This window comes from Companilactobacillus mishanensis, assembly GCF_003946505.1.
GTDB classification, from domain to species: domain Bacteria; phylum Bacillota; class Bacilli; order Lactobacillales; family Lactobacillaceae; genus Companilactobacillus; species Companilactobacillus mishanensis.
This window is the reverse complement of sequence record NZ_RHON01000002.1, coordinates 57672-173014: the sequence shown is the minus strand read 5'-3', so window position 1 is coordinate 173014 and position 115343 is coordinate 57672. Positions and strand designations below refer to the sequence as shown.

Genomic DNA, 115343 nt, shown 5'->3' with positions numbered 1-115343 from the left:
CTCAAGGTGCTGAAGCTGAAGCAAATGTCGGATTTAGTGCTGAAAGTTCTGGCAATACACATTCAATCATGAATCAACTTTCTGATTACTTTAAACCAGAATTCTTGAACAGATTTGATGGAATTGTTGAATTCAATTCATTGTCTAAAGCAAATCTAGTTAAGATTGTTGATTTGATGCTTGATGATACTAACAGCATGATTGCTGATCAGGGTCTATCAATTCACGTTACAAAAGACGCTAAAGAGAAATTAGTAGATTTAGGTTATAACCCTAAGATGGGTGCTCGTCCACTACGTCGAGTTATCGAGGAACAAATCGAAGACAAAGTTGCCGATTACTACTTGAATAATCCTAATGATACAAATCTTGAAGCTAAAATCGTTGGTGGAGAAATCAAGATTGCTAAACTTGAAGATGCTCCAGCAACTGTAAAAAAAGATAAATAATCACGATAAAGTCGAAAGAACTTAAAAAATTCTTTCGGCTTTTTTATGTTTCCTTAAAGTTCCACCATCTCAAGCACTAGAGTCATTTTTTTGAAATATATTATGGTAGAATTACTGTAATCTAACCGCTATAGAAGGGATTATTATGGGGAAACATAGTAAACAATGGTTTGGTTCTCATAATAGGAAAGAGTCTATGGAAAATAATCTATTGAATAATGATCAAGTAAAAAAAATATCTCGCGATGATGTTGAGATTGAAGTTCATTATATTGATTCTCTAGGTAATCAACTAGCAGACTCAACTTATTTGACTGGCCATTATTTAGACAATTTAGAAATGCCCTGGAAAACTATTCCAGGATATGTTCTGTCCTCAATTAAGAACTTCCAACAATCATTCATTCCCAATGACGACGGAATATATTTGATTTATTTCACACAAATAGCTGCACCAGTTATCGTTTATCATCGAAATACTAAGGGCGAACTCATCGCTGATCCGCAGTATTTGACCGGTGATTTAAACAAGAGTTATCAAGCAGAACCACTTGAGGAAGCTAGAAACTTTCTAGTCGATTATCCTAAGAGTGTCAAAGGTCATTTTTCAGATAAAGTTCAAGAATACGAATTTATCTACGATACTATGCAAATGGCTGATCATGAAGTTCCAAGTAACCTATTTATTCAAACTAAAAATAATGTGCCAGTATATGAGCAACCTGCTGGAAAGCAACCACTAAGCCAGACTTTGCCATACGACACAACTTGGAGAGTTTTCAAAGCAGTACAGGAAAACTACAACGAAACTGTTTGGTACAACTTAGGTGGTAACATCTGGATCTCTGAGAAAGAAGAAATCAAAACTTTTACCATCGATCAATTCAACGAAGAACAAAAGTTATTGAGCAGCCCTCTTGGTGCAACCGTTAATAACATCAGCTTCACTTATACAGTCGTTGATAGCATGGACATTGAACGTTCAGTCAAAGTATTATTCTATGCCAATCAATACGTCACAGCATGGGAAACTCCTTATGGCACTATCGTCAGCAACAGATATCAAGGTGGCCAATCAGTTTTCGTCAAACGACTTATTCAGCTCGACAATCAAAGTGTTTGGGCAGAATTAGATGATGGGCATTATATGGAAAGTAAATATTTGAATCTATAAAGAAAGCTGAGAAAATTTTCTCGGCTTTTTTATGTGTTTAATTGGACAGACAAAATGTTGACAGCCCATATATATGGACCCACACTATGAAATGAACACATAACTCCCAAGCTTCTGCCCTTATTTAATTCAACAACAAAGTACCCTTCCTTACCGTTAGAACCTTGGAAGTCAGAAATACTTATTATTTTCAAATCTTTATTGTGCTGCAAAAATTGTCTGGTAGTATTATTTTTTGATCTATCGTATATTTTGTCAGTATTTATCTCTGAACTGACGACATTTTTTACTTGAAGCTCATAGTTCAGCTCAGGCAATATGATCAATAAAAAAACTGGTATAAAAATTCCAAAAGCTGCCCATAATAAAGCCTTTATGAAATGATTTTTGTTCATGCTGAACCCCGATGGTATTTTGGATAATGATATCTCTTAAAGTTAACTATCCAACAAATCTCAAAAATTCCAACCACGTTTTTGTCATAATACATTACAAGAAAATTTATACAAAAAAAAGACTTAATATCCGAATAGATCCGGAATTAAGTCTTTTTAAATTTTAACTTTTTCATATTCATCAATTAAATTTTGTATAGCAATATTATCTTCAGCTTTACCTACGGAGATTCTTAACCAGCCTGGACGTAATCCAGTTCTGATCAAATACCCATTGTGTAATAAATAAACTGCCAACTTATCGGCATCAGGATATTCAAAGAAAATAAAATTAGCTTGGCTTTGATAATGTTTAATATTCTTACTATCAAAATAAGCTTCAAATTCAGTTCGTTCTTCAGCATTTCTTTCGACTACATCTTGAACAAAATCAGTATCTTTAAACGCTGCAGTTGCCGCAACTTGGGCAACTGAATTAACGTTATATGGCAAACGTACCTTCTGGACTTGTTCAGCCACTTCTTTAGAGAACACGGCATACCCTACTCTGAAATTTGCTAGTCCATATGCTTTGGAAAATGTACGCATCACAACGATATTTGGGTATTTCTTAGTCAGATCCATTGCGGTCGCATTAGATGCTGTCACAAAGTCAATATACGCTTCGTCGACCAATACCAAAGTATCTTTAGGTACTTTTGAAACAAATTTTTCGATATCGGCAACCGTTTCAAATGTTCCTGTTGGATTGTTTGGATTACAGATCCAGACTAGTTTTGTCTTTGGTGTGATAGCTTTAAGCATCCCATCAAAATCGATTCCACCATTCGCCAATACTGGAACTTTATTGACGGTTGCTTCTTCGATTTCGGCGTGCAGTGCGTATTCAGAGAATGTTGGTGATGAAACTAATTCTTCATCCCCTGGCTCCAAAAACACTCTTGATAGCATGACAATGACTTCGTCTAGTCCAACTCCAAAAACGATTTGTTTGGGATCCAAATTGAACTTATTTGAAATCAAGTCACGTAATTCAGTTGCATCGCCATCAGGATACAAATTGCTTTCGTTATATGCCCAATTTACCACAGCTTTTTTAACATCTGGAGAAGTCCCATAAGCGTTCTCATTAGCAGATAAACGGACTAATTTTTTCAGTCCTAATTCACTTTTTAACTCTTCCAAAGGTTTTTCTGGAATATAAGGTTGGAGTTCTTTGATAACTTTTTTCATAAGTGCCTCCTATAGATCTTTGATTTCAGGACGATCTTTATATTCACTCATCAATCCTTCACGTTTGGCCAATTCAGTCTTGATTTGGTCGAAAGTTACACCTTGTTCAACCCACAACACGCATAGGTGATATAACAAATCAGCAGATTCGTAGACTAATTCTCCGTCTCCACGAGGTTTGTCAGGATTTTTGGCAGCAACTACTACTTCTGTCGATTCTTCACCGACCTTTTTCAAAATTTTATCCAGGCCTTTGGTAAATAGATAGTCTGTATATGAACCTTCTTTAGGATTCTTTTTACGATCCAATATCATTGCATATAATTCGTCCAAATTTTGCATATCAAAAATCTCCTTATTTTTTATCACTTATAACTGGTTGAAAGAAACAGCTGTAATGTCCGGTGTGGCAAGCTGGTCCATGAGGATGAACTGTTACCAGTAAAGTATCCTCATCGCAATCCAAGGTCATGCTGACAACATCCTGCAAATTTCCACTAGTGGCACCTTTATGCCACAATTCTTTTCTTGAACGAGACCAAAACCAAGTCTGGCCACTCTCAAGAGTACGTCTGTAACTTTCTTGGTTCATCCAAGCGACCATCAAAACGTCCTTGGTATCAGCATCAACGACGACCGTTGTTAACAAACCTTTTGAAAAATCTGGTTCAATCATCTGACAACAACTCCCTTTTCCTTGATGGCATTTTTAACATCACTGATAGTTAATTCTCCAAAGTGGAATACTGAGGCGGCCAAGGCTCCATCAACGTTTGATTCAATAAATACATCGCTGAAGTCTTGAACATTCCCAGCACCGCCGGACGCAATGATTGGTACGTTAACTGCATCATTTAGCTGTTGATAAAGGCTGATATCAAATCCATCTTTGGTTCCGTCCTTATCCATGCTTGTAACAAGCAATTCTCCAGCTCCAAGTTCTACTACTTTTTTTGCCCAAGCAATTGCCTCTAGTTCAGTTCTTTGTTTTCCACCGTGAGTGTAGACAAAATATTTTCCAGCATCGGGGTCGAATTTAACATCGATGGCAACTACGATACATTGATTACCAAATTTTTCGGCACCCGCTGTGATCAATTCAGGATTACTAACAGCTGCCGAGTTGATTGCAACTTTATCAGCACCAACACGAAGAAGTTTTTGAATATCTTCAACAGATGTCACTCCTCCACCAATAGTCAGTGGCATAAATACTTGCGAAGAGACTTCTTCAACAACATCGATCATAGTTTTTCTTTTCTCATTTGTAGCAGTGATGTCGAGAAATACTAGTTCGTCAGCACCTTGTTTCTGGTACTCTGCTGCAATTTCAACGGGATCACCGACATCAGTCAGATTGACAAAATTGACTCCTTTTTTTACTCGTCCATCATCAACATCAAGACAAGGAATTATTCTTTTTGCTAGCATTACTTTCCACCTCCGCAATATCGTTCAGAGTTATGGTTCCTTCAAACAAAGCTTTTCCAATAATCACGTCAGTAATTCCCAGAGCTTTCAAGTTGTGGAGATCTTTCAAATTTCTGATGCCACCACTTGCGACCAAATTAGCTTCTGGCAAAGCTTGTGTCAGACTCATCAATAGGTCCAAATTAGGGCCTTCCATGGTACCGTCACGGGCAACATCAGTCACGATGAATGATTTAGCACCAGCATCCATCATGGTTGAGATCAAATTTTCCATAGTTACAGAGGATTGTTCAAGCCATCCATTTACGGCAACTTTCCCATCTGTTCCATCGACACCGATGACGATTCTGTCGCCGCCATATTGTTTCAACAAGTTTTTGACCAATTCGGGATTTTCCAAAGCAGCTGATCCCATAATTATTCTGTCGATTCCTAAATCTAAATAAGCCTTGGCAATCTCAATATCACGAATACCACCACCTAATTCAAGAAAACCATTAAAATTCTCCCTGATTTTTGAAATGACATCATAGTTCTCGGGTTTACCAGTTTTAGCTCCGTCGAGGTCGACCAAATGAAGTTGTTTAACTCCCGATTTGATGATCTCTTTAGCTTGTACAACTGGACTAGGGTTGATCAAAGTTACTTGGTTGTAGTCGCCTTGGTATAATCTGACACTTTGTCCATTATGAAGATCAATTGCGGGAAAAATCATTTGTCGTCACCATCTCTTGAAATTTTTGTAATAAATCTAGTCCAACTTGTCCACTTTTTTCCGGGTGAAATTGCATGCCGATCACGTTTTTATTCTGAACAATACTAGGAATTTCGACACCATATTCAACACTTGCTACGATATATTTCGCATCGCAATTCGCATAATATGAATGCACAAAATAAGTGAACTGTCCGTCAGCAACTCTGAACGGACTATTTTTTTGTGCAGCTGCATTTTCATTCCAACCCATTTGGGGAATCTTTAGGTTGCCATTTTCCGGAATAGCTTGTACGTGTCCAGGTATCAGACCTAATCCAGCAGTTAATCCATATTCCTCACTGTCGTCAAACAACAGTTGCATCCCTAAGCAGATTCCCAACATCGGCGTACGTTGTTTAGCAACTTCTTTTAAAGTATCCACTAAATCACGTTTCTCTAATTCTTCCACAGCGGCCTTGAAGGCACCAACACCAGGTAGAATCACGGCCTCAGCTGAAAGTATTTCTTCTTTATCTGAAGTTAATTTATTTTCGATTCCTAAATAATCTAAAGCTTTCTTCAAATTACGGGTGTTTCCAGTATCGTAATCGACTATTGCAAACATTAGATCACACCTTTCGTTGAGTTGACTCCTATAATGTCAGGATTAATGGTTACGGCATCGCGCATTGCACGGCCGAATGCCTTGAATAAACTTTCGACTTTGTGGTGAGTATTTCTACCATAAAGAATTCTTGCGTGAAGATTCATTTCAGCAGCGAATGCTACAGCTTGAAAGAAATCTTCAACTGTTTCGGTATCAAGTCCACCTAGTCTTGGATTGACTAGATCTGCATCAAATACCAAATATGAGCGGCCACTCAAATCGACACTGACTTGTCCAAGAGTTTCATCCATTGGTACAAATTCTGTACCATAACGTTCAATTCCGGCTTTATCACCTAAAGCTTTTTTGAAGCATTCACCTAAAACAATTCCGGTATCTTCGGTCGTGTGGTGTGGATCAACATCCAAATCTCCGTGAGCTTCAACAATCAATCCGAAACGTCCATGTTTTGCAAATAAGTTCAACATATGATTCAAAAATCCGATACCTGTATCGATTTTGATACCACTCTGTTCATCGAGATTTAAACTGATTTTGATTTGTGTTTCCTGTGTTTTTCTTTCAATAGTAGCTTGTCTCATTGTGATATCTCCCTAGTCGTAATATTTATCGAAACGTGATTCGATGGCTCTAGCGTGGCCCTCAAGGCCTTCAACTCTTGCCAAAGTTGTGATTGCCTTGGCTTCTTTTTCTAGAGCTGGCTTCGTGTATTGTATGAAGGATGTTCTCTTAACGAAATCATATACGCCTAATGGTGATGAGAATCGAGCAGTACCACCGGTTGGCAAAATGTGGTTTGGTCCGGCAACATAATCACCTAGTGGTTCTGATGCATATTTCCCTAAGAATACAGATCCAGCATTGCGTATCTGATTCAAATATTGCGTTGGATCTTCAAGTTGAATCTCCAAGTGCTCTGGAGCGACAGTATTCATCAATGTGAACATGTCATCAATTTCTTTAACTACAGCGATAAATCCTTTGTTGTTAACTGATGCAGATGCAATTTCTTCACGTGGCAAGACTTTTAGTTGTGAGTCAACATTTTCACTGACAGCTTCAGCGAGTTTCTTACTATCGGTAACTAAAATTGGACGGGCCAACTTATCGTGTTCAGCTTGTGATAACAGGTCTGCGGCAATTTGCTTTGGATTGGCTGAATCATCAGCGATAATTCCAATTTCTGAAGGTCCGGCGACCATATCGATGGCAACTTGACCAAAGACTTGTTTTTTAGCAGTGGCGACGAAAATATTTCCGGGTCCAACAATTTTATCAACACGTGGAATTGATTCAGTCCCATATGCAAGTGCCGCAATAGCTTGAGCACCACCGACTTGATAAATTGCATCAACTCCAGCAATTTTAGCAGCAGCCAAAACCGCTGGATTGATACCATCTTGTTGTGGAGGTGTCACGATAACAACTTGCTCAACTCCAGCGATTTTTGCAGGTAAAGCACTCATCATAATTGTTGAAGGATAAGCAGCTGTACCGCCTGGCACATATAAGCCAACACGTTGTAATGGCAATAACTTTTGACCTCTTAAAACCCCAGGTTGCTCACTATCGACGAAACCTTTTTCGATTTCTTTTTTGTGGAAACTCGTGATGTTCTTCTTTGCTAAAAATAAAGCATCTTTTACATCTGGATCTAAGTTTTCATATGCATCATCGATAACTTTTTGACTTAATTTAAAATCTTTGATGTCGACCTTATCAAATTTTTTCTCGTAATCCTTTAGAGCATCATCACCGTTATCAATCACGTTATTGATAATTTCACTGACAGTGGCAACTACCTTGGGATCATTAAGTTGACGTGTCTTCATTTGGACCATTTTTTCTAATTCTGGTAGACTCTCTTCAACAATTTTCATTTATACTCGCTCCTCTTTATTTTCTTCAACAACTGCTTTTATACGATCAACAAAATCAAATATTTCCTTTGGATGTTGTTTCAAAGCCATCCTATTAACGACTAATCTTGTTGAAACTTTGTCTAAATAATCAAATATCTTGAGATTGTTTTCTTTAATGGTAGTCCCGGTTTCAGTGATATCAACGATTGCATCGGCTAATCCTGTCAATGGTGCCAACTCAACCGAACCTTCAATTTTAATGATTTCAACATCTTGTCCTAACCTGTCGAAATATCTCTTGGTAATCAGTGGATACTTAGTACCGATGATTTTTCGCTTGGCGGCATTGGGATCAAAATCCTTTGTGGAAGCTAAGACAAATTGACACTTACCGATATCCAAATCCAATAATTCATATTGAGAACTCTGGTGTTCAGTTAAAATATCACTCCCGACAATTCCAATATCAGCTGCCCCACGTTCTAGAAAAGTTGTTACATCAGGACCTTTTGCCAAAATAAATTCAAACGGCTGTGTTTCAGAATCAAATATCAACCGACGTTGCTTATTCCTGATTTGATCACAATTGATTCCTGCTTCTTCAAGAACTGGTATCACTTGTTTTTCAACTCGACCTTTGGTCAATGCAATTTTTATTCTATTCTCAGTCAATAGTTTCACCTTCCGTCATATCCACCAATTCAGCGTTCATTTTCTCTGCTTCTTCTTTTGCATCTTTGAGATTATCTGATAACGACAGTGTAGCGTTCGGAGTCTTGCTCAACTCTGACTCAGCTTTCTCCCATTGCGAATCTTCGAAATATATTAATTTCTTATTAACTTTAGGCATGCTGCCAACGACTAAATCGGTTATCAAATCGATATCGATTCCCATTCCGACGGCTGATTCACTAACATCCTGGAAGTTTGCTAGCAATTTATCGTAACGTCCGCCACTGAATAAATAGCCAGCGCCCGCTTTGGAGAACCCTTTGAAAGTTAAGCCGGTGTAATACTTTTGTGGTGCCCGGCTGCTCAAATCTATCGAAACTGTTTGTTCTGGTATTGTCTGTTTGATCCAAGCAACGGCATTCTTTAATTCTGAGATTCTAGTTTCCACTTCATCTGGTAGTTTGTATTCTTCCAGTTGATTGAAAATAACTTCCGGTTTTCCAAATAGTCTTGGCCAATTGAGTAAGAATTTATATTCAGATTTCTCTTTAAATTGCTCAATCAATTCCTCATATTTAGGAACTTGTTTGTTATACAATGCGTCGGCAATTTCATCCTGCAATTCATCATCAGAAGTTAATGTTGATAGAACACTTTTGGCAAAATCGGCAATTCCCAACTCTATCTCAACTGGTTCATCTAATAGTTGTGAACTCAATTGATTGATTAAAACCAGGCATTCGTATTCTGCCTTGATTGATGAATAACCAACTAACTCGATTCCTGCTTGAGTTAATTCATTGTATGAACCTGACAATCTACGACTGATTCTGAATATGTCACCAACATACGAAAATTTTTGTGGTAGCGATATATTAGTAGCACTGAGAAATCTGGCAATCGGTAACGTCATATCAGGTCGAAGAACGATTGTGTCACCTTCTTGATCCAATAGACGATACATTTGGTAATTGCCTAACTTGTAAGGTTCAAATACAGCCTGTTTTTCCAACAGTGGCGTGGATATTTTTGAAAAACCACGATTATTGAAAACCTCTTGGATCACTGAAATGATATGTTGTTTTTCTGAAGCTCTACTTCCAAACTCATCGCGAGTTCCCAATGGTAATAAATTATTTTTCAACATTTTCCAACGCCTCCGTATTTATTTTTACTGATCTTGTTTTTATAGTCATGTGATGCATGGAACGTAAGTGCCACCTTGTTCCTGCTGATACTCAATATGCGAGGCACTTGCGCTACGGTTATTGTGTTGGCTGCGCCAACGAACAACCATGGCAGAAAAAAATCCTCTTAGCAAATAAATGCTAAGAGGACGTAATAAACGTGGTTCCACCTCACCTTTGCTTGATCCTTGCGAATCAAACCTTATGTTGGCTGTGTCAACTGGGATAACGAACCATTTCGTCAAAGTTTACTTGATTCAACTTTGAAGTTATTCGTAGGTGTGTGTTCAATGATAATTTCAATTCCGTTTCCAGCTCCCGGAACTCTCTTCTTGAGTGACTATCATTTACTTTTCCTATTCATGACCTTTATTAAATTAAGATTAGTAAAATTTAATGTTCTTTAATTTAATGTTAATAATAGTCGGTATTATATTTAATGTCAATAGAATTTCAAGGATTTAAGTAAATGGAGTCCATGGCCTACTGATTCAATATCGTGTGCATCTGAACCATAAACTGCTGGAATACCAAGTTGTTGAGCCATGGATAGGACTTGCTTGCCAGGATAAAAGTCATTACATAATGGCTTATATAATCCTGCAAGGTTCAAATCTAATTCTCGCTGTTGTTGCTTAACTGTAGTCAATATTTTCATTACTAAATCAAGATTTTGTTGATCCAAGTCTTCGGTTATCTTGAAATGATCTTGATATTTTCTAATCAAACTCATATGGCCGATTCTCTGAGGACGATACTTACTTAGATCAGAATCGACTGACTTAGCGACTGTCTGGTAATACTGTTCAAATAAAGCTTGTGGATCATTCAACCATTGTTTGAATCCGTTGGCAAAATCATCCACTCCATTATCAACACACCAGAATTTATTATCAGTTCCTTTCATAAAGTGGACTGATAAAATACTTTCTTGTGTTTGAGGGCCATATTCCTCAAGAAATCGACGAGTGAAGTCTTCGAATCCTTCTAGATAATCTACTTCAAAGCCAATTGAGATTTGAATCTGTTCACTATATTTGGACTGAAGTGATTTCATTTGTTTTAAATATGGTTCCACTTCATCAAGCTGGATCGACGCTTCAGAAACTCCATCTTCAGAACCTTCATAACTTTCAGTGAAGTCTGGTGGTAATGGTGCATGTTCGGTAATACAATACTTCTCCATACCAAGTCCAATCGCACGTTGAATCATTTTTTCAACTGGTTCACGGCTTCCGTGTGGGCAAAACTCTGTATGCGTGTGTCCGTCCATCAACATCAAATCACTCCTTTTTGTATAGCTTACACTTAAAATTTGAAATTACTCAAGGCAAATATGATTGGAATCGTAACTAAACTAAATAATGTTGATAAACTCATTAAGGCAATAGCAGGAGCTGGATTCTGCTTTTTCTGTAAGGTAAACAGCACAATCAAACCTGCAACTGGGCACGCAGACATCACTACGGTCGTATAGAACGCCACACCTGTGACACCCACTAATTTCAACACGACAATTGCTATGACAGGATAAATTAAATTACGCAAAATTAAACTAAACCAGATATTTTTCTCAAGCATCTGCTTATCAATTTTGATGTTAGCAAAGCCTGCACCAATTACTATCATCGACAAAGGTGTATTGATCGAGCCAACGTATTTGACCACTTCATTGACTGTATACGGCAGCCTTAATGAAAAACTAAATAGAATGAGACCAATCAATATTGCGATGATATTGGGATTAAAAGCTATACTTTTCCAACTGATTCCTTCTTTTTCTTCTTTAGTCTCATGGAAAAGTCGGATACCGTGAGTCCAATTAAACACATTCCAAACAGCCAGTGAAACGACTCCATAGAAAACACCAGTTGGACCAAACAGTGCACTTATCAATGGAATTCCCATAAAACCGGCATTCGAATAAATACTGCCATAAATAGACATGTGTCGAATATTCTCATTTTTTACTCGTGAAAATAGAAAATGAGAAAGAATAATTTCAATAAAATAAAAGATGGCGACCCCAACAGTAGCTAACATGAAGATTTTGATACGGCTGGATGAAAAGTCCTGCTCAAAAGCATTTATGATCAGACATGGTCCAATCACATAAATTAATATATTCGTTAAATCTCGTGAAGTTTGAGCATGCATTAACTTTGCTTTGCCAATAATGACACCAACTAGCATTAATCCAAACATCAATAAAATTTGATTAGTAAGTTGTCCCAAATCCATAAAATCGACCCCTATTCGTACTACGTTAAAACGTTTATTAGGATAGCCAGATGTTAAGTATCATCCCTTGATCTTAAGCATCTGGTGGTAAAACAAAATCACAATAAATAAAAAATGTAGCAAATCCTATCGTTAAAACTAATCCATAAATCATTAATGACTTAATTTTCCAAACTATACCCATCACCAATGAATAAAGGGCAATTAGCATCAGACAATACATCTGCATTTCAATACTTTGAGTTAAATTGAAGGCAATAATCAATAAACTCAATCCCAGAATAAATTGTTTTTTGCGAGGATGATTTAGTTTCCATGCAATCAATAGAACTGGAATTATTTGAGGTATCAATACAAAGATTTCCCACGTAATGTTTCTAATTAGCATGGCACGAACTCCTTTTAAAAAGACATTACAGAGTCCAAGTTAGTAAAGCCAGTAGTATTCGTTCTCATACAAAAGTTCATTTCAATTATTAATTTTCAAAATACTCAAATACAATAAAAATATGCAGACTTAAAAATAAAAAAAGCCACTCAAAAGTTGAGTGACTATTTATAATACTTATTAAATAAACTAATTACATATCCGATAACTAATCCAATCAAAGCTGGAACGACCCAACCTAATCCTAGATTAGCTAAAGGAAGAATTGAATTGAAATGTAACATTGAATTGAACCAATTCTGGCCTTTGAAAGCAAAGCTCATCGCTTCTAATCCTGCCATAATTGCTGGAATCAATGTGAATAAGGTTGTCATTCCAAATATCCATTTAGACGAACCGATAAATGGTGACAAAATTGCCAATATAATCAATGTTATCGCCAGTGGATAGATGAACATCAACGCTGGTGTGGAATATTGAATCAAATTCGTCAATCCCACATTTGCAAAGACACATGGCAAGATGCTGGCAATTGCGATCAATACTTGATAAGAAATTTTTGGAAACATTTCATGCATCGCCTCACCAAAGGCAGTTATCAAACCAATTGAAGTTTTCAAACAAGCGACGATAACAATCAAGGCCAAAAGAATATTTCCAAAGTCTCCAAAGTAATAATTGAAGACTTGAGCTAACGTGATCCCACCATTTGCAGCCAGTTTAAATTGACCTAAACTCATTGTACCAAGTAGAGCAAGCAAAGTATAAATGATTCCCATTAAAACAACACTTATTGTACCAGCTTTAATGGTATCTTTAGCAATTGCCTTTGGATCAGTTATGCCCAACAAACGAATACCATCGATGACAACCACTCCAAATGCCAATGAAGCCAAGGCATCCATCGTATTGTACCCTTCGGTGAAACCAGACAACACAGGACTCTGAGCATATCCACCTTGAGGGGTACCATGAAAACCACCCATAGGTTTGACAAAGGCAACGATGATCAATAATCCCAACAGAATAAGAAAAATTGGCGTCAACCATTTACCAACGTAAGTCATGATTTTGCTAGGCTTACGAGCAAACCACCAGGATGCTGCAAAAAATAAAATTGAAAAGATAGCGAGAACAATTTTACTCATACCATCAGAAACAAACGGATCTAATCCCATTTGAAACGAAGTAGTAGCCAAACGAGGAGTAGCAAATAGAGGCCCGATAATCAAATAAAGTAAGACCGTAAAAATATAAGCGTAAGTCTTATTAACTTTTCCAGCCAAATCAAAAACACTAGCACTCTCAGTCAAACCCAGCCCAGCAACACCAAGCAAAGGCAAACCAATACCAGTAATAAGCAAACCAATGATAGCCAGCCAAACATTAGAACCAGCCTGTTGACCCAAAAATACAGGAAAAATTAAATTACCAGCACCAAAAAAGAGCCCAAAAAGCATAGAACCAATAAACAATAAATTACGAAAAGATAAACGATTTTCCATAAACAACCTCTCAAAACACTATCCTAAAATAATACCAATACACCACCATGTAGGCAATAAAACATTGTAACAATTAAACATAGACAACAAAAAAAGCCGACAACAAAAAGTCATCGACAGTATATTTCAATATTTTATAGATTATTCAGCAATCCGTCTACACCCCATAAAACGCTAACTCACCCAAAAAGGGTTAATGACATCTAGATGTAGAAGAAAAATCGATTTGGTCCAAGTAGTCAAATTTATCATAACCTCGGAACGAGGTTTAGATAAAGACCCAGTTTGAAGACCTTCCGAACCTTGGAAGGGCTCCAAATGGTGTCGACTACGTTCCGGACCAAGAATCGATTTTTCTTCGGAATCGGCATCCAACAACCAAACCTTACAACTTAGCAGTTAGCTTCACGTCAGGATACTTGTTCGCAAACCAATTCTCAGCAAACCTATTCTCAAACAAGAACAAAGGTTGGTCATCCAAATCCTTAACCAACATGTTACGAGTAGAAGACATGCTAGGATCAAGCTGTTCAGGGTCGATCCAACGAGCAGTTCTAGAACCGATTGGAGTCATAACGACGTCACAATTGTATTCGTTCTTCATTCTGAATTGGAAAACTTCAAATTGAAGTTGACCAACAGCACCAAGAATATAGTCATTAGTTGTATAAGTTCTATACAACTGAACGGCACCTTCTTGAACTAGTTGTTGCATCCCTTTGTGGAATGACTTCTGTTTCATAACATTCTTTGCTTGAACTTCCATAAACATTTCTGGAGTAAATTGAGGAAGATCTTCAAATTGAACTGACTTCTTACCAGTATAAATAGTATCGCCAATTTGGAAATTACCGGTATCGTACAAACCAACGATATCACCAGCAACGGCAGTTTTAACTTGTTCTCTCTGATCAGACATGAACTCGGTAGCGTTATTTAAACGCATAACTTTACCAGTACGTTGTAAAGTAACATCCATACCTTTTTCAAATTCACCTGAACAGATTCTAACGAAGGCAATTCTATCACGGTGATTTGGGTTCATGTTAGCTTGTATCTTAAATACGAAAGCAGAAAATTCTGGGTCATCTGGCTTCACGATTTCATCATTATCTTGTTCCTTATGTGGTGATGGAGCCGGAGCCATGTCCAAAAATGTATCCAAAAATGTTTGAACACCAAAGTTTGTCAAAGCTGATCCGAAAAATACTGGTGTTTGATCACCTTTTTTGATTTTATCTAAATCAAATTTATTTCCGGCCTCTTTGATCAAATCTACTTCGCCAACGGCTTGATCATAAACACCTTCGCCTTCTAATTCTTCATTTCCAGCAGGTAATTTACCATCTGTTAGTGGAAGATAACGGTCGTCGCCTACTTTACGATATAGTTCAACACGATTGTTGGAAATATCATAAAGTCCCTTGAGTTCCTTACCCATACCAATTGGCCAGTTCATGGCACAGCCTTCAATATTAAGTAATTCTTCAAGTTCAGCAATCAAATCAAGTGGATCACGACCATCACGGTCGAGCTTATTCATAAATGTAAAAATAGGAATTCCACGTTTTTTAACAACTTTAAATAACTTCTTTGTTTGTGGCTCGATACCTTTGGCTGAGTCAATAACCATGACTGCAGCATCAACGGCCATCAAAGTTCTATATGTATCTTCTGAGAAATCCTCATGTCCAGGTGTATCCAAAATATTGACATCTTTGTCATGATAATGGAATTGCATTACCGAACTAGTAACAGAGATTCCACGTTTCTTTTCGATTTCCATCCAGTCAGATGTAGCAAACTGACCTGATTTTTTAGCTTTAACGGTACCAGCAGAACGAATTACACCACCAAAGTAAAGCATTTGTTCAGTGATAGTTGTTTTACCGGCATCCGGGTGAGAAATAATCGCGAAGGTTCTACGTTTGCTGACTTCATTCTCTAATTGTTTTTGATCCATATTTGCTCCTTACTCAAAAAAAGAAATACTTTTAGTATTTCTTTTCGAACATATTTGTCATTACGGTTTTAACTTTATCTTTTGGAATAGTTACAATAACATTTTCTAGTCTCGAAGCGTTCATCGTTCCGGAAGTTAGTTTAACACCATCTTCCAATTCGATTGATTTAGGATGATTACCATCTGGAATTTCACCAACATTCATGATCAAATAACCAGCGATAGTATCCACATCGTCTTCTTCGATATTTTCTTCGAATAAATCATTAAAGTCATCAATTGAGAAACGTCCAACAACTGAATATTCAGTTGAACTGAGACGTTGATAATTCATCGTTGCTTGATCATATTCATCATCGATCTCACCAACGATTTCTTCAAGAATATCTTCGATAGTGGCTAAACCAACGACCCCACCATATTCATCCATGACCATGGCAATTTGAGTTTGCGTTGATTGCATTCTCAATAATAATGAATCGATATTTGTCGTTTCTTGAATAAACAATGGTTCAGTCATAATAGATTTCAAACTTATCTTATCAAAGCCAGAAATCCTAGCTTCTTTCAATAAATTCTTGATATGAACGATACCTACTATCGTATCTTTATCTCCACCATAAACTGGCACACGAGAATAAGGTTGCGATAAAATCGCATCGATATTTTCATCTAGTGGATCATTGACATCGACCATGAAGGCATCTGTTCTTGGAACCATGATCTCACGCACAGTCTTATCACTAAATTTGATAATTCCCTGCAACATTTGATACTCATCAGAATTAATTGTTCCACTCTGTCGAGATTTTTGAATCGTAGCTAACATTTCACTTCTCGAAATCTTGTCGTCTTTTTTACTGAAATCGATTGGTGTTATCTTCATCAAGAAGTTGATCGATATCGTCAAGAACCAGACGAAAGGTTTGAGTATTTTACTTGTAAAATGTACAACTGGTTCTGTAAATCTAGCCACCTGATATGGGCGGTGTAGAGCTATCTGTTTGGGATATAGTTCTCCCAACACTAATGTGAAGTAAGATAAAATCACAGTAATTAATATAATTGAAAGTTCTCTACTTCCTGGAAACTTTCCAATTACACCTTCTAATTTTGTACTTAAACTTGTGGCCGCACTAGCTGATGATAAGAATCCTGCCAGTGTTATTGCTACTTGAATTGTTGATAAAAAATTAGTTGGATGATTTATTGCTTGTAAAATTCGTTCAGCACGACGATTACCATTCTTAGCCTTATCCTCGACTGAAGTCTTATTTACTGAAACAATCGCCATCTCACCAGCGGCGAAGAAGGCATTGAGGAGCGTTAAGACAACAATTAAAATTAACTGTCCTATTATCGTCGCACCTGTTGGGTCATCACTCATTAATTTTTTCACTCTCTTTCATAGGAAATAAATAGATTCTCTAATTATAGCAGGTGTTAAACAATTCAACAATAACACCTTTATTAATGATAAAATAGAAACATTAGTATATAGGGAGAGATTCAAATTGTCTAATAAAAAAATCGTGGTCATTTATACATTCTTCTTTTTCATTCCTTACGTGGTCAGTCTAGGAATTGTTGGAATCGCATATAACGCTTTAGTCCTCCACGCCTTGACTTGGAGAGTCTTAGTTGGTGGCATCGTCGGTTCCTTGGGAATCTTTGCCGTAAAAGTTATTGCCCAACGTCCAATCCTGATCATGTATCGCAGTTCAACACGAAAAAGTCTGAAACGATTTATCAATTTCTTCATTCTTGAACGTAATAAATTAGTAATTTCTTTGAATTTATTAGTCGATTTTGCATTATCGATTGGAAGTATTTATCTTGTCGCAAAAATATTACCCATTGAACATATTTTAGGAAACTCAATCGGCTGGTTAGTACTGATTATGATGATTTCTCTTACTCTAGCTTCATATCTGGAATTTGATTCATTATCAATTTATACTGAGAAGAAAAAATAAAATATTAAATGCTTGACTTAATGAAATTCTAATAATATTCTGTAATCAACGAAACGTATGAGGAGAATTAGACATGAAAAAGTTTAACAACTCAAAAATGAATGCATGTTGCTGTGTAGTAATGCAAAATTACTATACTTATTCGACATGTCTAATTCCACTCAATTGATAAAAAGTAGTATTCATAAATCAAGGGAGCTGACAATTAGTCAGCTCCCTTTTTATTTTACTACGGAAAGGAGTCACCTGTGACTACTATAAAAATCGGTATTTTGAATCTGATGTACAACAAGATCGAAACCAACGAAAACTTCTACAAATCGCTGACACATGAGCATTCAGAAATTGAATTTACTTATTATTACTCAGCAACTCGTTATGTTGATCGTAAATTAGATCCAGAAATACTAGATAAAATGAGACCATTAAATCTCAATGAAATCGATCAGTTCGATGGATTCATCATATCTGGAAGTCCTATTGAAAAAATTGCCTTCAGTGATGTTACTTATAACAATGAAATAAATGATCTCTTAGATAAACTAAATAAACTGAGCATCCCTCAATTGTATGTATGCTGGGGTGCGATGGCAGCACTGAATCACCTATACGGAATCAACAAGAAAATTTTGCCTCATAAAGCATTCGGTGTTTTTCAAAATCACATCTTGGCAGATTCCGATTTACTGGATGGGATCAGTGATAACTTCCCTGCTCCCCACGCTAGATATGCGGAGATGGATCAACAGCAGATCAATAATAATCCACATCTAAAAATCAACGCAATCAATGATAAAGGATTGCTGTTCTTGGCAGAAGCTGAAAACAAACCACAGTCGTTCTTGTTCTCACATCTGGAATATCAGAAAAATGATCTCAAAAAGGAGTTCGACCGCGAATACGCAGCTCATCCTGAACAGAACCCGATCCAACCATCTAATTACTACTCACCATTGACTCAAAAACCAGTATTTGCTTGGGAAGATATTCAAGCTAAGTTCTTTGGAAATTGGGTCGAGCAAGTAATTACAGCTAAGCTCAAAGTCTGTTGCTAATGTCTAAAAATATCGAACCTAAGTATTCAAATAATGTATTACAATGACATTGTCGTAGATTAATTTTTTTAATAATGAGAATTAATATGGAGGAAAATAGCATGTCAAAAATCGCAGAAAATATAACTGAATTAATTGGATCAACACCTATCGTCAAATTAAATAAGGTAGTACCTGAGGACGCTGCCGATGTATTTGTAAAATTGGAGTTTTTCAACCCTGGTAGCTCAATCAAAGATAGAATAGCTTTAGCTATGGTCGAAGCTGCTGAAAAAGCTGGCAAGTTAAAGCCAGGTGATACTATCGTGGAACCTACTTCTGGAAATACCGGAATCGGTCTTTCTCTTGTTGCATCCGCTAAAGGCTATCACTTGATTATCATGATGCCCGACACAATGAGTGTTGAACGTAGAAAGCTTATGCAAGGTTACGGTACTGAACTTGTTCTTACACCAGGTAGTGAAGGAATGGGCGGAGCAATCAAACGTGCTCAAGATCTAGCCGATGAAAAAGGTTACTTCTTACCTATGCAATTCTCAAACCCTGCTAACCCTGAGATTCACGAGCTTACAACTGGTAAAGAAATCATCAGTGCTTTTGGAGACGATGGTGTTGATGCTTTTGTTGCCGGTGTCGGTACTGGTGGTACATTGACTGGTGTTAGCCATGCTTTGACAAAACGTTATCCTGACGTTACTTTTTATGCCCTTGAAGCTGCAGAATCACCACTTCTAAAAGAAGGTAAAACTGGTAAACATAAGATTCAAGGTATCAGTGCTGGTATGATCCCAGATACATTGGATCAAAAATCATATTCAGATATAGTAGAAGTAACTAGTGATCAAGCTATCGATATGGCACAAAAAGTTAGCCGTAACGAAGGCTTCTTGCCAGGTATTTCTGCAGGTGCTAATATCTACGGTGCCATTGAGATCGCCAAGAAATTGGGTAAAGGTAAAAAAGTTGTCACAGTTGCTCCAGATAACGGTGAAAGATATCTATCAACTGATTTGTTTAAATTTTAAAAAGAAAAGTCAAATATTTTCTAATCTTTAGCAACTTGTGAGAAAATAAAAAGCGTCTATTTTATGGGGGAAAACTATTATGAAAAAACGTGTCTTATTAATTCTTGCTACAGTGGCAGCATTGGTATTAGTTCTTACTGGTTGCAGCAACAGTAGCTCAAGCGAAACTAAAACTAAAGGGACTTTAACAATTGGTCTCGAAGGAACATACGCACCATATTCATACCGTGAAAATGGTAAGCTCACAGGATTTGAAGTTGAGCTTGGTAAAGACATTGCCAAAGAAATGAACTTAAAGGCAAAATTTGTTCCTACTAAATGGGATTCACTGATTGCCGGATTGAATTCAAACACATTTGATATGGTCTTGAACAATCTAGCTGAATCTAAAGATCGTAAAGCCCACTACATTTTTGCTCAACCTTACGTCAATTCACAACCTGTAATCGTTACAAAAGATAGTGATAATTCAATTACATCTGTTAAAGATTTGAAAGGTGTCAAAATGGCTGAAGGTACTGGTACCGACAACTATAACAATGCCAAGAAATTCGGTGGAGACATCGTTCCATCATCAGATTTCCAAACTACTATGTCAATGATCGACCAAGGTCGTGTTAAGGCAACTATCAACTCAAAAGAAGCCTTTCTAACATGGCAAAAAGATAGCAAGAGCAAGAGTGATAATTTGAAATATCAAGTTATTCCTGCTAAAGATTTGAAAGCTTCAAAAATTGCTCCAATGTTCAACAAGAAATCAACTAAGTTACGTGGTGACGTTAACAAGGCCATGGACAAGTTATACAAAGATGGCACAATGAAACGTCTATCAAACAAATACTTTGGTGAAGATATTACCAAGTAGTAGTTCTATCGAGGGGGATCAGATATATGTGGAACACAATCATAACTTCATTGCCTGAATTACTTTCCGCAATGATTCAATACACAATTCCATTAGCTTTGTTATCTTTCCTATTCGGATTGATACTAGCTGTATTAACTGCATTGATTAAATTTATTAAACCTAGCGAAAATAAGGCATTGAAGTATCCATGGTTGGTTCTACGCGCAATTGCTAGTTTTTATGTATGGCTATTCCGTTCCACTCCACTACTAGTTCAATTGTTTATTATTTTTTTTGGACTACCTAATGCTGGTATCCAGCTTGATCCATTCATCGCTGCTACCATCGGATTCTCATTGAATACTGGTGCCTACGCATCAGAAACAATTCGTTCAGCTCTAATGTCAGTTCCTCAAGATCAATGGGATGCTGCTTATACATTGAACTTCAGTACAACACAAACCTTGAATAAAATTATCTTGCCACAGGCAATCAGAATTGCACTTCCACCACTTTCCAACTCATTTATTGGATTAGTTAAGGATACTTCTTTGGCAAGTTCGATAACCATTTTGGAAATGTTCCAAGTCAGTCAACAAATGACTGCCAAAAACTTTGAGCCATTATTGATGTATTCACTAGTTGCCGCATTATATGCAATTATTTGTTCAATCCTGACACTATTACAACATTACCTAGAAAAACGTACGAATAAGTATGTCAAAGGAAGTGCTGCCTAATGATTTCTCTAAAACATATTAATAAATCATATGAAGGAAAAACTGTTCTTAACGATATCTCTGTTGACTTCCCAGCTGGGAAAACGACGGTTATCCTAGGACCTTCTGGTTCAGGTAAATCAACTCTCTTACGTTCGATCGACTTACTAGTCAGACCGGAGAGCGGGTCAGTGGAATTTCCAAATTTGACTTACGATTATTCCAAACCTATTTCTAAAAAAGATAGTTTTTCACTTCGTCAGAAAACAAGTATGGTATTTCAAAATTGGAATTTGTTTCCAAATTTAACTGTGCTAAAAAACATCACGACTGCTCCAATGACAGTATTAGGACAATCAAAAGCTGAGGCCGAAAAGCACGCAAAAGAATTGATCAAACGTGTTGGTTTAGCTGGACTAGAGGAACGTTATCCAAGTCAGCTATCTGGTGGTCAGCAGCAAAGAATCTCCATCTGTCGTGCCTTAGCGATGAATCCAGAATATATTTTGCTAGACGAACCAACTAGCGCCTTGGATCCAGAACTTGAAACTCAGGTTTTGAGAATCCTTGAGGAATTATGTAAACAAGGCCAATCAATGGTCATCGTGACCCACAACATGGATTTCGCCAGGCTAGTTTCTGACAAAATCGTCTTTATTGAAGATGGTACAAAAGTCTATGACGGCGATACTAAGGATTTCTTCGAGAATCCTACACCTCGTATCAAGGACTTTCTATCCGGGATCTCCATTGATCCAACAGTTGAAGAAAAATAAAAATAAGATGCCGAATGGCATCTTATTTTTTTATCTCTAGATATCTTTTGCTACAGCATATGCATCCCAAATTGCCTGCATAATATTGTCCACATGGCGTGAATCACCAAGTAGATATGTCTCTTTACCTGAGGTACTCAACAAGTCAGAAAAAATATTATTAGGCTTGTATCCCAATGCACAGACAACAGTATCACTGTTGATGGTCTGTTTATTTCCATCAGAAGTTTCAACAATAACATTAGTTCCATCGACTGAATCAACTTTTGTATTAAGTTTCAAATCGATATTGTTGTACGGAATCAGTTGTTTCAACATTTGATAGTTAGCAAATGACATTTTACCAACGCCACCGCAAATGTCGTCGCGCATTTCAACGATAGAAACATCTTTACCTTGTTTCTTGAGCATCAAAGCTGTCTCACAACCTACAAGACCGCCACCAATAATTGTTACGTGATTACCAATCTCCGTCTTCTTCAACAAAACATCGGCGGCTGTGATCATTTGATTACTGCCAAAATCGGGAATAATTGGTTTAGAACCGGTTGCAACAACGATTGTATCAAATGCGTTATCGTTGAAATCCTTCTTGGTAGCTGCAGAATTTAGTTTAATTTCAACGTTACCCATATTACTTAATTGACGTTTGAACCATTCGATCAACTCACGGTCATTTGACTTGAAATCAGGTGCTGAACCAGGTACGAGTTCGCCACCTAATTCAGAAGTTTCCTCCATCAAAGTTACATTGTGTCCTCTTTTACCGGATATCCAGGCAGTTTCAAGACCAGCGGGACCACCACCGATTATCAAAATATTTTTCTTCTCTAAAGGAACGGTCAGTCTATATTCAGCCTCCCGACCAGTAGCCGGATTAACTGTACATGAGAATGGCAAACCGTGCTCCAAACGAGCTAAGCAACCGTCTTGGCATGAGATACATGGGCGAATATCTTCCCAAGCATCTGCTTTGATTTTGTTTGGCAAATCAGGGTCAGCTAGTAGTGGACGACCAAACTCAATCAAGTCGATACCTTGATCCAGCGCATCATTGATAACTTCAGGGTCGTCCATTCTACCGGCAACACCAACAGGAATATTAACAGCCTCTTTTACTTGGGCACCAAAAGTGTTATAAATTCCTTTCTTATTGAAGTACATTGGTGGGTGATTCCAGAACCAAGCATCGTATGTTCCGGCATCAACATTTAGCATGTCGTATCCGGCAGCCTCAAGAATCTTTGCGGCTTCAAGACCTTCACTAATATCACGGCCCTTTTCCTCAAATTTTTCTCCAGGCATTCCACCAACCCTTAGTTCTTTAATGAAACTCTTTAGAGAAAATCTGATTGATACAGGAAAATCCTCACCACATTGAGCTTTGATACCCTTAACAATATCAGTTACAATACGAAGTCTGTTTTCCAAACTACCACCGTATTCATCAGTTCTTCGGTTAAACAAACTCATGGCAAACTGATCAAATAAGTAACCCTCATGAACCGCGTGAATCTCAATACCATCAAAACCACTCTGCTGGCAAATAACCGCACTCTTGACGAAGTCCTCAATCATGTGTGTGATCTCATCATGAGTCATTGCACGATGGATCTGTTTAGGATCAAATCTGTTTTCATTTTCGGATGGAGCCCATTTTTGTTTCGAAGCTCCTGGGAAAGAAGAACGGCCTGAACCTGCAGAAATCATACATATAGCTTTTGTTCCATATGAATGTATTTTATCTAACATTTCCTTTGATGTATTCATGAATACTAATGGATTCTTGATAGCACATGGTACACTACCATCCGCAAAATCGACATAGTCACAGCCAATCAATCCAACTGTGATCATACCAACGCCACCTTTGGCACGGCGGATGTACATATCTTGCGCATTCTTATTGAATCCACCTTGATCATCGGAATAGCTAACAAGTCCCAACGGTGCCATGACGGTTCTGTTATTGATAGTTAATCCACCAATTTTAGCAGGTGTAAATAGTCTTGATACATTACGCTTTTTGACGTCCTCGGTAACAATAACCATTACTTTTTCCTCCTCATATTTTTATCTACAAATTAATTAATATTGTTTACAATTACATTGTGCATTCTTTTACAAAGTATGTACAATTAGAATATAGGGATGAAAGTATAACCGTTTTATTATAGTAAAACTGTTTATTAATAGTAATTGTAATAAATATCAAAATCATTTGATTGTGAATAGTATTCACATTACGGGAGGCGCTTAAAATTGAAAAATGATAAGTTAATGAAGTTTCTCGAGGCAATTTCAAAATATGGAAGCATTTCAAAAGCTGCAAATAGTCTTTATGTGACCCAACCTTATATCAGTCAAACGGTCCATGAATATGAAAAGAAGTTCGGTGTTTCCTTGATCGACAGAGATGTAAAACCATTACAGCTATCGTATGCCGGTACCATCATGCTTAATTATTTGCGTCAACAAGAAAATGAGTATTCCTCATTGAAAACACAGATGTCTAGTCTGGCAAAGTATGCACACGGTGAGATTGTTATCGCAACAAATCAGCCATTAGGAAGAATATTTTTCCCAAAAATCATGCCAGCATTTATTGAAAAATACCCTGACATCCGAACCAGATTACTTGAGATGCCAACTTACCAGGCCGAAAAATCCTTAATAAATGGCGAAATTAATTTCTTCATTGGAATGCCAATTTATAACAAAAAGCTTATTTACAAGAAACTGTCAGAAACACCTATTTACATTTTGGTACCAAAATCATCTAAATTATTCGATCCCTCAAGAAACTATCCACCTGAATTTCCATACGCCCTCGAATCGATTCAAAACGAAAAGTTTATCAAAATACGTGGCGATTCACGTTACCAAGAAATGTTAGACCACTTCTTGATAGATAACGGAATCTCGATCAACATAACGACCGAAGTTGCCAATATGGATATTGCTGCTCAGTTGGCAGATCAACAAATTGGTTGTACTTTTATCGTCTCGCAAGTATTGCAACAAAACCTGATTCGTCCTAATGCACACCTTAACGTTTACCGAATGCCCACTAATTTGCTGAGCACGGATGTAGGCATTTCTTATAAGAAATCCGCAAACGTCATTGCACCAGTAAAGTTACTCGACGAATTAACTCAAAAATATTTAAATCCTATTTTGTAAACTAAAATGATAAGATAGTTTTAATTAAATCAAAGGGGAAATCTATGAAACTGACCAAACAAGAATTCATCCGCTATGGTGCGTTTATTGCCATATTTTTGATATTGATAATCTACCCTGCTCAAGTATTCAACTTATTTAAAGCTCTCTGGTCTGTGGCTTTACCGTTAGTAATTGGAGCAGCTCTGGCTTACTGTATCAACATTCTTAGTAGTATGTTCGAAAAATACTTTTGGCCTAAAGCTAAGAAAAAAATATGGACTAGTTTACGCCGACCAACTGCTTTGATTTTGGCCTTAGTCATCATTATTGCTATCATCGCTTGGGTCATGAGATTGGTTATCCCACAATTCATCGACGCTATCAGTGGATTCTTTACCAGTTTGCCTGATGTCGTTGATAAAATTAACAAGTGGCTCGACAACTCAAATAATGCCAACACGCTGATTGACCAACTTGAAACTACTAAAATTGATTGGTCTTCCATTCAAGCAAAATTGATGAAACTCATTTCTACTGGACTTTCTGGTGTATTCTCATCATCTCTATCAATTTTTGGAAGTATTTCTAAAGGTTTGTTCAATTTCATTTTGGCCTTCACCTTTGCTATCTACTTAGTAAGTGGTAAAGAAAGAATCGGCAATCGTCTGAATCGTGTTTTTGATGCATTTCTTCCTGCAAGATTTATGGAAAAAACTCGTTATGTATTACACATTGCCAATCAATCATTCTCAAGTTTCATTAAGGGACAAGTCACTGAAGCATTCATTCTTGGAACGTTGTGTGCACTGGGCATGTGGATCTTCAGATTCCCAAACGCATTGTCGATAGGTGCTTTAGTCGGAATGACAGCTTTGATTCCTATGATTGGTGCTTGGATCGGTGGCGGTGTTGGCTTTGTCTTGATTGCAGTCACATCCCCACTACAGGGTGTATTGTTCGTAGTATTTATCATTATTTTGCAACAACTTGAAGGAAACCTGATTTATCCTCACGTTGTTGGTGGTTCAATTGGATTACCTGGAATTCTTGTCTTAGTTGCCATCACGATTGGTGGTGGACTGGCTGGCATTGTCGGAATGTTAGTTGGTGTACCAATCGTAGCAACAATTTATCAATTGATTCGAAATGCTACTTTAAAAAAAGAAGAAAAATCAAATCCAACTATTACGGAAATATAAAAAGACTGCTGAAATTTCAGCAGTCTTTTTTTAGGATCGAGCAACCCATATTAATGGTGAGATAATTCCTTATATCTCTTCATCCAGAGATCTATGTAGGCTTGGGAAAAAGGACCTTTTCCCTTGTCTATCCAATCAATTAAAACATCAACATTATAATGTAGAATTTTATCTATCTCTGGCGGATAATTCCACATCTTGCTGTGTGCTGCATATTCATCAACATCAAGCAGACGCTTTTCACCGTCAGGAAATACCTTTACGTCTAAATCATAATCTATATATTTGATGGCTTCTTTATCTAAAGCAAAGGGAGTAGCCAAATTACAGTAATAAGAAACTCCAGTATCACGAATCATTGCAATAATATTGAACCAGTAGTGCTTATGGAAATATACAATTGCGGGTTCTCGAGTCACCCAACGGCGACCGTCTGATTCAGTGACTAACGTGTTTTCGTTACAACCAATTATTTCGTTCTCGCTTGTCTTTAACACCATTGTTTCACGCCAAGTACGATGTAAATGACCATCATGCTTGTAACTCTGGATTGCTACGTAATCCCCTTCTCTGGGTATTTGCATAACATGACCAGCTTTCAAAAACTTGTTCAAAAAAATTATAACAGAGCTGTGAAACGATTGAAAGAAAAGTTGAAACTAATCGTCACTTTGTAAAGCTTTCTTGATTGAGTCATATGAATAACCCTTACCCATCAAGTATTTGATCAACTTAGACGGATTGTCATAACGATGTTGGACCTTGTCGATCATCTTACGAAGATTTTCACTCTCCTCATCCTCGTCTTTTTCCAAATCAATATTGTCCATAGTTTGATTAATGATCTCAGGACTAAATCCTTTAGAATACAGGCTTTGACGCAGCTTGGTCAATTGTTGTCGGAAAGAGGCACGGCGATTCTTGTGGATTTGTTTTTTAGCAAACTCAGTTGCATTCTCAAGTAAAATATCCTGGTCAATCTCATCCATTTTCATTTGGATTATCGATTCAGGAACACCTTTTTGAAACATTTTTTGTTTGATTATTTTGGGACCATTGGCAGACGTGTTCAGTTGAGTGTTGATAAAACTTTGTGCATAAGCCTCGTCATCTAAATAATGTAGTTTTTCCAAACGTTCCAGAACATCATAGATTATTGGACTTTCATATTCCTTCTTATAGAGGTAGTCTTTCATCTCTTTGATGGTCCTTAATTGATAACTCAAGTAATTGACCGCATCGCCATATGCCTTATTGACGTTTTCACGATCTTTTATTTTATTGATTTCCTCATCAGTCAATTCAACATCTTTCATCAATCGAAATTCGATCAAAGTTGATTCTCCAACTGGAAATGCATATGTGCCGTCAAGATAAATATTGTAACGACCTTTTCTTTTCTGTGCTTGTATTTTGGTGACTTTTGTCAATTGCTCTACCTCGCATGTTATACTCAAGTGTAAGTTTAACGCAGATTTTCTCAAAGGAGAAATTAATGGATAATAATATTACTGAAGAACTAAATGTGGGCGACCGTTTCCCACTTACTATCAGAAGAATCGGAATAAACGGTGAAGGAATTGGATTTTTCAAACACGTTATTGTTTTTGTACCAGGAGCTGTCCCGGAAGATGTTATCGTTTGCGAAATCACTGAAGTACATACTCGCTTCTTAAATGGAAAAATTCATAAAATTAGAACTCGTAGCCCATACAGAAATGAAGATGTCACTCCACTTGCTGAAAAAGTTGGTGGGCTTGAATTTGCTCATATCAAATATGAAGATCAATTAAGATTCAAGGCTGACATTTTGCGTGAATCTCTGAATAAATATAAACCACACGCATACGAACATTATCGTATCAAGCCAACTTTGGCATCCCCACAACAAGAAAGATATCGTAATAAAGCTCAATTCCCGATTCAGGAAATTGATGGTGAGATCCGTTGTGGCTTGTATCAAAGTGGTACCCAAGACTTAGTTGATCTACCCGACATGCCAACTCAAATGGATCTAACAATGAAGGCAATCCGTAATATCGTCAAAATAATTAAAGAACTTGGATTGCCGGTTTATAATCCTGAGGCAAAATCAGGAATCATCAGCATGATCGTTATTCGTCAATCAGTTGAATTCAACAAATTACAAGTAACCTTCATCACACGTTCAAAGAAGTTCTTAAAAGAACACAAATTTGTTGAAGCTATCCGTGAGGCTATCCCCGAGATAAGCTCTATCTCACAAAATATCAACACTGAAGATCAAGGCGCCGTTTGGGGTGATGAGACTCGTCTTATCTGGGGTGATGAGTATCTTCAAGAAGACATCAATGGATATACCTTCAACCTCTCACCTAGAGCCTTCTTGCAACTTAATTCATTACAAACCGATAAACTTTATGATTTAGCAGCTGAAGCACTTCATCCTGCTCCATCTGACATTCTGTTAGATGCATACTGTGGTGTTGGTACTATTGGTATCACATTAGCAAAACAAGTTGAGCATGTTTATGGAATCGAAATTATTCCAGAAGCTATCGCTGATGCCAAAAAGAATTCAGAATTGAACGGCATTACTAACACTGACTATTACGTCGGTTCTGTTGATGAAGTTTATCCAAAGTTATTGGAAGATGACATTCATCCAAACGCTGTTATTGTTGACCCTCCACGTGTTGGGTTGGACGATAAATTGATCAAAACTATCTTGGCAAACCGTCCTGAAAAATTTGTTTACATTTCATGTAACCCTTCTACCTTAGCTAAAGATTTAACTCAACTTGTGACTAAATATCGTGTTGATTACTTGCAACCAGTTGATATGTTCCCACAAACTCCACATGTTGAAACAATAGTTAAGCTATCAAGAAGATAAAAATTGACGGGTTATAAAATACTTGTTAAACTAATATTACTAAAAAACAAATAAGGAGCCTTCTCAACTGAAGACGAATTCTACAATTCAAATATTGAAAGTTAATCCTGTCTAGGAGAACTTTGGTAGGCATTCATGGGAATGCTGATCCGATTTCTTGGCGCAGATTTTTATCACAATGATAATTAATTCCGCATCCCCATCAAACCGCTTATACCGAGGTTCTCTTTTTTTCTATACCCTTTTACACAAATTAAATTAAAGAGGATTATTAAATGGACACTGAAACTTATCAGACTGAATTATCTGAAATACAGCAGAAACATAATACTGAAAACTTCGAACAAGGCCTTTCTGAACAAGAGGCTGCCAAAAGATTGGCAGAGAATGGCCCCAACAAAATTGAATCACATCAGACACCTAAGTGGAAAATTCTACTTAGACAATTCAATAATATGGTCATCTATGTGCTGATAGCTGCAGTAGTGATCACTCTATTAATGGGTGAATACTCGGATGCTGCGATTATTGCTATCGTTGTTATCATCAACACTTTGATTGGTTATTTCCAAGAAACAAGTGCATCTAATGCTGTTGAAAAAATCAAAGAGATGCTTTCGACTGACGCTACTATTTACCGAGATGGTGAACGTACCGAAGTCCCTGCTGAAGAAATCGTTGTTGGCGACTCTGTCTTTTTAGAGGCTGGTGACAATGTCCCTGCCGATTTAAGAATTGTCGTATCTGACAACTTGAGTATTCAGGAATCTTCATTGACCGGTGAGGCCAATTCGGTTGAAAAAACTGAAGAAGCTATACCAGGCGATAAAGTCTCTCTGGCTGATCAAACAAACATGGCCTTCGCATCTACTGCTGTAACTAAAGGTAGCGGAATTGGTTTAGTCGTTGCCACTGCTGAAAAAACAGAAATTGGTAAGATTTCGACAGAAGTAAGTTCCGTTGAACAAAGAAAAACTCCACTGATGAAGGTGATCGACCGACTTGGTGCCAATGTATCTTACTTTATCCTGGCAGCAGCGGTAGTTATCTTCGTAATTGGTCTAATGTTTCAAGTTTACTCACTACCAGTACTCGCAATGGCCGTTGTAGCTGTCGTGGTCGGTACGATTCCTGAAGGATTACCAGCTTCGACATCAGTGATTCTAGCTAAAGGTGTTAGTGATATGGCTAAGAATCAGAACACAATCATCAAAACTTTGCCATCCGTTGAAACGCTTGGTTCCGTCGATGTTATTGCCACTGATAAAACAGGTACGTTAACCAAAAACGAAATGACAGTTACTGATATAGTAATTGATTCTAATGAGTATCAAGTTAGTGGAACTGGTTATGCTCCGGTTGGAGAGATCACTCAAAATGATCAACCGATAGAAATCGATGAAAAGATGCAACTCTTTTTAGAAGCTGGATATTTTGCTAATGATACACGTCTTTTACAAGAAGATGGCAAGTGGAAAATAAATGGTGAACCAACAGATGGTGCCTTCTTATCGCTTTATCATAAGGTCTTCCCAATTGAAGATAAATCACGTTTTGAACGTGTAGATATCTTACCTTTTGATTCCGATTTCCGTTATATCGGACAATTAGTTGAAGACAAAGCTAAAGATAGAATTCTATTCGTTAAAGGTTCTCCTGATAAAATTTTCAAAATGGCGCAAAAAGTTGACTCCAACTTTGATATTGAAGGTTGGACTCGTAAAGTCGAAGAATATTCAAAAGATGGTAAACGTGTAATTGCCGTTGCCTATCGTGACGTACCTGACAATGAAACTGACGTAACTCATGAACTGATCAACGAAGGACTGACTTTCTTAGGTTTAGCAGCCATAATTGATCCGCCACGTGACGAAGTTATTCAAGCACTTAAGGAGATCCGTTCCGCTGGTGTCGATGTAAAAATGATTACCGGTGACAGTGCTCTGACCGCAAAAGCTATCGGTGAAAAGCTTGGTTTAGCAGATGAGATCCATGCGATCACAGGACTCGAATGGGATGCTCTTAATGATGAAGAACGTATCATTGCTGCAGATAAAAATCAGGTTTTCGCTAGAACTACTCCTGGTAATAAAATTGAGATCATCAAAGCCTTACAAAAGAACAATAAAGTTACAGCTATGACTGGTGACGGAGTTAATGATGCTCCAGCTCTAAAACGTGCTGACATAGGTGTTGCGATGGGTATCAAAGGTACCGACGTAGCTAAAGATTCTGCCGACATGATTTTGACTGATGATAACTTTGCGACGATTTCAAATGCTATCCGTGAAGGACGTCGTATCTTCGACAATATTAAGAAAAGTATTCTTTATTTATTGCCGATCTCGTTTGCTGAAGGTCTGATAATCGCCTTCGCCATCTTAACTCGAGATGACATCCCTCTTCACCCAACTCAATTACTTTGGATCAACATGGTCTCCGCAATAACAATTCAGTTCGCCTTGATTTTTGAGCCAGCTGAAGATGGCATCATGCAACGACCACCACGTAAAACCGGTGCTAAACTTATGAATCGCCACGATGTTTTCCAAGTTACTTATATTTCATTTTTAATGGCAATAATCGGTATGATCGTCGACACTTGGTTCACAGGAATGGGTGTTAGCCCTGAAGTAACCAGCACAACTATGGTCAACGTGCTTATCGTTGGTAAGATTTTCTACCTATTTAGTATCCGAACTCCAAAATTAGCACTATCTAAAGAAATGTTCGTGAATAAAAATGCCTTCATCTTCATTGCTATCATGATGGTCCTTCAGGTGATTTTAACTTATGTACCATTTATGCAAGGAATCTTCCACACAAGTGCAATTGGAACAACAGAATGGTTGATTGCCTTAGTTGGAGGAATCATAGTTTTCGCAGTAGCAGAACTTGATAAGCTGATCAGATTAGACTTTAGTAAAAAAGTTAGTCAGTAATAACTAATGATTAAAATAAGTTTGACATGATATAAATATCTTGATAAACTTAATATACAAGGAAATAATAATTTAAAGAGAATTTGGTATAGCATTCTTCGGAATGTGAAAAAACAGATTTCTTGGCAGGCAATTTATCAGACAGGATAAATTACGCAACTGTCACCAAACCCGTTCTACCAAATTCTCTTTTTTATTTAATCCCCCACTTACTAATGAAAGCGAGGAATTATATGGCAAGAAAAATATATCAAAAAAGTATCGAGGAATTAAAGAAACAACACAACTTAACAGACTTTGAAAATGGACTTTCGACTGCAGAGGCTTCACAGAAGTTATCCGCAGATGGTCCTAACAAACTTGAAGAGATAAAAACTCCTAAATGGAAAATATTTTTAAGACAGTTTAACAATATGGTTATCTATGTCTTGATAGCAGCAATATTCATCACCCTATTTATGCAACACTACTCAGATTCAATCATTATTGGTGCCGTGGTAATCATCAACGCACTGATCGGTTATTACCAAGAAGCGAGTGCATCAAACGCAATCGACCGGATCAAAGAGATGTTATCTGACACTGCGACCGTTTATCGTGACGGTAAGCGTACAGAAATACCTTCTGAAGAAATTGTTGTTGGGGATGTAGTTTTCTTAGAAGCTGGTGATAATGTTCCAGCTGACTTGAGAATCGTTAACTCTGACAACCTGAGTATCCAGGAATCTTCGTTGACTGGTGAAGCAGATTCTGTTGAAAAAGATGCTGAGCCAATCATGGAAGATAACGTCGCTCTAGCAGACCAAGACAATATGGCTTTCGCATCCACTGCAGTAACTAAAGGTAGTGGTATCGGATTAGTTGTTGCAACTGCTGAAGATACAGAAATTGGTAAGATTTCATCTGAAGTTAGTTCAGTTGAACAACGTAAGACTCCGCTAATGCAAGTTATCGATAGCTTGGGTACGAAGATTTCCTACTTTATTGTCTTTGCAGCTATCGTTATTTTTATCATAGGATTCATGTTCGACACCTACGCACTGCCTATTCTGGCAATTGCGGTAGTTTCAATGGTTGTTGGTACAATACCTGAAGGGCTTCCTGCTACAACTTCCGTTATCTTAGCTAAAGGTGTCAGCGATATGGCTAAGAATCAAAATACCATCATTAAGACTTTACCTTCGGTTGAAACTTTGGGTTCAGTTGATGTTATTGCAACCGATAAAACAGGTACTTTGACTAAAAATGAAATGACCGTCACTGACATCATTATCGACCATCAAGAATATCAGGTCAGTGGTATCGGATATGATCCACACGGCGACATCACTCAGGATGGAAATAACATTGAAATCGACTCCAAAATGAAGTTATTCCTAGAATCTGGTTTTGAAGCTAATGACACTCATTTACAAAATGTCGATGGTGAATGGAATATTGTTGGAGAACCAACCGATGGTGCCTTCCTATCCTTGTATCACAAAGTCTTCCCTCACGGTGAAGAATCAAAATATGAGAGTTTAGATATTCTCCCGTTCGATTCTGACTTCAGATATATTGCCCGATTAGTGAAAGATAATAATGATAAGAAATATCTATTCGTAAAGGGTTCTCCCGACAAACTATTCGACATGGGCGAAAAAGCAGATTCAGGTTTCGACCGCCCAGCTTGGCAAGAATCTGTTAGAAAATTTTCTGAAGAAGGTAAACGTGTTATTGCCGTTGGATATAAAGAGATAAATGATGACACGGCCGAGATTAGTCATGAATTGATCACAAGTGGGCTGAACTTCTTAGGATTGGCAGCAATTATCGATCCGCCACGTGAAGAAGTAATTGATGCCTTGAAAGAAATTCGTTCAGCAGGTGTCGAAGTTAAAATGATTACCGGTGATAGCCCACTAACAGCCAAAGCCATTGGTGAAAAATTAGGCTTAGCTGATGAAATACACGCAATCACGGGTCCAGAATGGGACAAACTAACTGAAGAGGAAAAACTTGCTGCAGCTTTGGACAATCAAGTTTTTGCTCGAACAACTCCTGGTAATAAAATTGAAATTATCAGAGCCTTGCAAAAGAGCAACAAGGTAACTGCCATGACTGGTGACGGAGTTAACGATGCTCCTGCTTTGAAGCGTGCCGATATTGGTATCGCAATGGGTATCAAAGGGACTGACGTGGCTAAAGATTCAGCTGATATGGTTTTAACGGATGACAACTTTGCGACCATTTCGAAAGCTATTCGTGAAGGTCGAAGAATCTTCGATAATATCAAGAAGAGTATCCTATATCTTCTGCCAATCAACTTTTCTGAAGGTCTGATTGTGGCTTTCGCAATCCTAACTAAAAGTGATATTCCGCTACATCCGACCCAGTTGCTCTGGATCAACATGGTGTCAGCGATTACGATTCAATTTGCTCTAACGTTTGAACCAGCAGAACCAGGAATCATGCAACGAGCTCCAAGAAAATATGGTAGTAAATTAATGAGTAAACATGATGTTTTCCAGATGACGTACATTTCTATTTTAATGGCAGCAATCGCCTTAGTAGTTGATTCATGGCTACGTGGTCAAGGTGTAAGTGCCCTAGTATCAAGTACGATAATGGTCAACTTGTTAGTTGTTGGAAAGATTTTCTACCTATTTAACATCCGTACAAGTAAGTTTGCACTATCAAAAGACATCTTCCGCAATATGAAAGCTTTCTATTTCATTGGATTGATGATCGTCTTACAACTGATTCTGACATATGTACCATTTATGCAGACAGTATTCTACACACGTTCGATCGGTATGATGGGATGGGGATTAGCAGTTCTGAGTGGTATCGTAATTCTAGCCGTAGCTGAATTTGATAAACTCATTCGTTTCATCAAAAAAAATAAGGTAACAGAAGTTGAATAAACTTCCGTTACCTTTTTTATTTTAAAAAAATTAAATCATGGTTTCCCAGTCTTCTTCCCACAGAATACCCATGGTTTTCTCACCAGTGTGAACACTGATTGCAGGTCCAAGATGACTCTGCGTTACGCGAATATCTGGAAACATTTCGTGGATCTCATTGACCCAATTATTTGATAATTCTTCATTATTTGCATCGATGACAGTCGCGTGAATCTTATAATCTGCTTGTTCAGAGTACTTCTTCAATTCTACAAACATCATACGTAGTGCGCGTTTCATTGTACGTTCCTTGGCAATGGCAATGATTTTACCATCAGGATCAAATGTCAACATTGGTTTGATATTCAACAAGTTACCAACAACAGCGGCACGATTACTCAATCGACCAGTTCTCATCAAGTGCTTCAAATCATCGACCGCAAAATAAACATCCCTGGTCGAGCGCATTTTTTCAAGTTGAGGCATAATTTCTTCTGGCGTTTTACCCTCTTTTACCATTGCACCCGCAAGCAAACAGAGATCAGCTTCACCAGCACTGGCAACTAGTGAATCAAATGGGAAAATTTCAGCTCGTTCATAAGTTCTACAAAACATACGTAGATTGTCCATAAATGAAGTTATTCCACTGGAAAGATGAATCGAGATAATTTTGTCGAAACCTTGATCAACTAATCGATCATAGGCTTCTTCAATTTGCCCCATGGAAACTTGAGCTGTAGTTGGAAGTTCATCTTCGGTTTTCAAATAATCGTAGAAGGTATCCAAATCAAGTTCTTCAGTTTCCTTATATTGCTTATTTCCCAAAATTACAGTTATTGGTAAAACGGTGATTTGGTACTTTTCAATTTGCTCAGGTGTTAAATACGATGCTGTATCTGTAACCACGGCCGTTGGCATAAGTCCCGTCCTCTATTCCTATATTTTGTGAGAATGCGTGTCTAAATAATACCATAATTGACCAGTTTCTTTTATATTTTAAAAATTAATATTATAAGTAAATAAAAGCAATCTTGTTTCATTTTTAAGAAAGCGTTATCATAATTATTAAGTAAATATTTACTAAATATGAGGACAATTATGGACACAACAAAATTACTCAAAAACTATGAATCTACATTTTCATCAACACCGGAACATCTTTTCTTTTCACCTGGAAGAATTAATTTGATCGGTGAACATACTGATTATAACGGAGGAAATGTCTTTCCATGCGCAATCAGCCTCGGGACATATGCCGTTTATGGCAGTCGCGACGACGATATCATTCAACTTTATTCTGACAATTTTCCCAATCAAGGAATCGTCTCCTTACGATTGAACGACCTTGCTTATCGTAAAAGTGACGACTGGGCAAATTACCCTAAAGGTGTCATCAACAATCTGATGAACCGTGGTTACAATATTGACCATGGTTTCAACTTATACATCAAAGGAAATCTTCCCGATGGTGCTGGCCTATCCTCGTCCGCTTCGATTGAGTTGCTGATCGGTGACTTATTGAAAAGTGTATTTGATTTGGACATCAGCCAACTTGATCTAGTAAAGGTTGGTCAAGAAGTAGAGAACGATTATATCGGATTGAATTCAGGAATAATGGATCAATTCGCTGTTGGAATGGGTAAAAAAGATCGAGCAATTCTGCTTGATACAAATACGATGAAATATCAATATGCTCCCGTACAATTGGGCAATAACGTAATTGTGATCATGAATACCAACAAACGGCGTGAGCTTCAAGACTCAAAATATAACGAACGCCGTAGTGAATGCGAGGAAGCTTTGGCTAGATTGCAAAGCCAATTACACATCAATTCACTCGGTGACTTAACAATCGATCAGTTTGACCGTGCCAGCTATCTCATAAACGACGACACACTGATAAGACGTGCCAGACATGCAGTTTTTGAAAATCAACGTACCCTGGAGGCAGTTTCTTACCTCAACGATAATGACATCGAAGACTTTGGAAAATTAGTCAACGCTTCGCATGTTTCTCTACATTACGATTATGAAGTTACTGGTGTTGAATTGGATACACTAGTTGCTGCAGCTTGGGAACAATCAGGCGTCTTCGGTGCACGAATGATCGGAGCAGGATTCGGTGGCTGTGCCATTGCTATCGTTAACGAGAATCAAGTCTCTGACTTCAAAGAAAATGTCGGAAAAATTTATAAAGATAAAATCGGCTATGATGCAGACTTTTACATTGCTGAGATATCTGATGGACCAAGAGAATTATCACTTACAGGAGTGAACGCATAATGAATATTGCTGACAAATTTGTCGAGCTCATCGTTAAAGCTGACAACGATTATGAAGAACTAGATAATATTTATTTGAATAATAGAATCAGAGGCATGATCGGTGATAACATCGATGAAACTTCCGAATCAACTGATATTTTGGAAATCAGAGATAGATTGATCCAAACTGCTATCAATAATGAAAAAATAGCTAACGATCAAACTTCAAAAGAGATTCTGAGTGATCAATTGATGGATCTATATACACCTACCCCATCAAGACTGAATCACCGATTTTGGAATCTTTATCAAGAGTCATCTGAACAAGCAACGAATTATTTCTACAAGTTAAGCTGTGAAAATGATTATATCAAGACGAAAGCAATTGCCAAGAATATCTCTTATCCTGTAAAAACTGAATATGGAAAATTGGAAATTACAATAAATCTTTCCAAGCCGGAAAAAGACTCTAAAGCTATTGCCGCAGTCAAAAATCAATCACAATCAAGTTACCCCCAATGCCAACTATGTATGCAAAATGAAGGCTATCTTGGTCGCCCTGGATATCCGGCTCGTAGTAACCATCGAATAGTTCGATTTGAATTAGGTGGAGAAACTTGGGGACTACAATATTCTCCTTATGCATATTTCACAGAACACGCCATTTTCTTAGCCGGAGAACATCGTCCAATGGTTATCAATCAGCATACTTTTGAAAACTTGTTAGAAATAATAAAACAGTTTCCACAATATTTTGTCGGTAGTAATGCTGATTTACCAATCGTCGGCGGATCAATGTTGACACACGATCATTATCAAGGTGGTCGTCACATTTTCCCTATGATGCTGGCACCTATCGACCGTGAATTTGATATCGGAATTCCCAATGTTGATGCGGGAATCGTCAAGTGGCCTATGTCGACGATAAGATTGACCAGTAATGACCCAGATAAATTAGTCATGGCTGCAAATAAGATTCATCAAGCCTGGATGAATTATTCTGACGAGAGTGTTGATATCCGTGCATATACAGACGAAATCAGACATCATACTGTCACACCAATTGCACATAAAGTTGGTGACAACTATGTACTCGATATTGTTTTGCGTGACAATCAGACTTCTGAAAAATATCCAGATGGTATCTTTCATCCCCATCAAGATGTTCAACACATCAAAAAGGAAAATATCGGCTTAATTGAAGTTATGGGACGAGCAATTTTACCAGCACGTCTCAAAACTGAACTTAATGAGGTCGAAAAATATTTACTTGGACAATCAAATGACATGGCTTCTTATCACAAAAAATGGGCAGATAGTTTAAAATTAAAATATAAATTTAATTTTGATAATATTTCTGATATTGTTAAAAAAGAGGTCGGTTTAGTCTTTGCACGTGTCTTGGAAGATGCCGGCGTATTCAAGTGGAATGACGAAGGCCGTAATGCATTCGATTGTTTTGTGAAAGTCGTCAAGGAGGAATAAACAAACATGGCAGCAACATTAAAAGATATTGCCCAAAAGGCAGGTGTTTCCACCGCCACGGTATCGCGAGTTTTGAACCACGATACAACCCTATCAGTAACCAAGAACACTCGTGATAGCATCTTCATGATTGCTAAAGAGTTGAACTATAAGCGCTCATCTAAGAAGACAAATCCCAGTTTTCAAAAGCGTATCGCCTTAGTCCAATGGTATTCTGAGGAAAAGGAACAAGACGACTTGTACTACATGATGATTCGTGAAGGAATCGAGCAACGTAGTCAAACTCAACAATTCGATGTTCTGAGAGTCTTCCACAACAATATCGACAATATCAGAAATTACATCAACGGGATAATTGCTGTTGGTAAATTCAGCGATGATCAAGTTCAAGTTTTGGCAAATATGACTAACAAACTAGTCTTCATCGACGATGATCAATTTTATAATGGTTACGATTGCGTGGTAACGGACTTCAAAATGGGTGTCAAACGTGTTATCAATTTCTTCATGGAACAAAATATTCCAGACATTGGTCTAATCTATGGCGTTGAAGAAACTACCGATGGTAAACGTATCGTCGAGGATCCTCGTAAAGTGGCATTCGAAGATACAATGCGTCAGAAAAATATCTATAATCCTGAATTTGTTTTTAAAGGTGACTTCTCAAAAGAATCTGGCTATACCCAAATGAAACATGCTATTGAAGAATTAGGTTCAAATCTTCCTCATGCATTCTTTATTTCGAGCGACCCAATGGCCTCTGGTGCCTTACAAGCATTGCAAGAAGCTAACATTAAAATACCAGAGCGTGTCAGTATATTCAGTTTCAACAACACTTCTTTGACTGATTTTGTTAATCCCGAGCTCAGCTCAGTTTCAGTCGCTACCCACAGTATGGGTGGAACGGCGGTCGACTTATTGAAAGACAAATTAGAGAATACTGAACATACCGCGGCACGAATTGAATTAGATACAAAATTAGTTTTCCGTAAAAGTACAAATCAAGAATAGAAAAAAGTCAGTGGAAAAATTTCCGCTGACTTTTTTTCTTAAAAATTTATTCAACCATTATTTGTCCCATCATCCCGTTTTGCTCATGCTCGAGATTATGGCAGTGATACATATAAAGACCTTTTTCCTCAAATTTGAAAGTTAATTTTACGGAATCTCCAGGTTTTAAGTTAACCGTATCCATGTAGCCAGTTTCGTTCAAAGGTGGCTTGTGCCCGTTAATGGATAAAATTCTGAACTGTACACCGTGAAGATGGAATGGATGGCTCATGTTCATCATTTGTTTTTTATTCTTTACCGTCCAGACTTGTTGTTGTCTTACTTTTGTGTGGATATCGATTCGATCTGGATTAAACTGTTTACCATTTATTTCGACCATCTTGCTCATACCACTCAACGTTAGTGTTTGCTTATCAACGTCATGTGTACCAGCCTTGGCAGTCGCCATTTTCAACAAAGATTTGGGCATCCTTTTGATATTGTCAGTCCGCGTTTGCATTTTCAATGTGACGACAGGTATTCCACCAGCAACTAATTCAAGAGATTCACCATCTGGTATAGATGATGTATCAACCAAAACTTCAGCTCTTTGTGCTGGTGCTAATGTTAATTTCTTTATTGGATCCGGTTTTGATAAGAAACTACCATCACCGGCAATTTGGTACATTTTCTGATTATTTGATAGCTTAAAAGTGTAATTTCTAGCATTAGATCCGTTGAGTAAACGCAATCTTACAAACTTAGTAGTTACATTGATATATGGATTCAATGTTCCATTTACCAAGATATTTTCGCCTAAAGTACCGTCAGAATTGTAATCCTTTTTGTAATTGAATTGATTCTTTGAATCGAATGTTCTGTCTTGAACAACTAATGGAAAATCATCAACACCGTAGTTCTTGGGTATCTTCAGATTTTTACTTGTATTATCGCTGACATAAATCAGTCCAGCTAGGCCCTTGTATACTTGCTTAGCAGTTTGGCCACTTGGATGTGGATGGAACCAAAGCGTTGCCGCTGGCTGTTGGACTTTAAAACTAATATTTTTAGTTTTGCCCGGTTTAATCGGATCATGAAGGCCACCATCTGCTTTCCCGTCAATAATAGCGCCATGCCAATGGAAAGTAGTATTCTCGTTTAAATCATTTACTTCCTTTATATGGACAGTTTGGCCACGTCTTATCTTGATGACAGGTCCAAGATAAGTACCGTTGTATCCCAAGGTCTCAGTGCTACCACCATCTTTAAAATCAGTCGTACCGGATTTGGCAGTAACTGTATAGTACACATCGTTTTTAGTTTGCTTATCAGGCTTCAAAATTGGTGGCAGAGCCAATTCTTTCTCTGGTGCAGTAGATTTGACCAGATCAACTGAATGCTCCGTCATATGACCAGATTCGTCGTTATCCATCATTCCATTACCACTATTGCCGCCCATCATTGCTGCGGCGTATGAATTAGAGCTTGGTATAAATAGGAACGCTAATACTGTTGCAAATAAAATCGATAGTATCAATATCAAACTTTTCTTCATAAGTATTCCCCTAGCTTATTCGAATTTGTCCCCAATACTAGATACAGAATGTTAATGATATTGTATTACAGATTTATGTAATTTTAGTATATTTTGCATGATAGAATAAAAATAACAATTATAAAGGAGATTTCAAAATGAAAATCTATTTCGCTAACGGACTATTTTCACAGGCTGATCGTATGTTTAACGCTTATGTTGTTGATAAAATCCGTAATATGTCATCTGATATCGAGGTTTATTTACCTCAAGAAAATGGTGACATCAACGATAAAACAAAATTTGCTGACTCAATCAAGATTGCACAAGAGGATAACAAAGAATTATTAGACTCAGATTTAGTAGTTGCAGTTCTCGATGGAGAAATCATTGATATCGGTGTTGCTTCAGAAATCGGACTAGCTTTTGGTAAAGAAATCCCCGTTGTAGGGCTATATACAGACCTTCGTCAACATGGTGCAGAGAATCCTGAAAAGCTCAAAGCTGTCGCAGTTATCGGAGAAAACCCATTCCAATACGCAAATACTTATACCATCGGATTGATCAAATTAAACGGAGCTGTCGTCAATAATGTTGACTCCCTATTAGAACAAATTCGCAAATATCTATAATTATTTTAGTGTATTTTAAGTTGTCAAGTTTTCAATAAGATTACAACGACTTTACGTTATGATTATATCCACCTTTTTTAGCTTAATACGTTATATGATATTTCTCGTTAGATAATTTCAATTGTTTCTTTACATAATCTTAATTTTTACGGGAGAAAATTTATATAATGAAAGTTAAAAAAATCGTTAGCTCTATCGTCACAGTTGCATCACTTACATTTGTTGGAATCGGTGCCTCAGCATCAGTAGTTTCATCAAACGCACAAGCAGCAACAGTAGCAAACGTAGATATGCCACAAACAACTATTTACGTTTCAAATCCTAACGGAGCTACAATTTATTCAACACCAAACGCCAAAGGACAAGTCGGTGCATCAAGCAACGGCCTTTCAAATGGTACTGCATGGGCTACTTCTAAAGCCATGAAGATCGGTAACTCAACATATTACCAAGTTGGTAATGGTCAATGGTTACTAAGCACAGATGTTTCATTCGACGCACCCGTTACAAGTCTTAACAAAACAATGTACGTAAACGCTAATGGTGGTTCTGTAAATACATACAACTCTGCTAAAAACGGCTCATATGTTGGTTACGTTAATGACGGTGATGGCTATGCAGTTTTTGCCCAAACAACAGACGCTTCAGGTCAAGTTTGGTATAACTTAGGCCAAAACACATGGGTAAACGGTCAATATATGTCAGATGAAAAACCAGCTGAAAAAATCTCAATGAGTGCTACAGCTTATGACCCAGCAGTTTTAGGTTCAAGCATGGGTTACTCAGGTGTTGCTGCTAACCTTTCAAAATATCCAAAGGGTACACAACTTAAGATCACTTTAGGTGATGGTACAGTATTGAACAGAACTGTTAATGATACAGGTACATTTGCTTATAGCAATCCTAACCAACTTGATATTGCTATGCCTAACTCACAAGCACTTCAATTTGGTCGTCAATCAATTACTGTACAAGTAGTCTAAGCAAAGCTTAGATTACTTGTACAGCTTGGTCCTCCTTTGTGGCTGTGGCCACTTAGGAGGAGTTATGGGGTCGACGATTTATGGAGACTCCTTTCCATGGAACTTTTAGTTAGGCTCAGTGGCTTTGCCACCTAGCCTAACTTATGGGGTCGCCTCGGGCGACCGTATTCCATGGCACTATAATTCTATAAAACATTAAAGCAAAAGCAGGTAACTTCTATTCTGGATAGAAGTTACCTGCTTTTTTTGTTTGATTTTATTTTATATCGGTAAAATTCAAAAGATTTAAGTTCAAGCTCTTCAAGTCAAAATCATGAAACATTCTTTTTCTTCTAAAGTAAAACTAAGTATGCTTCTTCTTATTCCCTCTCAGGATTTCCCTCTAGCCTGCTGTCTTCTTTTAATATGATACGCCGCTCTTTTTGGGACTCTATGTGGCATAGCCACTTAGAGTCCTTACAATCGTCCCATAAGTTGGACTATGCGGCATAGCCGCTTAGTCCAACTAAAAAAGTGCGACCCCGGAGGGGCCGCACAGTGGAAAGAAGAACTTCGTGAAAACAAATTATACATTTGTCCTTCTTAATAAATGGATCCTAACAAATAATGTATTGAGTTTAGGCGACTTTAAAATAAAAATTTTAAAAGTCGATTGTATATTAACGCTTCATACTAGTTCCAGTCACGCCTTATTGTTGTAGCTCGCTACCATTAACTTGATCTGAAATATTAATTCCAGAAATACTTAACTGTGGTCTACACTCTTGGCAATTCATCTTTACCACGTCTTTAATTTATCATTATTTGTATACGTTTACAATAGTTTGTTAAAAGATTTTTAAGATGATTATATTTGATTGATTGTTGGGGATTTCTGATTGTTGAAATGGGTGGCTATTAGTGATGTTCTTTAGATCATTTCACCGACTTAAATACCTCAATTGTTTGTGCTAAAAATCGTAGTTCAAGTTCATGAAACATTTTTTGTCTTCTAAAGTAAAACTTAGTATGCCTCTTCCGTTTCTTCTTTAGATTTCTACCCGGATGACTGTCTTCTTTTAATATGTCATGCCGCTCTTTTTGGGACTCTATGTGGCATAGCCACTTAGAGTCCTTACAATCGCCCCATAATGTGGACTATGCGGCAAAGCCGCTGAGTCCACATAAAAAGACTCCGTCTCACGACGGGGTCTCAACTGTTTCGAAGTGGCAAGATGAAATCACACTGTAGTTTCATCAAGTTGAATCTTACTACTGAAAACAAATCTTACTACTCTAAACCATGTTTCGTGTTTCTTGTTCCATGTATCGTGTTTCTTATGTTACTTTCAAAGTGGATCCTAGCAAATCATGTAATGAGCTTGCGCGACTACTTAATTGAAGTCGATTTTATGTTAACGTTTTGTTGCTAGTTCCAATCGTGCCATTGTACCGTAATACTCTATAAACTTTTTGATCTAAAATCCTACCATCTCCAAACAGAAAAGTAAAACTTTAAAGCATTAATTTTTTAGGTCTACAGTCTTGGCAATTCATCTTTACCACGTCTTTAATATAACATTCACTGTAAGCGTTTGCAACTAATTAATTATGACTTTGGTAGATTCTTTCATTCTCTTTTATTTCACTCAAATAGTAGGTGCTTGTGATTGCTTTCACATCAGTCTTTTGCCCGTTCTCAAGCCCTTGACCGAATATTTCTTCGTATTCAGAAATATTTATTTTGTTTCTATTTTGAAGAATATTTTCGATAGTTTTGATGTCTATAGCATCTTTAAAACCTGGTTGGATTTTACCACTAAATAGCTCTCCCATTGAACCTGATCCGTAACTAAATAACAATATTTCTTCATTCGAATCTATATTTGCATTTAATAAATAAGACAATAAACTCAAATAAAGTGATCCAGTATATAAGTTACCAACTACCTTACCAAATTTGATACTTTCTTGATAACTAGCCTTCAATTCTGACAATTTAGCTTCGTCAATATTACCTTCTAATATCTTCATGGCCTTCGATCCCATTTTTGTATATGGAATGTGGAATAGCATTGCCTTAAAATCAGCAGCAGTTACATCATATTTTTCTTGGAATTGTTCCCAAAGTGTTGAGAAAAATTCGATATAGATTTGATTTGAATACTTACCTCTGGCAAAAGCAGTCTTTGAAAATGTTGGACGCCAGAAGTCTCCAACGTTTCGACTCATAAATGTAGATTTGTTTTCTAATTTCAAAATACGTGGGTCTGCACTTAATAACATAGCAACAGCTCCCGCACCTTGTGTAACTTCTCCTGGCGTGTTCAAACCATATCTTGCAATATCACTTGCGATAACTAATGCTTTTTTGTCAGGATTAGCCGCAATATAATCACGTGCTGTCTGCAAGCCGGCTGTAGCACCATAACAAGCCTCTTTTATTTCGAAAGCACGTACATCTGCTGGCAATCCCAACAAATCAGTCAAGAATAATGCGGAAGCTTTTGACTCGTCAACACTACTCTCTGTTCCAACTATCAATAGTCCAATATCGGACTTATTTGTATCATCCAAAACCTGACTGGCCGCTTCTGCAGCCATTGTTACTGCATCTTCATATGGCATTGGTACAGCTTGCTTTTCTTGACCGATACCAATTGTAAATTTATCTGGATCCTGATTTCTTGCTTTAGCCAAATCAACGATATCAATATAATTTTTTGGTGTGTAAAAGCCTATCTTATCAATTCCTATATCCATCTTTTCACCCATTCCTCAAATTTTCTAACAGACGCTTTGCTTCAGCTATTGTGTATTTCTTACTTTGATTCATAATTTTTGAAATTTTATTGATCTCATCACCGGTAGCACCAGCGGACACTGCTAAGGACTTGCTTTGCAAACTCATATGTCCAGCTTGAATACCAGTCGTTACCAGTGCCCTCAAGGCTGACAAATTATTTGCCAATCCAACTGAACCGATAATTGCTTGCAATTCTTGACTAGATTTTACTTTCATCATGGCCAAACTAAGTTGTGCCATCGGCATTGTTCTGATTGCCCCACCGACTGTCCCGACTTCAATTGGCATTTCCAAAGTACCAATCAACTTGCCATCGACAATTTTCCAATCACTAAACGGTGCATAATTTCCATTTTCAATGAAGTAACTGTGCGCCGCTGCTTCTTCAGCACGAAAATCATTTCCGGTAGCTAACAATACAGCGTCGATTCCATTCATGATTCCTTTATTGTGAGTGATTGCTCGCATTTTAGAAAATTTAGAAAATTCAGTCAGTTTGACTATTCGTTCAGCGACTTTTTGACCAGACATAGTCTTAGTCTTCAATTGTTCAAAGTCGACTGCGGCTGAAACTTTGACAACTTGGCTGACTCCACTATTCGACAAAATGCTGCAAAGAATCGTACTGTCGATCATTTCGGACACGTAGGGTGCAACTTGCTCCAAAATAGAATTGACCATATTTGCCCCCATCGCATCTAAAGTATCAACGCCAATTTTGACTTCAATACAGTCATCAACTAATTCAAAACTAGTGGAAACCACATCCCCACCACGCTTGATCAAACTTGGATGTGCGGCTCTTGCCAATTTTAGAATATCTTCTTTAGCTTTATTCAAGATATCGATTTTATCTGCAGTTCCATTTTCCAAAACAATTTGACCGTACATGATGTGTTGAGCAGTCTCAACAGTAAATCCACCACTGGCTTTAATCCGTTTGGCTGCATTAGATGCTGCAGCAATCACAGAAGGCTCCTCAATCACCATGGGAACGACAAAGTCCTGACCGTTGATCATAAAATCGGTCGCAAATCCATAAGGCATACCGAAAATTCCAATTTGATTTTCACTCAGACTATTGGCTATATCCTGACTAAGAGGTTGCTCGGACTTTAAAAATTCAACCTGTTCAGCATTCAAATAGTTATTCTTCAATAAATAATCTAGTCGTTCGTCATTTTTCATTTCGTATATTTTCATGATAATTTGATTCCGATGGCCATTCCCATACCACCACCGATACACAATGAAGCAATACCAGTATGTTTCTTTTCAGTTTGAAGAGAATTTATCAATGAGACGATCAAACGTGCTCCTGTGGCTCCAATTGGATGTCCTAAAGCAATGGCACCACCAAAGACATTCAATTTTTCTTCTGGAATATTGAGATCTCTGGCGACAGCAATCGTTGGTGCGGCGAAGGCTTCATTTATTTCGAACAAATCATAGTCTTCTTGCTTAACATCATAACGATCATAAAATTTGTTGATGGCATAATATGGAGCATATCCCATATATCTTGGGTCGATACCTTCTTCAACATATCCAGTAATTTCGGCGACATATTCCAAGCCCATTTTATCTGCTGTTTCTTTTCTCATCATGATCATTGCAGCTGCCCCATCGTTTAGAGGTGAAGAATTTCCAGCTGTGACTGTTCCGTCATCTTCAAAAGCAGGTTTCAAATTGGCTAGACCTTCCATTGTAGAATTGCCACGAATTGCTTCATCTTTTACCACGTAGGCATCCCCAACCTGGATAGGTAGAATTTCTTTGGTCAACTCATTGCGTGATTCAGCTGCCTTTTTTTGAGACTTCAAAGCATACTCATCTTGCATCTCGCGTGTAATATCATACTTTACTGCAACATTTTCGGCAGTCATACCCATAGGATAATTGGCAAATGCATCAATCAAACCGTCTTGGAAAAGTGTGTCTCCTTGTTTTTCAGAGGTCTCCATCTTACCAACTCTAGGTGAATAGAATGGTGCATTAGACATGCTTTCTACCCCACCACAAACAACAATGTCAGCATCTTCAAGTAATAATGCGTTAGTAGCTTCGTGGACGGCCTTCATACCTGAGCCACAAACCTGATTGATCGTCATACCAGTTGATTGAACTCGTCCACCAGCATTGATTCCTATTTGTCGAGCAACATTTTGACCAGAACCGGCCTGATAAACGTTACCGAAAATAAATTGATCTACACTTTCAGGATCGATCTTGTTATTGGCCAATAGCTGCTTAACTAGTTGAGTCCCTAGTTGTACGGAGGATATTTCAGCAAATTGTCCTCGAAATTTACCAATAGCAGTTCGTTTGGCATCAATAATTACAATAGAATCCATAAATTTATTACCTCTTTAATATTTGGTAGAATAACCCTAAGCTTAAATAATAATTTATATAGCAAATAAATACAACGATGGTGTTTCAATGCGAATAATTGATCTAATTCTGATGTTGAATGACTTCAAGAAAAATAATCGTGTTTACATCGAAGAAAAAGATGCTCGATTAGCCGTAGTCGATTTAGAAGTCAAAGAAGACGGCATTTATTTGAAATCTTCCACAAAAATACAAGGAATAAAAAATTGGGAATTTCTGTTACTTTTGAACAAAAAAGAATATTACACCCTGCCACTCTATTACGATGATGACCGCAAAAAAAATCACCAACAACTCTTTGGTTTCAGAGTTGCTGATGACTGTATTTTGTTAGGTTAATCTTTCTTTGGAGCTTTTTTGTCTTCTGCTTGAAGCTCTTTAGCTAACTCAATAATGTAAGGTTTCAATTCATCCTTAACTTCTGGATGAGTCAATCCATATTGAATATTAGTTTTAACGTAACCAAATTTATTACCAACGTCAAAACGATCACCCTTGAATTCATGGGCAAAGACACGTTGTGTTTCATTCATACGGTCAATAGCATCTGTTAATTGGATCTCATTACCAGCACCAGGCTTTTGAGTATCCAACAAGTCAAAAATTTCTGGAGTTAATAGATAACGTCCAATGATGGCCAAGTTACTTGGTGCATCTTCAACCTTTGGCTTTTCAACAAAACGTTTGACATTATACAATCCAGGAGCTTGTTCACCTTCGGGATCGATAACACCATATTTTGAAACTTCAGACTTAGGAACTTGCATGACAGCAATAGTTGAAGCGTGAGTATTCTCATAATCTTCAATCAATTGTTTTGTCAAAGGAACCTTATCTGACATCAAATCATCACCGAGCATAACGATAAATGGTTCGTCAGCGATAAATGAACGTGCTTGTGCAACAGCATCACCCAATCCATTTGGATGAGATTGACGACTGTAGTACAAGTTAACGCCTAAATCAGTAGTGTCTTGAACGACTTTTAGTAGTTGTGTTTTATTTTTAGCGGCTAAGTTTTGTTCCAATTCAGGAACTGAATCAAAGTGGTCTTCGATCGAACGTTTATTTTTACCTGTAATGATCAAAATATCTTCAATACCAGAAGCCTTAGCTTCTTCAACGATAAATTGAATAGTTGGCTTATCAACGATAGGCAACATTTCCTTTGCCAAAGCCTTTGTTGCTGGTAAAAATCTTGTTCCTAAACCTGCTGCTGGGATAATAGCTTTTCTTACTTTCATCAGTTATCTTCTTCCTTTTCATGCGACTTTAAATAATTGGTAAGTTTGCTAGTTTTTTCGTGAAGAAACGGTCCTTGACTTGCTTCTGCGAAGCCGACATTTACGGAATTTCCAAACAAAAAAATAGTTACAGTCATATTCATCCACAATAGGAATAAAATAATCGCTCCAATTGCCCCATAGTTGTTCCATGCCGTACCAAAATAATCTAAATAATACGAAAATAGTTGAGACAAAAGCAATATTCCCACTGTAGTTATTACTGTACCAAGCAAAACATAATGAATCCTTAAACGTACATTAGGTAAAAAATAAAATAAAGTAAAAACGATCAACATCATTATAACAATAGCGATTGGCCATTTCCAACGGGAGAACTCGTTTAAAAATCCGGCATCCAGACCAACTAAAGGAATCAGCCAATTAAGAAATGCCTGGCCGAAAGTGAAAATACCGATTACCGCTACGGCTGCTATAAGCATAACAAACGTGATCAGAAATGCTAAGGCTCTTCTGATGATAAAGTTAAAAAATGTTCTCTCATCAAATAAACTTGTCACATCCAGACCATAAGCTTGATTCATCGACATTTGTGCAATATTGGTACCACGTGAAATGGCCCAAACTGCCAAAACAACACCAATAGAAAGAATCCCGTTATTCGATTCTGACAGGACTTTTATTATCAGTGGCATTAAGTAGCTATGCAGATCTTTTGGCAATATAAATTCGATATACTCTATGACTGTAGGACGGTTCAAACGTAACAACGGAATCAAGTTTCCTACGATAATGACAGCAGGAAATAAGGCCAACAAAATATAATAAGTTATTGCTTTGGAGGCCATTGGTATGTTTGAGTCACCCATCGCTGAACCGATACATTTAGAAAATTTAACAACCTTTTCGGTCAACGAAATCTGACGTTTAAATATTGGGGTTTCTAAATGTTCTTTTTCTTTCATTTAACCAACCATTATTATAGTAAATATTTGGCATCAAATTCTGGATCTTGTGAAGTCAAAATCTTGGGACCATCTTTAGTGATAGCAAGAGTATGTTCATATTGAGCCGACTTTGAGCCATCTGCAGATACGAAGTATTCCCAACCGTCTTCTTTAACAAACTTGTCACTGATTTCCCAAGTTCCTAAGTTGACCATTGGTTCGATTGTGATAGTCATTCCTTCACGTAAACGTAAACCAGTTCCAGGTTCGCCATAGTGAGGAACGTTTGGTAATTCATGCATCGTAGGTTGGATACCATGACCGATCAAGTCACGAACATCCCCCATGTGGTTTTCATCTTCAACATAGTGTTGAATAGCATGGCCGATATCGCCAATTCTGTTACCAATAACAGCTTGATCGATACCGAGATATAAAGCTTTGTGAGTAACGTCCATCAAATGTTGGTCTTCATCTGAGATTTTGCCGACTGCATAAGTCCAGCAAGAATCACTTTCGTAACCATTCAAATTGACAGTCATGTCAACCTTTAGAACGTCTCCACTTTTTAAAATCAATCCTTTACGAGGAATACCATGAGCAACTTCATCATTAACACAAACACAAGTAGCGTATTTATATCCTTCAAAACCTTTTTCAGATGGAGTCCCACCATGCTCAGTAATATATTTGTCCGCAAAATCTTCAATTTCCATCGATGAAATTCCGGGCTTAATAATGTCGCGAAGACCGATATGAACGTTTGCTAGCAGTTCGCCAGACTTACGCATCCCTTCGATTTCACGAGCTGATTTTAATGTAATCAATTTTACATACCCTTTCAAAAAACAATGATATGAATAGTATAACATTTAAGTATAATTTCAAGTTAGATGGTGAGAGACATTATTTTTTGCTATAATATCTCAAGACTTTAATTAATGAGGCGACAATTATATGGTAAAAGTAAAAATCGTTTATGCCAGCATTACTGGTAACGATGAAGACATTGCATACGTATTAACAGAAAAATTTGAACAACTAGGTGCTGACGTGGAAATGAGTGAAGTTTCTCAAACAGATGCATCTGATTTTGAGGACTCTGACGTTTGTGTGATTGCTAGTTACACTTACGATCAAGGCATTGTTCCTGAAGAAGCTCTCGATTTCTATGACGATATGCAAGACTTAGACCTAGATGGAAAGGTCTATGGAACTTGTGGTTCCGGCGATACTTTCTATGAAGACTATTGTCGTGCCATTGATGAATTTGCTTCAATTTTTGAACAAGTTGGCGCAACTAAAGGTTCCGAGCCAGTTCGAGTTGAGCTTGAACCTGAGCAAGAGGATATCGATCATCTCGATAAATTTGCGGAAGAACTAATGAAAAAAGCCAAGGAAATGGACATGTAAGCACATGGACGTAATTAAAAAACATCGGGAGTTTTTAGTCTATTGTTTGTTTGGATTCCTCGCTTCACTTTTAAATATTGCAATTTTCGATGTCGCACACAATAATTTTAATATGCAGCTTTGGCTGGCTAATACTTTAGCTTGGTTTATTTCTAATACTTTTTCGTTTTTTGTAACGAAGATGTATGTTTTTAAAACTGAGATGAAGGACTATCCTAAGATGCTCCATGAGGGTATTTTCTTCTTGCTTTCCCGTTTGTTCTCATTGTTGTTTGATGATGTGTTTATGGTTGTGGCTGTTTTGGCCTTGCCTGTTAATAATTTGATCATTAAGGCTATTGATCAGGTGCTTGTGGGGATTTTAAATTACTTTATGTCGAAGCTGATTTTCAATTATAACAACCGTCGTTTGCGTGAGCGAATTAAGCAGTTACGGGCTCGTCGGAATTAGTTTGGTTTGGTTGGTGTTCACTGCCGATTCCGGAATCAAATCGATTTCTTCGGCTGGAACGCCCTGGGACGACTTGAAGCTAATTGCATAGTACGCAATCATCTCCAAGTTCGCCCTTTTCCTAAGTGTGCTTCGCACTCTAAGGAAAATGTCAGGGCTGAGCCGAAATCGATTTGATTCCTACATCTAGATTTGAATTAAACTTATTTCGTCGGTATCTGCTGGATTCTTGTTTTTTCGTTTATATAGAACATAGTTAGTTCCTTAAATACCATATTTGCTATTTAGATTAGATAAGTCGCTTGTTTCTCTCGCTTCTTATCTATTTTTTTATTAACAAAACCTTGATCTAAATCTGCTTACTTTCCTTCATTCTATCTTTGACCTATTTTGTTTTATCGTTTAAGATAAATATGTGAAAACGTTATCAATCGGAGGTTATTATGAAAATAGGGATTGTTTTAGAGACTAAGGAACATGAAAAGGCATGGAATGCTTTACGTTTTGCCATTACTTCTTTAGGTAAGGGTCACGAGGTTCGCATTTTCTTGATGGGTGAAGGTGTTGAAATTGAGGACATCAAGGACGACAAATTCGATGTTACTAACAAGATGCATGACTTCACTGAAAATGGTGGTAAACTTCTTGCTTGTGGTACTTGTATTATGAGCCGTCACCGTGAGGATACTACTACTTGTCCTATTTCAACTATGGTCGATTGTGTTGAAATGGTTGAATGGGCTGATAAAACTGTTACTTTTTAGGCAAACAAAAAGATTGGGATTTTTCCCAATCTTTTTTTATTCGACTTTATATTAATATTAAAACTAGACTAAATAAGTTCTCGAGGAGAAGAAATGGTACAGGATTTAACGATTGATTATCGTATTCTCATACCTGCTTTATTTTTTGTCTTTTTAACTATATTTATTATTTTCGTTACCTATCATTTAAGCTCTAAATTTCAAAAATGGTATCGCCATTTTAGCGGTGATGAAATTGTTTCATTCGTTTTTGCTTTAAATTTTGTAATTACTAGTGCCTTTTTAATTATTCGCTCTATTTTGCATTTCTAGCATAAAGAAAAGATTGGGAGTTTTCCCAATCTTTTTTTGTTTTCTATTCAAATTCGTTTGGTCTTGTTTTTGTTTGACCAAAGTAATAACTGATTGAATCTAAGATTCTATCTGATGCTTTTCCATCGCCGTATGGATTCTTGGCGTTGGCCATTCTATCGTATTCGGCTTTGTCTTCGATCAAGCGTTTCATTTCTTTTTCTACTGTGTCGGCATCTGTTCCTACTAATTTAAGTGTTCCTGCATCCACACCTTCTGGTCTTTCTGTGGTGTCACGTAAAACTAGCACTGGTTTGCCTAGTGATGGTGCTTCTTCTTGCACACCACCGGAATCTGTCATGATGAAGTAACTCTTTGATGCTAAGTTATGGAAGTCTACTACATCTAATGGTTCGATCAAATGTACTCGATCTACATCGCCTAAAATATCTTTAGCTGTTTTTTGAACCACTGGATTCAAATGTACTGGGTAGATCAATTCGATATCGTCGTGTGTTTCTACTACTTTTTTCATTGCTGTAAAAACTTGTTTCATTGGTTCACCTTGGTTTTCACGACGATGCATTGTAATCAAAATCATCTTTTTATCTGGATCGATGATGTCCAAGATATCGTGATGGTAATCTTCGTTAACTGTACTTCTCAAGGCATCAATGGCTGTGTTACCTGTGACAAAAATGCCATCTTCATTGTGGTTTTCTTTGAGCAAGTTAGCTTTACTCTTGTCTGTTGGTGCGAAATATAGATCTGCTAAATCGTCGGTCATTTGACGGTTCATTTCTTCTGGCCATGGTGAATATTTATTCCATGTTCTTAAACCAGCTTCAACGTGTCCGATTTTTGTTTGATGATAGAATGCTGACAAGCTGGCACTGAATGTGGTAGTAGTGTCACCGTGTACTAAGATAATGTCAGGTTCTTCTTTTTCAATGATTTCATCTAACATTTTCAAAACTAATCCGGTAATGCCACTTAATGTTTGGCGTTCCTTCATAATGTTCAGATCGTAATCTGGTTTTATTTTAAAAATTTCCAAGACAGAATCTAGCATTTCACGGTGTTGTGCTGTTACAACTGTGATAGTTTCAAATCTGTCAGAATTCTGTTTCAATTTCAAAACAAGTGGAGCCATTTTGATAGCTTCAGGACGGGTACCAAATACCGTCATTACTTTAATTTTATCCAAAATTATCACCTCAATAAACTTATAGAAAATTATATCAGAAATACTAGTTCGAACCTAGGGTATCACAATTTATCATACGATTAATGTTTAAATACTTTGATATAATATATTTATTTGAACTTTCAGGGGGAATTATGGTAAATATAGCTTTTCTAGTTTTTGTAAGCATCCTGACCACTATCACCGCATTCATGTTCGTTTTTACCATTTACCAAACAGTCACTAAGGGGAAAGATAATAGACAAGAATTGGGTTTTATGTGGTTAGTGCTTGCTTTTCTAATAGTGATATTATTATTTAGCTTAAGTAAGCTATTACATTTTAATTTTTAATCTGGTACGTTCCCATATTTTAATCAAGACTGTATGTATTTTCATACTGGGCCTGTTTTCATAGGAAAATGGAACGTTTACTGTAAATACTTTTATTAAATGTGTGTTAATTGTTTGGATTTTGCGCTAAAATGAGACATGTATTCTAAAGATGAATTTATTGGAGGACTTTCAATGGTTTTAACAAACGGAAACGAAATATTCAAAGCAGCACGTGCTGGAAAATATGCTGTTGGTGCATTTAACATCAACGACTTGGAATGGACTCGCTCAATCTTAGCTGCAGCCCAAGAAACAAACACACCTGTATTGGTTCAAACATCAATGGGTGCTGCTAAGTACATGGGTGGCTATGAACTTTGCCTACACCTAGTACAAGACACAATCAAATCAATGGGTATCACAGTTCCTGTTGTCATGCATTTGGATCATGGTAACTACGAAGCTGCTAAAGAATGTATCGAAGTTGGTTACAACTCAGTTATGTTTGATGGCCATGATTTACCATTCGACGAAAACCTTGCTAAGACAAAGGAAATCGTTAAATTAGCTCATGCTAAAGGTATTTCTGTTGAAGCAGAAGTTGGTTCAATCGGTGGTACTGAAGATGGTATCGTTGGTTTAGGTGAATTAGCTGATGTTGAAGAAGCTAAGACACTTAACGCAACTGGTGTTGACTACCTTGCTGTTGGTATTGGTAACATCCATGGTGTTTACCCTGACAACTGGAAAGGCTTAAGCTTTGACCGTCTTCAAGAATTAGCTTCAGTTATTGACACACCACTTGTACTTCATGGTGGTTCAGGTATTCCTAAGGAACAAATCATCAAAGCTGTTTCAATGGGTATCTCAAAAGTTAACGTTAATACTGAATTACAATTATCATTTGCTAAAGCAACACGTGAATACATCGAAGCTAAGAAAGATCTTGACATCGATGAAAAAGGTTATGACCCACGTAAATTGCTTGCACCTGGTGCAAAGGCTATTACAGAAACAACTAAGGAACGTATCGCTTGGTTCGGTACACCTGCTGTTAAATAATAGAAAATCTTCAAAACAAAAAGCAGATCTCAAAGATCTGCTTTTTTTGTGCGCTGAAAATTTGAATATAATTTTGAAAGTGATAATCTTAACAGTAAATTTATAGACGATTGGAAGTCTCCATATGAGTAAATTAATCGGAATTACTGCAGATGTATTATTGGACGCTACATCAGTGATCAATCATCGTGATGCGGACTTTGTACCTCGGTCAGCTGTCAATGCGATCCTTGCTGCTGGTGGAACTCCAGTAAGTCTTCCCTACTTGCCTGCCGACAAGGTTGATCCACTTATCAATTCACTAGATGGCATCCTTTTCACAGGTGGACCAGACGTCGATCCGACATTTATGGGTGTAGAACCTATCCCACAATTAGGCGCCACCGATAGAAATCGTGATATTTTTGAAATTGCACTCGTTAAAAAGGCGGTCGAACATAAATTACCAATTCTTGGCATGTGTCGCGGTGCCCAAGTGATCAACGTCGCACTTGGAGGAACTGTCTATCAAGATTTGTTGACTCAATACGACCAACCTAATCTTCTAAAACATCACCAAGATGCGCCTGGAGACTTACCAACACATCATGTAACAATTAGTTCGTCAGCACTGCAAAAAACGCTTGGAGGTACAGCATTCGTTAATTCGAGACATCATCAAGCTATCAGACAACCAGCACCAGGTTTAAAAATTGTGGCCACAGCTTCTGATGGAGTCATTGAAGCTGTTGAAAACTCAGATACAACCGTACAGGCAGTTCAATGGCATCCTGAAAATATGTGGGAAAATTACCCAGAACAGCTTAAATTATTTAAAGATTTTATTAACAGAATATAATTGGAGTAAAAAGATGAACGAAATTAGAACTAGCAACGACTTAAATTCAACAGTTTATAAAGATGGCCTTTATATTCGAACGACCGTCTTCGTTGACGAGCAAAATGTTCCACCAGAATTAGAAATCGATGAATTCGAAGATAAGTGTACGTATAACACTCTATATGTAAATGGTGCTGCCGCAGCCACAGCTAGATATTTTCCAACTGACGATAATGGCATCCACGTTCAACGTGTTGCTGTTCTGAAAAAATACAGAAAAAAAGGACTAGCTTCTGAATTGTTGAAACACATCATGAAGCAAGCCCAAGAGAACAGCTACGATTATATTATTTTAGGTGCTCAGGACCAAGCAAATGGATTCTATAAAAAACTTGGTTTTGAAGTCATTGGTGATCAATACCTCGATGCTGGAATCTTACATCACGATATGCGAATTGAACTTTAGTCTTTTCTCTTTCTATACGTTAATTTGAATGCAAAATTTATAATTAAATATACTATTAATGGTGCTAAGCAATAAATTAAAACCATAAAACTATTTTGTTGCTTAACAAACAAGAACCAGACTAGTAAAAATATTGTGCCTATAACGGCGACTGTCGGCACAATATAACGATATCGATTATCCACTGTTGCTTGCTTCTTATCGTTTTCAATTGACATAAAATTTCACATCCATTCTGGTGATTTATATAAATATCATAATATATAATATTATTGTAGCACCGCTATGTTATAAATGATATTTATCAAGCCAAAATTTTAGGGATTAAAATAAAAGATAGCAAAAGCCTATTAATAAGGCCTTTTGCTATCTTTTATTTTTTTATTCATTAAATCTCAGATGATGCTTTAAAGATGGAACAACAATTTTATCGGACCATCCGATGATAACTCCCTGAATGAAAACGGCTAGGATTGTTCCCAAGCCGACGGACTGAATATTACCCGTTATAACGAAGCAGATTATCATAATTACGATCGGTGGAGTATAACTCAACAATTGGCCCCACCCCGCTGATCCATGTAAATATTTAAATCTTAATAGATAAGCTAATTCGTCATTCGGATGTTGAATCAAATTACAACGTTGATAAATTGACGTTCCCACGGACACGCCAATTAGACCCAAAATATCCAAAATAATCCTAAGTATAACGTTTAATTGTGGCAATTCCAGTGGACCATACAGATAGGTGAAAAAGCCCACTAAATAACTGAATGGTAATGCAAATAATAGATTGGAAATAAATATATGCCCATCAAATTTTCCTAATAATATCTGATTTGTTATCGTAACTAAAACTGCATAAACAAATAAAGTCGTACCATAAGGAACATGAATCAAACTAGAAATATTTACCCCTGATGCCATCCAAACTGCACTTCCCATATTGCTTGAAATCATCAATGCATTGGCTGCTGCATCGAGGATAATTGCAAAAGTCAGATAGCCGAGCCTTCTTTTCATACTGTTATCGTTATTATTCAAAATACTCCCTCACTCTTTGAGATTATATTAAACGAATAAATAAAAAAAAGCACCGTCATGAACGATGCTTTATCAAAATAAAATATTTATCTGACATTTACATATGTTTTAACTTGGCTTGCGTCAACGTAAAAGCCATTTTCATTATCATATTGGTACAATTGTGTTCCATCACTCATAGTAACTTTTACTTGAGAGTTACGAATGATCCCATCTGGATTAAGTAGCATCAATAAACTGATACCAGAAAGAGTTTGAAAACCAATTGGTTTGTTGATTTCATAATAGAAATTGCCAGTTTCGATACGTGTTACGTGAGGCAACTCATATTGTGCAGTATTGTCAGCTTCATTTGTGGCGGCAGCGTTAGCGATTGGAGTAGCGATTCCTGTAGTAGAAAGCAATCCTAACGCAATAATGCTACCAGTAATAATTTTCTTCATCGAATTCTTCATAAAATTCACCTCAACATAATTGTAATATAGTTAAAGTAAATTGTCAGTGTTATACAAATTAATATTTGTAAGCGACAACTTTTCCATTAATGTAGTTAGCTAAATATACATCCGAGAGCTCCATACCATTTTCAGCTAGTTTCTTTTCGACCCATTCTTGGTCCTTGCCAATGATATCCATTTCGTCCATATTTACCTTACCGTCAAGGACAATGGGATATTTTATGTTCTGCTCATCCATCATAACTATTGTTAGTTGTCCATTTTGTTCAAAAATCGCCCGTTTAACTTTGCGTATATCGTTGACTCCAGATTGTCTCAATTTGAACGAAAGATCATTTGCCGAGAGACCGTTCTTCAAAGCTAGATCAACATTTATTTTCCCGTTGGAAATAATAACTTTCGGTGTCCCTTGAATGATTTTCTTAAATAAATTATTATGATTGGTCAGAAATTTAGCTATAAAAACAATCAAAGTCCAAATCAGTAAAACCATTGTAAATTGTAGTAATGAAATGGATTGATTGTAGATCATCCCACCAACAATACCACCAAGAACATAGTTTTGAAGCTGATCGATAGCACTTGTTGGTGCAATATTACTTCTTCCAAATAAGTTGATTTGGATAACCATGAATATAAAACCTATTGTAAATTTTAATGCTAAATCGCCATATGATAATTCCATATTTTCACCTACTTCTTTAGCGTGACATTGCTACTGTCAACTAAGTTTGAATTTGTTAATGTGTAACTACTTTGATTAGTATCAAAACTCACCCGATAAAACTTTTCACCATTTTTGATCAACATACCTTCGGTCGGAGATGCACTATTTGAATAGAGCTTCTTCACAGATACTTTTTTCTCCTTTGCAATCGATCTCATAAGCGTTAAAGTTTGGTTAGTCTTATTGCTAACATCCAGTTGTTTTTCATAGTTATTGTAATTAATACCTATAAACAAGACTGTCCCTAGTACGAAAATTAACAATAGATCACGATACTTGTTGTCATTTCTATTTCTAAAATATAGAAACCCTGTTACTAATAATGCCAGTGCCAAAGCAAATGTCACCGCAATAAATAAAAAGTTTGGGGTCGAATTTTGTTCCACTAAATATTCGTAAGAGTAAAAAGTCATACACGTTCCTCCAATGTCCATTAATATTATTTTAAGCTAAAACTGAGAAATTCGTTTTCTAAAATGAGAAATATTTGCAAAACTGGATAAAATAAGTCTAATATGATTGTTACTTGATTCTTAAATAGAAAAGGGAGATTGAATTTATGCCTTCAGACATTGAATTAGATAAAAAATATTATGAACACATCATTAGAAATTTGAATTCTCGTGAAGTTACGATGGAAGACATTGCTGAAATCGTAATTTTTCTGGAAAAAGACTACGTTCACGGTTTAGATCAAACATTAGCTATTCATGCTATTAATAAAGTCTTGCATAAACGCGAAGCTCAAAACGCAATCATGACAGGTATCGAGCTCGATATATTAGCTGAAAAGGGTTTACTTTCCTCACCAATGCAACGAATTATGCAAACTGATGAATCTACTTACGGAATCGATGAAAACTTGGCTATTACACTTGCGAGTCTGTACGGCTCCGTTTCAGTTACCAACTACGGTTACGTCGATAAATTAAAGCACGGAGTGTTGGGCAAATTGAATGACAAATCAACTGGTAAAATAAACGTCTTCTTAGACGACTTGGTGGGTGCTATCGCGGCGGCTGCATGTGGTTGGTTAGCTCATAATGAAAGCAAGGTTGCTGAATACTTTGCAACTGGACACTTAGATTAAGAAAGCAAATAAGCTCTAGAACCTCAAATATTTGAGATTCTAGAGCTTATTTTTATAGACTATCAGAAAATGACCAACATAATTTTGTTTTGTATTTACCTGATACTAAATTATTCTTATGGAAAATTAATTTTAGACCTCTGTCTTTACAACAAGTGATTGAGTTAAGCGGAGAGCCTTCCTGGCTTTCTTCAATAACGGCCTCACTTTGACCAAGTGTTGAGAAACTACCATCTTCCGAATAATAACGTAATTCAGCTGGTAAATCATTGGAATCACATTGAAACGGACACAACTGTGTCAGATTGATCTTTATTTTATCTTTGACACGTCGCTCATCATTCACTGTCAGAATTTCAGATTTATCATTATCAACTTTACCTTCAATTGGTTTTTCAGTTGATTGGATAGACTGTACTGTCCCAAAGTCTATATCACTGGGAACTGCACTCATCGCATTTTTTGAAAAATTCATTTCTATAGAATTGCCAGAAAATTTATCAGCTAATTCTTTATGTTGAGAATCATAGCCTATGACTTCAGAATTTGTTTTGAATTTATCGATACTATATTTTCCAGCGAAAAAACTAACATCGTAGTCAATTGGTTGACCAGAAATAAAGTACAAATTTGGAATTGTGATAACTTGATTGTCTGCGTTTTGCGTGTTCACAATTACGGAATAGTCATTGATTATTTGATTGCCAATTTTTATATCCTTAAGTTCAGCATTAGCTGGAATTTCAAGTTTTAGACTTCCACTTGCAAGTTCAGAATCAGAATTATCTTCAGACAAGGTTCCCTTCAGGTCCATTCTGTCACCTTCAGCAACTTTATTAAGAATGGTATTTTCAGGATTGTGATCATCAAAAGTGCTATTGGTAATTGTATTTGCAATCGAAAATTTAGGTTTTTCATCCACTAAAGGTGTCAAAATCAACTTCGCCTTGTTAGTGACAAACGGTTCGTCATCAACGTAAACAGTAGCTTGATACTTATCGTTTAAATTATCTTCACTCAACTTAGGAGTTGTATATTTGAGACTTCTCTTATTATTGGTAGTCACATCTTCAGATTTTTCAGCACCATTGCTATCAATATAAAATCTCTTCCATGAAACTTTATCTGGATCAACTTTGTGTCCCAACACCGAAAATGTTGCTGTCTGACCAATTGTTGCTGTCTGATCATCAAGCCCCCCACCAATTCTTATCTTTACGTAATTGCTCACTGAACTGCCATCATTGTTTTGAATAGTTCCAATTACTTTGACAGTTCCATTCTCATTCTTGTTGTTAGCAGTTACAATACCCGTTTCCTTATCCACACTTGCAAGATTCATCTCTGAATTGTCGATTTTCCAACTAATTTTTCCTGTGGCATTGATAGGATTTGTTTTAGCATGCACAAACGTCTTATCTTCATCCTGCTGATTATTAAACAAATAATTATCATCAGCTGTGACTTCTAAAGATTTTGCTGGGACTGGATTGGACATTGTTGTAATTGATGCAACTCTGGACCATTCTTCATGTTTGTAGAAAAACAATCCAAACCAAGTTACCTTTTGTTGATAATAAACAGTTCCGGCTTTATCGGGAGTCACTTCTAAATTCCTCTTTGACGCATTATTTTCAACAACTGTATTCCAAGTTTTCCCATTATCTTCAGTCTTATACCAAGAATATTTTGGTCTTGCCTGTGAATGCCAAAATCGTTCATTCGCTGATAAGGCTGAATCTGTATATAAAGTTTTAGTTTGACCAACGAATGCATATTTACTGTCCGGTTGAAGGTCATATCCAGAGGTGATCCATATAGATAAAAATTTTATCGGATCTCTTGATGGTTTTGCCATTGGAGTAACATCTGATGCTGCAACAGCTATGTCATCAGCATACGCAACATTCTGTGAATGTAATCCATCATGCTTATGGATGAAAAGGAACAACCCTAAAAACATTATTAATAATAAATATTTTTTACTTTTTTGACTCATTGAATACCCTCCCGTATCGCTCCGAATATGATAACAGGTGTCGAATAAAAACTCAATATGTACAAAATAACTGTGTTATATTTTACATCAAAATATTATTTTAACTTATTTACTATCTTATAAAAGACGGCTTGAGTCCCGCCACAACAAAGTTAAAGACCAATATAACTAATTAATTACAGGTTCATATATCAAAAGTTTAAATGCAATATTTGAACAAAAATTGCATTCATCACTTTTTAGCGGCATCCCATTTATATTTATTAATAAAATCAACGGCTTTCATAATTTTTGCAGTAAAAAAAGCTTTGAAATCTCAAATATTTGAGGTTCCAAAGCTTCTTTTCTATATGCTATTTACGAATGACCACTCTAATCTGGTTGTATATTTACCAGATATCAGACTACTTTTATTGAAAAACAAACGTAATCCTTCATTACTATCAGAAATTATCGAGTGTAATTTTTCACCATTTTTAGTGTCTCTGATAATCGTTCCATTCGTATCAATAGTCGATGAATTACCATTTGACCAATAATAACGAATACTTGCAGGCAGAATGTTATCTCCACTGGTGAATGGCACTACCTGAGTCAGCTTGACTTTTATATTGTCTTGAGACCGACGCTCGTCATCGACCGTCAACAATTCCGATTTATTATTGGCGACTTTAGCGTTGATAGGTATCCCTACCGTCGGAAAGCTCTGATGGATTCCATAATCAATATTACTTGGAATTACACTCATCGCATTTTTAGAAAAATTCATGCTCAAAGTGTTGCCAGTAAATTTGTCCGGCAATTCTTGTCCTTGAGAATCAAAACCAGTAACCTCCGGTGTTGTCTGGAAATCGGACATTGCGTATTTCCCAGCAAAAAAACTAACATCATAATTTATAGGTTTGCCCGTTAAAAAGTAGAGTTCAGGAATCGATACGATTTGTTTATCAGCACTCTTAGAATCATTAATAATCGAGTAATTCGTTACCTTTTGAGTTCCAATACGAACATCGTTCAATTCCGCATTTGCTGGGATTTCAAATTTTAAGTTTCCTTTTGATAAAACAGAATCAGGATTTTCTTCATTCAAGGTCCCCTTGATATCAATCCGATCACCTTCGGAAACTTTGTTGATTTTGGAATTATCTTCATTATGATCGTCAAAAGTGCTATTAGTAATCTCGCTTTTGATAGTGAATTTAGGCTTGGTATCTACATATGGAACAACAGTCAGCTTCGCCCTATTTGTCACAATTTTGGCAGATTTAATTATAATTGTAGCCTGATATTCGTCACCATTATTATCGATTGTTAATGGATTGGTAACATACGAAGAACCGTTTTCACTTTCTGTCGGCAAATCTTCACTATGATTTTTTCCTTTATCATCTTTATAAAATCTTTTCCAAGTAATTTGGCCCGCTGTGGCTTCATTCCCTTGAATTTTAAAAGTTGCATTTTTTCCGACAAAACTTGTCTGGTCTTCAAGCCCACCGCCAACTCGAATCTTGACATAATTACCGACAGAAGTGCCATCAGGATTTTGCATATATCCCATAACTTTTACAATCCCACTTCTACCTTCCTTGTTACTTGTAACCAATCCAGTTTTTGGATCAACAGTTGCTAACGATGGATCATTCACCGACCACGTCATATCACCAGTCGCATTTGTTGGCACAACTTTTGCATGAACTGAGGTAGTATCTGCTTGTGCTTGATTGCTATATAAATAATCATCATCTGCCGTAACCTCAACTGACTCAGCTGCGACTGCATCCGATAAAGTCGTAATCGAAGCTACTTTTGACCAATCGACTTCAGGAATCTCCAAAATCGTCGAGAAAGTATACCACACAACCTTTTGTTGATAATAAACTGTTCCAACTTCATTCGGTATAACTGTCAATTCTTTCTTGGCATCCTTGCCGTCAACGAGTGTCTGCCATGATCTACCCTGATCCTCACTTTTAAACCAAGTGTAATGTGGACTGGCAAAGGGATTTACGGTACGACTAAATACCGATAAGCCTGAATCAGTATAAAGTGTTTTAGCATTGTATGGATAAGTAAATTCACTCTTAGGTTGTAAATTATAACCGGACGTCAACCAAATGAAGAATAGTTTATCTGGTTTTGATGATGGTCTGTGTTTCGGAGTAACTGAGACTTCATCAGCATATACGATATTCAGACGTTTTATTGCATCGTGCTTATAAATAGATAAAAATGCTCCCAACATTAATATTAATAAAAAGTATTTCATCTTTTTCCCATTCATTTCGATTCCCCCAACTTTATCTCATGATATGTTAGCATATCTGACTGGTCAGGTTCAATATATACAAAATAATTGTATGATAATATACATAATTTTATTGTTTTTACTTATAACTATTTTTCTGAAACAGCACTCAGTAGTATGTGGCCCTTGAGTTTCACTGGTTTATCAGATGATAATCATAAAATTGCATTGGCGGGAAATATTTTGAACGTTTTGCCATTCATATCTACTTTGAAATAAATTCATTGCTTACTTTATATTTTGAAATGTTTACTGCACAAAAAAAGCCCGGAAATATATCCGAGCTCGAAAGAATTTTAAAATTTAAGCACTATTAACGATCGTCCAATCTAAGGAAGTTTCATATTGTCCATAATCAATTTTTCCATGATAAATATACAGCCAAATACTTTGGCCTTCATTTGCGCCGATTGAATTAACTTTATCTCCAGCAGCATTGTCTGAGATCAACATTTCATCCGGTGTCAAAACTGTGAAATTATCATCTGAATCGTAGAATCTCAAATCAGCATTGAGTTTTGAATCACCAAACTTGAATGGTTCTGACTGTGACAAGTATATTTTTGTTGCAACTTTATCACGTCGATTATCTTGAATAGACAACAATTCAGAGGCATCATTGTCGACACTTCCGTCAACTGGTTTTCCAACGTTTGAATATGTTAGTTCACCATAAGAAACGTTGCCAGCAACTGCATCCAATTTATTTGTTGTAAAGTTAACAGTAATGGAGTTTCCTAGAAAATCACCATCAATAGGTGTATCAGGATCTTCAAATCCCGATACTCTAGGTGTTGATGTATGAACGATCTTAGTGAAATCACCAGCTTTGTAATTAACTTCAAAGCTGTGTTCTTGAGTTGTTGAAAAATCAACATTATGCATCATAAGAAGTTGGGAACTAGGATCATCAGGATCATTTAGAATTGAATATTGTTCTTCCTGTCCATCTAAGTATGCTTTGGAGACCTCAGCACCAACAGGCAAATCAATGATAATTGATCCCAGTTTAAGCTTAGAGTTCACATTGGAATCAGAAACCGTACCACTCTCAGTCAACTCGTCACCGGCAACAACGTTATTCACAGTTGTATTGGCATCATTATGATCATCGTAGGAATGGTCAACAATTGTACTGTTGATTTTAACATCAGGAGAGTAATTGAAATTGACCGTCAACAACGCACTGTTAGTCGTGATGGATGTCGATTGACCACCGGAACTAATTTTCATAACGGCATAGAATTTTGTCCCGTCATCTTTGTAAGTAGTTTTGTCCGTCGTGTATGACATACTTGTTCCTGAACTTACAGTAGTATCCTTGCCATCAGGTGATATCTTGTGCCAGACAACTGAATCAGGTGCTTGGGCGAAATTACCTAAAACCTTGAATGTGGCAGTTTGGCCTTCATCAACTGTTTGATCATCTAACCCACCACCAATTTTTACTTTGGCAGTCCCAACAGCTGGATCAGTATCATTATTGGAAATACTACCAGTAATCGTAACTGTTCCAGATTTGCCAGAATTATTGGCAGTGATCAATCCTGTGTTAGCATCGACAGTTGCCAAATCGGGATTGTCGATTGACCAAGTGATCTCACCAGTGGCATTTTCCGGAGTTGGCGTACCATGCGCAAAAGTTGTCGCAACATCAGATTGATTGTTGTACAAATAATCATCGTCAACAGTAACGCCCAATTTCTCCGCTGTAATTGGATCAGGTAAAGTCTTGATCGTCGCAACTTTGGAATATGCATTAGGATTAACCAACGGAACGTAGAATAATTTATACCAACGAACTTCTTGTTGATAAGAGACGGACCCTTCTTCTGTCGGAGAGATCGTCAAATTCTTACCAGTCTCCCCCTTCATTTCGTTCCAGGTCTTACCATTATCAGTAGTTTTATACCAAGTATAATGGGCACGAGCACCCACATTTATTATTGCCTCCCAAAAAGATAACGCTGAATCAGTGTACAGCGTCTTAGGATGATCAACATATGTATATTGGCTTTGAGGTTGCAGGGCATAACCAGATGTTAGCCAGACAAACAAAATCTTCAACGGGTCCGAAGTCGGCCTATGATAAGGAGTAACAGTTATATCATCAGCGCGAACAGTAGCTTGTGAATTCCGTTGATCATTGCTTATATAACTAAACGAAAATACTGCAACCAAAACTGCAAGTATGAGATATTTCCATTTATTTTTCATCATAAATTGCTCCTTATGAATTCACCTCATTCTATCATATATGATTATAAAATTCATTATCTTCAATATTATTTTGCATATTATAATCTTTTTAATATATTTGATAAATATTAGAAATAAAAAAATACCTACAATATTTATAAATATAAATGTTGTAGGTATCGTATTTATTATTAAAAATTATTAGGGAGCATCTGTAATAGTCCAGTTAAGCGTTGATGTATAAGTACCTGTTTGAATAGCTTGATTAGAAAGCATTAATTCTAGACCTTGACCATTCTTTGATCCCACTGAAGGAATTGCTGCGTCATCAGAACTAGAAGCAACAGTTGTCGCCTCTTCTGTGATAGGTGTAGGAGTATTACCGCTTCCGTCATTGAAACTCAAAATAGCTTTTAACTTCTTAGTACCGTTCATGAACAAAGTATCTTGTTTCAAAGTGATTGATCTAGCTGACTTGTCACGTCTGTTATCAGTAACATTTAGCAAATTGTCATTATTTTTAACAATACCATCGACTGATTTTCCAACATTTTCATAAGTCAATGTACCAAAGTCAACGTCATTTGCTTCAAGTTGAACAGATCCATCAGTGAATATCATTTTGAGCTCATTTCCGTTAAAGATACCAAGATCCGCACCAGACGAATCATATCCCTGAACTTGTGTCAGAGAATGGAATGATGTATTACTTTTCTCGGTCGATGTGAAATCAAACTCATAGTTGTGAGTCTTATTGGCAGAGAAATTTAATCCTGGAGCAATAATGTAACTAACACCGTTCATTTGGCCAACTGAGTATTGCTGACTTACACCATCGACATAAAGATAGGTATTCTTAATATTATCAGGAACTTGAATCATGATATTACCAGTACTCAATTTAGAATTCTTATTTGCGTCAGTAATCTTACCAGTGATCTTAACATCATCACCATCTTGGATATTTGTTGCAGCTTGCTCGGTATTTCCGGTATTGTCAGTCATATCTTGGATTTTGCTGTTAATTGAAACATCTGGGGTCTTGTTGATGTTGACATTTAAAGTAGCTTTATTTGTAGTAATAGTATTACTGTGTCCGTCAACGGTTGCTTCAACTACTGCGTAAAACTTAGATTTATCGTCATTTGCGCTAGTTGCTGGAGTTGTATAACTCTTTTTATTTGCTGCATCAGATATTACAGTATCATTACCAGAAGCATCGACTTTGTGCCATGTGATTGAATCTGGTGTAGCACCAAAATCACCTTGGATATCAAATGTAGCTGTTTTACCTTCGTCAACGGTTTGATCATCAAGACCACCACCTATTTTGACTTTTGCACTTCCCTTAACTGTCGTTGCATTGTTATTATGCATAGTTCCTGTAACTGTTATTGTTCCGGACTTATTATCATTATTTGCAGTTATTTCACCAGTAGTCTTATCTATAGTAGCAAGATCAGCATCTGTTTCATCAAGTGCCCAAGTGATATTACCGGTTGAATTTGCTGGTGTTGGCGTGCCATGAGCATGTGTCGTAGCGGCCACAGGTTGATTATTGTAAAGATAATCTGTATCAGTTGTAACATCAAGTTTCGTTGCTTCAACAGGATCAGGTAATGTAGTTACTGAAACTACATTCGAATAATACGTCGGAACAGCAAGACTTCCAATGAAAGTCAAATAATACTTAAATGACTGTTGATAATAAACCACACCCACTGTTTTAGGTGTAACTTCTAAAGTCGCAGATGTTCCATCATTGTCCACGGTGGTCCATGTTTTTCCTTGATCTGTGGATTGATACCATTGAAAGTGATCATGTCCTAATACATTCAAATTAGACAGGACTGAATGGGCTGTTGCAGTAGTCAACGTCTTTGGATTATCCTTAAAAGTATACTGGCTTTCAGGCTGTAAACTAAACCCATCATTCATGTAAATACCAAACAATCCAATTGGTGGAAGGCTTGGTGAACCCTTGCCGGGTATTGACGTTGCTGCATGAACATCAACGTTAGATGCATTATCATGATTACCAGAAAATCCAAAAATTAATAGCACTGCAAACAGAGCTACCATTAAAAATCTTAGTTTTTTCCCTCTCATGACAGTACACCCCTTCCTATATTACTTAATTTTACCACATGCCAACGATTTGTTAATATTTGTAAAATAATATTTTAATCAAATAAACTAAATATTGCAATATTTTTGTTCCAAAACAATAAAAAGCCGATGAGAACAATGTTCTGATCGGCTTTTTGAAAATTATTTTTATACAAGTTATTAAGCTGTTAATTTCAATTTAGAAACGGCTTCCTCAATTGTTTTACCGTTTGCGTAGGAACTACTATTATGAGTATCTACCACAGTAAACAATTGAGTATCTGTATTTAACAATACACGATATTTCATATCATTTACCTTCTTTCTTGTCACAAATAACCTATAACTGGTTATATTAGCCCCTTTTTAAAATAAGTCAACAATTTTGTTTTATTTGGGTAATAAAATTTATCATTTACCTAATGAAAACAGATATACAATCAACAAAAAATCACGTTCATCGATGAACGTGATCACCTTTATTTATTCATATAGCGTTTCTGAAGAACATACTGAACTGTGTACGCAATAATTACATACAACCAAAAATAATTCAGACCCCATGTAACTACGGGCACAATCATAATTAAGGAACAGATTATTGCAATAATAATAAATATAGAACGATTACTCATTAGTCGGCACCTTTCCACATTAATTTTTTAAAAGGCAATCCATACTTAATATTCACTTTCAAACATTTGACAATTTATCTTATATTTAATTATCCAGCCATCTTATACTTTTGACCCTGGTTTTACGTCTATATTCATACTCATTTCTTACTTTTTCGACATGCAATGTTGTTGGAATGAAAACATCACGATCTTTTGACTTTCTAAGTCCAAAGACTATACAATTTTTTTCACTTGGACAAAGAAAAACTATATCTAGTCTTAATCGATTCGGTTTCATTTCTCTAGTTAACACACACGCATTTACATCCTGGTCATAAAAGATTCTATGTAAAAAATTGTATGAAAGCATTCTCGACAAGACCTGATGCCATGCTCTACTGGATCTAGAATTCTCCTTTGTTAAATTAAGATTATTGACATCTGCTATTAGTGATGTAGCACGTTTATTTCTTAGCTTGTTCCACCCCATTAGATGTCGAAAATCATTAAGATTAAATTGAACGACAAATGAACTCAACAAATTATAATTAGTTTCCACTTGGACCTTATGTCCAGCAAAATTACTAGAATAATCATCCAACATTGCTTTGAAGTTAATTTCCTTTTGCGACGAAATAATTATCCTATTTAGAGGTATATTTTCTGATTTGGGGTTCATTTATCTTCCTTAAAAAAAAGACCGTCCTTCCAGAGAAAGACGGTCAATAATTTGCGATACAGAATTGGAATAGTCTCCAATTGGGACTAGGGGTAGATTTAAGCTTCTACCTAGCAACACAACGTATCGCCAGCTGTCTTATTTTTAGACGATTAAGCAAGACCGATGATAGTGGCTTTGCTTCGCCTAATATCATAACAAATCAACACATGATTATCAATTTTGAATAACCCTAATATCCATTGAAATTATTATAAATTAATAAGTACATTTAAATAATAAAATATGGTCATTAAACCATTTTATTCTAGCTTTTAAGTGTGCAAAAGGTGTGCAGAAAGTGTACAGGTGTGCAAATGTTTGTGCTTTTAATAAAACATTTAAAACTTCATAAAGTGATAGGAATACTGATACAACAACATTTGTAACAATCATCCATTATTATAGAATATCTTTAATAAGTGTATATATGATCCCTCCCGGAATCGAACCGGGGACCTACTGCTTAGGAGGCAGTTGCTCTATCCTGCTGAGCCAAGGGACCAAAATGACAACATAAATATGTTGCCACCAAATTAGTTTAATGTAAAGGATTTGTCGGCTTGCGACGTTTTCCTTTATTCTTCTGATCACGTAAACGTTTCTTTTGTCTTGGTTTCTCTTTAGTCACTACTTTTGCTTTCTTGCGTTCATGATAAACTTGCTTATCAGTAAACGTACCATCGTGATTGAGAAATACTTTCTGAATATCCAAGTCATTGAAGGTCTGAATATTACGGAAATCGTGGCTATTACCAAATGTCACAACATCCCCAGATTTACCCATTCTTCCGGTTCTTCCGGCACGATGCAAATACTCGCTATTATCACGTGGAATCATATAGTTAATAATAGTAGAAACATCTTCAATATCCATTCCACGAGCGGCAACATCTGTCGTTAACAGCAAGGTGACTTTTCCGCTTGAAAACAGACTCATGGCATTTTTTCTTTGTTGCGATGACATCTTGCTATCTAAGACGACAAAGTTTGTCTTGGAATGGTCCAGGTCACTAACTGCCTTGTGCAAAGAACGAGAATTATTGAAAAATACGATTCCCAAAAACTTCTTATTATGTGCCATCTCACGAATCAGCACGTTCTTAATTACATCACTACCAGTATTTATGAAGTAATGCTTGATACCAGCTGTATATGAACGGTCGTATCTCTGGTCAATAGTCAAGAAATCCTTACCAAACCACTTTGCCATATCCTTATAAATATCATTCCCTGTGGCAGAGAAAAATGTCATTTGGACATCTGAAGGCATTTGATCCAGGGTATCACGAACAGATTCCAATTTACTTTCGTTCAACATTTCATCAGCTTCATCAACGATGACTGTTTGGATGTTGCCCAATTTTACTTTGCGTGCTTCAGTCAGTTCCTTGAGACGACCTAAAGTAGCAACCAAAATTTCTGGTTTCTCTTTAAGTTTTTTCAACTGGCGTTGTGGATTTGCACCACCAGTGACGGCTTGAACTGAGCATCCAATCAATTTAGCCAATGGTTGAATTACGGTTCTAACTTGAATGGCCAATTCTTGTGAAGGCTCGAGAATCAATACTTGCAAGCCATCCCCTGGAATAAGTGTCTCTAACATCGGCATAGTAAATGCTAATGTCTTACCTGATCCAGTTGGAGCCATAGCAACCATGTCATTACCTTCTTTAAAAGGTAAATAAACGGTTTCTTGGATTTTTGTCAGTTGTTCAAATTGTTTCTCTTTAAAATAATCTTGGTATAGTTTTGGTATTTCCAATTTTTATTTTTCCTTATCTGCTTTAAAAACAATACCAGCATTCATTCTGGCTTGTTCAAGCACGTGATTTACGATTCGTGCATACTTCATCAACTGTTTGTATGTAGTTTGATCATTTTGGTTAATAATTCTAGCGAATTCCACCGCTTCTGAATCCATTGGGTTGTCACTCTTGTCGGCAGGAATATCAGTAATATGTTTCTTTTCGTCACTAGCCTGGATTTTAGTAATATCGCCAGCACTGTCAAACAACAAAGTACGCTTGCCAAAATAAATTTCTGATGGCATAAACGAGTTTTTAGTTTTACCTACGATAATATTTACGTCAAAGTCGTCATATTTTAAAGTTAGACTTCCGCTACCGTCGACACCAGACGATAATATTTCAGCATCATAGTTGACTGCATCAGGTTGACCGAACAAAACAACTGCGTCATAAACTGCATACACACCTAAATCGTATAGCGCTCCACCTGAAAAATCAGTTGAGAACACATTGGGGTTTTGACTATCCAAATAATCGTCATAACGGCTAGAATACTTCATATAACTAAGTGTCGCACCACTCACATCAGCACGATTTCGATCCACGAAGTCTGATATTTTCTTAAAGATAGGTTCTTGTATATGTCTTGCTGCTTCAAGCACAAAGACAGATTTGGCCTTAGCTATTTCTTCCAACTCAGCAAATTCATGAATGTTAGATGTACTTGGTTTTTCAACGATGACATTCTTACCATTCAATACCGCTTGTTTGGCTTGCTCGAAATGTAAGCTATTCGGAGATGCAATATAAACGACTTCAAAATCTTCACTGGCAAAGAATTCATCCAAGTCAGTACTCAATCTGACATCATCGGCTTTAAATTTATCTGCAAAAGTTTTTGCTTTTGCTTCTGTACGTGAATAGACTCTTGATAGTTTAAATGATTTGGTCTCTTCAGTTGCCTCAACGAATTGTTGAGTGATCCAGTTGGTACCAATTATTCCTAACTTCAACATATAATCACCTCATCTATTAATTTTACTGATATTCTGCCCCAAATGCTACCTTTATATGTTATCATGTGAATAATGTCACAAATATATTTATAGGAGAATTTATAATGGAAGAAGGAGAGAACCAAGAAAATTTGAAACGAACGCTTGGATTCTTCCCTGCATTATCGACCGTAATGGGTCTTGTAATTGGTGGGGGAGTATTCTTTAAGATATCAAGTGTAACACAAGCTACTGGCTCGGCAAGTTTAACAATTTGGGTCTGGGTACTAGCAGGTTTTGTTACTATCATGGCTGGACTTACAGTTGCTGAATTAGCCGCTGCTTTACCAGTTGCCGGTGGTATCTTTAAGTATATCGAGCACATTTACGGTAAGATTCCGGCGTTTCTTTTAGCGTGGGCTCAATCGGTCGTCTATTATCCCGCGGCTATTTCAGCGTTGTCGATCGTTTTTGCTACGCAAGTTATTAATCTATGGGGGTTGTCAGCTAGTTTACAAATACCGATTGCAATCGCTGTAGCAGTATTTATCTTTGCTTGTAATTTACTCGGGGCTAAAGTCGGTGGTGGAATTCAGTCTGTGGCATTCATCGCAAAATTAATACCTATTGTATTGATTATTGGGGTCGGCTTATTCACACCATCAACTAATAACGTTTCGCTTTTCCCAGTAACTGCAGGTAGCCATCCTAGTTTCTGGACATCACTAGGTGGTGGTTACGTTGCAACAATGTTCGCCTTTGATGGTTGGATGAACGTTGGTAATATGGCTGGAGAAATGAAACATCCTGAAAAGGATCTAGCAAAATCTATTATTATTGGTTTATTAGGTATCACTTTAATTTATGTCCTTATAAGTTTTGTATTCGTTAAGGAACTTCCGTTTGGTAGCATCCCTGGAAATCAAAACGCCGCTTCTGAAGCAGCAATCAAGATTTTCGGTGGCTTTGGTGGAAAACTGGTTACTATTGGTATTTTGGTATCAGTTTTCGGCTCGATCAACGGTTATTCTATGACTGGTATGCGTGTTAGTTATGCTCTAGGTGAGGATGACAATATCGTCTTTGCAAAATTCTTTGGAAAATTAACTAAGAAATCACGTGTTCCTATGAATGCTGGTATCGTACAAACTGTCATTGCTATTATCATGGTATTTTTAGGTTCATTCGATTATCTGACAGATATGTTAGTGTTCGTTATGTGGATCTTCTCGATCATGATGTTCGTTGGTGTATTTATCTTACGTAAGAGAGAACCAGATTTGAAACGTCCTTACAAGATAAACTTCTATCCAATACCGCCTATTCTGGCAATCATCGGTGGTGGATATATCGTCGTCTATACTATTATTACCCAACCCACACTCGCATTATTGGGTATCTTATTAACATTAGTTGGACTTCCACTTCACTTAATACATGATCATAATAAGAAGAAATTGAAAAAAGAAACTGAATAAAGGAAATGAGTAGCTTTTATAGCTACTCGTTTTTTTTTAGCTTATAATCAAATTGAAATTCCATGTACACAATAACTGGGGGTGTCGACTTTGGAAGACTTATACAGGAATTCGTTCGAGAAAAAGTTGGTCCAATGGACTTTACGAATTCAGAAACTATTTATTTATCGAGTAATTCAGAGAACCGTTTTAACAATTTTTCCATTCGTATTGATTGGTAGTTTTGCCAAGACCTTTCAAGTTGTATTTCTAGGAGACGATGGATTCCTAGGAAAGTTGATGCCTGAAATCAACGACAATGTCTTTGAACAAATCGATGATGTGGTTTCGGCAATATCCAATTTGACCATCGGTTGGGTGTCAGTCATTGCCGTTTTTGCGGCAGCTAAATATACTGCTAAATATTACAAACGTGACGACCAACTAGCCGGCATTACCGGCAGTATCTCATTATTAATTATTGCGTACGTCTACTCAAAACGTAGTCCACTGGCTTTCCATAGCTCAGTTCTTGGCGTTAGAGGATTATTGTTTGCCATCTTACTAGGAATTTTTATTGGATATATTTTTAAACTGACTAGTAAAGAAGCCAAAAATTCAAAGTTCAAGGCGATGACAAGTAGTATTCTCAATCGTACTTTCACTTCAATGAAGTCAATTTCACTTATCTTATTGATATCGGTCATTTTCAGTGACTTAGTCAATATCACTTTTTATTCAAACTTGCCAGAATCAGTGTTGACCTCTATTAGCAGTACTAATCCAAGTACCGCACCACTGATGGAATTACTACATACATTTGGTTTTGGTGCCTATACTATTATTATGTCATTTTTAGGATGGTCGGGGCCCTACTCTGCCATCGAAACTAGTTATTCAGATCCAGCCTCATTGGCAAATTTGAGTTACGCTTTGACTCATCACACTGCTTGGGGCGCACCAAATCTTTTCAATGGAAATACGCTCTATCACGCCTTTGCCACTTTCGGAGGTACTGGAGCAACCTTAGCTTTACTGATTGCAATTCTCTGGGTATCACGCGACAACGACTTATTAACAGTGTCACGTTGGTCTTTGATACCTAGTATCTTCAACATCAACAGTGGATTAATGTCAGGTATTCCAATTCTATTCAATATCGTATTTCTCATTCCATTCTTCTTGGCACCGATGGTCAACATGCTGATCGCCGCTTTGGCGTTACAACTACATCTGATGCCACCTTCTGTCTACGCCGTTCCTGCAGGTACTCCTGGTCCCCTAATAGCATTTCTGGGAACTAATGGTAGCTGGCAAGCATTGATTTTCTCACTCATCACTTTGACTGTTTCAGTATTTATCTACTTACCTTTTGTAAGAATTGCTGAACGTGTAAAAACAATCGATAATCTAGACCGTGATGAAAGGAGTGCTAAGAATGAGAAGAAGTAATATCCACTCAAAAAAGGGATTTCGAGCACTTATTTTCCTATTTATTGCTTTGATCCTATTGGGCATCCCTTCATATTTTTGGACTAAGAAAAGTGTCTCAACATTAGCCGGCCGATACAATTCCCCACTTTCACCTATCATTATGATTCCAGGTTCGAGCGCTAGTGCCAATCGATTCGACGGTATGATCTCAAAAATTAATAAGAAATATGACGAACATCATAGTGTTTTGGAATTAACGGTCCATAAAAATGATACTATTACATATAAAGGTTCCATCAGAAATGGTGATACCAGACCATTCATTGTTGTAGGATTCGAAAATAACGATGATGGTTATGAAAATATCAAAAAACAAGCATACTGGTTTAACATAGCTTTTGAAGCATTGAAGAAGCGTTATAAATTCAATAATTTCGATGCTTTTGGACACTCAAACGGTGGACTAATCTGGACTTACTATCTAGAAAACTATTTCGACGATGACACTATCGACATTAATCGGATGTTAACAGTTGGTACTCCTTACAATTTCGAAGAAGTAGACAATTCCAAACGGACAGAAATGTTGAATGATTTCGTCAAAAAACGTGACAAGTTACCAGCAGATTTATCGTATTATTCAGTTGCTGGTACTAAAGGTTATACCGATGACGGTATCGTACCCATTGGTAGCGTGGACTCCGGGAAATATATTTTTGAAAGTGTCATTAAGCACTACACGCTTATAACTGTGACTGGTGATACTGCTCAACATTCAGATATGTTGGACAATCAACAAGTTATTTCGCTATTCCACCAATACATCATCAATGATGGAGTCAATCCACCTAATAACGCCAACAAACCAGGCAAAGCTAAAAATTAGATAGGAGATTTTTATGTCAAAAGTTTACAAATTCGAGGCCACCATTAAGCAGTCAGATATCGGTTCAGGTGGAGCATACGTTGTCTTTCCTTACGACATCCGAAAAGAGTTCAATAAGGGCCGTGTCAAAGTTCATGCAACTTTCGACAAAGCACCTTATGATGGGAGCATCGTCAATATGGGCTTAAAAAACGATGATGGCTCGATTTGTTACATTCTTGGTATCAGAAAAGATATTCAAGAATCCATCAATAAAGAAATTGGCGACACGGTTACTGTTACTGTAAAAGAACAAAACTTTAAAACACCATTTAAACTAAAAAAAGTGGAGAATCCAGATGAATAATCTGAATGCTTCACTTTTTTTATTTGCTTAATTTTCGACACCGATCACGTAATATCCGACTTTAGGAATTTTACTGATAATGTACGTTAATACGATACAGATAACTGATGTTAATAAGAATACCAACCAGAAACTGCCAATGTGTAGATATTGTTCAACAGCTTGCATAACGATTCCATGTGATAGATAAATACCGAAGCACAATCCGGCAACTGTTGTTGCACTATGATTGACTTTATCAGGCAGTTCATGGAAATGTGACCAATTTTTTACTGTCAGATAAACTTCCATTGTCATCAACAATGTAAGTAGTGATGTGTAACCAATAATTTGAATGTTTAATTGATAGACAGTATTGAAGTAATTAATAATCACAATCAATACCAATAGAATCAACGAGAAAATAAAGTGCTTAGACCAATCATTTTTTACAATTGGTAATTTATGTAATCTATATCCAAGAAGGAAATAACCAAATGTCTGACCCATTAGAACCAAATTACTATTAGGAATATTGGTAAAGTACAAGGCAATTTGTTGAGGTAACATTGCAGCAATATCAGGCAATAGCAAGTTAGTGATCAACCATAGCCAAATGATATAATCGATAACTTTGTTGCTGGCATGATCGACGAATACCTTAACTAGTGGAGAAATCAGATAGAAGAATATCAACGGATACATGAACCAAAATGCTGGACTGGGAAATTGATTATAGATCAGTAATAATTTCTTCAGCCAAATCATAAAGGTGATATGACCATCAACACGATACGAGAAAGCAATCGTTGCTGCAGACCAAATCAAGAACGGCACCCCTACTTTTACCAATCGGTGTTTGAACAAATAGCCAATACTGTTTGTCCGTTCACTCGATAGAATAAGTGCCCCACTGACCATGAAGAATATCCCTACGGCTGGTGAAACAGTCTGTAAAATTATATTCCCCACGTTCCACTTAAAAGAGTGGACATTTTCTTGTAAAATTTGAGTCAATGAATGAGACATCACCACGCCAAAAATTGCGAAGATTTTAAGATAATCAACATACATGATACGTTTTTTCATCGTAACTTCCCCTAGATATTAAACTTTTCTAGGCAAAAAAACTGTCTAGATAATGGTACTTATCTAGACAATAAACTTATCTAGACAATAAACTTATCTAGACAATAAACTTATCTAGACAATAAACTTATCTAGACAATAAACTTATTAAAGTATAATCTTTTTTACACCAATTTTATTACAGATTTTGAAGATAATTTCTTTTCTAAAATGAAATTGATATTTTTAAATAATTAAATCTATGCAGGAACTGCAATCGTCATTTTATCAATCAAAACGATGCGTCAATTTGAAAATCATTTATCTGTATAACTGAAATCAATCAATCTGTTTTCAAAATTTGTATGTGTGTATTTGTGCCAATATTCTAAGCTGTCGAATGTTACATAGCGATCTCTATTTGGCAACAAATCAGGATATGGCAATTTGTTCTCTGGAGTCGTAGCACCGATATAGACAGGACTATTATTATATCTGTTTATATAACTGTTGTAATTCTGAATATTTTTTGACATCAAAATTACTGCCAAAGTAACGATTGCCAAAGAACCAAAAATACTCAATGGCTTTTTGAAGAAACTGAAGTCAATCTGTTCTAGGATAATCATCGCAAATAAATATATGAAGATATACCCATTGAAATATTCCCGTGAACTGATCGGACGCGGAATAATCAGAAATGGTGCAATCAGGAATCCACATGATAACCAGCAAAATAACAATTCAGCACGTAATTTTTTGCTTTTAAAAACTATAAATATCGTCAATAGTAGATAGCCAACAAATAATACTGACATGGCCGAGTCGAAATAAATAATTGCATTAATCAATCCTTGTGGAGAATAGTTCTCATTCGTCATATATTTTGGTAAAAATAAATTCATGAACAAGTAATATGTGGCAAACAGAATAGAAGTCACTATCCAAACAAAATCGATGACACGGTGTTGAGATTTTTGAATCAATAATATAATCACGCCTATTGAGATCAACAGGATGACGAATATATTCAAAGTCACTATCCAAAAATGAGACATGTTGAAGAAAGTAAATTTACTTATGACAAATGAAAATTTAGTACTCCGATACGAAACAGGCACTGTATAACTTTTATTGGAAAACATGATAATTGCAGATGCCAGTGAACCCAACAAATATGTCCATTGATAAAACAGAATACGTTTCAAGACGACAACACTAATAACTACAACTGAAATACCCAATGCAACTTGATACAAAGTGGTGTGTTCAATCATCAGTCCTCCAATTAGTGCGATGGCAAACGTTACAAAGGAAGTGACTATTGTTTTTCTGACTGAATGAATTGGTCCAGAAGCGGAGAAGTCATGTTTTATTATCAACAAGTACATAAAAATAAAGCATGGTGCGAGTACATAATGAACAAAGGCTGAATACCAGAGCCAGCTATTATTTAAAAACGGAACAGACAATGTGAATGGAAATAGCATTGCCACAATCAACGAAATCCATTTTTGATCGGTCAACTTAAATAATAACCAGATAAACAACGCCGAAAAAAGTCCGAAGACAATATATTCTAGTAGCGGATGATGCATACTGACTATTTGTAGCCAATTGGAAAAATATCTACCGTTGCTACTGCCTCCGATGTAAACCGGATTCTTGGTAGTGTAAAACCCATGATGCATCAGATATGTTCCCCATTTACCCCAAAAGAACATATCGTCACCAAATGGAACTATAAAATAACGAATTACGGAAAAATATATAAAATAAATGCCAAATATTATCCACTGCCAGATATTCTTACTATTTGATTTATCCATTTCAGTATTCCTCAGATAAATAAATTTATTGTAGCTAATAATAAGATGGAATAGAGTGATTTTAATATCATAAACCGAAATAATTATTTACGTTATTTATTACATAAAGTAATTATCCAATTTTTTCTTGCGGCAAAATACCTCATCGTATATTATTAGTTCAACCTATTTTCGAAAGAAGGACTACCAATGAAAGCAATCATTACAGTAATTGGCCGTGATCAAATCGGTATTGTTGCCAAAGTTTCGGCAAAGTTAGCAGAATTACATGTTAATATACTCGATATTTCTCAAACTTTAATGGATGGTAATTTTACCATGATGACAATGGTCGAATGGCAAGACTCTGTTAAATTTGAAAATGTAAAAACTAGTCTAGAAACTCTAGCTAATGAAACTGGCTTGGACATTCACATTCAAAGACAAGAAATCTTTGATGCTATTCAAAAACTTTAGGAGGCAACCATGGAAACTAATTCAATTTTAGAAACTATCCAAATGATCTCCGAAGAGAAGTTGGATATTCGTACTATTACTATGGGAATTTCTTTGCTCGACTGTATCGACAGTGACGGAGAAAAAGCTCGTCAAAGAATTTATGATAAGTTGACTACTAAAGCCAAAGACTTGGTCAAGGTAGCTGAAAAAATCGAGTCAGAATATGGTATCCCTATCGTCAACAAACGTATTTCTGTAACTCCAATTTCTATCATTGCTGCAGCGTCTGACGATAAAGACTACGTTGCTTACGCTAAAACAATGGATAAGGCTGCCTCAGAGCTTGGCGTTGATTTGATTGGTGGTTTTTCTGCATTGGTCCAAAAAGGCAGTCAAACTGGTGATGACATCCTCATCGACTCGATTCCTCAAGCTCTGACAGAAACAACTAGAGTCTGTGGATCGGTCAATGTAGGTTCAACTCGTTCAGGTATCAATCTGAATGCTGTCAAAAAAATGGGCCACACAATCAAAGATTTGGCCAAAGTAGATCCAGTAAACTGTATGAGCTTGGTAGTATTCGCAAATGCTGTTGAAGATAATCCTTTCATGGCTGGTGCTTTTCATGGTGTCGGTGAGGCTGATTGTGTTATCAACGTTGGTATCAGTGGACCTGGTGTTGTAAAACGTGCTTTGGAACAAGTTAAAGGCCAACCTATCGATGTTGTTTCAGAGACAATAAAGAAAACTGCTTTCAAAGTAACTAGAATGGGCCAATTCGTCGGAAATATTGCTTCTAAGGAACTTAATGTACCTTTTGGTATAGTTGACTTATCACTTGCACCAACGCCTAACGAAGGCGATTCTGTAGCAGAGATACTAGAAGAAATCGGTCTAGAAAGCGTCGGTGCTCCTGGTACTACAGCAACGCTCGCATTATTGAATGATGCTGTTAAAAAAGGTGGAGTTATGGCTTGCGAACACGTCGGTGGCCTGTCCGGTGCCTTCATCCCCGTATCGGAAGATGCTGAAATGATCCGTGCCGTTACTGCTGGCAACTTGAACATTGAGAAACTTGAAGCAATGACTGCAGTCTGTTCAGTCGGATTAGACATGATTGCCATCCCCGGCGACACAACAGCCGAGACAATCAGTGGAATGATAGCGGATGAAGCAGCGATCGGTGTTATAAACAACAAGACAACTGCCGTCAGAATAATCCCCGCAACTGGCAAAACAGTCGGAGACTCAGTTGAATTCGGTGGCTTGTTCGGACGAGCACCAATAATGCCAGTGAACACCAATAGTCCCGCAAACTTTATCAATCGTGGTGGTCACATCCCCTCTCCAATACATTCATTTAAAAATTAGTTTGTTGACAAATATAGGTCACTACTATAATCTCAAATTAATTACGATACAGGCTAAGTTAGCCTGTATTTTTCTTTTTCCTGAGGGGGAAAATTTATGAATATTTATCTTTCAACCACTGCTATTTTTCTAACAGTTGCTATCGCTAATTTAGTTGCCAAATATATTAAAGTTATTCCAAAAACTTATATCAATTTATTATTAGGAATTATCATTGCTTGCGTTCCCATGATGAATTCGATGATCATGCAATTTGATTCTGAATCCTTTATGGTCTTCATCATTGCACCACTATTATTCTTAGATGGTCAGAAGACCCGTAGCATCATGGTCAGACAAAAATTCAAAGATATCCTGGGAACTGCAATTCTCTTAGCACTTATTTCAGCAGTAATCAGCTTGTTTACAGTCACCTCAGTTTTCTCACTAACATTGCCATTAGCATTGATATTAATCTCAATCAGTACACCAACTGATGCAACAGCTCTGGATACAGTTCGTGAAGGACGAAAACTTCCAGGAAGAACTGAAGCAGTTTTGAAAATGGAGTCACTCTTCAACGACGCTTCCGGGATCATCTTGCTCCAAGCCGCAGTCCTCTGGTACAAAACTGGCCATCTTTCATATACAAAGAACATCTATGATTTCTTACTATCCGCTGTCGGTGGTGCAGTTCTAGGTATGATCATTGCTTTTATAATCATGATTATTCGTCAAAAAATCATGCGTACTCGTTGGAATGTAAACTATTCCAATATCGTAATTTACTTTTTAACACCGATAATCATTTATCTAATTTCTGAAAAGCTTGAGTTATCAGGAATCATCGCTGTTGTCAGTGCTGGATTGATTTTCAACGGTGAAGTCCGCCGAACACGTTTCTCTACACCAAGATTCCAAAATTTCTTCAACACGGCATCAGATTTCATTGCTGATTTATTGAATAGTTCAGTCTTCGTGATCTTGGGATTGGCAATTTCCAGAATTTTTATCGAACACAAAAGTGCATTGACGGACAACCTGGATTGGCTTTATCTAGGAATTATCTTATATGTTCTAAGTCTGATAATCCGTTACGTTTACGCAAAATTTATCGCTCGAAATTCTCAAATTGAAGCCGTTACCTTCTCACTTGGTGGCGTTCATGGGGCAGTTACATTAGCCCTAGCCTTCTCCCTAGTTAGCCAAGGATTCTCTGGAAAAATATTTGATTTGATACTGTTAGTTGAGACCGTCGTAATCATTTTGAGTATGATTGTCCCAACTATTGCCTTCAAATTTATTCTTGATCCGGTTCTCGATGAAGATGATATCGAACTCAAAGCCAAGCAGATTCGTCGAGATATGGTCAGAGTGGGAATAGCTTATGTTGAAAGTTTAGAGATTTCTCCAGCCGTAAAAGAGAGTGTTATATTTGACCTCAATGACCAGATACAGCAGACAACCATCAAAGATTTTCTCTCCCAGTGGCGAGGAATCAACAACAAACGTTATATCTTCACTGGATTCCAAGCAGTTGAGGAACGACAGATCCTGATGAGTGCCTTCGAGGAAGAAAGAAATTTCCTCTATGATCAATTAGATGGTATGGCATTAGAAGAGGCTCAACACATTTATACAGTCTACAGTGAAGTCCTAGTTTCAGAATCTATGGCAGTTGAAAATAAAGCCTAAAAAAAAGACAATCACCATTTTGGCGATTGTCTTTTTGCTTGCAATTATTTAATTGTATTTACAAAATTTCTAAAAATCTTAATTGAATATTCGGCAGTGACCATCAATTCTGGATGCCATTGGTAACCCAAAATAGTCTGATCTGGATTCTTGGCAACAAATGCTTCAATTATCCCGTCATCAGCATAGGCAACTGGCAATAATTGGTCACTTAATTCGTGAATTGCCTGATGATGTTGCGAATTAACAGCTAGTCTATCACCCAAAAGTTCAGCACCAGCACCAGCTAAACTGACGTAATGACTAGGATCAGACATAGGATTCTTTTGTTGATGTTCAACTTTGATTGGACCTTCGATCATCGATTCATCTTGATACAAAGTTCCGCCAAGTACAACGTTGATCATTTGTGCACCTCGACAAAATCCCATTAGTGGCATATTTTTTTCCAGCACTTTAGTGATCAATTCCAACTCAAATTTATCACGAGGCTTAGAAATTGTACCTGTCATTGAACTTAACTTTTCACCATACAATGTAGGATCAACATCTTGTCCGCCTGGGATAAGAACAGCATCGACTAATTTCAAATACTCATCAACGTGTTCTGGATGTTGGATCGGTATCAATACAGGCAATGCATCAACATTTTGAATCCCAGTTACATTACCTTGAAAAGTAAAAGTAGCATCCTGATGTTGGAAGAACGCACTATCTTGAATATATTGGTTGGCAACTATTCCGACCTTTTTCACTCCAAATCGCCTTCCTTTTTATTAATGTAAGTATTAAGAAAGTAAAATGGTACAGCGATGACTAAGCATCCTAGACCCATGATCAATTGGAATCCAGTTGCCTTAGTCAACAACCAGAAACTGACAACGACCGCAATTACAGGTATCGTTGGACCCAGCGGAATTCTAAACTTCGAACTAGTCTGTGTCAATTTCTTTCTAAAGACCAATACTGCAAGGATAGTTGGAATATATTGAGCAAACCTAGAAACTACTGAAATGGCAGCTAAAGTTTGGAATGTTCCAGACAAAGCCAGTGGAACAGCGATAATAAATGATACTAACATGGCAACAAATGGAACTCCACGTTGATTACGACGTCCTACGATTTTGGGCATAACGCCGTTGTCAGCCATCGATGAACCAATTCTTGGTAAGTAGAAAGACTGTGCTGTGGCAACACCAAGAATTGAGACTAACGTACCAATAGCAACGATAGCCTTACCTGCTGGCCCAATAGCTTTTTCCAAACCTTCTTGGATTGGAGCATTGCTACCAGCCAAAGCACCACCGAGAATTCCGATGGAAACAACTTGAATCAAAATGTAAAGTAAAGCAACCACAGTAAGTACAACTACGATAGCAAGTGGAATAGTTCTTTGTGGATTCTTGAACTCCTGAGCAGCGACGGCAATAGCTTCAAATCCCGTAAATGCGTAGAAAATCAATATTGCAGCTGATCCAAATGAGTTCGAGAAATCAATATTCTGTGGAACAAATGGTGTAAAGTTTGCGCCGTTGATAAAAAATAAACCAACAATTACAAAAATAACCAAAGGCAAAAGCTTCGCAATAGTAACAATATTGTTAACAACTTTTGTCAAAGTAACACCTAAAATATTAATGGTAGTTAAAATTCCTAATAGAAGAATAATAGTCAGGTCACGCCAAATTGGTTCTTGAACGACCGGGTATATTGCTCCCAAAGCCGTAGCGAAAGCAGTCGACATAGTTGCCCAAGCAATAATACTGATTGCCCAAACGCTGAATCCTACTTCGTAACCAATGAAATTACCGAAGGCCTTTTTCGCATATAAATAAGGTCCTCCATTAGCTTCAAAGTATGTCGCATCCTCGGCATAACATAACGCAATCGATATGATCAGTAACATATCGAAGATGAAAACTAAAATACTTGCTGGGCCCATGAGAGCTTCTGCTTTCCCTGGTAGCAAGAAGATTCCTGAACCTATGATCGAGTTTATTCCTAGAAGGATAACACTCAAAGTGCCAAACTTTCCCTTCATTTCCGTTCCCCCCAATGTTTCATAAATAATATTCTGATTATACTACTTATTTTGTTTGTTGTGGTTGGTTATGTGGTGGGGGTTCACTGCCGCCCTGCGGTCAGAAACTGGGGAGCCGGAACGCCATGGGCAACAATCATGCCAAAGGGCGGTCATGATGGCTTGCCTTGTTGTAAGTCCGGCTTTTGCCGGTCTAACAACAATCTCACGGCTTGGTCCCCTGTTTCTGCCCTCCAGGCTGAACTGTACCTCGAATCTAAATCTTAGTTTGGATTAATATTATTTATGAACGGGTCACTTGTTTTTTGTATACTGCTATTTTGGGGAGCCGTTTTTATTTTCAGTAAATTGTTGTTTTATTCGTTGATGTTCCATCAACTCATAAATCTAAACCATCGCCCCCACTGCCAATAAATTAATGCAAAAAAGTTCACCTCATAGAAGTGAACTTTTTGATACTCCTAATATTCAAATGACGCGTTTAATTTCATGTCTAGTGCCTGTAAAACAGTATCTGTCTTCTAGAAAAGGAAGCCACCATTCTACATATTTCGGACCAATCTGAAATAGAACTAGAATTCAGCCCAGAGGGCAGGTTCTTTGGGGCCAAGCCGCGAAATTGTTGTTGGCTCGCCAAAGGGCGAGGTTACAACAAGGTCGATTCTGCAGACCGCCCTTTGGCTGCCAGAACGACCCGCAGCGTCCACGCCCCAAAGAACCTAACCGTCGGGCGTCAGTGAACCTCCGCCACATCCGCCATACAAAACCCTATTTCAAGTTCAATTGTGTAACTGATTCTATATGATTTGTCATTGGGAACATATCAACTGGAGTTGTGTCGGTCATATCATAAATATCACTCAATGCCTTCAAATCACGTGTCAATGTTGCTGGATTACAACTAATATAGACAATTCTTTTTGGTTTAATATTGTGAATACTGTCGATCAATGATGCTGCTAATCCTTTTCTTGGTGGATCAACCATCAAAACATCAACTTTCTTTTTATCTTTTGCCCAGTCGTTTAAAACATATTCTGTTTTACCAACTACGAAATCTGCGTTCTTGATTCCGTTGATATCAGCGTTTCTTTTTGCGTCTTCAACTGCATCTTTGATAACTTCGATTCCGGTAACTTTTTTGGCTTTATCTGCCAATGATAATCCAATTGTACCGATACCTGAATATGCATCGACTACTGTCTCGTTACCTTTCAAGTCGGCTTTATCTATGGCTAGTTGATATAGTCTTTGTGTTTGAGTTGGATTTACTTGGTAGAAAGAACGTGGTGAAATTCTGTATGTGTGTCCCAAAATCTCATCATCGATATATCCTGATCCACCTAGTAACAACATTTCTTTACCTAAAATCACGTTTGTTTGTTTTTCATTGATATTCAAATAAACTGATTTTACATCTGGGTTTGCCAATATTTCATTGGTGATATCTTTATAATGTGAAATATCTCTAACTCGTGATACTAAGACTACCATGATCTCGCCGGTATAGTATGCACGTCTGACCATGATGGTTCTGATTTGTCCTTTATGATTCTCTTCATCGTAGCCTTTTACTTTGTACTTACGTAAAATATCACGCACACGCAAGATTTCGGCATCGATTTTTGCATCTTGGATCAGGAAATCTTCCATTGGAATCAGTTCGTGTGAGTGTCTACGATAAAAGCCTGTTGTCAATTTGCCATCAATCTGGCGAACTGGTACTTGGGCTTTATTTCGGTAATGGAATGGATCTTCCATGCCTAATGTCTCGTTAACTTTCACATCCAAATGAGCTTTTTGATAGCCTGTTTCGATTTGGTGTTGTTTGAAAAGTAATTGTTGTGAATATGCCAAATGGCTTAATGGTGCGATTCCTGTTCTGACATAAACGTTATCAACGTCTTCAACACGGTGTGGTGATTTCTTGATGATATCCAGAGTACGAGCAAAACCGTAACTCTTTCCAACTTTTGTAATCACGGCATTGACAGTTTCATCTGGCAAAGCATTATCAACGAAAAGTGTGAAATCATCGACTTTAGCGACACCTTTTCCTTCATAAGAAAGGTCGTTGATCGTTAATTCTAACTTATCATTCTTTTTGATATTTGGCTTGTCCATAAATTTTCCTCTTATATAGAAAAAACAGTCCGTAGGACTGTTAATCTAATTTCTTTTCTTCTTCGATTATCTTTTCACCAACATCTTTTTCTTCACTAGTTGGCGTATCAAGAGCTTTCAAAGGAATTGAATCAACATTAGCATATATGCGTAAATGATTGTGCAAATTGGTGAACTTCATAGGGGCATCCCCACCATATTCACCATCAAGATTGATCATAATGCGATTGTCATCGTTAGCTTTGACAGTAATCTCTTTTGTCTTTGTATAAATAATTTTGGGATTGTTTACGTGACGTCCACCGTTTAGCACCAATGCAATCAGATGTACTAAATCACGTAAGTTTGTTTCTTTAACGATTATCAATGAGAAAGTTCCATCACCGATAACTGAGTTTGGAGCTATTTGTTCCATACCACCGATTGAATTTGTTAATCCAATTAGGAACATTGTAGCCTTGCCATCAAAAATACCTTCATCATATTCAATGTGCATATCGATGGGACTGATTCTAGGCAACATCTCAGCACCCTTTACCAAATAAGCCAAGTAACCAAGGATTGATTTGTAAGCTGAAGGTACTTCATATGTTAGTTCGGTCATTGAACCACCACCGGCAATATTAATAAAATAATTATCTCCGGCTTGACCGACATCGATATCAAGTTTTTGCTTTTTCAAAATCACTTTGGCTGCTTCGACGACATCATCTCTTGGTATTTTCAAAGCTCTGGCATAATCATTTGTTGTTCCAGCAGGAATTATCGCCAACTCTGGTCTTTCTTCCAAATCAGCAATACCATTAACTACTTCATTAATAGTACCGTCTCCACCAGCAGCAACAACAAGGTCAAAGCCCTCTTGTGCAACTCTTCTGGCTTCTTTTAATGCTGATTTTTTGGCAGCAGTTGTACGATAAGCACTGGCTTCATATCCAGCTTGCTCCATTACATTTAAAATGTCGCCCACACTATTTGGTAAGGACTCATGTCCTGATGTGGGATTATATATCAATCTAGCACGCATAAAATACTCCTAACTAACGGCTGTTCAATTCTTCCATTAGTATCTTGTTGACAACTTTAGGATTAGCTTGGCCGTGTGTTTGTTTCATAATTTGTCCGATTAAGAAACCAACTGCACGATCCTTACCATTTTTAAAGTCATCGATTGATTGCTGGTTATTATCAAGAATATCCATAATCATTGGTTTCAATACTGCAGGATCAGATTCTTGGACAAGTCCTTTTTCTTTGACCCATCCTTCTGGTTCAGTACCATTACTGATTGTTTCTTGGAAAACCTTCTTGGCAATTTTTGATGAAATTGTTCCATCAGAAATCAATTTGATCATTGTTGCCAAATTCTCAGGTGTCAATTTAGTTTCTAACAAGCCTAATTTCTTCTCATTCAAGTAACCATTAACTTCACCCATCAACCAGTTTGAAACCAGTTTAGGATTTGCACCAAAGTCTACTGTGGCATCAAAGAAGTCTGACATTTCTTTTGTATCTGTCAAAACTCCAGCATCATATTCAGGAATGCCAAGTTCATTGATATATCTTACTCGACGTTCATGAGCTGGTTCTGGAAGTTCATCTTTGATTTGTTTGATCCATGAAGGATCAATAGAGAATTTTGGTAAATCTGGTTCTGGGAAGTAACGATAATCATCAGCACCGGACTTAACACGCATCAAGACAGTCTCTCCTGATTTTTCATCGAAACGTCTTGTCTCTTGTCCAATTGTTCCACCGTTTTTGATGATGGCTGCTTGACGTTTTTCTTCATATGCAAGACCCAATCTAACGAAATTGAATGAGTTCAAGTTCTTCAATTCGACCTTTGTACCATATGTGTCTGATCCAGCTGGGCTGATAGAAATATTCGTATCAACACGCATTGAACCTTCTTCCATCTTAACGTCGGAAGCACCTGTAAATTGAACGATTTGACGAAGTTTTTCAAGATAAGCATATGCTTCTTCAGGTGAATGCATATCTGCTTTTGAAACAATTTCGATAAGTGGTGTACCTTGACGGTTCAAATCGACATATGAATATCCTGAATTACCGTGGGTATTCTTACCAGCATCTTCTTCAACGTGAAGTTCTTCGATACCGACTTTTGACTTCTTACCGTCAACTTCGATTTCGATATATCCATCATGTGCCAATGGTTTTTCATGTTGTGTTAATTGATATGCCTTTGGATTATCTGGGTAGAAATAATTTTTACGATCAAAATGTGTATGTTCTTCTATTTGTGCATTTAATGCAAGAGCTACCATTACACCTAAGCGATAGCCTTCTTTATTGACTGATGGTAGAACACCAGGGAAACCAAAATCGATAACATTGGTATTAACATTTGATTCTGCACCATAAGCAACTGGTGAAGGACTAAACATTTTTGATTTTGTCTTTAGCTCAACGTGAACTTCAAGACCAATAGTAGTTTCAAAATTCATTAGTCTTCCCCCTTTAATGAAGTTGGAATTTTTTCATAAAATTTGTTTTCTTCTTGTAATGCATAAGCAGCATTAAAAATTGTTTGTTCATCAAAAGGTTTGGCAATCAATTGCAAACCAACTGGCATACCATCAGCAAGTCCAGCAGGAACTGAAGCTGCGGGTAGACCGGCCAAGTTAGCAGGGATAGTCAAAATATCGTTCATGTACATTGCCAATGGGTCGTCGATCTTATCACCGATTCCAAAGGCTGTTGTTGTTGTTGATGGACCAGCAATCAAGTCATATTTATCAAGAACAGCTGACATCTCGTTGATGAAGAGTGTTCTAACTTCGGCAGCTTTCTTGAAGTATGCATCATATGCACCAGCTGAAAGTGCGAATGTCCCTAACATGATACGACGTTTAACTTCGTCTCCGAATCCTTCAGAACGTGAGTTAACGAATAACTCCTTGATGTTCTTAACATCTTTAGCTCTGAATCCGTAACGAACACCATCGTATCTTTGTAAGTTTGATGAAGCCTCACTTGAAGCGATAACGTAATAAACTTCAACGGCATGTTTCAAAGTTGGAAGACTTACTTCTTCAACTGTAGCGCCTAATTTTTTATAAGTTTCAATTGTGGCATCGATTTGCTTCAACAATTCTGGGTTAGTACCTTCATGCCAGAATTCCTTAGGAACAGCAATCTTGATACCTGTCATATCTTTATTCAAATTAGCTCTGTAATCGGGAACTTCTTTGTTTGAACTTGTTGAGTCATGATCGTCATGTCCAGCAATTGTTGAAAGCACTGTGGCTGAATCTTCAACACGTTTTGACATTACACCTACTTGATCAAGTGATGAAGCAAAGGCGATAACTCCCCAACGTGAAACGCGTCCATAAGTTGGTTTGATACCGAAAATACCATTGAATGCAGATGGTTGACGAATTGAACCACCAGTATCTGTACCTAATGCAGCAACAACGTCACCATTAGCAACTGCGGCTGCGGAGCCACCAGAAGAACCACCGGGAACCTTAGTTGTATCCCAAGCGTTATGAGATGTTCCATAATATGAAGTTTCAGTAGAAGAACCCATAGCGAACTCATCTAAGTTAGTTTTACCGGCATTGATCGCACCAGCTGCCTTTAACTTTTCAACGACAGTAGCACTATAAACTGGCATAAAGTTAGATAAAATCTTACTTGAAGCAGTTGTCAAAAGTCCGTCAGTCAAAATATTATCTTTGATGGCAATTGGAATACCTGAAAGTGAGCCTTTGATACCATCGGCATCAACTTTTTCAGCATCTTTAACTGCATCTTTGTTAACTGTAACGAAGGCATTATATGTGTCTTCTGAATCATTGATTGTCTTCAAAGTGTCTTGTGTAAGATCTTTAGAAGTGATCTCTTTATTAGCTAACTTTTCATGCAATGAATCGATAGTTTCGTTTAAATAATTCACTATTCGTCTTCCTCCTTAGCAACGATTGTTGGAACTTTGATCAAGTTATCTTCAACTTCGGGAACATTTTCGAGCATTTGTTCTCTAGTTTGAGTATGGATACCTTCATCAGCACGGAAGACAGTACTTGTGTCACCCATGTTATAAGTAGGTTCAACTCCTGTTGTATCTACTGAAGAAAGATTGCCTTCCATTTCAACAATTCTTCCTAGTTGGTCAACAAAGCTATCAACTTCGTCTTCTTTAAATTTCAAGTTTGCCAATTCAGCAACGTGTAAAATTTCATCTTTTGAAATCATATTTTTCTCCTTTGCTAATCTGCATTATCTACGTGTGAATAGAATTTGCCGTTAGTTCTTGTGATCAAGGCTTGTTGACTATCAACAGTCTGAATATTAATTTCTAAGTTTGCTCCAGATGGCAAGTACTTACCTGCACTATCTTGAACAAATTGAGTAAAGCTAGTAACTTGAGCTAATCCATCAAATTGAGTATTAACGGTCACATCCAATGATTTCAAACTATTGCCGTCGTAATGAGCTTGTGCGGTAACACCTGAAATATTAGGGAAGTAGTCTTGGATATGTGACTTAAAGTTAGCGAATGCATCAGAATCGCTACTGCTGATAGGATCTTCATTATTAACAGTAGGTAACATCTGACTCTTGTAATCCAAATGCTTCCAACCGCCTAATTCATTGCTCTTAGCAGTAGAGGTCTGGAAGTAATTACCACCAGCCAAGGTATCTTGTGGAGCAACTGAATATAAGCCAACAACAATAGGAATATTTCCAACACTCTTCATCTTGCGCAAACGTTGAACAACTTTGGCAGCAATTGCTTCACCTTGTGCTTTACGGTCAGCTTCAGAAATTTTTGTTTGGAAAGTAGCTCCATATTGTTTCTTTTGATAATAATCGACTTCATTGATTGCAATACCAACCGACATGCCGGCTAATTTATACTTTCCATTATCCTTTTGGAAATAATCTTGTTCGAGCATCTGTTGGAGATACATTGGTGCACGTTTATTCTCACTCTTTGAACCATTTGACTTTGGATTCAAGCCAGTTGGATTCTTACTTGATTTTCGTCCAAGCCATTTATTAACAGTACCTGCGGACAAAACTTGTCCTTCTTGGAAAACATAATTACTTGTTGAAAATTGGTCTTTCGAAAGTGTCATCAAACCACTTTCAAAACTACGACTGTTGAATTGATTATTGTTATCAGAAGCACTTAAGCCACTGATCGAACTGGTTTTGTATTTACCACTATCCATCAAGACATCATAAGAACCCGAGTCGCTGGCGTTGGTAGTTTGAACGGAAGTTTTTCCGCTATCGCTGCCTCCAGAAGACAAACTCGAGTTAGACAAATTACCACAAGCAGTTAAAAAAATTGAGGCCATCATTATCAATGTTGCGGTTTTAATGAATTTTTTCAAAACTTCTCTCCTCTATTCCTCTGTACTGTCCAGATAATCAGATAAAGTTTCTTCATCAATGATTTGTGTTCCTAATTGTTGAGCCTTAGTCAATTTGCTTCCGGCTTTTTCACCAGCAATCAAGATATCAGTCTTCTTAGTAACAGAACCGGTGACTTTTGCACCCATTCCTTCAAGAAGTTCTGTTAATTCCGAACGTTTATATTTTGTCAGAGTTCCGGTTATAACAACTATTTTATCAGTAAAATGTTCATTTGTTTCATTATTATTTGAACTGCCGATAAATTCTGTATTAACTCCTACTGATTCTAATTCATTAATTAACTTTTGAACATCATTATTATCAAAATAAGTAATTATACTGTCAGCAATAATTTCACCCATAGTATTAACTTCTAGGATTTCTTCTTTCGAAGCAGCCATCAAGTTAGCTAAGTTACCAAATGCTTCGCTCAAGATTCGAGCAGCCTTGGCGCCGACATGACGAATTCCCAATCCAAATAATAATCGTTCAACTGAATTACTTTTAGAGTTATCAATTGCAGTTAATAAATTATTTATAGACTTATCTTTAAAACCATCTAAAGTACCTAAATCATCAGCAGTTAGCTTGAATAAGTCAGCCACATCTTCGATTAAATTCTTAGTATACAACTGTTCAATAATTTTAGGGCCAAGTCCGTCAATATTCATCGCATTTCTTGAAGCAAAATGAGTTAATTGTTCCTTAACTTGAGCTGGACACTTAGGATTGATACAACGAAGTGCGACTTCATCTTCCAAGTGGATCAACTCTGAATCACAATATGGACAATGAGTTGGGATTTCGGCTGGAACTGAATCAGCTGGACGTTTCTTTAAAACAACTTGGGAAACTTCCGGAATGATATCTCCTGCTTTATGAAGCAAAACGGTGTCTCCAACTCGAATATCTTTGGCACGTATCATATCGATATTATGCAAAGTTGCTCTAGAAACTGTTGTACCTGCTAAACTGACAGGATCCATGACAGCAGTTGGTGTTAGAACTCCGGTACGACCAATCGTCCAGGTGATTTCACGAACAACCGTCTCAGCTTGTTCAGGTGGAAATTTATAGGCAATTTCCCAACGAGGCACTTTGACTGTATTACCTAATTGTCTTTGGAAAGCTAAATCATTTACCTTCAAGACAACCCCATCAATTCCGTAGTTCAAGCTGTCACGCATTTCGCCGTAATGATCGATGAATTCATTAACACCTTTCAACCCCGTTGTAACTTGTGCTGTTGGATTGACGTGAAATCCAAGTTCTTCCAATGTTTCAAGTGCTTGATGCTGAGTTGTAACTTCTAAATCGTCAAAAGTTACGATGGTGTACATGAACGTATCAAGTTTTCTATCAGCCGTGACTTTAGGATTCAACTGACGTAAACTTCCGGCAGCGGCATTTCTAGGATTAGCGAAAACCTGTTCACCGTTAGCTTCACGTTCATTATTTAAACGTAAAAATTCACTCTTATCCATGAAACATTCACCACGCACTTCAAAACTAAGTGGACGTGGTAACTTTTGAGGAATTGACTTGATAGTCTTGAGGTTCTCAGTAACGTTTTCACCAATCGTTCCATTACCACGAGTGGAGCCTTGAACCAAGACACCATTCTCATAAACTAATGAGATCGCCAATCCATCGATTTTTAATTCGACGTTATAATCAACTTCGTCACCGACATTCTTTTCAATACGGTCATTGAAGTCTGCCAATTCTTCTTCAGAAAAGACATCCCCCATCGACAACATCGGAATATCATGAGTTACTTTGTTGAAATCAGGTAAAGTCACATCCCCCACCAATTGTGAAGGTGAATCAGGTGTCACTAAATCAGGATATTCCTGCTCAATAGCCAATAAACGATTGTATTGCTTGTCGTATTCGCTATCCTCAACTAGTGGTGCATCCTTAGTATAATAGGCATCACGATATGAATTTAATTTGTCTCGAAGAGTTGATAATTCTTCATTAGCTTCTTGTTTAGTCAAATTTAAATCAGCCATTTGTTCCACCCCTTAATTAGTCAGTAACTTTTGTGATCGGTGCAAATTCAGCAAGTAAACGTTTGATTCCTTCATTCTTAAAGGCGACATCAAGCTCGGCATCTTTACCATTACCATTAACTTTGACAACAGTACCTTCGCCCCACTTCTTATGTTCAACCTTGTCCCCAATGATCCAGCTTTCATTCTCAGCACCTTGAGCACCGCTTGGTTTGTTAGCTGTCTCAACCTTGAAACTAGAATGAAAGGCAGACTCACGACGTATTTTGGCAAATGGTAATTCACCTTCCTTTTTGGAGAATGGCATACTACCGGCATTTGCGTTGATCATGTTTAGATTCTCGTCACCAATTTCATCAACGAAACGTGACATTTGATTACTTTGAATACGACCGTACAACATACGACTGTATGCATTAGTTAGGAACAATTGTTTTTCCGCACGAGTGATACCAACATATGCTAAACGGCGCTCTTCTTCCATATCTGATTCTTTCATCATTGATCTGGATGATGGGAAAATTCCCTCTTCCATACCAACTAAAAATACGACTGGGAACTCCAAACCTTTGGCAGCGTGAAGTGTCATCAAAGTAACTTCTTTTTGGTCTTCTTCCAATTCATCTTGATCACTAGTCAATGATAAGTCTGTCAGAAATGCTGATAAACGGGTCTCATCAGCTTCTACGTCAGGCTCATATTGTTGATCAAATTGAGTTGTAACAGTTTGCAATTCTTGAATATTTTCAATTCTAGTTTCAGATTCCAAATTGTTTTGAGCATGCAATTCATCAAGATAACCAGAGTCATCAAGTAACGATGTCATCAAATCTGTCATAGATGAATCTTGGCTCATTTTCGCCAATTTATCGATAACAGAAGCAAAATGACCAATAGTTTTTCTAGGTTTAGCCGCCAATGGTGACAAATCAATATTTTGAGCAGCTTCTAATAATGACCAATTATGTTCATTAGCGAAAGTCTGTAATTTTTCGATCGTTCCAGGACCAATTCCTCGTTTTGGAACATTGATTACACGTTGGAAACTCATTGAATCTTCTGGATTGGCAACCAAACGCAAGTAAGCCAATACATCTTTGATTTCCTTACGGTCGTAGAACTTGTGGCCACCAACAATCTTATAAGGAATACTCGATTGCATCAGTTTCTCTTCAAATACACGAGATTGAGCATTAGTACGATACAGGATAGCGAAATCGCCATAATTAAAACCTTTTAACAGTAAATTCTTGATTTGTTCGATAACAAAAAGTGATTCGTCAGATTCGTTTTGACCACGATATAAAGTGATATCGTCACCCTTTTTGTTGTCAGTCCAAAGCTCTTTAGGCTTACGATTGACGTTGTGATTAATAACATTGTTAGCAGCGTCCAAAATCGTCTTAGTTGAACGATAGTTTTGTTCCAACTTAATTGAAGTAGCTTCAGGATAATCTTCTTCGAAGTTCATAATATTTTTGATGTTAGCGCCACGCCAGCCATAAATACTCTGGTCAGCATCACCAACAACACAGACATCACGATTCTTAGCGCCAAGATACTTGACCAATTTATATTGAGCTTCATTAGTATCCTGATACTCATCAACGTGAATATACTTAAATCTGTCTTGATAGCTTTCCAATACCTCTGGATGGTTTTCAAACAAGACATTAGTCTGCATGATCAAATCATCAAAATCTAAAGCTTGATTACGTTCCATCTCTTTGGCATAAGCATCATAACAACTGGCAACAGTCTGCTCAAATGGAGATTTAGCATTCTCAGCATATGCGGCTGGATCAACCAAATCATTCTTAGCATTACTGATCGAAGCCAAAATTGAACGTGGATCGAATTTCTTAGGATCCAAGTTCATTCTTGTCAAAATTTGCTTCATCAATGTACGTTGCTCTGCAGGATCTGAAATCGTGAAAGATCTTGAATAGCCAATCTTGTCGATATCACGTCTTAAAATACGTACACAAAGTGAATGGAAGGTCGATACCCAAACCCCAGCAGACTCATCGTCGAGAAGTTTGTCGATACGTTCTTTCATTTCTTTAGCAGCTTTATTTGTAAATGTGATGGCTAAAATGTGCCAAGGCATAACGTGTTTTTCTTCAATCAAATAAGCAACTCGATGCGTTAAAACTCGTGTTTTACCACTTCCGGCTCCGGCCATGATCAATAATGGTCCTTCGGTTGCTTTAACTGCTTCTTGTTGCTCTGGATTCAAACCTTTTAGTAAAGTATTTTCTGACATTAATTGCTCTCCAAATCCTTAATAAATCAACATTTTTCGAAAAAACATTCACTTAATATTGTAGCAAATTTTCCCTTACAATAATACTAAGACGAACAGTTGTTTTTAAGAAGACGTTTTCAATGTTTTTGGGGGTGGTTGACTGCCGATTGCGGAAGAAAATCGGTTTCTTCAGCTGGAACGTGGTTGGACGATTTTGAACCTGTCACAGTTCGCCAGTTTCAAAACTCGCCCTTTGCCTAAGCCGAGCAAACCTTTCGGCTAACGCAAATTTAACCACTTAGCCGAAACCGATTTTCTTCCTCCATCTGGTTCAGTTCAAAATCAAAATCTAGTTCCGCTTACAACTTTTCGTCGACGGGGTGGACATATAGAGGATATAGTCTGTATTCGTTCAGTTCTCTAAAGTAAACAAAAACGAGTGGCTGAAAACTTTCGTTTTCTATCCACTCGTTTTTTATTTTTACTCTAAGCCCACTCGTTTGAAGATGTCATCTACGTGTTTTAGATGCCAATGATAATCGAAGGCGTCATTTAGCTGTTCTTCGGTTAGATTGTCGGTCACTCTTTGATCTGCTTCTAGTAATGTTCTGAAGTCTTTTCCTTCATCCCATACTTTTGCTGTCAATGGTTGGACGATATCGTAGGCTGCTTCTCGGCTTAATCCTGATTCTACTAGTTTTAGTAATACTCTTTGTGAGTAAATTAGGCCGTGTGTTATGTTCATGTTTTCCTTCATTTTGTCTGGGAAAACTGTTAGATCTTTTGTTATTTTTGTAAATCTTGTCAATATGTAATCTAATAATTCGGTTGTGTCTGGAATGATTATTCTTTCGGCTGAACTATGTGAGATGTCTCGTTCATGCCATAGTGGAACATCTTCCAAGGCTGTGAATGCGTGTCCTCGGATAACTCTTGCTAATCCGGTTACGTTTTCTGAACCGATTGGATTTCTCTTATGTGGCATTGCTGATGAACCTTTTTGTCCGGCTGCAAAATATTCTTCTGCTTCTCGGACTTCGGTTCTTTGCATATGTCTTACTTCTAGAGCAAATCTCTCTACTGAAGTTGCTATTAAAGCCATTGTTTGAATATATTCTGCATGTAGATCTCTTGGTAGTACTTGTGTTGAAACTTCTTGAGGTCTGATGCCTAATTTATTACATACAAATGCTTCTACTTCAGGTGGTACGTTGGCAAAACTTCCGACTGCACCACTGATTTTACCTGCTTCTACACCTTTTGCAGCGTGGTCGAAGCGTTCGATATCACGTTTGATTTCTGAATACCAATTGGCCAAAACTAATCCGAATGTTGTTGGCTCAGCATGAACCCCGTGTGTACGGCCGATCATAACTGTATCTTTGTATTCTAGAGCTTTATTTTTAACAACTTCTAAGAAAGTTTCCAAGTCTTGACGAATAATATCGTTAGCTTGTTTCATTAAGTAACCGTAGGCTGTATCAACAACATCTGTTGATGTTAAACCAAAATGGACCCATTTCTTTTCTTCGCCTAGTGAACGGGAAACGTCACGTGTAAAGGCAACAACATCATGCTTTGTTTCTTTTTCAAGTTCAGCAATTTCTGCAACGTCAAATTTTGCATTAGCCGCAATTTTCTTAACGTCATCAGTTGGAATTTCACCAAGTTCACTCCAAGCCTCAACTGAAGCAATTTCAACTTCTAGCCATGCTTGAAACTTATTTTGGTCTGTCCAAATAGGAGCCATTTTCTTAGTCACATATCTGTCAATCATATACTTACTCTACTCTCCAAATTTTAGTTGATAGAATATCTTGCTTGAGACTTTCGACATCATCGGATACTAATGAAATATAGCCGACATCTCTTGCAGATTCGTTCTTCGCTTTGAAACCAGTGTAGTAGTTAAATTTCCATTGTGCTTTTTCTTGTAACAAGTCCAAACTTTGTGGCAGTATACCTTCGACAATTTTCAGAATAGCAGTATTCACTAACGGATAAATTTCCGGAATTGGCCAATCACAGATAGCTCTTATATGAAGTTCGAATTGTGAAACTCCGGTAGCTTCCTGATAGACGTTTGCCGAATAATTTATTCCAGGGAAAATGCTTTTGACGTACAGGACATCAGTTTGGGACAAGATAAATCCTATACCAAAAATTCCCACATAGTCAACATTTTGAGCAACCTGCAGAGCAACTCTTTGCATTTCCGCTTCAATAGCTGGATCGTTCTTCTTGAAAATATATGAACTCATCAAATGAGTTCCATCATAAACTTCATGGATCATTGGGAAAGTATGGATCTTACCGTCTTTACTTTTGCTGACCATGATCGAAAATTCAGCTTTAGTATCGATCCAAGCCTCCAAAATATAAGTTCCACTTGCTAACAAACTTTGGACCTTCTCAACATCATCCTCATTATATAAAACATGACGTTTCAATAAATCCTGATTCTTTTGAATCGGTTTGATCATGCAAGGAAAACCAATTTCTTCAACAGCCTTCTTAATATCTTTGACCGTAACAATTGAGAAAAATGGTGGAACATTGATATTCAAATCGTTTAAAAAAGTACGCTCAATATAGCGATCTTGAGAAATCGCTAATAAATCAGAACCTTGCGCAACATTGTATTTTTTCGAGAGATCCTCTAGCAAATGACTATCAAAATTGTCATCCATATACAAAAGAAGGTCACTACGTTGGCCTAATTCATTTAAGTTTTCTGAATTTTGAAGTTCGCCGACTAAGAAATTATCTGCAGCCTGAGTCGCAATATCGTCAGGTTGATCTGTCAGGAGCATAGTCCTAAAACCCATTCTCTTGGCTTCTAATTCGCAAAGATAAGTCTCACTTCCACCGCCTATTATTCCCAGTGTTTTACCGGGCGCAATAAAAGTCATAGTTCCACCTTCCTAAACCGTCTAGTCATTTTCAGGTTCAAAAACGACTTGGCCGTTATCAAACGCCTTAATACGTGCTAATGAATAAATTGGAATACCTGCTTTGTCGATCAATTGTCTTCCCTTTTGGAATGACTTTTCAATGACAATACCGATACCAGCCAATGAAGCGCCTGCATCTTTGATAATATCATTTAAACCGTTAACAGCTTGACCATTAGCCAAAAAGTCATCAATAATTAATACTTTGTCATCAGCAGATAAATATTTTTTAGCAATACTGATGTGGTTAGCAGTCTTCTTAGTAAAAGAATAAACCTCAGATGTGTATAAATCATCTTTTAAGGTAATTGATTTATGTTTTCTGGCAAATACGACCGGAACCTCAAATTTCAAGCCAGTCATTACCGCTGGAGCAATACCAGAAGATTCAACTGTTAAGACCTTTGTAATACCACTATCTTTGAAATGTTGATAAAATTCATTACCCATTTTATCCATCAAAACAGGATCAATTTGATGATTTAGAAAACTATCAACTTTAAGAACATCCTTACCTAATACTCGACCATCTTTGTTTATTCTTTCCTCTAATTCCTTCACGATACGTCTCCCATTTATTTTTAATATAAATTCTATCATAGATTAGGATTCTACTTGATTCCCTCATCATATTTCTTCAAATCATATTTTTGAATAAGCCTAATTATTTTCGTAGTATAACCCGGATCAGTAGCATAACCATCAGTCTGCAACGCCACAGCCGCCTCAATGTAATCCTGAGAGCCAATAACCTGCTGATACTGTGAAGAATTCCAGCTAGTACCATTTACCAATAACTTCGCATGATCCTTCATAGACTCACGAAAATCCGAGTACGAACGAAAGCGACCATTAATAGTCTGCCACTGTCCGTTAGTATATTCCTTAGTCTCAAGAACCACCGTGTTGTTAGGATCAGTGCCCTTGATACCAAAGTAATTGTTGTATTTACTTGCCAGAGTACTATTGCCCCAATCACTTTCCAGAATAGCCTGACCAATAGTGATACTAGGCAGCACACCATATTCATGACCCAAAGCAACAGCCTCAGGAGCAACCTTTTTAATAAACTCGTTTTTCTCTTCTTTAACCTGTTCCGTAGCATCCTCTTGCTTCTGTTTCTGATACTGCTGGAAACTAAATAGACCAACAAGAAGCACAGCGACAACAGCAATAATAATATAAATCGGTTGATTTTGATTCTTTCTTCGTCGTCTGTGGCGAGTAGAAGTTTTTCTTTTTTGTGGCAATTTATCATCCTTTAGATTGTTTATGTTCTATTATAACTTATTTATGAAGTGTTTTGATTGTTTTTATGTGAGAGGGTTTACTGCCGTCCTTCGGTAATGTTCGGCGGGGGATGGGAACGCTGTGAGACGATTTCGAACCATTTCAAAAACCGAAATGTTTTGAAACTCGCCTTCATTCTAATCTCGCCCGATGGCGAGCTAAGAATGACTCCACGGCTGCACCCCCGGCGAACATTACCTACGGACTGAATCTCTCAAGGATACGATAAATTATAATAGAACCGGGTTTGGTTTATCCGAGCTTTCCTGTTTTGTTAGTGATACGTGAATTGTAGGTTTTTCTACAAAACTCAAGAACAGCCACCATTCAGTATTTGGTTCCGAAGTATCGGAAAGAGCAAGTGCGTATAAGCGAAGCGATATACGCGTATTTGGAACAAATACAAAATATCTAGAGGAGTGCACCCATGCCGCATCCTTGGTCCCCACCACCACCGATTAAAAGTGCTTCGACTACCTGCCAACCCAGTATGGTGGTCGAAGGGCAAGGGGGAATACGCCGTGAGATTCTTCTTATACCGGCAAAAGCCGGGATTAGAAGAAGGTGAGTCCGTGATACCGCCCTTTTGATCACGGATCGCCCATGGCGTAACCCACCCCCTTGCCCGAAGACCACCATACGGCATCCATCCACCACAAACAAAAAAAAGAAGCATAAGCAAAATATGCTTACACCTCTTGAAGGACTTTTAATCCCTTTTTAATTTTGAATTTGATTAGTTTTTAACAACGTTTGAAGCTTGTGGTCCACGATCACTATCTTCGATGTCAAATGTTACAGCTTGACCTTCTTCAAGTGTCTTGTAACCGTCACCTTGGATGGCTGAGAAGTGAACGAATACGTCACTACCATCTTCGCGTGTAATAAAACCATAGCCTTTTTCGGCGTTAAACCATTTAACTGTTCCTTGTTCCATCAGACTATTCCTCCTGATAACTAATATTTGTGCATCATCTCGTGGTACGTTATGGAAATAGTCTTCAAAAACCATTTGACCCATTCACCATTCAAAAATACAACTATTATACTAACATTCTTACAAAATTATTACAATCCAAAAACAAGATATAAGTGCATTTTCATCTTATTTTTTAGACTGATTTTATTACTATATTTCTATTTGTTTTTCGTAAGGAATTGAATTTTGAGCACCTTTTGTTTGTACGGTGATCGATGAAGATTTGTTAGCATATGTCATTGCTTCTTCGATATTAGACATATCATGATCTAATTTGGCCATCAATGCACCAACGAATGTATCGCCAGCGGCTGTTGTGTCAATTGCATTTACTTTAAATGCGTTTACGAATCCTGTCTTACCGGAGTCAAATGAATAGAATGATCCCTTTGAACCTACAGTGATCAAGACTGTATGGATTCCCATATCATGCATTGCTTTTGCGGCTTCCTTCATTGAAGCGTCATCATCAACGTGAACGCCTGTAATGATTTCTGCTTCAGTTTCGTTAGGAGCAATGATGTCAGTTAAGCTTAATAACTCGTCTGGAATTTCTCTACGATTTGGAGCTGGAGCTGGATTAAGGAATGTTAAAACATCGTTTTCTTTAGCAATCTTGAATGCCTCAGTAATTGCTGGAATTGGAACTTCAAATTGAGCAATGATGCAATCTGCATCTTTGATTACGTCTTTAGCAGCATCAACATCAGCTGGTGTTACATCGGCGTTTGCTCCACCGTAAACTAAAATACTGTTTTGGCCACCATCTTGAAGCAAGATATAGGCTTTACCAGTACCTTCAGTTTCAGAAAATGTAACGTGTTCAACGTTTAAGCCATCTTCTTTGAAAGTCTTCATCATAAAATCAGCAGCGTGATCCTTACCAATTTTTGAAATAAAGGCAGTGTCGGCACCGGCACGTACAGCAGCAAGTGCTTGATTAGCCCCTTTTCCACCACCGGCAGTTGAACGATCTTCCATGTGCATCGTTTCCCCTGGTTGTGGTAGATGTGAAATATTTAAAATAGTATCAACGTTAATTGATCCTAATACGACAATCTTGTTCATAAATATATATCCTTCCGATTCAACTAAACAGTCAAATTATTAAAATACAACTCCGCTTTCAAGCAAGATATTTGAGTAAGGTGTTTCTTCACCTGTACGGATAAATGCTTTTGTTTCGTTGAGATCTTGTTTCATGTCTTCATGTGGAATGAATTCGATTGGTGTATCACCAATTAATTCTTTGACTGCAGCTAATTGTTTAGGATTTTGTAATTTCATTTCTTCTGCAAGATAAACTTTTTGAACTTGTAATTCGCTCAATACGTTCTCTAAAACTTGCATGAATGTTGGGATTCCAGCTTCAACAGCTAGATCAATTTTTTCTGTAAAATCAGGAACTGGCATACCAGCATCACCGATACCAATTGTATCGAAATGTCCCATTTGAGAAATAACACGCGAAATATCTGAATTAATAACTCTTGTTTTTTTCATAATGTCCACCTTTTTGAAATCGTTTGCAGGATATATTCTAACATCAAAAAACTAATTAGTAAATATCAATTCATAAATTGGTGCGGTCCAATATTTAGAATTATTTTTACATATCTTCATTCGCTTCTAATACGTCGAAAGTGTACGCATCACTATAAAAATTCATACGATATGCACGGTATGCATAGGCCTTGGATGCCGAATTCGCAACGGTAACGTCGAATACTTCTTTGCCCTCTTTGTTAACTTCGATAATGTTGCTCTCTTTACCTTCATTCTTATATCCAAAGTCGATCAAAGTATTGTCGTTTGAGAGTCTTTGAGCGTAACCAATGATATAAGTGAAGTTTTTCTTACCAAGCTTTTTGCCATATGACCAAGTTTCGTCGATAGTCATCTTCTTTGGATCGACGTGATATTGGACAGCTTGAGAATACTTACCCGAAGTCTTCTTATCACCATTCGTCACGTTTTCGTTATTGTTATACAGCAAAATACTTTCACTGTCAGGATTACCATCAACATCTTGAAGTAATGTCAGCGCATGTTGTCCACCAATAATTGATGTTCCCTTTGTCGGAGTTAAAATCTTATCCTGATACTTTTTAGGCCAACTGGATTTCTTCTTGCCGCTAAATATCCACTTTATCTCACTAGTTTTATAATCAATTTTCATGATCATATCTTGGTCACGACCAGAAATCAAAATACTGTCATCATTAGTATCGTACTCGATCGAGTTTTGATGGAACCAATCATTTTTGCCATCAGAACCCTTCTTGAAGGTACTGTACATTTTGGTAGGCATCAATTTCTTTAAATCTATAACTTTAACAACTTTCCCAGTTTCAGACGATATCTCCGCCATGACATCTTCTTTGTACTCAGAACCATCACTGACAGTCGCCAATAAGTTACCGTTCGGCAACTCAAGAATATCATGATGGATCAAAGTTGTTTCCTCATTTTTTGAATTATTAGCACTATCGGACGACTTAGTTTTATCACTAAAACTATATTCTTTGTAAATACGTCCTAAGTAATCAGTTTCTATCAAATCGTTGTAGACCGATGCATTCACATTCTTCTTAGTCAAAATCAAAATATGACCACTACTCAATTCTTCGACAGTATGTTGTGAATAATTAGTTGAGTACCAACGAACTTTACCATCAGCATCAATAGCAAATGGTTCTTTAGTCGTTCGGTCAATTAAAGTCAGACCGTTGTCGCCAATATCCATTTTAGATTTATCATTTTTATCAATTTTAATTTTGGCTTCTCTAACATATTTCGGGAGCTTACCAGTTTTGACAGTAATTTCTTTAGATGCAGTCGTACCATCTTTATATTCAATATCCAGCGTTACTTTGTTGGTTTTGTCAGAATAAAGGCCAACGACAGGAACTTGATGTGTCATTGAATAATCACTGTTGACCGCATTACTGATACTTGTGTCTTTAGATTCACCCTGAACAGTGTATGAAATCTTAGCTTCCTGCATTGTATCGAAAATTACCAAGGCACTCAGCGGTGACGTTCCATAAGGATTTACTTTGATATACGGATCATCCAGTGAGTGATTCCCTTCCGCAACAATCTCCTGATACTCAGCATTAGTATCTTTTTGAGAATTTTCGCGAGTAAAAATCAATTTCGAGCCTATATTTTTCTTGATTTGTGCGGTAGTTAGTAATTTCGTACTGCTAGTACTTTCACTACTTTTGGAATTCGAACATGCCGTCAGGGCAACAAATAAAGTCCCAATTAGCACGATTAAAAGTGGTAGCTTTTTCCTCATGTTTAATTCTCCATCCTCTTCAAGTTTTCCCCAATTCGTAAATTCTACTAAAAATTCCCCATTTTTTAAAATAAAAACAATTATATTTACGATGAAACCAAAGACATCTTGGGTTATCTTTAATAATACGCTTTCTTGATTTTATCAACAATATAACATGAGTATGATTTTGGTTTTTCCTGCAGAGGACAGAGATTACGACTGCTGTGGGACCGTCCTCGGCCAAAATTCGGTCCGAGGACTCGGTTTTCAGCCTGACAAAGATCTGTCAGTCTTCGAACACGTCCACTCTGTAAGCTGATTCTCAGCTTACAGAGTTATCACAGCGGCCTCCATCTCTGCCCTCCTCCGGTTTCATATCAACCGCAAGTATGGCATCTTCTTTCGCTTTGGTAGTTGACGCACGAAGTTTTAACTAGAAAACTGCAATGTACACAAACATCCAAACCAGCCGGCCTAAACCTGAGATATAGTTCATAACTGCAGCAAGGATTGCAGATCACCACTTATCCTGCATTATTGTATACAGTACTAGGAAGATTCCAGGGACGGAACCAGCTGTGAAAATTTACCAAGCTGGCAAAGCCAGCACGGTAAATGGGCGACTTCGAAGACACGGGAACCATGCGTGGCTTCGAAGCGAGACGGAAGCCCGCCCTTCGGCTGGAGACGTCCCCACAGCAGGAGTAGTCCCTGGAATCTTCCGGAAATCATCGAAACAACAAAAAAGCAGCTAACCAATAAAGTTAGCTGCAATACTTGATGCGGGTAAGAAGATTCGAACTTCCACGGAGAAAACTCTCCACAAGATCCTTAGTCTTGCGCGTCTGCCAGTTCCGCCATACCCGCAAACAAGATATATTTTACACAAAGAAAAATTAATAATCAAGCTGATATTCTAATATCTTTGATAAATTTCAATTTTCCGTGGCATTTTCCACAAACATAACGTCTAATATTTAACTTTCTGACACGTCGATAAATCGTGCCACACTTGCTACATTCATAAACATGTAATGTATGATGTCGATTGGCCTGTCGCACGTCTGGCGCGAATCTCAGCCCACCTACTTGATTCAATAGCACTTTAAAATCACGATCCTTATGCTGTGATGGGAGACCAGCATTATACAAATGATAGTGACACAGTTCATGTTTAATGATACCTATTAAAACTTTTTCACCATATGCTTCATACATCTTCGGATTAATGTCAATGTGTCGATCATTAAGATGAAATCTACCACCTGTTGTCTTCAACCGTGAATTAAAGTTGGCGTGATGAATAAAAGGCTTCCCAAATTCTTCTTGGGAAACCTTTTTTACTAATTCGGTTAATTCACTATCTGTCATTTTATCCGGCAAGCGAAGTTAACTTTTGCATCAGCTTAGAGAATTTATCCATGTTTTCATCTTGGATCTTCTCTGCGTCGTCAAACTTTTGGCGTTCGATTTTTTGATCTTCGCCAATACTTTCACTCATCATGACACAGCCTTCAACATATTTGCTAAATGCCGAGACTAATGACAAATGAGTTCCCATCAAACGAGCTGGTGCTTTACCCTTCTTCAATTTTGCTTCGAGATCTTTATAATCAGCTGTTCCCTTTTCAAAATCATGTTTGTAACGTTTGTACATGATTGGGTCAACTTTATCAACTTGATCACGGTCCAAAGCTTTACGCAATATTTCAAATTCTGGATTCAATAAATCTTGATTTTCTTGGATCTTTTCAACAGTTTTGTTGATCAATTGTCCATATTGAACGGCTCTCTTTTGTGCTGGATTCATTAAATTACCTCTTTATTTTTCTTCTTTTAAAGTTTTTTCAGTGTAAATATCACGCTCAATAGTGAATCTTGGACGGTTCTTAACTTCACTAAAGATTTTTCCGACATATTCACCGATAACACTAATACAAATCAATTGTACACCGCCAAGGGCCCAGATTGAAATCATCATTGATGACCATCCTGTTACTACATTTCCGTGTATTTTTTGAACAATTGTATATATCAGTAAAGCAATACTGATCAGAACGATGAAAAATCCTAATCCCATGATCATTTTGATTGGCACGATTGAGAATGATGTGATTCCATCCATAGCGAACTTCAACATTTTACGAAGTGGATACTTCGATGTACCGGCAAATCTTTCTTTTCTAGCATAGTAAACTTTGGCTGATTTGAATCCAACCATTGGAACGATACCACGTAGAAACAAGTTGGTTTCCTTATAGCTTAGTAGAACTTCGCTTGCACGTTTACTCATCAATCGAAAATCAGCTGAGTCTGGAACTAACTTTACACCGAGCCACCCCATGAACTTGTAAAATCCTTCAGCGGTACTACGTTTGAAGGCACTATCAGTGTCACGGTTATTTCTTACTCCGTAAACTACTTCATTTCCTTCAATGAACTTGTCGACCATCTTAGGAATCGCATTAACATCATCTTGTAAGTCAGCATCGATTGTCACGATAGCGTCTGAACTCTTGGTTGCACTCGTAACTCCTGCCAACAAAGCACCTTGATGTCCAAAATTACGACTCAATTTAACACCACTGACAAAATTGTTTTCTTGAGAAAACTCGTCGATCATCGACCAAGTCTTATCTTTACTACCATCATCGACAAAAATAATTTTACTGTCATTAGTGATCTTGTCATCATTGACCAAGCCGCTTAATATCCGCGTTAACTCTTTTGTCGTTTCTGGAAGAACTTCTTCTTCGTTATAACAAGGAACTACTATGCCTAATTTAAACGCTTCTGCCATGTCTGCCACTCCATTTTGTTGATATCCAGTTGATTATTGTATACAAACCAGTTCCCGCCAGAACGGCCAATACTGGTATAAATTCAATCCTGTATCTACCTTGAACTTCAATTAATAATTGTACTATTACGAAGGCCATAAGTGGTAATAACAATAGGAAAATTCCCTTATTGTAATCAATTTTTAAGATTCTCAACGAACCTATCCATGAGAAAATTATTATCAATATCGAGCCAACATACCCAGCATATCTGACTATATCAACAGTCTTCGCAGAATGGTTGACTTCAACTCCAGTAAAGTCGATGCCGGTCGAACGCTCTGCCCATAGCAATGAAAGCTTATGCCAGAATAAATTGACCCAACCATGATTCTCATTGATAGTCTTAATATTTTGGTGAATGACCTTGTGCTCTTTTTTACTCATCTTGTCACGACTCTCACGCAAGTCGAACTTATTGACCATATTTTGGTCGTAAACACCTTTTGAAGTGTAGTCGAGTCCTGTAACAAATTTCCACTCAGAATCACGATTACTCAAGCCGTATTGGTTAAGTCCAGAAGACTTGATCAACAATCCGGCACCACCGAAAACTACAAAGTAGATTGCTAATACGATCAACACTTTCCAAATCGCATTCCAGTTGAATTTATTATTGTTCAACCACATATAGAAAATAGCAAACACTACAATTCCGGCTATGATAACTGGTCCGATCGGTCTGACGATACAGCCAACTGCCAAAGCCAATCCAGCCAATGCGTATGACCAATACTTATCTTTCAAAATTAAATAAAATGTCGTTAAAAATAGAAGTGATCCAATGTACTGATTGTCCGCTTGAGTATTCAAGGCAAACCAGTCCAAGTTGATCATCAATAGTAGAACTGAAAGTCTGGCCATTTTGATATTATCGAATATTTTGATAACCAATTTATATGTCAAAAGTAAAATCAACACTTGATAGACTACGTTCAAATATTGAATTGCTGCAACGTGATAACCAAAAATTTTGACTACCGTCATAACGTAGACCAAAAAGCCTGTTTGATAGGCCCATTTGGCAAAATAATCATTATCAAAGGCGTATATCTTGCCACCTTTTAAAGCATCTGGTGCCCGATTCCAAAAATTTCCAAAATCACTTAATTGCGTATTTGGTACGAAATTTATCCAAAGTATTGCTACAACAGCAAATATTGCCAGTAACGCTAACAGAATGATTAAGTTCATCGTTTTGTTGTCATCCTTCAATTTATAAAGGATGAATCCTGCAATTAAAACAAATACTAAACCAAGACAAAGAACCAGCACATAACGTCCTGGTTCAAATGGCATATAATTTCTGGCTAGGTTGATCAACATCTGAATGAAGACGACAGATGTAAAAAGTGCGACACACACCAAAATAATATAGCTGATTATTTTTTGAAATTTATTAATCATTTTCCCCTTTGATCCCCCGTGTTTATTAAACCGATTGACTAGCGTTTTTGTGTTCTTTCACATAATCTCCCAATTTTTCGATAGCACCATTGATGCTATCCATACTTGCTGCATAGCTTAATCTCAAATGACCTGCTCCACCTTCACCGAAGAAACTTCCTGGTAAGATTGCCAGTCCCTCAGTGTTTAGCAAGTCTTTGGCCATTGCGACATCGTCTTGATTCAATCCTTCTGGTATTTTGGCAAACAAGTAGAATGCTCCGTCAGGAATTGGACAATAGAAGTCTAATTTCTCAAGTCCAGATAGAAGGATATCCCTACGTTTACGATATTCATCAAGCATTGGTTTCGTATCATCGAAGCCATTTTTGTATGCTTCTGTGGCAGCAGCCTGTGAAATTGTAGAAACTGCGGTCGTTGCCAGCTCATGGATCTTATTGATTTCTGCGATTATTGCTTTTGGTCCACAGGCAATACCGATTCTCCAACCAGTCATTGAATGTGACTTTGATAATCCATTCAACAAAATCGTTTGATCCGGTAACAACTTAGCTAACGAATAATGTTTGAACTTATATGTTAGTTCGCTATATATTTCATCACTTATTACGAATATATCATATTTTCTTAGCACGTCGGCAAGTTTTTCCAATTCTGGACGTGTATAACTAACTCCAGTTGGATTAGTTGGATAGTTGAACAAGAACGCTTTTATCTTAGGATGTGTACTCAAAATTTCGTTCAATTGCTCTGGCGTTACTTTAAATTCTGACTTAGAAGTGTCCAAATACACTGGTGTGGCTCGGTCAAATCCTGAGTCAGGTCCATATATAGTATAGCAGGGTGCTGGAATCAATATTTCATCACCGGCACTCAATACAGCATTCAATGTCGAAAAGACACCTTCTGTAACTCCTAATGTTGTGATCATTTCTGTAGTAGGGTCATAGTTCAAGTCGTACTTGTCGTGTAAATATTTCGCAGCAGCACGCAATAACTCGTGGTCACCTTCTGGGACAGTATATCTAGTGTCATTCTCTTCGATTGCTTTGATAGCAGCCAACTTGATATGGTCAGGTGTCGGAAAGTTTGGCTCACCAACTGTCATATTGATCACACCCGGATTAGACTTGGCCAACGCATTAAACTTAAATATTTCTTGTTGTTTAATAGCAACGACCTCAGGGTTCATTAATTCAATTGGATTTTTCATCGGTAACACCTCTTTCTATTTAGAAGTATTCTACCATCAGATAAAATCATAAAAAAAAGAACATTCGAAAAAATGAATGTTCAAAATCGAATATTTTATATTTTTTTATCAATTATTTATCAAAAACTGTATATGGTGATCTTCTCTTGTGTTCTGTTCGTTTGAACCAGCCTTCGATAGTTTCAGCTGCCTCGTCAGAAACATCTTTACCTTCAAGATAATCATCAATATCTGTATACGTTACCCCTAGAGCTTTTTCATCCGGCAAACTTGGACGGTCTTCCTCTAGGTCGGCAGTTGGTGTCTTCTCATATAAATTGACAGGTGCATTCAATTCTTTGAGTAACATCTTACCTTGGCGCTTATCTAGTCTGAACAATGGTGTCACATCGGCCGCACCATCACCAAATTTGGTATAAAATCCAGTGATATTTTCAGCAGCATGATCAGTTCCAACAACGACACCAGAGTTATCCCCAGCAATAGCATATTGGGCGATCATTCTAGTACGAGCTTTGATATTACCCTTGTTAAAGTCAGAAATCTCAATTCCATTTGCCTCAACAGCATTGACCATCTCGTCAACACTCTTCTTAATATTTACGCGAACGACTTGATCAGCTTCCATCCATTCAATTGCTTGCATGGCATCTGATTCGTCGGCTTGTTCACCGTAAGGCAATCTGACTGCTACAAATTTGTATTCTGCATCGCCAGTTTCTTCACGTAACTCAGTCATAGCAATTTCCGATAACTTACCAGCAAGAGTCGAATCTTGTCCTCCAGAAATTCCTAATACTAATGTTTTCAAGCTTTTGTTCTTCAGTAAATAACTCTTCAAAAAATCGACTGAGCGTCTGATCTCTTCTTGAGCACTTATCTCAGGTTTGGTCTGTTCAAATTCAATAATTTTCTTTTGTAAAGGTCTCATTTAATCACCTATTTTAATATTGTTTACGTCGTTTCTAACTTTTTCAATATATTTCATACGGTGGCTGTATAACTTAGAAGACAAGTCTACTGGGTAAACTTGTGGGTTTAGTAGTCGCTTATATTCATCCCATAGTGAATCCAAATTAGCTGCACAGTAGTCGTGGATCTCTTTGACTGTTGGCAAATCATAAACTAACTTTCCATCAACATAAATATCTTGAAGTAGTGGTTTTGCATCAAAATCTTCAACCGTCTTGTTGATGTAAGTATATTGTGGATGAAACATGAAGAGTGAACTGTGTTGACGAGGATCTTCGTTAAATAGTGAAACATAATCCCCTTCAGACTTATCATTTTTTTGTTTGTTGGTGATTCTCCAAACTTGTTTCTTACCTGGTGTGGAAATTTTACTTGCGTTACTTGAAAGTTTCAAAGTATCGAGCATATTACCTTTTTCATCTTGAATGCTGACCAATTTGTATACGGCACCTAGAGCTGGTTGGTCAAAGGCTGTAATGTTCTTTGTACCAATTCCCCAAACGTCAATTTTGGCATCTTGCATCTTCAAGTTAAGGATAGTTTTTTCATCTAAATCATTTGAAGCATAAATTTTGGCATCAGTGAAACCAGCTTCGTCGAGTTGTTCACGGACACGTTTTGAAATATAAGCCATATCACCTGAATCGATACGGACACCTTGGAAGTTGATCTTGTCACCAAATTCTTTGGCAACCTTGATGGCACTAGGCACACCACTCTTCAAAGTATCGTATGTATCAACTAAGAAGACACAATTCTTATGTGTTTCAGCATATGCTTTGAAAGCTTGATACTCATCTTGATAAGCCTGAACTAGTGCGTGGGCATGTGTTCCAGAAATTGGAATACCAAACATTTTTCCAGCTAAAACGTTACTTGTGGCATCAAATCCACCAATGTATGAAGCACGACTACCCCAAATGGCAGCATCAACTTCTTGAGCACGTCTTGAACCAAATTCAAGAACAGGGTTATCACCACAAACAGTCTTGATACGAGCTGCTTTCGTGGCAATCAAAGTTTGGAAATTAATGATATTTAAAATAGCAGTTTCGACTAACTGACATTGAGCCAGAGGTCCTTCTACTTGAAGGATGGGTTCTTCATTGAAGACAAGGTCACCTTCACGAGCTGAACGAATAGTGCAGCTGAAAGTAAGATCCTTTAACCAACGCAAGAAATCTTCATCGAATTCGCCATATTCACGAAGGTATTCGATATCAGAATCTGAAAAAGTCAAAGTATTCAAGTATTCAGTTACGTGTTCCAATCCAGCAAAAATCGCGTAGCCATTGTCGAACGGAAGAGTTCTAAAATAGCATTCAAAAACTGCACGCCGATTGTGTATCCCCTTCTTCCAATAGGTATACATCATATTTAATTCATAATAATCAGTGTGTAACGTAAGATCACGATCCAAATTTTGAGTCATCATTTCTCCCTTTAATATTTGATGATATTAGTTAATATTTTACCATTACTTCGATTTCAAGGCATTTTTGTATCCAACGTTGACAGCGTCTGCCAACTTTTCTATCGAGTATTTACTCTTTGCCTCTTGATACAGTTCCATACCTTTTTGATCCAAATCATCATTTAGCCAATCTTGATAAGCAGAATTCAATGCTTCAACTAATTCTGAAACATTTTCAGATTCAACTAACCAGCCAGTCTTCGAGCTGATTATCTTGTCAGTCGCACCAACGTTTGTAGCAATAACTGGACGACCATGTAAAGCAGATTCCAAATAAACAGTTGGTAAACTTTCAGATTTCGAAGTTAACACAGAGACGTCACACTCGTCATAGTAATCACCGGTGTTCTCATGGAAGCCAACAAATGAAACTTTTTTGGAAATATTTAATTTGTTAGCTTGCTGTTTCAATTGCGCCATTAATGGACCATCACCGACGAATACCATTTTAAAATCAAAATCTAGCTTCCCTAAGGCTTTTAACATTAGTTCATGGTTCTTTACCTCTACAAGACGTGCAACCATCAGGAGGCTAAAAATTTTGTGTTTACGAGGTTCAGGAATTCGCTGCTTGAAATCTATTGCATTAAATACTTCAATCGTTTTGCGTTCTGGAATCTTCAATGAGTCAAAATAACTGACTAAGTCAGGATTCATGTAGAAAATATAATCTACTTTTTTCAAAGCGTGAAGATTCATCTGCAACATTACTTTTCCCTTTAAACCAGAAAAATCGATTCTTGGATCAGAATGGACTGTGGTCACCCAAACGGCATTGATACGTTTGCGAATCAACGACAGGATAAAGTTGGCTCTTGGACCATGTGTATGGACGATATCAATATGATTCGTCTCAATGTATGAAACTATTGGCGTTAAGATCGATAAGTCAAAACGCTTTTTTTGAGGCATGACTATAACATTTAATCCGTTATCCCGAGCCATTTTAGCTACGGGACCATCTTCAAAAGTCATCAATCTGGAGTCAGTATCGGTAGTTTCTTGGCCCTTCATCAAATTGACGATGTAGGTTCTAGCTCCTCCGTTTTCATTACCAGCATTAATATGTAAGACCCTCATACGGCACCTCTCAAAGTTTTCTATCTCGTGTATAATATACCTTAAAGGAGATATCTATGCACAAAAATAGAATAAATATTTTAGGAACTGAGTTCGATAATTTCACCGAAGATCAGTTCCATAAGTATCTAAACGAAGATTTAGATAATCACTCAAATAAATTTATTGTGACTCCAAATCCAGAGATAGTT

General features: G+C 37.2%; 103 protein-coding genes, 2 tRNA genes and 1 other annotated feature (2 of these 106 cut by a window edge). Of the genes, 34 read left to right on the top strand and 71 right to left on the bottom strand.

What is annotated here, in order from left to right; genetic code table 11:
* Both EKM63_RS03440 and EKM63_RS03435 read left to right on the top strand, forming a co-directional pair.
* A protein-coding gene (locus EKM63_RS03440) for an ATP-dependent Clp protease ATP-binding subunit (protein WP_125703745.1) crosses the window boundary here: on the top strand, positions 1-449 show its final stretch. Its footprint begins 1771 nt before the window's first position; only the last 449 of its 2220 coding nucleotides appear in the window; its start codon lies off the left edge, out of view; it ends in the stop codon at positions 447-449.
* 145 nt (positions 450-594) lie between these two features.
* Positions 595-1623, top strand: a complete 1029-nt coding sequence (locus EKM63_RS03435; protein ID WP_225418249.1) for a MucBP domain-containing protein — start codon at positions 595-597, stop codon at positions 1621-1623.
* Between the two features lie 29 nt (positions 1624-1652).
* On the opposite strand, the gene EKM63_RS03430 is transcribed toward EKM63_RS03435, so the two are convergent.
* The 17 genes from EKM63_RS03430 to EKM63_RS03350 form a co-directional block, all read right to left on the bottom strand.
* Positions 1653-2018 carry a hypothetical protein gene (locus EKM63_RS03430; RefSeq protein WP_125703743.1) on the bottom strand — a complete coding sequence of 122 codons (366 nt, stop codon included), beginning with the start codon at positions 2016-2018 and terminating at the stop codon, positions 1653-1655.
* A gap of 156 nt (positions 2019-2174) precedes the next feature.
* Positions 2175-3251 carry a histidinol-phosphate transaminase gene (hisC, locus tag EKM63_RS03425; protein WP_125703741.1) on the bottom strand — a complete coding sequence of 359 codons (1077 nt, stop codon included), beginning with the start codon at positions 3249-3251 and terminating at the stop codon, positions 2175-2177.
* A gap of 9 nt (positions 3252-3260) precedes the next feature.
* On the bottom strand, positions 3261-3593 hold the full coding sequence (gene hisE, locus EKM63_RS03420) for a phosphoribosyl-ATP diphosphatase (protein WP_125703738.1): 333 nt from the start codon (positions 3591-3593) through the stop codon (positions 3261-3263).
* A 13-nt stretch (positions 3594-3606) separates the two neighbouring features.
* Positions 3607-3924, bottom strand: a complete 318-nt coding sequence (gene hisI / locus EKM63_RS03415) for a phosphoribosyl-AMP cyclohydrolase (protein WP_125704144.1) — start codon at positions 3922-3924, stop codon at positions 3607-3609.
* Entirely contained in the window at positions 3924-4682 is a 759-nt protein-coding gene (gene hisF / locus EKM63_RS03410; RefSeq protein WP_125703736.1) for an imidazole glycerol phosphate synthase subunit HisF, read from the bottom strand. Before hisF ends, hisI begins: the two co-directional genes overlap by 1 nt.
* Entirely contained in the window at positions 4651-5397 is a 747-nt protein-coding gene (hisA, locus tag EKM63_RS03405) for a 1-(5-phosphoribosyl)-5-[(5-phosphoribosylamino)methylideneamino]imidazole-4-carboxamide isomerase (RefSeq protein WP_125703734.1), read from the bottom strand. Before hisA ends, hisF begins: the two co-directional genes overlap by 32 nt.
* Positions 5378-6004, bottom strand: coding sequence for an imidazole glycerol phosphate synthase subunit HisH (gene hisH, locus EKM63_RS03400; RefSeq protein ID WP_125703732.1), 627 nt, complete (start codon positions 6002-6004; stop codon positions 5378-5380). The genes hisA and hisH overlap by 20 nt, the downstream gene beginning before the upstream one ends.
* Positions 6004-6588: an imidazoleglycerol-phosphate dehydratase HisB gene (gene hisB / locus EKM63_RS03395; protein ID WP_125703730.1), complete on the bottom strand. Its 585-nt coding sequence runs from the start codon at positions 6586-6588 to the stop codon at positions 6004-6006. The genes hisH and hisB overlap by 1 nt, the downstream gene beginning before the upstream one ends.
* Before the next feature lie 12 nt (positions 6589-6600).
* Positions 6601-7887 carry a histidinol dehydrogenase gene (gene hisD / locus EKM63_RS03390; RefSeq protein ID WP_125703728.1) on the bottom strand — a complete coding sequence of 429 codons (1287 nt, stop codon included), beginning with the start codon at positions 7885-7887 and terminating at the stop codon, positions 6601-6603.
* Positions 7888-8541, bottom strand: coding sequence for an ATP phosphoribosyltransferase (hisG, locus tag EKM63_RS03385; protein WP_125703726.1), 654 nt, complete (start codon positions 8539-8541; stop codon positions 7888-7890).
* Complete coding sequence (locus EKM63_RS03380; protein ID WP_125703724.1) at positions 8534-9688, bottom strand: ATP phosphoribosyltransferase regulatory subunit; 1155 nt, start codon at positions 9686-9688, stop codon at positions 8534-8536. The genes hisG and EKM63_RS03380 overlap by 8 nt, the downstream gene beginning before the upstream one ends.
* A gap of 182 nt (positions 9689-9870) precedes the next feature.
* Positions 9871-10101 (bottom strand) — a binding site (T-box leader).
* A 69-nt stretch (positions 10102-10170) separates the two neighbouring features.
* A complete protein-coding gene (gene hisJ / locus EKM63_RS03375; protein ID WP_125703722.1) occupies positions 10171-11007 on the bottom strand; it encodes a histidinol-phosphatase HisJ in 837 nt (278 codons plus the stop codon).
* A gap of 29 nt (positions 11008-11036) precedes the next feature.
* Positions 11037-11969, bottom strand: coding sequence for an AEC family transporter (locus tag EKM63_RS03370; protein ID WP_125703720.1), 933 nt, complete (start codon positions 11967-11969; stop codon positions 11037-11039).
* 73 nt (positions 11970-12042) lie between these two features.
* Complete coding sequence (locus EKM63_RS03365; protein WP_125703718.1) at positions 12043-12357, bottom strand: hypothetical protein; 315 nt, start codon at positions 12355-12357, stop codon at positions 12043-12045.
* A 164-nt stretch (positions 12358-12521) separates the two neighbouring features.
* Positions 12522-13862, bottom strand: a complete 1341-nt coding sequence (gene brnQ, locus EKM63_RS03360; protein WP_125703716.1) for a branched-chain amino acid transport system II carrier protein — start codon at positions 13860-13862, stop codon at positions 12522-12524.
* 385 nt (positions 13863-14247) lie between these two features.
* Positions 14248-15825, bottom strand: coding sequence for a peptide chain release factor 3 (locus tag EKM63_RS03355; protein ID WP_125703714.1), 1578 nt, complete (start codon positions 15823-15825; stop codon positions 14248-14250).
* A gap of 31 nt (positions 15826-15856) precedes the next feature.
* Positions 15857-17212, bottom strand: coding sequence for a hemolysin family protein (locus tag EKM63_RS03350; protein ID WP_125704142.1), 1356 nt, complete (start codon positions 17210-17212; stop codon positions 15857-15859).
* A gap of 127 nt (positions 17213-17339) precedes the next feature.
* On the opposite strand from EKM63_RS03350, the gene EKM63_RS03345 reads away from it, so the two are divergent.
* The 6 genes from EKM63_RS03345 to EKM63_RS03320 all read left to right on the top strand — a co-directional run bounded on the left by EKM63_RS03345 (position 17340) and on the right by EKM63_RS03320 (position 22223).
* Positions 17340-17801 carry a hypothetical protein gene (locus tag EKM63_RS03345; protein WP_125703713.1) on the top strand — a complete coding sequence of 154 codons (462 nt, stop codon included), beginning with the start codon at positions 17340-17342 and terminating at the stop codon, positions 17799-17801.
* A 248-nt stretch (positions 17802-18049) separates the two neighbouring features.
* Positions 18050-18856, top strand: a complete 807-nt coding sequence (locus EKM63_RS03340) for a homoserine O-acetyltransferase/O-succinyltransferase family protein (RefSeq protein WP_125703711.1) — start codon at positions 18050-18052, stop codon at positions 18854-18856.
* A gap of 101 nt (positions 18857-18957) precedes the next feature.
* Positions 18958-19881 carry a cysteine synthase A gene (gene cysK, locus EKM63_RS03335; RefSeq protein WP_125703709.1) on the top strand — a complete coding sequence of 308 codons (924 nt, stop codon included), beginning with the start codon at positions 18958-18960 and terminating at the stop codon, positions 19879-19881.
* A gap of 79 nt (positions 19882-19960) precedes the next feature.
* The gene (locus EKM63_RS03330; RefSeq protein ID WP_125703707.1) at positions 19961-20746 is read left to right on the top strand and encodes a transporter substrate-binding domain-containing protein; all 786 of its coding nucleotides are present in this window, start codon (positions 19961-19963) and stop codon (positions 20744-20746) included.
* 26 nt (positions 20747-20772) lie between these two features.
* Complete coding sequence (locus EKM63_RS03325) at positions 20773-21468, top strand: amino acid ABC transporter permease (protein ID WP_125703705.1); 696 nt, start codon at positions 20773-20775, stop codon at positions 21466-21468.
* On the top strand, positions 21468-22223 hold the full coding sequence (locus EKM63_RS03320; protein WP_125703703.1) for an amino acid ABC transporter ATP-binding protein: 756 nt from the start codon (positions 21468-21470) through the stop codon (positions 22221-22223). Before EKM63_RS03325 ends, EKM63_RS03320 begins: the two co-directional genes overlap by 1 nt.
* 36 nt (positions 22224-22259) lie before the next feature.
* Here the strand turns inward: EKM63_RS03320 and EKM63_RS03315 are convergent, their stop codons facing one another.
* A complete protein-coding gene (locus tag EKM63_RS03315; protein ID WP_125703700.1) occupies positions 22260-24275 on the bottom strand; it encodes an oxidoreductase in 2016 nt (671 codons plus the stop codon).
* Between the two features lie 210 nt (positions 24276-24485).
* Here EKM63_RS03315 and EKM63_RS03310 point away from each other — a divergent pair, with 210 nt between their 5' ends.
* Positions 24486-25406, top strand: a complete 921-nt coding sequence (locus EKM63_RS03310; protein ID WP_125703698.1) for a LysR family transcriptional regulator — start codon at positions 24486-24488, stop codon at positions 25404-25406.
* Positions 25407-25450: 44 nt separating this feature from the next.
* Positions 25451-26587: an AI-2E family transporter gene (locus EKM63_RS03305; RefSeq protein ID WP_125703696.1), complete on the top strand. Its 1137-nt coding sequence runs from the start codon at positions 25451-25453 to the stop codon at positions 26585-26587.
* A 50-nt stretch (positions 26588-26637) separates the two neighbouring features.
* Here the strand turns inward: EKM63_RS03305 and ntdP are convergent, their stop codons facing one another.
* Positions 26638-27171 carry a nucleoside tri-diphosphate phosphatase gene (gene ntdP, locus EKM63_RS03300; RefSeq protein ID WP_125703694.1) on the bottom strand — a complete coding sequence of 178 codons (534 nt, stop codon included), beginning with the start codon at positions 27169-27171 and terminating at the stop codon, positions 26638-26640.
* Positions 27172-27246: 75 nt separating this feature from the next.
* Positions 27247-28017, bottom strand: a complete 771-nt coding sequence (recX, locus tag EKM63_RS03295; protein ID WP_125703692.1) for a recombination regulator RecX — start codon at positions 28015-28017, stop codon at positions 27247-27249.
* A 65-nt stretch (positions 28018-28082) separates the two neighbouring features.
* On the opposite strand from recX, the gene rlmD (EKM63_RS03290) reads away from it, so the two are divergent.
* The 3 genes from rlmD (EKM63_RS03290) (at position 28083) to EKM63_RS03280 (ending at position 35310) form a co-directional block, all read left to right on the top strand.
* Positions 28083-29462 (top strand): 23S rRNA (uracil(1939)-C(5))-methyltransferase RlmD, encoded by a 1380-nt coding sequence (gene rlmD, locus EKM63_RS03290; RefSeq protein ID WP_125703690.1) that lies wholly within the window; start codon positions 28083-28085, stop codon positions 29460-29462.
* Positions 29463-29737: 275 nt separating this feature from the next.
* Positions 29738-32404, top strand: a complete 2667-nt coding sequence (locus tag EKM63_RS03285; protein WP_125703688.1) for an HAD-IC family P-type ATPase — start codon at positions 29738-29740, stop codon at positions 32402-32404.
* A 233-nt stretch (positions 32405-32637) separates the two neighbouring features.
* A complete protein-coding gene (locus EKM63_RS03280) occupies positions 32638-35310 on the top strand; it encodes an HAD-IC family P-type ATPase (protein WP_125703686.1) in 2673 nt (890 codons plus the stop codon).
* Positions 35311-35340: 30 nt separating this feature from the next.
* On the opposite strand, the gene EKM63_RS03275 is transcribed toward EKM63_RS03280, so the two are convergent.
* Positions 35341-36207, bottom strand: a complete 867-nt coding sequence (locus tag EKM63_RS03275; protein ID WP_125703684.1) for a DegV family protein — start codon at positions 36205-36207, stop codon at positions 35341-35343.
* A 180-nt stretch (positions 36208-36387) separates the two neighbouring features.
* Here EKM63_RS03275 and EKM63_RS03270 point away from each other — a divergent pair, with 180 nt between their 5' ends.
* Genes EKM63_RS03270 through EKM63_RS03260 form a run of 3 tightly spaced genes read left to right on the top strand, consistent with a single transcriptional unit; the run spans position 36388 to position 40049 of the window.
* On the top strand, positions 36388-37572 hold the full coding sequence (locus EKM63_RS03270; protein WP_125703682.1) for a galactokinase: 1185 nt from the start codon (positions 36388-36390) through the stop codon (positions 37570-37572).
* Positions 37572-39038 carry a UDP-glucose--hexose-1-phosphate uridylyltransferase gene (locus EKM63_RS03265; protein ID WP_125703680.1) on the top strand — a complete coding sequence of 489 codons (1467 nt, stop codon included), beginning with the start codon at positions 37572-37574 and terminating at the stop codon, positions 39036-39038. The genes EKM63_RS03270 and EKM63_RS03265 overlap by 1 nt, the downstream gene beginning before the upstream one ends.
* 6 nt (positions 39039-39044) lie before the next feature.
* Positions 39045-40049: a LacI family DNA-binding transcriptional regulator gene (locus EKM63_RS03260; RefSeq protein WP_125703678.1), complete on the top strand. Its 1005-nt coding sequence runs from the start codon at positions 39045-39047 to the stop codon at positions 40047-40049.
* A gap of 46 nt (positions 40050-40095) precedes the next feature.
* Here the strand turns inward: EKM63_RS03260 and EKM63_RS03255 are convergent, their stop codons facing one another.
* Positions 40096-41583, bottom strand: a complete 1488-nt coding sequence (locus EKM63_RS03255) for a multicopper oxidase family protein (protein ID WP_153494407.1) — start codon at positions 41581-41583, stop codon at positions 40096-40098.
* Positions 41584-41720: 137 nt separating this feature from the next.
* Between EKM63_RS03255 and EKM63_RS03250 the strand changes: the two genes are divergently transcribed.
* Together EKM63_RS03250 and EKM63_RS03245 are read left to right on the top strand one after the other, a co-directional pair.
* Positions 41721-42194 (top strand): nucleoside 2-deoxyribosyltransferase, encoded by a 474-nt coding sequence (locus tag EKM63_RS03250; protein ID WP_125703676.1) that lies wholly within the window; start codon positions 41721-41723, stop codon positions 42192-42194.
* A gap of 167 nt (positions 42195-42361) precedes the next feature.
* The gene (locus EKM63_RS03245; RefSeq protein WP_125703674.1) at positions 42362-43177 is read left to right on the top strand and encodes a hypothetical protein; all 816 of its coding nucleotides are present in this window, start codon (positions 42362-42364) and stop codon (positions 43175-43177) included.
* Between the two features lie 1584 nt (positions 43178-44761).
* On the opposite strand, the gene EKM63_RS03240 is transcribed toward EKM63_RS03245, so the two are convergent.
* The 3 genes from EKM63_RS03240 to EKM63_RS03230 are packed head-to-tail and all read right to left on the bottom strand — an operon-like array spanning position 44762 to position 48316.
* Positions 44762-45919: a hydroxymethylglutaryl-CoA synthase gene (locus EKM63_RS03240; RefSeq protein WP_125703671.1), complete on the bottom strand. Its 1158-nt coding sequence runs from the start codon at positions 45917-45919 to the stop codon at positions 44762-44764.
* Between the two features lie 4 nt (positions 45920-45923).
* Positions 45924-47165 (bottom strand): hydroxymethylglutaryl-CoA reductase, degradative, encoded by a 1242-nt coding sequence (locus EKM63_RS03235; protein WP_125703669.1) that lies wholly within the window; start codon positions 47163-47165, stop codon positions 45924-45926.
* Positions 47162-48316 carry a thiolase family protein gene (locus EKM63_RS03230; RefSeq protein WP_125703667.1) on the bottom strand — a complete coding sequence of 385 codons (1155 nt, stop codon included), beginning with the start codon at positions 48314-48316 and terminating at the stop codon, positions 47162-47164. The genes EKM63_RS03235 and EKM63_RS03230 overlap by 4 nt, the downstream gene beginning before the upstream one ends.
* 88 nt (positions 48317-48404) lie before the next feature.
* Between EKM63_RS03230 and EKM63_RS03225 the strand changes: the two genes are divergently transcribed.
* Entirely contained in the window at positions 48405-48695 is a 291-nt protein-coding gene (locus EKM63_RS03225) for a hypothetical protein (protein ID WP_125703665.1), read from the top strand.
* Here the strand turns inward: EKM63_RS03225 and galU are convergent.
* The 3 genes from galU to map are packed head-to-tail and all read right to left on the bottom strand — an operon-like array spanning position 48692 to position 51374.
* Positions 48692-49600 carry a UTP--glucose-1-phosphate uridylyltransferase GalU gene (gene galU, locus EKM63_RS03220; protein WP_125703663.1) on the bottom strand — a complete coding sequence of 303 codons (909 nt, stop codon included), beginning with the start codon at positions 49598-49600 and terminating at the stop codon, positions 48692-48694. The two genes, EKM63_RS03225 and galU, sit on opposite strands and share 4 nt — an antisense overlap.
* The gene (locus EKM63_RS03215) at positions 49600-50565 is read right to left on the bottom strand and encodes a YihY/virulence factor BrkB family protein (protein WP_125703662.1); all 966 of its coding nucleotides are present in this window, start codon (positions 50563-50565) and stop codon (positions 49600-49602) included. The genes galU and EKM63_RS03215 overlap by 1 nt, the downstream gene beginning before the upstream one ends.
* A 14-nt stretch (positions 50566-50579) precedes the next feature.
* On the bottom strand, positions 50580-51374 hold the full coding sequence (map, locus tag EKM63_RS03210; protein ID WP_125703660.1) for a type I methionyl aminopeptidase: 795 nt from the start codon (positions 51372-51374) through the stop codon (positions 50580-50582).
* Positions 51375-51504: 130 nt separating this feature from the next.
* Between map and EKM63_RS03205 the strand changes: the two genes are divergently transcribed.
* The 3 genes from EKM63_RS03205 to EKM63_RS03195 all read left to right on the top strand — a co-directional run bounded on the left by EKM63_RS03205 (position 51505) and on the right by EKM63_RS03195 (position 53175).
* The gene (locus tag EKM63_RS03205) at positions 51505-51960 is read left to right on the top strand and encodes a flavodoxin (protein ID WP_125703658.1); all 456 of its coding nucleotides are present in this window, start codon (positions 51505-51507) and stop codon (positions 51958-51960) included.
* A gap of 4 nt (positions 51961-51964) precedes the next feature.
* Positions 51965-52411, top strand: a complete 447-nt coding sequence (locus tag EKM63_RS03200) for a GtrA family protein (RefSeq protein ID WP_125703656.1) — start codon at positions 51965-51967, stop codon at positions 52409-52411.
* Between the two features lie 443 nt (positions 52412-52854).
* Positions 52855-53175 carry a DsrE/DsrF/TusD sulfur relay family protein gene (locus tag EKM63_RS03195; protein ID WP_125703654.1) on the top strand — a complete coding sequence of 107 codons (321 nt, stop codon included), beginning with the start codon at positions 52855-52857 and terminating at the stop codon, positions 53173-53175.
* 355 nt (positions 53176-53530) lie between these two features.
* Here the strand turns inward: EKM63_RS03195 and wecB are convergent, their stop codons facing one another.
* A complete protein-coding gene (gene wecB, locus EKM63_RS03190) occupies positions 53531-54673 on the bottom strand; it encodes a non-hydrolyzing UDP-N-acetylglucosamine 2-epimerase (RefSeq protein WP_125703653.1) in 1143 nt (380 codons plus the stop codon).
* Positions 54674-55179: 506 nt separating this feature from the next.
* On the opposite strand from wecB, the gene fba reads away from it, so the two are divergent.
* The 3 genes from fba to EKM63_RS03175 all read left to right on the top strand — a co-directional run bounded on the left by fba (position 55180) and on the right by EKM63_RS03175 (position 57335).
* Positions 55180-56049: a class II fructose-1,6-bisphosphate aldolase gene (gene fba, locus EKM63_RS03185; protein ID WP_125703651.1), complete on the top strand. Its 870-nt coding sequence runs from the start codon at positions 55180-55182 to the stop codon at positions 56047-56049.
* A 124-nt stretch (positions 56050-56173) separates the two neighbouring features.
* On the top strand, positions 56174-56887 hold the full coding sequence (locus tag EKM63_RS03180) for a gamma-glutamyl-gamma-aminobutyrate hydrolase family protein (RefSeq protein WP_125703649.1): 714 nt from the start codon (positions 56174-56176) through the stop codon (positions 56885-56887).
* A gap of 13 nt (positions 56888-56900) precedes the next feature.
* On the top strand, positions 56901-57335 hold the full coding sequence (locus tag EKM63_RS03175; protein ID WP_125703647.1) for a GNAT family N-acetyltransferase: 435 nt from the start codon (positions 56901-56903) through the stop codon (positions 57333-57335).
* Between the two features lie 381 nt (positions 57336-57716).
* Here the strand turns inward: EKM63_RS03175 and EKM63_RS03170 are convergent, their stop codons facing one another.
* The 4 genes from EKM63_RS03170 to EKM63_RS03155 all read right to left on the bottom strand — a co-directional run bounded on the left by EKM63_RS03170 (position 57717) and on the right by EKM63_RS03155 (position 59980).
* A complete protein-coding gene (locus tag EKM63_RS03170; protein WP_377768720.1) occupies positions 57717-58385 on the bottom strand; it encodes a hypothetical protein in 669 nt (222 codons plus the stop codon).
* Between the two features lie 83 nt (positions 58386-58468).
* The gene (locus EKM63_RS03165) at positions 58469-58837 is read right to left on the bottom strand and encodes a hypothetical protein (RefSeq protein ID WP_125703645.1); all 369 of its coding nucleotides are present in this window, start codon (positions 58835-58837) and stop codon (positions 58469-58471) included.
* A gap of 58 nt (positions 58838-58895) precedes the next feature.
* Positions 58896-59525 (bottom strand): DUF421 domain-containing protein, encoded by a 630-nt coding sequence (locus EKM63_RS03160; RefSeq protein ID WP_125703643.1) that lies wholly within the window; start codon positions 59523-59525, stop codon positions 58896-58898.
* Between the two features lie 8 nt (positions 59526-59533).
* Positions 59534-59980, bottom strand: coding sequence for a DUF3290 domain-containing protein (locus tag EKM63_RS03155; RefSeq protein ID WP_125703641.1), 447 nt, complete (start codon positions 59978-59980; stop codon positions 59534-59536).
* A gap of 146 nt (positions 59981-60126) precedes the next feature.
* On the opposite strand from EKM63_RS03155, the gene EKM63_RS03150 reads away from it, so the two are divergent.
* Positions 60127-60657 (top strand): phosphatidylglycerophosphatase A family protein, encoded by a 531-nt coding sequence (locus EKM63_RS03150; RefSeq protein ID WP_125703639.1) that lies wholly within the window; start codon positions 60127-60129, stop codon positions 60655-60657.
* A gap of 52 nt (positions 60658-60709) precedes the next feature.
* On the opposite strand, the gene EKM63_RS03145 is transcribed toward EKM63_RS03150, so the two are convergent.
* The 9 genes from EKM63_RS03145 to EKM63_RS03110 all read right to left on the bottom strand — a co-directional run bounded on the left by EKM63_RS03145 (position 60710) and on the right by EKM63_RS03110 (position 73371).
* Entirely contained in the window at positions 60710-62656 is a 1947-nt protein-coding gene (locus EKM63_RS03145) for a hypothetical protein (protein WP_125703637.1), read from the bottom strand.
* 346 nt (positions 62657-63002) lie between these two features.
* On the bottom strand, positions 63003-64937 hold the full coding sequence (locus EKM63_RS03140; protein WP_125703635.1) for an Ig-like domain-containing protein: 1935 nt from the start codon (positions 64935-64937) through the stop codon (positions 63003-63005).
* A 327-nt stretch (positions 64938-65264) separates the two neighbouring features.
* Positions 65265-67181, bottom strand: a complete 1917-nt coding sequence (locus tag EKM63_RS03135) for an Ig-like domain-containing protein (RefSeq protein ID WP_125703633.1) — start codon at positions 67179-67181, stop codon at positions 65265-65267.
* A 180-nt stretch (positions 67182-67361) separates the two neighbouring features.
* Positions 67362-69269, bottom strand: a complete 1908-nt coding sequence (locus tag EKM63_RS03130; protein WP_125703631.1) for a WxL domain-containing protein — start codon at positions 69267-69269, stop codon at positions 67362-67364.
* Positions 69270-69449: 180 nt separating this feature from the next.
* Entirely contained in the window at positions 69450-69578 is a 129-nt protein-coding gene (locus EKM63_RS11530) for a hypothetical protein (RefSeq protein ID WP_263852852.1), read from the bottom strand.
* A gap of 411 nt (positions 69579-69989) precedes the next feature.
* Positions 69990-70565 (bottom strand): PBECR4 domain-containing protein, encoded by a 576-nt coding sequence (locus EKM63_RS03125; RefSeq protein WP_125703630.1) that lies wholly within the window; start codon positions 70563-70565, stop codon positions 69990-69992.
* Positions 70566-71035: 470 nt separating this feature from the next.
* Positions 71036-71109: transfer RNA gene (locus tag EKM63_RS03120), tRNA-Arg, on the bottom strand.
* Positions 71110-71145: 36 nt separating this feature from the next.
* Positions 71146-72369: a DEAD/DEAH box helicase gene (locus EKM63_RS03115; protein WP_125703628.1), complete on the bottom strand. Its 1224-nt coding sequence runs from the start codon at positions 72367-72369 to the stop codon at positions 71146-71148.
* A 3-nt stretch (positions 72370-72372) separates the two neighbouring features.
* Positions 72373-73371 carry a Gfo/Idh/MocA family protein gene (locus tag EKM63_RS03110; RefSeq protein ID WP_125703626.1) on the bottom strand — a complete coding sequence of 333 codons (999 nt, stop codon included), beginning with the start codon at positions 73369-73371 and terminating at the stop codon, positions 72373-72375.
* A gap of 104 nt (positions 73372-73475) precedes the next feature.
* Between EKM63_RS03110 and EKM63_RS03105 the strand changes: the two genes are divergently transcribed.
* The 4 genes from EKM63_RS03105 (at position 73476) to EKM63_RS03090 (ending at position 77473) form a co-directional block, all read left to right on the top strand.
* Entirely contained in the window at positions 73476-74828 is a 1353-nt protein-coding gene (locus tag EKM63_RS03105; RefSeq protein ID WP_125703624.1) for an APC family permease, read from the top strand.
* Between the two features lie 90 nt (positions 74829-74918).
* A complete protein-coding gene (locus EKM63_RS03100; RefSeq protein WP_125703622.1) occupies positions 74919-76259 on the top strand; it encodes a PTS transporter subunit EIIC in 1341 nt (446 codons plus the stop codon).
* Positions 76246-77127 (top strand): alpha/beta hydrolase, encoded by an 882-nt coding sequence (locus EKM63_RS03095; protein WP_125703620.1) that lies wholly within the window; start codon positions 76246-76248, stop codon positions 77125-77127. Before EKM63_RS03100 ends, EKM63_RS03095 begins: the two co-directional genes overlap by 14 nt.
* Positions 77128-77140: 13 nt before the next feature.
* Positions 77141-77473 carry a DUF1905 domain-containing protein gene (locus EKM63_RS03090; RefSeq protein WP_125703619.1) on the top strand — a complete coding sequence of 111 codons (333 nt, stop codon included), beginning with the start codon at positions 77141-77143 and terminating at the stop codon, positions 77471-77473.
* 27 nt (positions 77474-77500) lie between these two features.
* Here the strand turns inward: EKM63_RS03090 and EKM63_RS03085 are convergent, their stop codons facing one another.
* Both EKM63_RS03085 and EKM63_RS03080 read right to left on the bottom strand, forming a co-directional pair.
* A complete protein-coding gene (locus tag EKM63_RS03085) occupies positions 77501-78541 on the bottom strand; it encodes an acyltransferase (protein ID WP_125703617.1) in 1041 nt (346 codons plus the stop codon).
* Positions 78542-78837: 296 nt separating this feature from the next.
* Positions 78838-80349, bottom strand: coding sequence for a hypothetical protein (locus tag EKM63_RS03080; protein ID WP_125703615.1), 1512 nt, complete (start codon positions 80347-80349; stop codon positions 78838-78840).
* Positions 80350-80538: 189 nt separating this feature from the next.
* Here EKM63_RS03080 and EKM63_RS03075 point away from each other — a divergent pair, with 189 nt between their 5' ends.
* From EKM63_RS03075 to EKM63_RS03065, 3 genes are all read left to right on the top strand, one after another.
* The gene (locus EKM63_RS03075; RefSeq protein ID WP_125703613.1) at positions 80539-80805 is read left to right on the top strand and encodes an ACT domain-containing protein; all 267 of its coding nucleotides are present in this window, start codon (positions 80539-80541) and stop codon (positions 80803-80805) included.
* 9 nt (positions 80806-80814) lie between these two features.
* On the top strand, positions 80815-82158 hold the full coding sequence (locus tag EKM63_RS03070) for a PFL family protein (RefSeq protein ID WP_125703611.1): 1344 nt from the start codon (positions 80815-80817) through the stop codon (positions 82156-82158).
* A gap of 96 nt (positions 82159-82254) precedes the next feature.
* Positions 82255-83832 carry a cation:proton antiporter gene (locus EKM63_RS03065; protein ID WP_125703609.1) on the top strand — a complete coding sequence of 526 codons (1578 nt, stop codon included), beginning with the start codon at positions 82255-82257 and terminating at the stop codon, positions 83830-83832.
* 44 nt (positions 83833-83876) lie between these two features.
* Here EKM63_RS03065 and EKM63_RS03060 read toward each other — a convergent pair whose 3' ends face one another.
* From EKM63_RS03060 to EKM63_RS02930, 27 genes are all read right to left on the bottom strand, one after another.
* Positions 83877-84587: a gamma-glutamyl-gamma-aminobutyrate hydrolase family protein gene (locus EKM63_RS03060; protein ID WP_125703607.1), complete on the bottom strand. Its 711-nt coding sequence runs from the start codon at positions 84585-84587 to the stop codon at positions 83877-83879.
* Positions 84584-85873 (bottom strand): APC family permease, encoded by a 1290-nt coding sequence (locus EKM63_RS03055; RefSeq protein WP_125703605.1) that lies wholly within the window; start codon positions 85871-85873, stop codon positions 84584-84586. Before EKM63_RS03055 ends, EKM63_RS03060 begins: the two co-directional genes overlap by 4 nt.
* A 768-nt stretch (positions 85874-86641) precedes the next feature.
* Entirely contained in the window at positions 86642-87997 is a 1356-nt protein-coding gene (gene rlmD / locus EKM63_RS03050; RefSeq protein WP_125703603.1) for a 23S rRNA (uracil(1939)-C(5))-methyltransferase RlmD, read from the bottom strand.
* A gap of 40 nt (positions 87998-88037) precedes the next feature.
* Positions 88038-89024 carry a diacylglycerol kinase gene (locus tag EKM63_RS03045; protein WP_125703602.1) on the bottom strand — a complete coding sequence of 329 codons (987 nt, stop codon included), beginning with the start codon at positions 89022-89024 and terminating at the stop codon, positions 88038-88040.
* Between the two features lie 13 nt (positions 89025-89037).
* Complete coding sequence (gatB, locus tag EKM63_RS03040; protein ID WP_125703600.1) at positions 89038-90468, bottom strand: Asp-tRNA(Asn)/Glu-tRNA(Gln) amidotransferase subunit GatB; 1431 nt, start codon at positions 90466-90468, stop codon at positions 89038-89040.
* A complete protein-coding gene (gene gatA, locus EKM63_RS03035) occupies positions 90468-91925 on the bottom strand; it encodes an Asp-tRNA(Asn)/Glu-tRNA(Gln) amidotransferase subunit GatA (protein WP_125703598.1) in 1458 nt (485 codons plus the stop codon). Before gatA ends, gatB begins: the two co-directional genes overlap by 1 nt.
* Positions 91925-92224, bottom strand: coding sequence for an Asp-tRNA(Asn)/Glu-tRNA(Gln) amidotransferase subunit GatC (gene gatC, locus EKM63_RS03030; RefSeq protein WP_125703596.1), 300 nt, complete (start codon positions 92222-92224; stop codon positions 91925-91927). The genes gatA and gatC overlap by 1 nt, the downstream gene beginning before the upstream one ends.
* Before the next feature lie 14 nt (positions 92225-92238).
* A complete protein-coding gene (locus EKM63_RS03025) occupies positions 92239-93372 on the bottom strand; it encodes a CamS family sex pheromone protein (RefSeq protein WP_125703594.1) in 1134 nt (377 codons plus the stop codon).
* 12 nt (positions 93373-93384) lie between these two features.
* Positions 93385-95409, bottom strand: coding sequence for an NAD-dependent DNA ligase LigA (gene ligA / locus EKM63_RS03020; RefSeq protein ID WP_125703592.1), 2025 nt, complete (start codon positions 95407-95409; stop codon positions 93385-93387).
* A gap of 16 nt (positions 95410-95425) precedes the next feature.
* Complete coding sequence (pcrA, locus tag EKM63_RS03015; RefSeq protein ID WP_125703590.1) at positions 95426-97675, bottom strand: DNA helicase PcrA; 2250 nt, start codon at positions 97673-97675, stop codon at positions 95426-95428.
* Positions 97676-98138: 463 nt separating this feature from the next.
* The gene (gene purB, locus EKM63_RS03010; RefSeq protein ID WP_125703588.1) at positions 98139-99434 is read right to left on the bottom strand and encodes an adenylosuccinate lyase; all 1296 of its coding nucleotides are present in this window, start codon (positions 99432-99434) and stop codon (positions 98139-98141) included.
* A 4-nt stretch (positions 99435-99438) separates the two neighbouring features.
* Positions 99439-100569, bottom strand: coding sequence for an ATP-grasp domain-containing protein (locus EKM63_RS03005; RefSeq protein WP_125703586.1), 1131 nt, complete (start codon positions 100567-100569; stop codon positions 99439-99441).
* Positions 100570-100590: 21 nt separating this feature from the next.
* A complete protein-coding gene (locus EKM63_RS03000) occupies positions 100591-101172 on the bottom strand; it encodes a xanthine phosphoribosyltransferase (protein WP_125703584.1) in 582 nt (193 codons plus the stop codon).
* A gap of 50 nt (positions 101173-101222) precedes the next feature.
* Complete coding sequence (locus tag EKM63_RS02995; RefSeq protein ID WP_125703582.1) at positions 101223-101861, bottom strand: glycoside hydrolase family 73 protein; 639 nt, start codon at positions 101859-101861, stop codon at positions 101223-101225.
* A gap of 776 nt (positions 101862-102637) precedes the next feature.
* Positions 102638-102838 carry a cold-shock protein gene (locus tag EKM63_RS02990; RefSeq protein WP_048705854.1) on the bottom strand — a complete coding sequence of 67 codons (201 nt, stop codon included), beginning with the start codon at positions 102836-102838 and terminating at the stop codon, positions 102638-102640.
* A 192-nt stretch (positions 102839-103030) separates the two neighbouring features.
* The gene (rbsK, locus tag EKM63_RS02985) at positions 103031-103948 is read right to left on the bottom strand and encodes a ribokinase (protein WP_125703581.1); all 918 of its coding nucleotides are present in this window, start codon (positions 103946-103948) and stop codon (positions 103031-103033) included.
* 39 nt (positions 103949-103987) lie between these two features.
* Positions 103988-104383 carry a D-ribose pyranase gene (gene rbsD / locus EKM63_RS02980; RefSeq protein ID WP_125703579.1) on the bottom strand — a complete coding sequence of 132 codons (396 nt, stop codon included), beginning with the start codon at positions 104381-104383 and terminating at the stop codon, positions 103988-103990.
* A 106-nt stretch (positions 104384-104489) separates the two neighbouring features.
* The gene (locus tag EKM63_RS02975; protein WP_164504895.1) at positions 104490-106184 is read right to left on the bottom strand and encodes an aryl-sulfate sulfotransferase; all 1695 of its coding nucleotides are present in this window, start codon (positions 106182-106184) and stop codon (positions 104490-104492) included.
* 763 nt (positions 106185-106947) lie between these two features.
* A tRNA-Leu gene (locus tag EKM63_RS02970) sits at positions 106948-107033 on the bottom strand.
* Between the two features lie 36 nt (positions 107034-107069).
* Positions 107070-107537: a SprT family protein gene (locus tag EKM63_RS02965; RefSeq protein WP_125703577.1), complete on the bottom strand. Its 468-nt coding sequence runs from the start codon at positions 107535-107537 to the stop codon at positions 107070-107072.
* 1 nt (position 107538) lies between these two features.
* Positions 107539-107976 (bottom strand): hypothetical protein, encoded by a 438-nt coding sequence (locus EKM63_RS02960; protein WP_125703575.1) that lies wholly within the window; start codon positions 107974-107976, stop codon positions 107539-107541.
* 12 nt (positions 107977-107988) lie between these two features.
* Positions 107989-108966 (bottom strand): glycosyltransferase family 2 protein, encoded by a 978-nt coding sequence (locus EKM63_RS02955; RefSeq protein WP_125703573.1) that lies wholly within the window; start codon positions 108964-108966, stop codon positions 107989-107991.
* The gene (locus EKM63_RS02950; RefSeq protein WP_125703571.1) at positions 108950-110413 is read right to left on the bottom strand and encodes a hypothetical protein; all 1464 of its coding nucleotides are present in this window, start codon (positions 110411-110413) and stop codon (positions 108950-108952) included. Before EKM63_RS02950 ends, EKM63_RS02955 begins: the two co-directional genes overlap by 17 nt.
* Positions 110414-110438: 25 nt before the next feature.
* Entirely contained in the window at positions 110439-111626 is a 1188-nt protein-coding gene (locus EKM63_RS02945) for an aminotransferase class I/II-fold pyridoxal phosphate-dependent enzyme (RefSeq protein ID WP_125703569.1), read from the bottom strand.
* A gap of 112 nt (positions 111627-111738) precedes the next feature.
* Positions 111739-112557 carry an ammonia-dependent NAD(+) synthetase gene (gene nadE / locus EKM63_RS02940; protein WP_125703567.1) on the bottom strand — a complete coding sequence of 273 codons (819 nt, stop codon included), beginning with the start codon at positions 112555-112557 and terminating at the stop codon, positions 111739-111741.
* Positions 112558-114030, bottom strand: a complete 1473-nt coding sequence (locus tag EKM63_RS02935; protein WP_125704134.1) for a nicotinate phosphoribosyltransferase — start codon at positions 114028-114030, stop codon at positions 112558-112560.
* A 45-nt stretch (positions 114031-114075) separates the two neighbouring features.
* On the bottom strand, positions 114076-115152 hold the full coding sequence (locus tag EKM63_RS02930) for a glycosyltransferase (RefSeq protein ID WP_125703565.1): 1077 nt from the start codon (positions 115150-115152) through the stop codon (positions 114076-114078).
* Positions 115153-115208: 56 nt separating this feature from the next.
* Here EKM63_RS02930 and EKM63_RS02925 point away from each other — a divergent pair, with 56 nt between their 5' ends.
* Positions 115209-115343 carry the 5' portion of a WecB/TagA/CpsF family glycosyltransferase gene (locus tag EKM63_RS02925; RefSeq protein WP_125703563.1) on the top strand. 591 nt of this gene lie beyond the right edge of the window, so the window shows 135 of its 726 coding nt (coding positions 1-135); it begins with the start codon at positions 115209-115211; its stop codon lies off the right edge, out of view.

Excerpts from the sequence above, each read along its gene's own strand:
- EKM63_RS03320 (WP_125703703.1), top strand. The coding sequence starts at position 21,468 with ATGATTTCTCTAAAACATATTAATAAATCATATGAAGGAAAAACTGTT.
- EKM63_RS03090 (WP_125703619.1), top strand. The coding sequence starts at position 77,141 with ATGTCAAAAGTTTACAAATTCGAGGCCACCATTAAGCAGTCAGATATC.
- hisC (WP_125703741.1), bottom strand. The coding sequence starts at position 3,251 with ATGAAAAAAGTTATCAAAGAACTCCAACCTTATATTCCAGAAAAACCT.
- EKM63_RS02935 (WP_125704134.1), bottom strand. The coding sequence starts at position 114,030 with ATGACTCAAAATTTGGATCGTGATCTTACGTTACACACTGATTATTAT.
- EKM63_RS03110 (WP_125703626.1), bottom strand. The coding sequence starts at position 73,371 with ATGTTGAAGTTAGGAATAATTGGTACCAACTGGATCACTCAACAATTC.
- EKM63_RS02975 (WP_164504895.1), bottom strand. The coding sequence starts at position 106,184 with ATGAGGAAAAAGCTACCACTTTTAATCGTGCTAATTGGGACTTTATTT.
- EKM63_RS03125 (WP_125703630.1), bottom strand. The coding sequence starts at position 70,565 with ATGAACCCCAAATCAGAAAATATACCTCTAAATAGGATAATTATTTCG.
- EKM63_RS03355 (WP_125703714.1), bottom strand. The coding sequence starts at position 15,825 with ATGGATCAAAAACAATTAGAGAATGAAGTCAGCAAACGTAGAACCTTC.
- EKM63_RS03330 (WP_125703707.1), top strand. The coding sequence starts at position 19,961 with ATGAAAAAACGTGTCTTATTAATTCTTGCTACAGTGGCAGCATTGGTA.
- EKM63_RS03105 (WP_125703624.1), top strand. The coding sequence starts at position 73,476 with ATGGAAGAAGGAGAGAACCAAGAAAATTTGAAACGAACGCTTGGATTC.
- EKM63_RS03065 (WP_125703609.1), top strand. The coding sequence starts at position 82,255 with ATGAATATTTATCTTTCAACCACTGCTATTTTTCTAACAGTTGCTATC.
- hisD (WP_125703728.1), bottom strand. The coding sequence starts at position 7,887 with ATGAAAATTGTTGAAGAGAGTCTACCAGAATTAGAAAAAATGGTCCAA.
- rbsD (WP_125703579.1), bottom strand. The coding sequence starts at position 104,383 with ATGAAAAAAACAAGAGTTATTAATTCAGATATTTCGCGTGTTATTTCT.
- gatB (WP_125703600.1), bottom strand. The coding sequence starts at position 90,468 with ATGAATTTTGAAACTACTATTGGTCTTGAAGTTCACGTTGAGCTAAAG.
- EKM63_RS03230 (WP_125703667.1), bottom strand. The coding sequence starts at position 48,316 with ATGGATTCTATTGTAATTATTGATGCCAAACGAACTGCTATTGGTAAA.
- EKM63_RS03255 (WP_153494407.1), bottom strand. The coding sequence starts at position 41,583 with ATGAAGAAAAGTTTGATATTGATACTATCGATTTTATTTGCAACAGTA.
- EKM63_RS03305 (WP_125703696.1), top strand. The coding sequence starts at position 25,451 with ATGAAACTGACCAAACAAGAATTCATCCGCTATGGTGCGTTTATTGCC.
- EKM63_RS03260 (WP_125703678.1), top strand. The coding sequence starts at position 39,045 with ATGGCAGCAACATTAAAAGATATTGCCCAAAAGGCAGGTGTTTCCACC.
- EKM63_RS02990 (WP_048705854.1), bottom strand. The coding sequence starts at position 102,838 with ATGGAACAAGGAACAGTTAAATGGTTTAACGCCGAAAAAGGCTATGGT.
- nadE (WP_125703567.1), bottom strand. The coding sequence starts at position 112,557 with ATGAGACCTTTACAAAAGAAAATTATTGAATTTGAACAGACCAAACCT.
- galU (WP_125703663.1), bottom strand. The coding sequence starts at position 49,600 with ATGAAAGTAAGAAAAGCTATTATCCCAGCAGCAGGTTTAGGAACAAGA.
- EKM63_RS03130 (WP_125703631.1), bottom strand. The coding sequence starts at position 69,269 with ATGAGAGGGAAAAAACTAAGATTTTTAATGGTAGCTCTGTTTGCAGTG.
- EKM63_RS03275 (WP_125703684.1), bottom strand. The coding sequence starts at position 36,207 with ATGCCAACGGCCGTGGTTACAGATACAGCATCGTATTTAACACCTGAG.
- fba (WP_125703651.1), top strand. The coding sequence starts at position 55,180 with ATGGTTTTAACAAACGGAAACGAAATATTCAAAGCAGCACGTGCTGGA.
- EKM63_RS03070 (WP_125703611.1), top strand. The coding sequence starts at position 80,815 with ATGGAAACTAATTCAATTTTAGAAACTATCCAAATGATCTCCGAAGAG.
- EKM63_RS03165 (WP_125703645.1), bottom strand. The coding sequence starts at position 58,837 with ATGAAGAATTCGATGAAGAAAATTATTACTGGTAGCATTATTGCGTTA.
- EKM63_RS03370 (WP_125703720.1), bottom strand. The coding sequence starts at position 11,969 with ATGGATTTGGGACAACTTACTAATCAAATTTTATTGATGTTTGGATTA.
- brnQ (WP_125703716.1), bottom strand. The coding sequence starts at position 13,862 with ATGGAAAATCGTTTATCTTTTCGTAATTTATTGTTTATTGGTTCTATG.
- EKM63_RS03430 (WP_125703743.1), bottom strand. The coding sequence starts at position 2,018 with ATGAACAAAAATCATTTCATAAAGGCTTTATTATGGGCAGCTTTTGGA.
- EKM63_RS03175 (WP_125703647.1), top strand. The coding sequence starts at position 56,901 with ATGAACGAAATTAGAACTAGCAACGACTTAAATTCAACAGTTTATAAA.
- EKM63_RS03225 (WP_125703665.1), top strand. The coding sequence starts at position 48,405 with ATGCGAATAATTGATCTAATTCTGATGTTGAATGACTTCAAGAAAAAT.
- EKM63_RS03150 (WP_125703639.1), top strand. The coding sequence starts at position 60,127 with ATGCCTTCAGACATTGAATTAGATAAAAAATATTATGAACACATCATT.
- gatC (WP_125703596.1), bottom strand. The coding sequence starts at position 92,224 with ATGATTTCAAAAGATGAAATTTTACACGTTGCTGAATTGGCAAACTTG.
- EKM63_RS03180 (WP_125703649.1), top strand. The coding sequence starts at position 56,174 with ATGAGTAAATTAATCGGAATTACTGCAGATGTATTATTGGACGCTACA.
- EKM63_RS03285 (WP_125703688.1), top strand. The coding sequence starts at position 29,738 with ATGGACACTGAAACTTATCAGACTGAATTATCTGAAATACAGCAGAAA.
- EKM63_RS03245 (WP_125703674.1), top strand. The coding sequence starts at position 42,362 with ATGAAAGTTAAAAAAATCGTTAGCTCTATCGTCACAGTTGCATCACTT.
- EKM63_RS03265 (WP_125703680.1), top strand. The coding sequence starts at position 37,572 with ATGAATATTGCTGACAAATTTGTCGAGCTCATCGTTAAAGCTGACAAC.
- hisF (WP_125703736.1), bottom strand. The coding sequence starts at position 4,682 with ATGCTAGCAAAAAGAATAATTCCTTGTCTTGATGTTGATGATGGACGA.
- EKM63_RS03155 (WP_125703641.1), bottom strand. The coding sequence starts at position 59,980 with ATGACTTTTTACTCTTACGAATATTTAGTGGAACAAAATTCGACCCCA.
- EKM63_RS02955 (WP_125703573.1), bottom strand. The coding sequence starts at position 108,966 with ATGGCAGAAGCGTTTAAATTAGGCATAGTAGTTCCTTGTTATAACGAA.
- EKM63_RS03055 (WP_125703605.1), bottom strand. The coding sequence starts at position 85,873 with ATGAAGGGAAAGTTTGGCACTTTGAGTGTTATCCTTCTAGGAATAAAC.
- rlmD (WP_125703690.1), top strand. The coding sequence starts at position 28,083 with ATGGATAATAATATTACTGAAGAACTAAATGTGGGCGACCGTTTCCCA.
- hisE (WP_125703738.1), bottom strand. The coding sequence starts at position 3,593 with ATGCAAAATTTGGACGAATTATATGCAATGATATTGGATCGTAAAAAG.
- EKM63_RS03270 (WP_125703682.1), top strand. The coding sequence starts at position 36,388 with ATGGACACAACAAAATTACTCAAAAACTATGAATCTACATTTTCATCA.
- rbsK (WP_125703581.1), bottom strand. The coding sequence starts at position 103,948 with ATGAACAAGATTGTCGTATTAGGATCAATTAACGTTGATACTATTTTA.
- EKM63_RS03350 (WP_125704142.1), bottom strand. The coding sequence starts at position 17,212 with ATGAGTGATGACCCAACAGGTGCGACGATAATAGGACAGTTAATTTTA.
- EKM63_RS11530 (WP_263852852.1), bottom strand. The coding sequence starts at position 69,578 with ATGAAATATCGTGTATTGTTAAATACAGATACTCAATTGTTTACTGTG.
- EKM63_RS03315 (WP_125703700.1), bottom strand. The coding sequence starts at position 24,275 with ATGGTTATTGTTACCGAGGACGTCAAAAAGCGTAATGTATCAAGACTA.
- ntdP (WP_125703694.1), bottom strand. The coding sequence starts at position 27,171 with ATGCAAATACCCAGAGAAGGGGATTACGTAGCAATCCAGAGTTACAAG.
- EKM63_RS03235 (WP_125703669.1), bottom strand. The coding sequence starts at position 47,165 with ATGAAAATATACGAAATGAAAAATGACGAACGACTAGATTATTTATTG.
- EKM63_RS03380 (WP_125703724.1), bottom strand. The coding sequence starts at position 9,688 with ATGTTGAAAAATAATTTATTACCATTGGGAACTCGCGATGAGTTTGGA.
- EKM63_RS03160 (WP_125703643.1), bottom strand. The coding sequence starts at position 59,525 with ATGGAATTATCATATGGCGATTTAGCATTAAAATTTACAATAGGTTTT.
- hisH (WP_125703732.1), bottom strand. The coding sequence starts at position 6,004 with ATGTTTGCAATAGTCGATTACGATACTGGAAACACCCGTAATTTGAAG.
- EKM63_RS03140 (WP_125703635.1), bottom strand. The coding sequence starts at position 64,937 with ATGAATGGGAAAAAGATGAAATACTTTTTATTAATATTAATGTTGGGA.
- hisA (WP_125703734.1), bottom strand. The coding sequence starts at position 5,397 with ATGATTTTTCCCGCAATTGATCTTCATAATGGACAAAGTGTCAGATTA.
- hisB (WP_125703730.1), bottom strand. The coding sequence starts at position 6,588 with ATGAGACAAGCTACTATTGAAAGAAAAACACAGGAAACACAAATCAAA.
- EKM63_RS03145 (WP_125703637.1), bottom strand. The coding sequence starts at position 62,656 with ATGAGTCAAAAAAGTAAAAAATATTTATTATTAATAATGTTTTTAGGG.
- EKM63_RS02965 (WP_125703577.1), bottom strand. The coding sequence starts at position 107,537 with ATGACAGATAGTGAATTAACCGAATTAGTAAAAAAGGTTTCCCAAGAA.
- EKM63_RS03435 (WP_225418249.1), top strand. The coding sequence starts at position 595 with ATGGGGAAACATAGTAAACAATGGTTTGGTTCTCATAATAGGAAAGAG.
- hisJ (WP_125703722.1), bottom strand. The coding sequence starts at position 11,007 with ATGTTGATGGACGGACACACGCATACAGAGTTTTGCCCACACGGAAGC.
- rlmD (WP_125703603.1), bottom strand. The coding sequence starts at position 87,997 with ATGGACAAGCCAAATATCAAAAAGAATGATAAGTTAGAATTAACGATC.
- EKM63_RS03075 (WP_125703613.1), top strand. The coding sequence starts at position 80,539 with ATGAAAGCAATCATTACAGTAATTGGCCGTGATCAAATCGGTATTGTT.
- EKM63_RS02950 (WP_125703571.1), bottom strand. The coding sequence starts at position 110,413 with ATGATTAATAAATTTCAAAAAATAATCAGCTATATTATTTTGGTGTGT.
- EKM63_RS02945 (WP_125703569.1), bottom strand. The coding sequence starts at position 111,626 with ATGAAAAATCCAATTGAATTAATGAACCCTGAGGTCGTTGCTATTAAA.
- EKM63_RS03045 (WP_125703602.1), bottom strand. The coding sequence starts at position 89,024 with ATGCGTGCTAGATTGATATATAATCCCACATCAGGACATGAGTCCTTA.
- EKM63_RS03080 (WP_125703615.1), bottom strand. The coding sequence starts at position 80,349 with ATGGATAAATCAAATAGTAAGAATATCTGGCAGTGGATAATATTTGGC.
- EKM63_RS02930 (WP_125703565.1), bottom strand. The coding sequence starts at position 115,152 with ATGAGGGTCTTACATATTAATGCTGGTAATGAAAACGGAGGAGCTAGA.
- EKM63_RS03205 (WP_125703658.1), top strand. The coding sequence starts at position 51,505 with ATGGTAAAAGTAAAAATCGTTTATGCCAGCATTACTGGTAACGATGAA.
- EKM63_RS02960 (WP_125703575.1), bottom strand. The coding sequence starts at position 107,976 with ATGAATCCAGCACAAAAGAGAGCCGTTCAATATGGACAATTGATCAAC.
- EKM63_RS03005 (WP_125703586.1), bottom strand. The coding sequence starts at position 100,569 with ATGACTTTTATTGCGCCCGGTAAAACACTGGGAATAATAGGCGGTGGA.
- pcrA (WP_125703590.1), bottom strand. The coding sequence starts at position 97,675 with ATGTCAGAAAATACTTTACTAAAAGGTTTGAATCCAGAGCAACAAGAA.
- cysK (WP_125703709.1), top strand. The coding sequence starts at position 18,958 with ATGTCAAAAATCGCAGAAAATATAACTGAATTAATTGGATCAACACCT.
- EKM63_RS03195 (WP_125703654.1), top strand. The coding sequence starts at position 52,855 with ATGAAAATAGGGATTGTTTTAGAGACTAAGGAACATGAAAAGGCATGG.
- EKM63_RS03095 (WP_125703620.1), top strand. The coding sequence starts at position 76,246 with ATGAGAAGAAGTAATATCCACTCAAAAAAGGGATTTCGAGCACTTATT.
- EKM63_RS03215 (WP_125703662.1), bottom strand. The coding sequence starts at position 50,565 with ATGAAAGAAAAAGAACATTTAGAAACCCCAATATTTAAACGTCAGATT.
- ligA (WP_125703592.1), bottom strand. The coding sequence starts at position 95,409 with ATGGCTGATTTAAATTTGACTAAACAAGAAGCTAATGAAGAATTATCA.
- EKM63_RS03365 (WP_125703718.1), bottom strand. The coding sequence starts at position 12,357 with ATGCTAATTAGAAACATTACGTGGGAAATCTTTGTATTGATACCTCAA.
- purB (WP_125703588.1), bottom strand. The coding sequence starts at position 99,434 with ATGATTGACAGATATGTGACTAAGAAAATGGCTCCTATTTGGACAGAC.
- EKM63_RS03135 (WP_125703633.1), bottom strand. The coding sequence starts at position 67,181 with ATGATGAAAAATAAATGGAAATATCTCATACTTGCAGTTTTGGTTGCA.
- EKM63_RS03085 (WP_125703617.1), bottom strand. The coding sequence starts at position 78,541 with ATGAAAAAACGTATCATGTATGTTGATTATCTTAAAATCTTCGCAATT.
- EKM63_RS03250 (WP_125703676.1), top strand. The coding sequence starts at position 41,721 with ATGAAAATCTATTTCGCTAACGGACTATTTTCACAGGCTGATCGTATG.
- EKM63_RS03200 (WP_125703656.1), top strand. The coding sequence starts at position 51,965 with ATGGACGTAATTAAAAAACATCGGGAGTTTTTAGTCTATTGTTTGTTT.
- EKM63_RS03240 (WP_125703671.1), bottom strand. The coding sequence starts at position 45,919 with ATGGATATAGGAATTGATAAGATAGGCTTTTACACACCAAAAAATTAT.
- EKM63_RS03325 (WP_125703705.1), top strand. The coding sequence starts at position 20,773 with ATGTGGAACACAATCATAACTTCATTGCCTGAATTACTTTCCGCAATG.
- EKM63_RS03280 (WP_125703686.1), top strand. The coding sequence starts at position 32,638 with ATGGCAAGAAAAATATATCAAAAAAGTATCGAGGAATTAAAGAAACAA.